Source organism: Flagellimonas olearia, assembly GCF_009184425.1.
Classification (GTDB): domain Bacteria; phylum Bacteroidota; class Bacteroidia; order Flavobacteriales; family Flavobacteriaceae; genus Flagellimonas; species Flagellimonas olearia.
Window position 1 is genome coordinate 345,038 of sequence record NZ_WELG01000002.1, and the last position, 115,343, is coordinate 460,380.

The window sequence follows — 115,343 nt, forward strand, 5'->3', positions numbered from 1 at the left end:
GATATGGGGCATAAATCCGTGGCCGCGGAAAACCCCGTTGACAAACGGATACAATTCCTCAATCTTGAGGATTACCAACTGCTTTCACAAAGTGAGGAGCATGGTGTGATCAAAGTAGCGGATTGGGACGCCCTAAACATAGGTGATGTCCTTTACGGCATCCCCTACCACATTTGTCCTACCGTTAACCTTCATGATGAAGTTTCCGTAATCGAAAACGGCAAAAAAATCGACACTTGGGAGATTACCGCTCGAAAAAGAAGACTTACCATTTGAATTTTATTCCAGGTCCAACGCTTTGTCCAAATCGTAAAAATAGAAGTCTTTTTGGTCGTTCATTGCAGCAAAAAGACCATTTGGAAAGGTATCGTTCAACGGCACGGTAACCACATCACAACCATCGGTTTCTGTGGTGGATAGGTTTACGGCCTTAATAAAGCTATTGTCCTTTCTGGAGAAGATATTGAACTGTCCACGTTGCTGGTCAGATACAATAATATACCCTTCCCCGTTGGGGTACCTTGCAATGGCAATTCCCTCGATATCTTCCAAAAAGTGTTCTCCACCAAAGCAGGCCAATTCTTCGTTGCCCATACTGGGTTCTGCGTAATACTTTTTAACGCATTCGCCCTCATCGGAATAATATACGTAGCCCATTTCATTGTCCACGGCAATGGCCTCAATTTCCTTTCCTCCCGTAAAGCTTCCGAACTTGCGCACCAATTGGGCTAAAACTCCCGTGCTATCCGATTCAAATTTATATTGGTACAAGTATGTGCCGCTTGGCCCAGTTTTTCTACCAACAATGGCATATACAGATGAATCTTTTGGTGATTTGTACAAACTGATGCCCATGGCCAAACGTTGTTCCACCTCAGTCTCATCTTCAAAAACGGGAAACCCACCACCATCCAGCGGCTTCATATCCGGTACAGAAAACAATCTTATTTGTTGTTTTTCCCTTTCTGTGAAAGCAATTATGTCCACGGCAACGGAATCATTCAATTGAAAACCATATTCCACATCCACATTGTTGGGTCTTTGGATATTTTTGATGGACTTTTCCTCAATGATCTTTCCATTGAGGTCAAAGGCATAAACGCCTCCATTGGTCTCCTTATCGGTTCCGAAAACAATACTTTTTGAGGCATCTTCTGGATTGATCCAAATGGCAGGATCATCCGTGTCATTTGGTGTCTTTTCAGTAATAATGTCCGGTGCTATGGCTGGAAGCTTACTCCCTTTTTTACAGGAGACCATGCCTAGCACCAATATAAAAGGGATATAGATTTTTTTCATAAAAATAGTTTTAAAAAGGGTTCGTCAGTTGGAGTACCTGCCCAAATAGGGCAGGCACTCGGCATGACATTGTTCAAAATACTAGCTGCTGAATTACTTTTTGAACAAATCGTACTTCAACCCGAAAGTGAAACGGATATCATAGAACTCCGCTTGCTGCGTACGGTCCTTTACACTTTGGAAATAACGCAGGGGTTGATTGGTGATGTTGTTTACATCGGTATAGATCCTCAGGTTTTTATTGACGGCATAGCTGGCATTGAAATCCAGAAAAAACTGGGTGTCATAATACCTGTCCTCAAAAGCATTTCCCCCAATTTCATCTACATACGAATCCGAGAAATTAGCAGAAAGCCTTGCGCTGAAACGTTTATCTGCATACCCCAATGAACCGTTGAACATGTTCGGAGCGGTGTTGGGCAAGTCCAAATCGGTACGTTCGTCCCCATCTTCGTTACGGATACCATCGGCACTTGAGGTCAAGTAGGTATAGTTTAAATAAATGCTGAAATTACGTGCAAACCCGGGCAAGAAATCCAATTGTCTCTGGAAAGATACCTCAGCTCCAAAAATGGATGCAGAATCCCCGTTCAAGGGCTGGAAAATATCGTACCCTGTGGTTCCAGCACCAAAGGTATCATCCTCAGATTCCGTGATGAAGGTGTAAATAAAGTCGTTTATCCTTTTATAGAAGAGTCCGCCCGAAACAATTCCAACGCTTTCAAAATAATGCTCGGCATTCAAATCAAAGTTCATGGACGTTGTGGGATCCAACTCTGGATTCCCAACAATGACTTCTGCATCTTCGTTTACTATCTCTGCCCTTGGGATCAAATCAACATAGTTGGGTCTAGCCAAGGTATTGGTCCATGCAAACCTTAGAATGGTATTATTGGTTACATCATATTTAAAGTGAACGCCCGGTAACACATTGGTATAGGTGTTTTCATCCGAAACCTTTTCCACTTCAATGCCCTCTTCAATACCGGCATCCTCATCTTCCTCAATGTAGATGACCCGGTTACCATCAGATTCCAATTTGGTGCTTTCTACCCTAACACCGGCCAACACGCTCAATTTATCGGAAAGTCTTTGGTTCATCATGGCATAGGCCCCAAACACATTCTCCTTCACTTTAAAATTACCTGGCAAAAATTCATCGGGAACGGCTTCCCCATTGGAACTGTTCAGGTTTAAAGAGCCTATCCATTCCGCACTGGCAAAGTTACCTGCCTGGTATTTTTCACCTGCCAAATACTCTGGATCGGTATAATCTTTAGTGGGGACATCCAACAAGGTTGGAAAGTCGTCCTCCAAATCGTATTCAAAGAAATCATTGTTTCTTTCCTTGGTCTTGAACCTACCCCTTGCACCAAACTTTATAAATCCATCCCCTTGGCCAAAAATATTGGCGGGCAATTCAAAATTGACAAAGAAGTTCATGTCTTCTTCTTCGGTATATTGATTTTCGTTGGTGATCTCACCAAACTCAAAGTTGCCCAAATCGTTAAAATCGGATGCGTTGGCAGCGGTCATTATGGGATATCTGGGGTTGCTGTTATCATTGTTCACGATATATTCGGATTCGTACTCCGCGTAACGCTCGTTCAAACGTTCCTCTGAAGCCTTGGCATAAGACCCCATCCAATCCATCTTCAAAGATCCCAACAAATGGTTACCTCCCAAAGTATAATTTTGCATCCGCTGATCCTCCAAACGTCTGTTCTTGTTACGCCCTCCGGCAACACCACCTTTGGTCTGTCTTTTGATCTCTGCAGGGAAACGTGTAAGCATACCATTGGAAATGGTAAAATCCCCAGCTTCAATGTCTTCTCCATCCAAAATCTCCTGCTCCAATCTAAAACGGCTTTCCCTATCATCTCGCCAGTTGTACATGGTTTTTAGATAGATATTATTTTCTGGGTTGATCTGAAAATCAAAATTGGCCGCAAAGCTCCTTCTTACCCGTTGTACCAAATAGGTACGTTGTTCGGTTACATTGGTGTAGGGATCCACATCCACTTCCTCCAAAATGGGCTCCCCTTCGTCATCCTCTTCACCAGTATTGTATTCAAACTCATCGGTCCATTCGGCTTCAATGTCATCTGAACCAAAATCATTGTCGTTGATGGTTGCAGAAAACATGTACCCGAATTTTCCGTCGTTGGTACGGTCTCCCACCAAGATAGATCCGTTCCAAATTCTTTTATCGGTAATAAAGTTGACTCCCGATCCGGCCGTAGCTGAAACCCGAAACCCTTGTGGAGCGGTTCTGGTAACCAAGTTTACCGAACCCCCCAAGGCATCGGCATCCATATCCGGGGTAACCGCCTTGTTCACCTCAATGGTTTGGATCATATCCGAAGGAATCAAGTCCATCTGAATATTTCGGTTATCCGCTTCCGCGGAAGGAATCCGGCTACCGTTCAGGGTCACGGAGTTTAGTTGGGGCGACAGACCACGAACAATAATGTTACGGGCTTCCCCTTGGTCCACCTGCATGGTGATTCCAGGAATCCGTTTTACGGCATCCCCAATATTGGCATCGGGAAATTTTCCAATTTGGTCCGTGGAGACCACATTGGTAATGTTCAAATTGGTTTTTTGGGTATTCAGGGCTTTTGCCTGCCCACTAAGACCATAGGCACTTACCTGAACTTCGTCCAATTCCACATTGGAAGGGTTGAGCACAACACTCACTGCGGTAGTTTGTCCGCTGGAAACAGTAACCTCTTGCTCCACATCAGCATAGCCCAAGTAAGAAATATTCAGGGTATAGGTCCCCGCAGCTATTCCCACCAAGGTAAATCTTCCGTCAAAGTCAGTGATAGCTCCCTTGGATAGGGATTCAATATATACATTCGCCCCGGGAACGTAAATTCCGTTTTCATCGGTAATGGTTCCTTGTATATTGCCTGTCTGTGCTTGGGCGTTCACGAGTCCGAGCATCAAAAAAAGCGTTACAAAAAGTAGTTTTTTCAAGTTCATTGATTTCATTTTGGTTTACGTTAGTATGCATTCCAAAACTATGTATATCAACTTATTAAGGTTTAAATTAAAGGGAAACAAAAAGGAAACAAATCTCTAAAACTGCGGAAACAAGAAGGCAACAATTACATTTTTTTTACATGGGGCTAACCTTTTCTAAAAAATGGCACAAAAAAGGGGGTCAAAGTTCTATCATAAAGTTTACCAGTTCTTCTTTTTGGTCTATGGGAAGTTTTTTCCGAAGTCTATGGCGAGCCACCCGAACACTATCCGGGGTAACCCGTAAGATGGATGCGATTTCCTTGGACGTCAGGTTCAATCTCAGCAACATCCCCAACCGTAGCTCCGCCGGGGAAAGGTTGTCTTGTGACATGGTTGAGAGTTTTTTGATAAACTCTGGGTGAATCTCCTTGAAAAAATTCATGAACTCATCCCACTCGTGCTCCTGCTGCAGGTTAAAATCGATTTCCTTAACCAAGGCTTTAATTTTCTCCGAAGTGTCCATATTCCTTCGCGAAGCAATGTTTCTCAACGTATTGGCCAAATCAAGTAAGATTTTGTTCTTCTGAGACAGGTGTAGGCTATAACGGGACAGGGATGCGGTCTTTAGCTGTACTTCGCGTTGCAAATTCCTTTCCTCTATGGCTTTTTTGTCCAGTTCGGCCTTGAGCATCCGCTGCTTGTATTCCTGTATCTTTATTTTGGCCTTTCGCTTTCTGCCCAGATAGTTGTATAGGATCGTAAGAATGGCGGCAATGGCAAACAAGGCCACCCATAATAGGTTCTGATTGGCCGCACTTACTTTGTTCTGCTCCTTCAACAACTGTATTTCGGCCTCTTTTTTATTGGTCTCGTAAATGGTTTGCAGCACATTGAGTTGATTGGTGTTTTGAGCCATGAGCATGGCACTGCTGTACCTTTCCGATTGTATCAGTTCCGCGTGGGCCTTTTCAAAATTCCCCATGAGTGCATAGGTCTTGGAAAGATCTTTATGGGCACTTTCCAACTGATGGAGGTCGTTGAGTTTTTGCGCAATCTTCAAGGCCTTTTGGGTATGTGTCAATGCCGAATCATAGTCCCCCGTTTTCCGAAAGGAATCCCCCAGATTATTGAGTACGTTTACCTCCTCCATCGTTTCGGAACCCTTCACGTAGCCGTATGATTTATCAAAATATTGATGGGCCACATCAAACTGTTCCAAATCCTCATAAATGCTGCCGATATTCTCATTGGTAATGGCCACGCCATACCTATCCCCTAGCTGTTCAAACAGCAAAAGGCTTTCTTTCTGGTAGGCCAAGGCCTTGTCATATTCTCCCTGCTTTTCATAGCAAGCACCCAAAAGGGCCATGGAATTGGCCTGGCCCATACTATAGGTAAGTTCCAAGGAGCGGTTCATGGTATCTGTAAAATGTTGCTCGGCCAGTTCAAAATTGTTTAGGGAGAGATACACTCTTCCAATGTTGTTGTTCAGTGTGATATAGAGCGTATCCGAAAGGGCGGTCCCCATTTGTTCCAAAGCACCATTGTATTGATCCATGGCCTCTGAATACAATCCCAAAGCATGGTAATACTCTCCCAATCCAATGTGGCTTTGTACAATTTCCCTAGGTTGATCGGGACGCTTTTTGGAAGCTTCCAACCTTTTTTGAAGTACCAGAAAAGTGGAGTCGGAGGTTTGTGTTGGGCTGAAATCGGTTTGGAATTCTTGCCCAAGACCCTGAGTTTGGATAAGAACTACCCCAAAAACCAATGTACAAAAGGCGCCAAAACTTGCTTTCATGGAACGTGACCCAAATTAAGAAGGGACAATAAAATCAATTACTGTTGGTCACATATCACCATTAGGTTATTAAACCATTAAAAAATAAATTGAAGGAAGGGTAAAAAAATAAGGCCCCGCTTTGCGGGGCCTTATTTTAATCGTTTTAAACGGTGGTTCTTATGCTTGAAAAGGCTCTATGGAAACAAAAGATTTTCCTCCAGTTTTCTTTTCAAACTTAACAATGCCGTCTACCTTGGCATGCAAAGTATGATCTTTTCCGGCATAAACATTGTCACCAGGGTTGTGCTTGGTACCACGTTGTCTTACAATGATGTTACCGGCTACAGCGGCCTGACCACCAAAAATCTTAACCCCTAAGCGTTTCGATTCTGATTCTCTACCGTTTTTTGAACTACCTACACCTTTCTTGTGAGCCATGATATCTAAATTTTAGTTCTATTCTTTTATTTGCTTAACGCTTCGACCAACTCGGCTTTCTTCATGGAAGAATATCCGGTAATGTCCTTGGCTTTTGCCAAATCCCTCAATTCAGCTACCGTTTTGGAGCTTAAATCCTCGGTTGCCTTTGGAGCTTCCTTTTTGGGAGCTGCTGCTTTTTTAGCCTCTACTTTCTTGGGCTCGGCAGCTGGTTTTTCATCAGCCTTTGCCTTGGCAGGAGCAGCTTTCTTGGCACCTTTGGCCACGATACCTTCAACAACGATCTCAGTTAAATATTGTCTGTGACCATTTTTCTTTTGGTATCCTTTACGTCTTTTCTTTTTAAAGACGATCACTTTATCACCTTTAAGGTGTTTTACAACTTTGGCCTCAACAGCCGCACCTTCTATGACTGGGGCGCCAATGGTAACGTTACCTCCATCTTCCAAAAGAAGAACTTTGTCAAAAACGACTTTGTTCCCTTCTTCTTCCTGCAAACGGTGAACGTACACTTTCTGGTCTTTTGCAACTTTAAATTGCTGCCCTGCCATCTCTACTATTGCGTACATAATGCGTTAATTAAAATTAATTTAGGTTCGCTTTATCAAATTAGCGGGTGCAAATATACTGCTAAATCCTTAATCCACAAGTATAATCCAAAGCTTTTCCCCTATAATTTTTTTGGATTGTTGGAAGATTTGAAGAGCTGCATGAAAGATAGCGTCAAAACCAAGGTGGTGGCAAAACCCATTACGGCCACCGTGAAGAAAACAATTCCTTGGAAATTTTTATAATCCTTGGCCCAGACCTTGGAGAGTTCATCCAAAAAATGACTGTTGAGTTCAGTCGCGTAGAACGCAAAGAAAATGGTAAACAATAGCGATGCAACAAACCCTGTGGTTATGCCCGCCGTGAAACCACTCCCGTAGCTAAAACCCTTGCCCTGCCTTATCCTAGTGTATTTAATCGTCTCATAAATGCCAAATCCGGTAATTACTCCATTGAAAAGACTATAAAAGACATTCGTATGCTTTCCCATAAGGGACAGAATCAAAAAATAAGCAATGAGGATGGCGCTGGTGACAATCCCATAACGGATAGGAAGTGTTAAATTTTTCATCTCATTTTAGTTTTGAAATGATGTTTAATTTACTGAATGTTTACGACATATGCCACAGTTATCCCCAAAGACTTCTGTCATATTTATCTGACTTTCAAATTTTATCCTATATTTAGCGTAACATCAATCAAAAAATCCATACCAACCTCATCGATTACATCAACATAAAATAAAACATTATGGAAAGATTTCTGCTGTCAGCACTTTTCATACTTGTCAATGGCCACTTCATTTCAGCACAGGAGGTAGCTTTTGAAGAGTATGATCTAAACAACGGATTGCATGTGATCCTACATCAGGACAACACTGCCCCGGTTGTGACCACTTCGGTCATGTACCATGTGGGATCTAAGGACGAAGACCCACAAAAAACAGGATTTGCCCATTTTTTTGAGCATCTTTTGTTTGAAGGCACCCAGAACATTCCCAAAGGCGAATGGGACAAAATTGTGACCAGCAATGGGGGTCGGGGAAATGCGAACACTTTTTTGGACCGCACTTATTATTATGAGACCTTCCCCTCCAACAGCTTGGAAGTCGGATTGTGGTTGGAATCCGAACGGATGATGCACCCCATCATAGGACAAGTGGGTGTGGATACCCAAAAGGAGGTGGTCCAGGAAGAACGGCGCCTCCGCGTGGACAATTCCCCTTATGGGGCGTTTTTTGAACAGATGCTCAAAAATCTATATGTGGAGCATCCGTATCGTTGGGGCGTCATTGGGTCCTTGGACCATTTGGCCAGTGCCACCTTGGACGATTTCAAAAATTTCAACAAGACCTTTTATGTGCCCAACAACGCCGTACTGGTCATTGCTGGTGATATCGACATCAACAAGACCAAAAAAATGGTCTCCGATTATTTTGGCCCTATCCCAAAAGGGGCGGAAATTCAACGAAAGCACATAGAGGACACTCCTATCACCACTACCAAACAGGCGACCTATCACGACCCGAACATTCAAATTCCGGCCATATTCTTGGCCTACAGAACTCCGGGACAGGCTAAAAGGGATGCCTATGTCATCAACATGATATCCACTTACCTCAGTGACGGGGAAAGTTCCAAACTTTACAAAAAATTGGTGGACGAAGAGAAAAAAGCCCTTCAGATTTTTTCCTTCCCCATTGATGCCGAAGATTATGGCGCCTACCTTGTAGGTGGATTGCCCGTTGGGGACAACACCATACAGGACATCAAGGATGGGATTGATGCTGAAATCTTGAAAATCCAAACGGATTTGATTTCCGAAAAAGACTATCAAAAACTCCAGAACAAGTTCGAGAACAATTTTGTGAGTGCCAACAGTAGTGTTGAAGGGATTGCCAATTCGCTGGCGGAAAATCACCTGTTGCGTGGCAACACCAACCTCATCAACACTGAAATTGACATTTACCGATCCATTACCCGGGAAGAAATCAGGGAAGCTGCCAAAAAATACCTGAAAGTGAACCAACGGGTGGAACTTGAATATTTACCAGAACAAAAAGACGCCAATTAAGATGAAAAAGTATATCGTATTAACGGTACTGTCCCTCTTTATGGCAGTATCCCATGCACAGATAGATCGTACCAAACAACCTCAAAGAGGACCTGCTCCTGAAATAAATTTGAAGGAACCAGCCCGGTTTGAGCTTATGAACGGACTTAAGGTAATGGTGGTGGAAAACCATAAATTACCACGAGTATCCATCCACCTGACCATAGACAATCCACCTATTTTGCAAGGGGACAAGGCTGGGGTCTCCGATTTGACTTCAAGCCTAATGGGAAAAGGGTCCAAAACCATTTCAAAGGATGATTTCTATGAAGAAGTGGATTTCTTGGGAGCCTCCATCAGTGTAGGCAGTCAAAGTGCCTCTGCGAGTTCACTTTCCAAATATTTCCCAAGAATACTGGAGCTTATGGCCGATGCATCTCTGAACCCCAACTTTACCCAAGAGGAATTCGACAAAGAGAAAGATCGTATCCTAACCGGACTCAAATCCCAGGAAAAGGATGTTTCCGCGATAGCCAATCAGGTTCAATTGGCCCTTGCCTATGGCAAAAACCATCCTTTTGGCGAAATCACCAGCGAAGAGACGGTCAATAATGTGTCCTTGGTCGATGTGGAACAGTTCTATCGCAATTATTTTGTACCCGCCAATGCGTATTTGGTGGTCATTGGTGATGTTGAGTTTGACAATGTAAAAGAGCTGGTCACCCAGTATTTTACCCCATGGTCCAAGGCGGTGCCACCGTCCTTTAGCTATACGGACCCAACGGATGTGCAATACACCCAAATTAATTTTGTGGACACTCCGAACGCTGTACAATCTGAAGTGGCCGCGGAAAACATCACCCACTTGAAAATGAAGGATGATGATTATTTGGCCTCGCTTTTGGCCAATAGGATTTTAGGCGGGGGGTCCCAGGCCAGACTGTACCAAAATCTGCGGGAAGACAAAGGATACACGTACGGATCGTATTCTGGCATCAGGGACAACAAATACAGCCCCATGCGTTTTGATGCTTATGCCCAAGTGCGTAATGCGGTGACGGACAGTTCGGTGGTACAGATCTTGGAAGAAATCGATAAAATGATTCAGGAGCCGGTCACCCAAGAGGAATTGACCAACACCAAGGCCCTCTATGCTGGAAACTTTGTAATGGCCCTGGAAAATCCGGCGACCATTGCCAACTATGCATTGAACATTGAAACCGAAAATCTCCCTTCAGATTTTTACAAAACCTACCTGGAACGCATTGATGCGGTTTCCATTGCCGATATACAAAATGCAGCCAAGAAACACTTTTCCACTTCCAATGCCCGGGTTGTGGTCACCGGAAAAGGAAGCGATGTCCTAGAGAACTTGGAAAAGGTCTCTTTTAAGGGCAAAAAGGTCCCTGTACTTTATTATGATAAGTATGCCAATAAAGTAGAGAAACCCATTTATAATGAAGCTGTTCCGGAAGGGGTAACTGCTGAAACCGTTTTGGAGAAATACATTGACGCCATAGGAGGTAAGACCAAATTGGACGGCGTTGAATCCTATGCCATGGTAGCCGAAGCGGTAATGCAGGGCATGACATTGGAACTGGAAATGAAAAAAACCTCCAAGGACCAATTCATGCAAGACGTAAAGGTAATGGGCAATTCCATGCAGAAACAGGTTTTGGATGGAGACAAAGGGTACATGGTGGTACAAGGGCAACGAAAAGACCTATCCCCTGATGAATTGGAAAAGATCAAGGAAGAATCCGCAGCATTTCCAGAACTGAACTATCTGGCCGCTGGCAACATTGACTTGGAAGGGATAGAGCGTGTAGGTGACCGAAAAGCATACCGATTAAAGATTACCGATAAGAAATCGGCCTTTTATGATACGGAAACCGGGCTTAAGCTCCAAGAAGTCTCCATAGAGGAGGTTCAGGGCCAAGAAATGCAAAATACCGTGGGATACGACAATTACCAAGATGTATCCGGAATCAAGTTTCCATTTAAACTGACCCAAGAAATGGGTCCCCAGAATTTTGAGTTCTTGGTCAAGGAAATCAAGGTGAATGAAGGGGTAACGCCCGAGGACTTTAAATAATCCTGACAAATCATTAAAAAAGGCGCCTTATAAGGCGCCTTTTTCACTTTACAACCTAAAAGCTGTATTGAACAAATGCAGATAGGTTTCTCCCTGGATCATTAATGGGAACCCTACCATAATCCGCTTGGTTCACAAAGGAAAAGTTCAAGTGGTTGTTATAGGTCTCATCAAAAATGTTGGAGGCGGCCACACCAATAGATAAGTGTTCAAATGGTTTCACTCCGAAACTTAAATCCACAACACCGTAACCATCCGTTGTACGCTCTCCGAAGGAGGAGGCAATATCCGTTTGTTTGGAGGTTAAGGTATAGGTAGCCCTGGCCCATATTTTTTCCCTTTCAAAACTAAGGTTCATACGCGTCACCAAAGGCGGTGTCAATGGAAGGGACTCGTCCAAATCTTGATTCTTGGTATACACATAGGACAATTCCATTTTAAATGCAAAGTCATTCAAAAAAGCCAATTCGCCGAAGATCTCAAATCCTGTTTTGTATGCCTTGTCCAAATTACTGAACCTTTTCACTTCGGTGGGTTCCTGCATGGGCATGTACTTCTTGTCCAATGTAGGATCTATCACGGCAACAATATAATTGTCGTAAATCGAATAATAGATCGAGGCGCCATAATCCAACCCATTGAAAGCAAAACCGTCAAAATTGGTCTTCGCCTTCATTCCCAATTCAAACTGATTGTTCACCTCGGCATCCAAATAGGGGTTGCCCACATACTCGTATGGATCTTGACCTACCGTAAAATGATTGATGAATCTTTCAATCATGTTCGCGGAACGCACCCCTCTGCCATAGGCCAATTCAAACAAAAGATTGGAGGTTGCCATATATTTCACGGAAGCCGTTGTGCTTACATTATGCTCCGTACGGCTTCCCAGATCAGGATATTCCGCAACAAAATCATCTGCTGGCGCGTCTATTTGGGAATGTATCCTATCATACCTTGCTCCAATATTCAGCAAAAACTTTTCGGACAGGGGGTATTTTCCCTCCACAAATGCCCCATAGTCATCTATTTGGGAATCTTGCCATACCTCATCCGTAAACGTCATGGGCATTGGCAGTAACTCCCCGGTCATCATATTCCGTTTGACCAAGCGGGTCCTGTTACCGGTTCTCCCTACGGAAAATGCATCTACCCCAGTATATAGCTTAAAATTTTCCATGGGTCTCCATTCCAATTCAATTCTACCACCCAAGGTGGTTGCATCTACCTCAGATACGGCTTCCATCATCATAAATGTTGGCCTTAGTTCATTGGTCATAACGTGATCCACCTTGGAACGGTACACTTTTGCGTTCAACGTCCTTAATCCCTTGGAGATATTATCCAGTTTATAATCCAAAGAAAGTACATTGCTATCGTCTATTTCGGTATCCATGGGTAATCCGGCATGCAGCACATCCCGTCCGAAAGATTGTCTAAATCCCAACTGTATCCGTTGGTTTTCAGTTGGGTTATACCCCACCTGAATGCCATAATCGGTGCTTTTAAAGGACGACGGCACCTCATTTCCATCCCCATCTTCATAATTTCCAAAATCCCGGAACCCGAAATTGAAATTGGCATCAAATTGTTCCCCAACATACTTGACATTGGCAAAGCTGGTGATGGCATTGCCATTGTTCTCCCCTCCAAAGTTCACTTTGCCGTGATATCCCTTTTCCTGCTTTTCCACTTCCTGGGTCACCAAGTTAACAATGCCACCAAAGGTGGGTCCATACCTAAATGTATAAGGTCCTTTGACCACTTCCACACGTTCTATCTCTTCAGGAATCACATGGGTGGTGATGGGGTCCATTCTATTGGGACAGGCATGCATCACCTTGGTGCCGCCATTGAACTGGACATTGAGTTGTTCATATTGTGAAGCCCTAAAGGATGGATCTATGGCATAATTTCCTCTTTTGATCAAGGCAAACCCATTGATGTCCTTAAAAAGGTCGGCCACATTCTTGGATTGGACGATCTTCTTCTCAGGTTCACTTTTAAAGGTTGAAAAAACGGGATCGGACTTACTTTTTCCTTCCACCAGAACCTCATTCAACTGTATGGGTTGCTTGGTCAGGGAATCTTGCACAGTTGACACCTGCGCAAAGGACACACAGGTCCCAAAAAGCAAAACACAGAGTTTTGCCATTGCACTTTTACTCATTTTGATTTTATGTTTAAGATTTATACAGGTACGGCAAAGGGTGTTTTGCCGTTTTTTGGAAAATCTTAAACCATAGGCGGTTTAATGGGCATCTCACTGAAGCAATAGGAGTAAGAATTGCTATAAAAAAATGCGCTACTTTTTTCCGTGTTGCCTAGTTGCACATCGTACACGGGCAAATCCATAAAAAAGACCAAAACCTGCTCCCAACCTATGATGGGCATGGGTTGCTCATCCTCATCGGTTTGTGCCTGGAGCATTTTGGCCAACATACATTTACCATCACAATTAAGCTCCGGTTTATCCTTATTCTCGCAAAGTCGTTCAATAAAGTCCTCCCGATCCAAGCTGTAATACACATACATGGACGAAAAACGGAGGTTGCTCATCAATATCAACAAGGCAAAAAGACAAACAAAAACTCCTTTTGGATTACATATGGCCCTTATTCGTAGCAACATAATTTATTTGAGAAACAAAGATAAAATCCGGTTCTCGCTATTTTTATGAGAATTATCATCTATTAATTTTTTCTTAGACAATAGTTATATGATGGTGTTTGACATATGTTTATTTTTGTGGGTAAACAAAAAATCATGAGAAAAGTAGTTTCCATTTTTATATGTGCCATCTTGTTCATGGGCATCTCTTGCAAACAAGAAAAAAAGACCCCTGAAGGTCCAACGCAAATGCAACAGGTCATGGCCGTCCATGACGAGGTAATGCCCAAAATGGGAACCCTGGGAAAGCTTGTGGGTGAACTCAAGGCAAAAGTGGACACCACGGAAGCAGGGCAGAAATATGAAAAAGCCATGAAAGACCTTCAAGAGGCCAACAAGGCCATGATGGACTGGATGAAAGGTTTTGGGGATCGATTTGATTCCGATGAAATCTTGAATGGAAAGGAGCTTACCGAACAGAAACAACTATGGCTCAATGAGGAAGAAGAAAAGGTAGAAGCCCTTAAAGAGCAGATCAATGGCAGTATAGAACGGGCAGAAGCACTTTTGGCCCAATAATGATCATTCTTTCCATCTGAGGCTCTCCATAATTCTTCGGATATCGTTTTGGAGATACATGGCCGCTGGCAAGATGGAATCGTAATTGGGTTTGGCATAAAAATACAATGAGCCCGTTACAAAGTGATTGGTGCTATCGGTCACATAAAACTGAGATTGGGAAGCGGCATTGCCACTTACTTCGTAGAACATCCCGTATACCTTTGCTTCCGAATCGACATATTCCTTAGGGGCAATATTGTCCGCTTTTACCACATGCTCATAAGTGAGTTTCTGCGCATCAATGAGCAATTCCCTGATATTTCCGTCCACCTTTTTATAGGTCAAAAAAATAGACCCCTTCATCATGGGGTAGTCCAGTTCCAAGGAACAATCCTTGTTTTCCTTTAAAGAAGAAAGAGCATTTTGATCAAAGGTATAGGCACAGTCAGTATTTGCATTGGTGTAGGCCGCCTTGGGGTATTCCAAACGCAGCATCGCTTTAGGCTTGGGTAGCACATCTTCCTTGCATCCCACAAAAACCATTGCAATCAGAAAACAAACCAAAGGACTATACTTCATGGGGCAGTGTGACTTTTATGCGTTTCAATCTTTTTTTATCCAGACTTTCCACGATGAATTGATACTTATTAAAGAGTACTTTCTCTCCTTGTTTGGGAAAGCTTCCTGAAATTTCCAAAACAAACCCGGCAATGGTCTCGGACTCCCCTTTTTTGGCCTCGAACTCTTCCTCATCATCTATTTTGGTCACCCGATAGAAATCCTTCAATGCCGTTTTGCCATCAAAGACATAGTTGAGGTCATCCAGTTTTGAAAAAATAAGGTCCTCGTCATCAAACTCATCACTGATATCCCCAACAATTTCCTCGATGATATCCTCCAAAGTAACAATCCCTGAGGTACCTCCATACTCATCTACCACTACGGCCAAATGGTTCTTTTTCTCCTGAAATTCCAACAAAAGATCATCCAGTTTTTTGTTCTCAGGAACAAAATAGGGTTCCCTGACCAAGGACATCCAACTAAAACTTTTTCGCTCAATGTACGGCAACAGGTCCTTTACATATAGAACCCCCAACACATTGTCCATATTTTCCGAAAACACGGGAACTCTGGAATAGCCGTTTTTTTTGATTTCCGCAAGAACCTCAGGAAATTTCATCTTCTCGTTCAGGGCAAAAATATCGATTCGGGGCCGCATCACCTGCTTGGTATCGGTATTGCCAAAAGTCACGATACCTTCCAATATTTTTTGTTCCTCTTTGGTGGTATCCCCTTCCGAAGCGAGTTCCAATGCCTGCGATAAATGGTTTATGCTGAGATTGGATTTTTGTTTTCCCAATTTATCCTCCAAGTATAGTGTACTGGAACGCATCGGCGCGCTCAAGGGTGTAAACAACGTGCTCAAAACCTTTAGGGGTATTGCCATAAAATAGGAAAACTGCACCCGGTTCCTATTGGCATAGATCTTGGGTAAGATCTCCCCGAACATCAAAATGAGAAAGGTGGCCACCACTACTTCCAACAAAAAACGGAGGGTACCATCTATCCCCGCAAAAATGGTCTCCCCAATGGAACTGAACAAGAGGACAATCCCTATATTGATGGCATTGTTGGCAATCAGTATCGTGGCCAAGAGCTTTTTAGGCTTGTCCAACAATTGTGCAACTATCTTGCCCTTGGAGCTATCTTTTTCTTGCATTTCGTTCAAATCGGTCTGAGACAGACCAAAAAGAGCCACTTCGGCAGCTGAAATCAAGGCCGATCCTCCCAACAAAAACAAAAGCACGATAACTTTTATGGTGAAAATACCATTAAGGGTAGTAAAGAAAAACGCCAAACAATGGGGCTCGGGATCCAAATTGTATTGCTTTAACTTATATTCTTAGAATGGCAGGTCATCATCCTCTTCGGTCTCATCTATAGGTGCCGCAGGCCCAGAGACCTTCTGCGTTTCTTGTCTGGGAGAATTGTCCGGCATCTGCTGGGCATTGGCCATACTCTCTTTCTTGGTGGTCAAGAAGGTAAAATCCTGGACATGTACTTCGGTGGAATACCTAGTGTTTCCATCCTCACCCTGCCACTGTCTATTTTTAAGCCTTCCCTCAACATATACCTTATCCCCTTTGCTTAAATATTTTTCACAGATTTCGGCAGCCTTGTTCCGTACCACAATATTATGCCAATCCGTATTGGTCACTTTTTCACCGGTCTGCCTATTGGTATAGGTTTCATTGGTGGCCAAGGGGAACCGACCAATGCAATTACCTCCTTCAAAATAGTGGATTTTCACTTCGTCTCCCAAATGCCCGATCAGCATTACTTTATTCAATGTTCCGCTCATATCTCTTTAATTAGTCAAAAGTACTAAATTTTAAATGTTTGGATGAAATCCGCGATCAAAACTGGAACGGGAAATTCCACTAGCTGTTCCCATGAAATTCCATCAGATAAAAGCTCCTTGGTTTCAATGATCCAGAATCTAGTATATAAATGCTGATGCGACAGTTTGTGTACAACGGGTGTTTCATTATAAACGGACAAAGAAACCCTGGATGGAAAACCATCCTCCAAATGTTGGGCCAGTTCCTTTTCATTGATCTCCTTTTCAGATTCCAATAAAGGAAACTGATATAAGTTCTGCCAAATGCCCTTCCCCGTCCGTTGTTCCAACAAGGTGTTTTTATTACTATCCAAAAAGACCATATAATTAAAGTATCGTGTTCTGGTCTTGGTCTTGTTCAGCTTTATGGGCAGGATATCCACTTTATTATCTTTCAGGGCCACACAACTCTCTTGCAAGGGACATAGCATGCAATATGGTTTTTTGGGTGCGCATTGCATGGCGCCAAACTCCATGATGCCTTGATTGTAATCCCTGGCATCATCAACATCCATTACCTTTCGTGCCAATTCCTTAAAATGTTTGATCCCTTCAGAACTATTGATGGGCATATCCACGCCATAATACCGTGCCAATACTCGGTATACATTACCATCCACAACAGGTTCGGGTATATTGAAACATATGGAAGCTATGGCACTGGCGGTATAATCCCCTATCCCTTTCAAGGATTTTAGGCCTTTGTAGGTTTGGGGGAATTCCCCGTTCCATTCATTGACCACGATTTGGGCAGTTGCATGCAAATTTCTAGCCCTGGAATAGTACCCCAACCCCTGCCATAGCTTCAATACTTTTTCCTCTGGCGCACTTGCCAGATCATGAACTGTTGGAAAAGCCTCCAAAAATTTGTGGTAATAAGGTGTTCCCTGTACCACCCTAGTCTGTTGAAGTATGATTTCGGACAGCCAGATTTTATAGGGATCCTTGGTGTTTCTCCAAGGTAATTCGCGTTTGTTTTGGTGGTACCATTTTAAAATTTCCTGGGAAAAAGACATGTAGAAAAATACGATTGTGGGAATGTGTTAGTTTATATACTTAAAATTAAAGGCTTTAAACGAAAGATTAATTTTAATGTTTATATTTGCAAGCCAAAAAAATAAGAAAAATAATCAAGAGAAATGACGAAAGCAGATATTGTAACTAGAATCTCAGAGAAGTTAGGTATTGAGAAAGGAGACGTTCAGGCAACAGTTGAATCATTTATGGAGGAGGTAAAATCGTCCTTGGAGAATGGAGACAATGTGTATTTAAGAGGTTTCGGAAGCTTTATCATCAAGACAAGAGCGGAAAAAACTGGTAGAAACATTTCAAAGAACACTACCATCAAAATTCCTGCACACAATATTCCTGCCTTCAAACCTGCAAAGGTTTTTGTAGAAGGCGTAAAAAGTAATGTACAAGTAAAATAATATAACTAACACTAAAGCAAGAGCCCTATGCCGAGTGGTAAAAAAAGAAAAAGACATAAGGTAGCTACACACAAGCGCAAGAAGCGTAGAAGAGCTAACCGACACAAGAAAAAGTAGTTGTTGCAACTACTTTTTCATTTTACAAAAACACGTTCTTTGACATAGAGATTCAAGAAACGAATTTCAATCGGTTTGAAATAAAACCGATACCATATATATTGTTTAATCATTTATCCCATAAACACTAACTATCGGGATAAATATAAAATCGATTCAGGTGAATAGAGAATTAATTGTTCGATCTAGTCCCGAAGCAGTCGATTTTGCCTTACTAAAGGATGGAAAACTTATAGAATTACACAAAGAGGAGGACAACAACAACTTTTCCGTAGGGGATATCTTTCTAGCCAAGATCAGAAAACCCGTTACCGGCCTCAATGCGGCATTTGTCAATGTAGGTTATGAAAAAGATGCATTCCTGCATTATCATGACCTTGGCCCGCAACTCTCTTCCATGTTGAAATTCATCAAAAAAGCAAGAACAGGGAAGGTAAAGGATTATACCCTGAAAGATTTTCCATTTGAAAAAGACATCGACAAGAATGGCAGCATCAATGATGTGATCAAAGCCAATCAGTCATTATTGGTACAAATTGTAAAAGAACCCATTTCCACCAAAGGACCCAGGATAAGCTCCGAGCTTTCCATAGCTGGTCGCTATTTGGTCATGGTTCCATTTTCCGATCGTGTCTCGGTATCCCAAAAGATAGCGAGCAAGGAAGAAAAGGACAGGCTCATACGTCTTGTAAAGAGTATTAAGCCCAAAGGATTTGGTGTTATTATCCGTACCGTTGCAGAAGGCAAAAAGGTTGCAGAACTGGACAAAGATCTTCAGAACTTGGTATCCAAATGGATAGCAATGTGCAAGAAATTGCCAAGAGCACCGCACCCCTCAAAGGTTTTGGTAGAGGTCAACAGGGCCTCATCCATATTGAGGGATGTTTTCAACGATTCCTTTACCGGAATCCATGTTGATGACGAAACTCTTTATAATCAGATCAAAGATTATGTACACGAGATCGCACCCGAAAAGGAATCCATTGTAAAGCAGTATTCCGGTTCCGCCCCCATTTTTGAAAAATTTGGAATTGAACGTCAGATCAAGACCTCTTTTGGAAAAACGGCCTCCATGAGCCGTGGGGCATATCTGGTCATAGAACATACCGAAGCTCTCCACGTCATAGACGTGAACAGTGGTAACCGTTCCAACAAGGCCAAGAACCAAGAAGATACCGCTTTGGAGGTAAACCTACTGGCCGCATCCGAAATTGCAAGACAATTACGCCTGCGTGACATGGGAGGAATTATCGTTGTAGACTTCATAGATATGACCCGAGGTGAACACAGAAGAAAGTTATTTGATCATCTACGGGAAGAAATGAAGGACGATAGGGCAAAACACAAAATTTTGCCCCCCAGTAAATTTGGTCTTATCCAGATTACCAGACAAAGGGTACGTCCCGAAATGAACATCAAGACCAGTGAGGAAAATCCCAATGGCAGTGGTGCCGAAGTGGAAGCTCCCATTGTCTTGATAGACAAAATCCAAGTAGATCTTGAGCGAATCCTAAAAAGCAAGCAAGCGAACAATGGCATTGTCTTGAACATACATCCGTTCATTGCCGCTTACCTGACCAAGGGATTCCCGTCCATACGTTCCAAATGGTTTATGGACAACAAAAAATGGATAAAGATCCAGCCAAGGGATGCTTACAAATACCTTGAATACCGTTTTAAGGATAAAGACGGCAAAACATTACATATATAAATAAGAAGCGGCTCCGCAATGGGGCCGCTTTTTTGTTTTATGTACATTTGGCAAATGCATCATACCAAAAGCTATACCCTCCCTGAGGCCACAAAAAAATTGGAACGTTATTGCGCCTATCAAGAGCGCTGTCATTACGAGGTTGTGGAGAAATTAAAAGGGATGCGCATGATTCCAGAGGCCATTGATCATATTGTTGCCCACCTTATCCAAGAAAACTACTTAAACGAGGAACGATTTGCCAAGAGTTTTGCCCGGGGGAAGTTCAATATCAAAAAATGGGGCAGAAAACGCATTGTAAGAGAATTGCAGCAACGTGAAATCTCCATATTCAACATTAAAAGTGCCCTCGCGGAAATCAATGAGGAAGACTACCTTACCACCTTGGATGAACTTGCCAAAAAACGTTTGGACCAAATCAAGGAAAGTAACCTTCAAAAAAGAAAAAAGAAGTTGGCCGACTACCTATTTTACCGTGGATGGGAAAGCCACTTAGTCTATGAAAAGCTCCATGAGCTGATCTAGGCCCTATTTCTGCGCCACCAATCGCTGTGTTCTTGTCACGGCCTTTTCATTTTTCCAATCAATCCATTTTTGCCCTTTCATTTTGCGCATAAAATTGTCAAAATGACGCATAAAGAAAATATTGTACACGGCCTTACCAAAGTTTTTTGGCTTTCGCGCAATGGCTCGTAGACTCATGGAAAATCCTGGGGTTATGTACTTCATATGGTGCCAATACCCTTCGGGTATGTAAAGCACATTACCATGCTCCAATTGGGCCACATGTCCTTTGGCTTGTTGCAAGGCAGGCCATTTTTCCAAATCGGGGTCCGCAAAATCAATATCCTCCCTTGTAATCAGGGAATGTGGGATTTTGTACAAAAACTTGGTTTCGGATTGCGCGTATAGGATACATTGCTTCTTCCCTTCAAAATGAAAATGGAAGATATTGGCCAAGTCTATATCGTAGTGCATAAACGTGTGCGAATCACTTCCCCCAAAAAACAACATGGGCAATCCTTTCATCAACCGAAGTCCAAAATCGGGATACGAAAAGTCTTTTTGCAACTGGGGCACTTCCTTTAAGACGTTCCAAAGAAAAATGCGGTACTTGGTCGGTTCCCTTTTTAAAAGATCCACGTACTCGGCCATCTTCATTTTTGCATGTGGTTCGTTGAAGCCCTCATCGTGCTTTACGGGGCGATCATCATAAAGTGGTACCTGTTTATCCCCAGCAATTTCCTTCATATAATCCAGATTCCATTTGGAATACGCAGGCCAATCCTCAATAAAGCGCTCAATGACTACAGGCTTCTGGGGCTTGAAATATTTTTTGAGAAACTCCCTTTTGGTCAGGGTCTTTTCCCGAGGTATCTGTTCAAGATTTAGCTTCAAGATTTCAAGGAGTTTGAAACCACTAAATTAATAAAAGGTTTTGAAATGCTTACCTAAACCTTATTCCTTGGACACCAAGTTACTTTTTGCTTAGCAGCTTCGTTTCCGTTCTATTTAAAACTATATCGCAAACCAAACAAAACATTACTTGGTGGCATAGGCACAAAACCAGACTCTATGTAATCTGCATCGAAAATATTACTTGCTGTAATGGTAAACTCCGCCTGTTTTACTCTAACCGCCAATGATGCATCCCAAACATTATAGGTTTGTCCGGTAGTACGTTCTGCATACTTGTAAATTATGTTTTGACGAACATTTTTGAACAATTGCGTGCTTAAGCGCGTGGTATATTGGTGTTTTAGCGTGTTTAAGGAGTAACGGGACAGTTCTTCGTTTTGATCAAAAATATTGTCATCTAAAAACGCATAGCCCATACTTAAGGTTTGCGCAAAGTCTTTGAACTTAAAATTATAAGCAGCATCCAACTCTAGGCCCTTAGTGTTTACTTCCGTAATGTTTGTAGCCACAAACACATCCTCAGAAACATCGTTTCTAATATAATCTATTAGATTGTCTGCGTCTCTATTAAAAACGGCAACGCTGGCATTAAATTTAGGAGAGGTGTACTTTAAGCCTACTTCTTGCGCAAAGGCTTCTTCGGGCTCCAAATCTTCGTTACCACTAGTAACTGGGTCATTGTAGAACAAATCTGTATACGTTGGTATACGGTAGGTATAACCAATATTACCATATACTTTAAACGTATTGGTAAGGTTATAACCTATATCCAAACCAGGGAATGCTTTAACCTTAAAGTCAGAAAAATACGTTAACGCCACACCTGGCGTAATATCCAACTTGCTATCTGCTATACTAAAACGGTGCTCTAAAAAAACATTGGACATGAAACGATTTCGGCTACCTAGGCTATTACTTCTTAAATAGATTTTAGAAAACTCTACCCCAAATCCTGTAATTCCCAATTTAGAGGCATAAGAGGCATTGGTTTCTACCCCAACCTTGTTAGAAATATGCATGTTCCTATAAAAACCAGGCTCATTTCGTCTCAAAAGAAACAAGTCTTGATTACGTTTCCAATAGATTCTTGGCTGTATTTTTAGCTTGTTTTTCTTAAAGGTGGTAGAAAACGCCAACAGACTGTTTTGGGTTTCTTCGTACTCATGAAATGTAGGATTGGTGGTATAAAAATTTTCAGCTCCAAAATTACGCTCCAAGAAAGTAGCCGTCATTTCTATAGGCTGCGCATTCTTGTTGAAAATACTTTTCAAGTAATAATTGCCGTTGTCGTAATCTGAGTTATTTCTATACCCCTCGGATGTCATCCGTCCCACATGTATGATATGAGTTGAGTTTTCCGTATCGATGCCAACAGTTGCACTGCCATTTAATTGCCCAAAAGAACCCGCTTCCACATTTAAGGAAACAGCATTGTCCAAATTCTTCTTGGTAATGATATTGATAGCCCCGGCAAATGCATTTTGCCCAAAAACCCGAGCTGCCGGACCCTTTACAATTTCTATTCTTTCAATAACCTCCAATGGCAAGGCAGCATTCATGGTATGGTGACCCGTTTGGGCATCGTCCATTTTAACACCATCTATCAATAATAGGGTTTGGTCAAAACCACCACCTCTTATATACAAATCTGCTTGGCTACCACCGGTACCGCGTCTTCTTATATCTACACCCGCAACTTGTTGTAACAAATCTGCCACATTTACGGCAGCACTATTTTTAATATCATTGGAAGAAATGATATTAATGGTTCTTGAATTTTCCTTGAAAGGAAGGTTAATTCGGTTTGCGGTCACCACAACTTCGCTTAACGAATCTACCTTTATAGCAGCATCGTCTTGTTGCGCTTTTAGCTGAAAAGCACCAACGAGTAAAATCGCAGAAAATAAAATTGATTTCTTCATTATGTAAGCTTGTACGATAAGTTTTTACGTCAATTAATTATATGCTGCAAAAGTCCTAACTTTCCGGACGATTAAACTAGTCCAGTTTTAAAACAATGAATAGTCCGGTTTTTGATGTATTGGTAAAACTAATAACTATAGACAAGTCTATGGTACAACCTGTATACGTACAGGTGGCACAACAGATTACCAACGCCATTCAACGTGGTTATCTGGAAAAAGGAAGTAAGTTGCCCGGAACACGGGCTTTAAGTGAGTTATTGAACGTTCATCGCAATACAGCAGTAGCCATCTATGATGAATTGTCCTCGCAAGGTTGGGTAGACATCATGCCCAACAAGGGAACTTTTGTGGTAGTACCAGAAGATTTCAAAGTAAAGATCAAAGCGACCATTCAGCATATCAATCAAGTTTATGAGTATCCAAAAACTCCAGGATTCCCATTCCAACAATCCTTTAATTTGGCATCTACCAAAGAGGAGAGTACTGCCAAATATTCCATAAACGATGGTAAGCCCGATTTAAGATTACATCCCGTGCACCAATTTTCTAAATGGTATAGCGCTGCAATGAAACGGAAGCCATTGATCAACAAATGGAATAATACTAGTGCATTGATTCCTTCTGTTTTTAGCACACAACTTTGCAACTACTTAAATGCCACCAGGGGCTTCCATATAAAACCAACCCACTTATTAAATACCCGTAGTACGGAAATGAGCCTGTACATTGTTTCACAGGTATTAATAAATCCAGGGGATTTGGTCCTGGTTGGACAACTTAGTAATTATGTGGCCAACATGATATTTCAACAAGCTGGGGCAAAGATAAAAACAGTGCCTGTAGATGATGAGGGATTGGATATTGGTTATATAAAGAAACATTTTATACAGGATCGCATTCGCTGTATCTATGTTTGCTCCAACAGAGACTATCCTACAACGACAACATTGAGCACCAAAAGAAGACTGCAATTGTTGGAATTGGCCAAAACGCATGGTTTTGCCATAATTGAGGACGATTTTGACCATGATTTTCAGTTTGAAGGGTCCTCCATGCTACCCATGGCAAGTGCAGATGCCAATGGGAATATTATTTATTTGGGTAAACTGGGACAATCTTTATTTCCAAGTTTTCATACGGGGTTTGTCGTTGCGCCGGAACAGGTAATTTCCGAAGCCAATAATTACTTGCAATTATTGGATACCCAAGGAGACCTCATACAAGAACAAATGCTTTCGGAACTTATATCCGAAGGTGAAATATACCGACTCAAGAAAAAAAATATAGTAACCTACAAACAACGTAGGGATGCTCTATGTGGTCTTTTAAAAGAATATTTTAACCACGCACTTGATTGGCAAATACCTTCTGGAGGGCTTGCCATATGGTTGCGATTTAAAAACCACATATCATTGTTAAAACTGGCCGAAGAAGCTGAAAAACTGGATGTATTCCTGCCAAAAACCATTCTCTATCAAGATAAAAATACGTGCTCCATACGTTTTGGGTATGGGCATTTAAACGAGGAGGAGCTTAAAATCGTAATTAAAAAGTTACAACAAGCATACTTACAGTTAGTAGCTACTTAAAATAAAAAGAGACCATTTAAAAATGGTCTCTTTAAACATTCAAATTTATCTATCTTGCAAAGATGACAATCAATAGCCAAAAAACTTAATCGGGACCGTGCTTAAAAAAATTACCAACCTTACCTCGCCCAATTATAAAACCCTGGATTGGAAAACGGTTCTTCTAATTTTGTTCCTTGTCGCCTTTTTTATACGGTTTCCCTTTTTCTTCCGAGATTATGTAGATCGGGATGAAAGTACGTTCATCATCATGGCGCAGTCATGGGTAAACGGACATCTGCCCTACACCCAACTTTGGGACCTGAAACCACCCATTACCTTTTTGTTCTTTGCAGTCATTATTAAAATATTCGGCAAGAGTTTTTTGGCCATTCGGTTGTTTGGGACCTTATTGGTAGCCCTCACCGCATTGTTCACTTACGGAATGGCCAATACGATTACATCCAAAAAAGTGGCTTTTTGGGTCGCTATGTTGTGTGTGTTCTTCCAAAGCCTGTTTGGCAGCCTACAAGGGGTAATGTCCGAACATATCTGTACCTTTTTCTTTGTGGCCGGGGTATATCTTTTATTGACCAAGGACTCTATAAAATGGTATTTTTTAATTGGAATCCTTTTTGGATTGTCCGTAATGTCCAAATTGAACATGGTATATCCTGTTTTGGGAGTTGGAATCTATTTTTTGTGGGAAGGATTTGCCATAAAGCAATTTGGGACTATCCTAAAAAAAATGGTTTTCATGGGAACAGGCTTTTTGTTTGTACTGGTCCTCACAGCATTGCCGTATTATCTTGAAGGTCATTTACAAGTGTGGTGGCAATCCATTTTTGAGGCGCCTTTGGCCTATTCCGATTCCAAATTCCATTCCCCATTGAAAGTATTGCCTTTTGTGGTTGCTATTCTTGGCCTGCTTGCAGCAGGGTTTGCCTCAAAAAAGATTGACATTAAGTCAAGGTCTTTACAAATATTGACGGTTATTGTCATTGCCATCCTTATCTCGTTCATGCAAACCGGTAAGGTGAACGGCCACTATATGATCCAGCTTTATCCTTTTGTGTTGATTCCTTTTGGAATTATGATCGGTAAGCTCCTCCCTGAAAAGAAAATTTTTAAGCCATTGGCCATAGTACTTCTGCTATTACTCCCCATGGAGGCCTATTTGGAGTATGTAAACATTGTTGGCAACAAGATGGAAAAAGGGTCTTTTTTCAATGGGGAGGGAATAGACGTTCCCAAGTATATTGAAGCCCATGATCTGGACACCAAAAACATCTTTTTTACCGAGTACCATATTGGGTATTGGGTATTGGGGGTCAATCCTCCCACCAAAGCCGTGACCCATCCAAGTAATATTGCCCGGGAGGAACTATATCCCTACATGCAAAACCCCAGAAAAACAGGCATGGAGGAATTACAATATATCATGGACGTCCTGAAACCCAAGACTATAGTAGCACGAAAAGGCAAAAAAATATTCGATAAAAAATTGGTGGAGTACAATGAATATATTGATGCCTATTTGACCCAACACTACTTCCTACTTGCCACTGTGGATCGTGGTCTTATTTATCAGCGATTAGAATGATTCCAAAGTTGACCTCGATTAATCCGCATGTTTTTATACGGTCTGTTTGTCAAACTTTTGTTGAAATTCCTGTTATAAATAACTTCATGATTGATCGGGTCTGGTAATAAAATTACACTGCATACATCGGTACTTTGCCGACTCAAAAAACGGAAAAAGTTTAAGGAAAATCCCTTTTCTGGAATAATATTTCTCAGACTTGGCGGCCTTGCAGTTTGGGCATACGATCAAACTTCCGTTCTCATCCCTTGCATAACTTTTGATCTCTTCATAAATCTTCAGGGCCTCGTCTTTTTGTGATTTGTACACCTGTAGACGAATCCGGGAATAACTGGTTGCCGTATGATAATTTAGGTTTTCCTCCCATATAAAGGCAGGAATCCCTTCAGATTCGAGCTTTGCCTTGGCAATTTGGGCATCAGACTCCAAAAAAAACGAGTCAATTGTGTAAAATTCCTTTTTCACCTAGAATATGTTGTACAATGTGCAAAATTCGTGAGCCTTCTTCTTCCATGTTATTGGTGTGCAAACAAAATCGCAATCGCTCAATTTCTTGTTAAAATAGTCGATATTTTAAAATAGCTGCCGAAAAATTTCTCCATAACACAAATGTAGTTCTTCCTGTTTTTAAGCCCTATCTTAGGGCGTCATAAACCCATTGAAAATGAAACTTGTTCTCTCCTTTTTTGCAATACTATCCGGTTTGTGGTCCATGGCACAGACCAATTCCTATACTATTTCGTTTGGGAATGCCGTACACCACGAGGCATCCATAAATGCAATTTTCCCTGATTTGGGGAGGGATACCATTTCCTTTCGGATGAGCCGTACTTCTCCAGGGCGATATGCCTTGCACGAATTTGCCAAGAATGTCTATGGCTTCAAGGCTTTTGACAGTAAGGGAAACGCATTATCGGTTCATCGGCCCAATCCTTATGAATGGCAAGTTACCGGTCATGATGGCTCTATTCAGGTTCAGTATACCTTATTTGCCAACCGTGGCGATGGGACCTATTCCCAAATTGATGAGACCCATGCCCATTTGAACATTCCCGCTACCTTTATGTATGCTCCTTCCCTCAGCGAACGCAACATTGAAGTAACCTTTGATGTTAGAGAGGATTTAAACTGGGAAGTGGCCACCCAATTACCCTTGGTTTCCGGCACTACCTATTCTGCGCCCAACCTTTACTATTTTATGGACAGTCCTACCGAGATCAGTGACTTTATGCTTCGGTCTTTTGAGGTTGATGGCAAGACCATTCAGCTAGCCCTTCATCACAATGGAACCGAAGCGGAGGCCAACACCTATTTTGAAAAAGTAAAAAAGGTGATCTTGGCGGAAAAGGATGTTTTTGGGGAGCTTCCCAATTTTGATCATGACACCTATACCTTTTTGGCCTGTTACATTCCCAATGCTTCCGGGGATGGTATGGAACACCGAAATTCCACCATTGTAACCAGCACCCGTAGTTTGGCCAATGGAGGAATGGAGCGCAACATCGGTACGGTGTCCCACGAGTTTTTCCATGCGTGGAACGTGGAACGTATCCGCCCAAAGTCATTGGAACCTTTTGATTTTGAAGCTGCCGATATGAGTGGTGCACTTTGGTTCGCCGAAGGCTTTACCAGTTATTATACCAATCTCATCTTGTGCAGGGCAGGCCTTATATCCCCAAAGGAGTATGTAGAGGGCATTACCGGTACCTTTAATTATGTATGGAATTCTCCGGCCCGGAAGTTTTTTAACCCTATTGAGATGAGTTATCAAGCGCCCTTTGTGGATGCAGCCACTTCGGTAGATCCCGTGAACAGGGACAATACCTTTATCTCTTACTATTCCTATGGCAGTGTCCTAGGTTTGGCCTTGGACCTCTCTTTGCGTGAAAATGGTCTTACCATGGATGATTTCATGAAATCCGTTTGGCAACAATATGGAAAACCTGAAGTACCCTACACCCTAGAAAACCTTCATGATGCCCTCAACGCATTTGCCGGGAAGAAGTTTGGGGATGATTTCTTCAACACCTATATCTATACAAGTGGGATGCCCGATTATGTTTCTTTGCTGAACTCTGTTGGGGTGAATCTGCAACAGCCTAAAATAGAACCTTATTTTGGGGCCTATACGTCCATGAATCCTGATAATTCAGGGTATAAAATATTGAGAAATCCTGTAATGGGCAGCCCTGCCTACCTCGCCGGATTGGATACTGGTGATGTAATTCTTGACATCAATGGCATCTCTTTTTCTGAGGACCAAGACTTTTCGGATTACCTGAAGCAGTTTAAGATGGGAGATTCCTTAAAAGTGAGCTTTACCCGCTATGGGGTGCCAAAAACAACTTCACTGGTCTTGCGTCCGAGTCCCGATTATTCCATCCATCTTATGGAAGACAAGGAACAAACCCCATCCAAATCAATGCTCCAACAACGAAAAAGTTGGTTAAAACAGGAATAGATGATCTACTATAAACAGGCAAGTTCCACACAAGAACTGGAACAGATCCTTTCCCTTCAGCAAAAAAACTTGGCCAAAAGCCTAACCACGGACGAGCTGGAAAACGAAGGCTTTCTCACCGTGGAACATTCCATGGATATACTACAGGCCATGAATGAGGAATGTGGGCATATCATTGCTTTGGAAGATGGTGAGGTTATTGGGTATGCCCTTTGCATGCATCCCAAGTTTGCCGACTCCATTGAAGTTTTACGACCCATGTTTGTTGAAATCAACAAGGCCGTGGCTGACAAAAGCAACTATATGGTCATGGGGCAAATCTGCGTTTCCAAGAGCCATAGAGGCCAAGGCATTTTTAGAAACCTATACCTTACCATGAAGAATAAACTTCCCGAAGGTTTTGACACCATTATTACCGAAGTGGACGGAAAGAACAAGCGGTCGTTGAGGGCCCACGCCGCGGTTGGTTTTCAAACCCTAAAAGTGTATCCGGCTGGGGAGAAAGAATGGCATTTGATCGAACTAAAATAAAAAAGCCGCCCAATTGGGCGGCTTTTTTATTTCGTGAACTTGTTTGTTAATCGGCCAAGACAATTATTTTGTTGTCTTTCATTTCTATTGTTCCACTGGTAATGGACAGTACAGTTTCGCCGTTTTTCCCTGCGAAAAATTTATCCTTAAAAGCTTCATCTATTTTGATGTCCCCTTTTACCCTGACGTTTCCAGCTTGCAACAAAGAAACAATCGGGGCGTGATTTTCCAACATTTGAAACTCTCCATTTACACCAGGCACGGTAACCGAGGTTACATCGCCTGAGAATAAAGTCGCTTCGGGTGATACTATTTCTAAATACATATTTTCTATTGTCATTCCTGCGAAAGCAGGAATCTTTTTCAATTTGACTCAATTAATAATGAGATTCCTGCTTTCGCAGGAATGACATTACGCTTCCGCCAACATTTTTTCTCCAGCCTCGATAGCTTCTTCGATGGTACCTTTAAGGTTGAAAGCAGATTCTGGCAAGTGATCCAATTCACCGTCCATGATCATGTTAAATCCTTTAATGGTGTCCTTAATGTCTACCAATACCCCAGGAATACCAGTAAACTGCTCCGCTACGTGGAAAGGTTGTGACAAGAAACGTTGTACACGTCTTGCTCTACCTACGGCCAATTTATCTTCTTCAGAAAGTTCTTCCATACCCAAGATGGCAATGATGTCCTGAAGTTCTTTATATCGTTGCAACAACTCTTTAACGCGTTGTGCACATCCGTAATGCTCTTTACCCAAAATGTCCGGGGTCAAAATCCTAGAAGTAGAATCCAAAGGATCCACAGCAGGGTAGATACCCAATTCCGCAATTTTACGGGAAAGTACGGTAGTTGCATCCAAGTGGGCAAATGTTGTTGCCGGAGCAGGATCCGTCAAGTCATCCGCAGGAACGTAAACCGCCTGTACAGAAGTAATGGAACCTCTCTTGGTTGATGTAATCCTTTCCTGCATGGCACCCATTTCAGTGGCCAATGTAGGTTGGTAACCTACCGCAGATGGCATACGACCCAAAAGTGCGGATACCTCAGAACCAGCTTGGGTGAAACGGAAAATGTTATCCACAAAGAACAATACATCCTTCCCTTGTCCGTCTCCGGCACCATCACGGAAATATTCGGCAATGGTCAATCCAGATAGGGCCACACGGGCACGGGCACCGGGAGGTTCGTTCATCTGACCGAACACAAAGGTTGCCTTGGATTCTTTCATGGCCTTTTTGTCCACTTTGGACAAGTCCCATCCGCCTTCTTCCATAGAATGCAAGAAAGCATCACCATACTTTATAATTCCCGACTCCAACATCTCACGAAGCAAGTCATTTCCTTCACGGGTACGTTCACCAACACCGGCAAACACGGAAAGTCCACCGTGACCTTTTGCAATGTTGTTGATCAACTCTTGGATCAATACGGTTTTTCCAACACCAGCACCACCGAACAATCCAATTTTACCTCCTTTGGCATAAGGCTCGATCAAATCGATTACCTTGATCCCTGTAAAAAGTACTTCCGTTGAAGTGGAAAGATCTTCAAACTTTGGAGCTTCCCTGTGAATGGGCAGTCCATTGTCTCCAGCTTTAGGAAGGTTTTCCATACCGTCGATGGCATCACCGATCACGTTGAATAGACGACCGTATACATCTTCTCCGATCGGCATTTGAATTGGAGCACCAGTGGCAACAACTTCAACACCTCTACTCAAACCATCGGTAGAGTCCATGGAAATGGTCCTTACGGTATTCTCACCAATGTGGGATTGTACCTCCAATACCAATTTGGAACCATCTGCTTTGGCGATTTCAAGGGAATCATAAATCTTGGGAATCTCAGTTCCCGACTCAAACTCAACATCAATGACCGGGCCAATAATCTGGGCAACCTTACCTGTAACTTTAGACATTACTGTGTTTATTTTTAATTGAATACGAGGAAAAAACCGTTTTTTTTCCGGCTGCAAAGATATACTTTTCCCTTTGTAATCAGAAACTAAAAATCTTCTTTTTTACCAATAAAAAAGGCACTGAAAAAATCAGTGCCCTTGAATATTTTTTTTGGTAATGCTTTATGGATTGATAGTCCATGAAACATAGTAGATGGAACCAATGTTTCCTGTACCCACAGCGGTAAAGTACTCATCTCCCAATATATTGGAGCCTCCAACCTTGAAAATAGATTTTATACTTGGAACGGCGTAGTTCAATTGCGCATCCAACACGGTAAAGGAAGGAATGTCGCCATCCGCGAAAGATGCTTCCCAGAAATAGCTGTCGCTCCACCTGTAGTTCACATTAAATCCAAAATTTGTGAAAAGCTCTGGATTTCCAAAAGACGCCTTCACTTTATGCTTTGGCGTATTGAAATTGGTCCGAAAACCTTCCAACCTACCTTCATCGATATCCAATTCGGCATACGTGTAATTGACCCCTAAATCAAAGTTACCGAGTTTGGTATCCACACCAACTGTTGCTCCATAAGAGTTGATGTTCTCATCTGAGTTGGTATAGGTCTGATACACTTGATAGTCTCCATTTTGAAGCGCCAACAAGGACAATCCTCCATCTCCGGCTTCACCATAGAACGGAACTGCCGTTGTAGTATTGGCCAAGAAATTTTTATAACTGTTGTAATAGCCACTCAAATCAATGGTGAACTTCCCAATTTGGGCCCTATACCCAGCTTCATAAGCGGTAATTTCCTCGGGCTGCACCAAAGGTGTATTTACCTTTTGTGGGTCATTGGCCAACAAGGAAGCAGTGGAATAGGCATTTTCATAGGCAGCACGACCCACAATTTCCACTGTGGCCGGCATTCCAAGATTATCCTGAGCGGCTTGACTCACATTGAATGTTCTCACATCCCTGTCCAGGTTAGCTGGAGCTGAACCTACCAAAATTGCACGACCTGCATTCAATCCAATGAACAAATCTTGTGTGGTCGGGTTTCTAAAACCTTGTTGTACCGACACCCTAAAATTGTGGTTCCTGCTTTCACCTGCCGTATAGGCCAATGAGATTCTTGGTGAAAGGAAACCGTCAAAAAATTCGTTTTTATCATAGCGTGCAGAACCTGTAAACTTTAAACGTTCATCCATAAACTTCTTCTGCAGCTGCAAGTAAGCCCCATATTCATTATAGGTAATGGGTCCGTCAATATCTGTAAAAATGGTCCCGTTGGAGTTCAATTCATATTCCCGGAACGAGCCCCCGATTTGAAGGTCGGCCCAATCATCTATCAAATGGGCCAAATTATAGTTTCCGTTCACGTGACGGAACTTGGTTTCGTCCACAAACTTGGCCCCAGTACTCAGATCTCCATCATTAATCACTTTATTGAATGCATTTTCAAAAGCAGGAGTTCCAGGAATCAACCTTCCTTGATCGGCCGCTTGACGGCCCGCAATATGTGCTTGGGCAGAAGACTGCTCAGGCGTAAGTCCGCCCTGTTGTATTCCTCCTAGATAGGTGGGGATGTATGCGGTGGCATAATCCGTGAACCATTGCGTATCTGATTTCCATGACCTATTGACGTTGATTGCGGCGAAACGGGTATCATAGGCATCCCCTGAATTTTCGGAAACGATATAACCTCTTAGAAAGAAGTTATCGTTCTTTATTTCCAAACGATGTTGTTGCATGGTAAATCCTGCAACAGCATAACGGTTAGCACCTTGGTAAATCGTGGTACCGCGACCAATCCTACTGTTCAAAATAACCTCCAGGTCATTACCGAAAGGTCTATAATGGAATGCAAAATCCGCCTTCACACTTTCCGCATTGTAATTGGCCAAATCCGCTTCATCATACCCTGTTCGGGAAATCACAGCAGAACCAACAGTCCCTGTAGGCAGGCCTGCGGCCGCATCAAAGTTCAAGGTGGTTGAGACTTCATCCCCATAAACATTTAAACCGTCATACGCTGGATTGGAACGATCTGCACCAGGATTGTTCAAGTCTATGGTTTGATTGGCGTGCCAGTCCTCCCCTGTCAAAACGGAAAGATTTGCCTTAACGGCCACTTTATCACTGAAGGCATGGGCCGCCCTAATACCAAAATCCTTATAAAAGTTACTGCCGGCAGCATCTTGTACGGTGACCCCTCCCTTGGCATAGGCACTGATTCCTTGAAAGTCAAATGGATTTTTGCTCCTCATGAACAGGATACCATTAAAAGCCCCTGCCCCGTACAAAGCTGAAGAGGCTCCTGGCAAGATTTCCACACTCTGTACATCCAACTCGGACATACCCACCAAGTTACCCAACACAAAGTTAAGTCCGGGTGCAGTGTTGTCCATTCCATCCACAAGCTGGAGGAACCTATTGTTGGCAAAAGTGGCAAAACCTCTAGTGTTTATGGACTGAAAGGTCAAACTATTGGTATTGATGTCCACTCCTTTCAAATTTTGTAATCCCCCATAGAAAGACTCTGCCGTTGTATTCTTTATTTCCTTCAAACCAAAACGCTCCACGGAAACCGGGGATTCAAAAATCCGCTCCGGGGTACGGGAAGCCGAGACCACTATCTCGTCCAAAAGGGTGGAGACCTCTCCCAATACAATTGAAAGGGTTTGGTTATTGGCCGTAACATTGGCTATAAATTCAGAAAAACCAATACTACTGACCCGCAGTCTGAACGGGGGTTCCTCTGATGTATTAAAAGTAAAGTTTCCATCAAAATCGGTAGTGGTTCCTTCCGCCTTTCCCATCAAGACCACATTGGCTCCTGGGATAGGCTCATTATTTTCATCAACCACCTTTCCTTGGACTGTTGTCTGCGCGTATGTGACAATTCCAAAGAGCATGAGGGAAATACTGAATAGTCTTCTCATTGGTTTTGAATTAGAGTTAGATAAGTTTTAAGTGCATATTAAATAATGTAATGTGGAAGATACATTTTTTTTTATTTGCATTCCACAAATATGAAAAAAATTATGCATGCATAATACTTATTTATCAAAAAACACCTCGAAAGACTACGTATTTCATAAAAAAGGCGCCAATTACGGCACCCTTTAATAGTAAATTATGAATTTGGAAAGTTACTCTACGGTAACCGATTTTGCCAAGTTTCTGGGTTGGTCCACATTACATCCCCGCATTACCGCAATATGATAGGAGAGCAATTGTAATGGTATGGTAGTCAACAACGGAGAAAGACTTTCAGACGTCTCTGGAATCTCAATAACGTGGTCCGCCAATTGCTTCACACTTTTGTCCCCCTCGGTAACAATGGCAATAATTCTTCCCTTTCTTGACTTGATTTCCTGAATGTTACTGACCACCTTTTCGTAATGGCCTTTTTTGGTGGCAATGACCACTACGGGCATTTGCTCATCAATGAGGGCAATAGGTCCGTGTTTCATTTCGGCCGCCGGGTATCCTTCTGCATGGATATAACTGATTTCCTTTAGCTTTAATGCGCCTTCCAAGGCCACTGGAAAATTATAGCCTCTTCCCAAGTACAAACAATTGGCCGAGTCTTTATAAATTTCCGAAATCTCCTTTACCAAAGCATTGGATTTCAGGGTTTTCTCTACCTTGGCAGGAATGGATTCCAACTCCGTAAGGTACTCATGGAACTTGGATTGCGAGAATGTTCCTTTTTCTTGGGCCAATCTCATGGCCAATAGGGTCAAAACCGTAATTTGGGTGGTAAATGCCTTTGTTGAGGCCACCCCGATTTCCGGTCCAGCATGGGTGTAGGCCCCTGCATGGGTTTCCCTTGCAATGGATGAACCTACAACATTACAGACTCCAAAGACAAAAGCTCCTTTTTCCTTGGCCAATTTAATCGCGGCCAACGTATCAGCCGTTTCCCCGGATTGGGAAATGGCGATCAATACGTCCTTGTCAGTGATTACAGGGTTTCTATACCTAAACTCCGAAGCGTATTCTACCTCAACAGGAATACGGGCCATATCCTCAAAAATATACTCGGCCACCAGACCGGCATGCCACGAAGTTCCACAGGCCACTATAATGATTCTATTGGCATTGAGGAATTTTTCCAGGTTTTGGTCAATTCCTGCCATCTTTATAATACCCTTATCCGCCAATAATCTACCTCTATAGGTATCCATAATGGCTCTAGGCTGTTCATAAATTTCCTTAAGCATGAAATGCTCGTACCCACCTTTTTCAATTTCTTCAAGATTCAATTGAAGTTCAAGGATATTGGGGTAGGCAATGGCATCGTCTTTGATCTTCCGCATCTTGATTTCCTTTCCGATACGGACAATTGCCATTTCTTCATCCTCCAAATACACTGCGTTATTGGTGAACTCTATAAATGGAGAGGCATCAGATGCAATGAAGTATTCATTTTCCCCAATTCCGATTGCCAAGGGGCTTCCCAGTTTGGCCACAACGATTTCATCGGGTTTGGTTCGATCAAATACGGCAATGGCATAAGCCCCAACCACTTGGTTCAAAGCTATCTGCACTGCTTTTCCAAGCTTTACCCCTTCTTTCTTCTTAACCTCCTCTATTAGGTTTACCAACACTTCGGTATCAGTATCCGACGAAAAAGTGTAACCCCTTTTGGTAAGTGCTGTCTTTATGGATTCGTAGTTTTCAATGATTCCGTTATGGATAATCACCAAATCACCGGAATTTGAACAATGGGGATGGGAGTTTACATCGTTTGGAACACCATGGGTGGCCCACCTTGTATGGCCCAATCCCAATTTTCCTTTTGTTGGAATGGTAGCTTCCGTTCTGTTCTTAAGGTCTTCAACCTTTCCCTTAGTTTTGGAAAGACTTAGGTTTTCACCGTCGAAAAGCACTACACCGGCACTATCGTACCCTCTATATTCAAGTCTTTGCAGACCTTTTATCAATACAGGATAGGCATCTCTATGGCCTATATATCCAACTATTCCACACATAAGATTCTTTTTGGGTTAATGATCATTTTGGGTTTAGGCCCATAAAATTATAATCTATTGCCCAAAAATAGACAAAACGACATCGGCAAACCGATGAACGACCTAAAATAGGCCACAAGAAGTTGTTTTTAATTGGCCTTGGTGTAGAAAATCTCCAATTTTAACCTTTTATCGCTTTCAGAACCTGACACATTGCTTCCATAAAGCACTGTTCCCAAGGGGCTTATACTCGCCCTGATAGGAACATCCAATGCCTGACCGCCTTCTCCTATTCCCTCTTGTAATCCAGTGAAGAATATATTTGAGGTTGTGGTCAAGGCCAAAACGGCATTGGTGGAATCCCTGACGATAATATCATTTAAATGTTCGGTTATCCTAACTGTATACTGCACTCCCTTGCTGTTCTCCTTTTTGAGGATTCCGTCGTAATTAAGGAACAATCCCAATGGAGCACTGTTGGCATCCACTACATTAATGGCGTTCCTCTCCGTATTGGGGTCCAATATGGGCTGTTTGGTCTCTGCATTATACAAGTACAATCTTGGTGGTTCCACTGCATCGTCTCCCAATGTTTCTCTATCTACATAAAAGACCAGATTGGCTTCGTTGATAATCCAATTATTTGCCTTGATTTCGTTAATGACACTCGCCCCACCATTTACAACATCATCAAAAAGTCGTATTTCGGTAAGGGTCTTTGCCCCTTTCACATAGATCCGTGAAGCATTTTCACCATTGTCAAGTGCCCCAGCGATTTCCGGCGTAAGTTCCTCATCCTGAAAAACATTGACCGCATTGCCCAATGTTATTCCATTGCTGCTCAGCAATAAACCCAGCACAAAATCCCTTTCCGCAGGAACCACTTCTTCCGCTTCACTGTCATAATCCTGATATTCGTAGGTTATGGTAATATTGGCTTCGGTAAGATCCAAGAGGAACATGAGTTCATCCATTCCCGTACCCGTAATATATATGCCCCTTAAAAAGTCATTGAAGTTGGATTGGCTCAAAAGTTCGGACTGTCCTTCTTTATCCAATATGTTCTCTTGGAAAAAGGTCGGATTGAGGGGCACACGTATGCCCGGAGGGCGTCGCGAGGCGACCACGGTTTCGGACTCATCCACATCCTCAGTATCCGGATCATCTTCGGCAAAAATGAGCACCTCCTTATTATCAATGGTTATGGTCTTGTTATCTGCCATGGTCAGTTCTTCCCCTATAAAACTGGAAAAATCCTGATTGGAAAAATACTCCTGGGCCTCTTGAAAACCGGTATTGGGATCCAAATCCCTTAAAAAATAATTGGATCGGTATACCGAAATCTCAAAACTTGCGTCCCTGTCCCCATAAATACTATCCAAATCAAAAGTCCTGCTGAAGACATTGGGTATAAAATCATCTGCCGTTCCATCTTCATCGGCATTAAATGGATCCGACCCAATATTAGTTTCTTCAATATCACTGACACCATCCCCATCCCAATCGGATGTTGGGTCATAAATATCTTCTTCGGTCCTTTCCAACGAATTGTCCACTCCATCCCCATCAGTATCCTTAGTAGTCGAAGGAGGTGTCTGGAACGGGATGTTCAGATATACCTCTTTTACGGTTTCTTCCTCGGGAACAGTGGAAGCACTGCTGTCAGAATCTGCAGTATCTTCCGTTGCTTGGGACGAATCCCCAAAAACTGGATCACCCACCCTGTTGGGCAAAGATAGCTGCGAAAGAATGCTGGCATTTCTTTTTCCATATACGGGATCATTAAAGGTTCCCAATTGGTACAGGGGCAACCTGTTGGTCTGCACCGCTGTGATACTTTTATTGAAAGCAAAAACCTCATAGGTCCTCCTGCCCGTTGTAAAGGGCTCCCCACCAACAACACCTTCACCTATGGTGTCCAGTTCGTCTTCACAAGAAGCAATCAGCAGAAACAAAGTTCCAACCCAAGCTGAAACTTTTACGATCTTGGAAAATCTCATGCAATTTATTTTAAAACTTCTGTTTTATAGAAATTTGTGTATGCTTCCTCCGCTTCCTGAAGCGAAACGTAGGGCAATACGGGTTTGGAAAGATTGGCAATGTGGTCTTTTATCTCCTCAGACACCTCTTCCGCGGCTAAAATAATGGCATCGGAATGATCTACGGCAACCTTTAACAAATTATTATAGTCGGGTTTGGCCAGGGCAGAAACGGTTTCTTTGTCTATCCCATCAAAGGCAACTTTGTTGATCATTTCGCTGTCCAACTCCCCTTCAAATCCTTTGTTATAAATGGAGGTTATTATTTTACTGTCCGCAAATAAAGGTTCATCTGCGTAATACTCCCTGAGGTACAATGGAACCATGGAAGCCATCCAACCGTGCACGTGGATAATATCCGGGCTCCAGTTTAATTTTTTAACGGTTTCCACAACGCCCTTGGCAAAAAAGATGGCCCGCTCATCGTTGTCCGGGAACAAATTTCCATCCGCGTCCGTGAAAGTCGCCTTTCTTTTAAAGTATTCTTCGTTGTCGATAAAATATACCTGTATCCGCTCCCTTGGAATGGATGCCACTTTAATAATCAAGGGCATATCCATATCATTGATCACCAGATTCATCCCAGATAAGCGTATCACCTCATGCAATTGATGCCTTCTCTCGTTGATGTTTCCATATCTCGGCATAAAAATGCGTATTTGCCCGCCATTGCTGTTGACCATGCGGGGCGCTTCGTACGACATTGAGGAAACTGGATTCTCTGGGAGGTAAGGAACTAATTCAGAAGATACGAACAATATCTTTTTGCCATTCATAAACACTTTCTTTTGTTTATCCGAAAAACGTAGCTGCAAAAGTACAAAAATTATGCTGATTACCAGTATTTATAGTATTTTTGCACGCTTTTGATCCTTGTGATGCACCTATTTGACCGCAAAAAAGAACTGATTTCCTTTCTACAGGAAGAACGCGACAAAAACCACACCATTGGTTTGGTGCCCACCATGGGCGCCCTACACCAAGGCCATATTTCCTTGGTAAAAAAGGCACTTTTGGAGAACGATTTGGTGGTAGTGAGCATCTTTGTAAATCCAACCCAATTTGACAAAAAAGACGATCTTGACAAGTATCCCAGAAATCTTGACCAGGATATAAACATCTTAAAGGATGTTTCGGAAAAGATCATTGTATTTGTTCCTTCGGTTGATGAAATCTATGGCTCCAATATAGCATCCAAGCACTATGAGTTTGATGGTTTGGACAAGGTCATGGAAGGTGAATTCAGGGAAGGTCATTTTAATGGTGTGGGCACCATTGTGGAAACCTTTTTAAGAACGGTTTCCCCGGACAAGGCTTATTTTGGGGAAAAGGATTTTCAGCAATTGCAGATCATTCGCAAAATGGTGGAATTGAGAAAATTGCCCTTTCAGATCATTGGCTGTCCCATAGAGCGTGAACCCCACGGTCTGGCCATGAGCTCCCGTAATGAACGCCTGTCAAAACCGACTAGAAAAGAAGCCAGTTTCATTTATGAAACCCTCCAAACTGCCAAATCCAAATTTGGCACGGAAAGTGCATCAAGTATTGCGGGCTGGGTAAAGGATGAGTTTGAAAAAAATCCCCTGTTTGAGCTGGAGTATTTTCAAATAGCGGACGAAGACACCCTGACACCCATCCTAAAAAAACAGGAAAACAAAAAATATAGGGCGTTCATTGCCGTTTATGCCGATGATGTTCGCCTAATAGATAATCTAAGATTGAATTGATACATTTGCACCATGCAAGTACAAGTTGTAAAGTCTAAAATTCACAGGGTAAAAGTAACCGGGGCCGATCTCAATTATATTGGCAGCATCACCATTGATGAAGATCTTATGGATGCCGCAAATATCATCCGAGGTGAAAAAGTCCAGATTGTGAACAACAATAATGGCGAGCGATTGGAAACCTATGCCATCCCCGGACCAAGAAACTCAGGGGAACTGACCCTAAACGGCGCCGCGGCCAGAAAAGTGGCGGTAGGTGACGTGTTGATTTTGATCACCTATGCATGGATGGATATTGAGGAAGCAAAATCCTTCAATCCAGCATTGGTCTTCCCCAATGAAGCCACCAATCTACTGAACTAGTTTTGGGCACCTCCCTGAAAAAATTCCTTAAGATTTTTATTCCCATTGCCTTTGGGCTTTTTTTGGTTTGGTATTCCTACAATTCCACTTCACCGGAGGAGCGCAAGCAAATCATTCATTATATCTCCAATGCCAACCCTTTTTGGGTTTTCGTTTCGGTTCTCATTGGAATTCTCAGTCATATCTCAAGGGCTATTCGATGGAAGTATTTACTGCAACCCATGGGGTACAACCCAAAGTTCATCAATAGTGTTTTGATCGTACTCATTTCTTACTTTGCCAACTTGGGAATTCCCAGATCAGGGGAGTTCTTAAGGGCCACTGCACTCACCACCTACGAGAAAGTCCCTTTTGAAAAAGGATTTGGTACCATTGTCACCGAAAGAGTTGTGGATTTGATAATGTTGCTGGCCATTATTATGATCACCTTGGTGCTTCAGACCGATTTTATCTTGGGCTTTTTGGAAGAAAAGGGGGTCAATATTATTGGCGCCGCAGGAATTTTATTGGTGGGAATCGTAGGGTTGTTTTTGGGAACCTACATCATCCGAAAATCCAACTCGCCTTTTGCCCTTAAATTGAAAGGTTTTCTGACCGGCCTGCAAGATGGGGTGCTCAGTGTTTTTAAAATGAAGAACAAGTGGCCGTTCATTTTTCACACCCTTTTTATTTGGGCAGCTTATTTTGGTATGTTTTGGGTCATAAAACACACCGTTGAAGAGACCATGTCCCTAAGCTTGGGACAATTGTTGGTGGCTTTTGTGGGTGGCGCCTTTGCCATGTCCACAACCAATGGCGGAATAGGGCTGTATCCTATTGCCGTAAGTGCAGCCTTGGGTATTTATGGAATCAGCTCCGTATCTGGCGATGCCTTTGGGTGGATCATGTGGATTGCACAGACCCTCATGGTGGTGGTTTTTGGTACAATATCCTTTATTGTATTACCGTTATTGAATAGGAATCGGTAAACCCCAGCCACCAAATTCGTTTTTCATGAAAAACCGTCTACTATTTGTGTTGATAGGCCTCGTTTGCCTGAACCTTGGCGCTCAGGTAAAACACGAGATTTTCGAATCCTTCAAACTACAGGAAAGAAGAAATGTCTCCTATTATTTTCCCGAAGATTATACCGAGGAAAAAAAGTATCCCTTGATAGTGGTATTGGATGCCGAATATCTGTTTGATTTGGTAGTGGCCAATATAAAGTTCCAAAGCCGATTGGGACGCATGCCACAGGCCATTGTGGTAGGCATCGGTCAAGGGGAAAATGATATCCGCTGGGAAGACTGTGACTATGATGAAGTCTCAGGTCTACCATCGGAAAAAGGAAAGATGTTTTACGAATTTTTGGGTACCGAAATCATTCCTTATTTGGCGACCACGTACAAAATTGCTCCCTTTAAAATGTTCATTGGCTACGATATCACTGCCAATTTTGGGAATTATTTTCTTTTCAAGGATCGTTCCCTTTTCAATTCCTACATAAGCATATCGCCCGTATTGGCCACCGAAATGGAAAACCGGGTCCCGGAACGGTTATCTGCCTTGGACCAAGTGATTTTTTATAATGTCATTGTGGAAAAAGAAGCTTCGGACGATCGGCAGCGTATTCTGCAAATGAACCACAGCATCAATTCCATAACCAAGGAGTCCCTGCACTATTTCTTTGATGAATATGACAATGCCGACCATGTTTCCATCATTCCGTATGGCATTGGGAAAGCATTTGACAATGTCTTCAAAATATTCCGCCCCATTAGTCCCAAGGAATACAAGACAGAAATACTTACTTCCACAGATCCTGTCTTTAAATATCTTGAGGACAGATATACCATGATCGAGCAATTGTTCGGTTTTGAAAAACCGGTGGAACTCAATGACATTATGGCCATCTATGCCGCCTGTAGAAAAAAAGAGGATATCGAATCCTTGAAACCCTTGGCCGAACTTTGCAAAAAGCAATATCCGGAAACCATGATGGGATTCTACTTTGAGGGTGAATATTACGAAGAGCTCGGTGAACCCAAAAAAGCCTTCAAAACCTTCGAAAAGGCGTTCCAAATGGAGGAAATCGACTTTTTGACCAAGGATATGGCCCTCGAAAAAATCGATGCCCTCAAGGCCGACTTCGGGTATTAGATTTGTAGATTGTTGGAATTATGGATTGATGGACGCCATCCATCCAAAAATCCAGTTGTCCAAAAATCCATAATTCCAACAATCCAATAAACCCATCCATCTAAATCCCTATCTTTAGGCCCCTCATTTAGTTGGAATGGCCAAGACCAAAACCGCTTTTTTTTGCCAAAACTGTGGCACCCAATATGCAAAATGGGTGGGACAGTGTTCTGCCTGTAAGGAATGGAACACCATTGTGGAAGAGGTGGTCCAAAAAGTGGACAAAAGAAGTTGGAAGGCCAGCAGTGTTTCGGACAAAAAAGCCAACAAACCGCTTCGTGTTTCTGAAATCACACATGAAAGTGAACTTCGCTTGGATACCAAAGACCAAGAGTTCAACCGGGTGTTGGGCGGAGGTCTTGTCCCTGGCTCCTTGACCTTGTTGGGGGGTGAGCCCGGTATTGGAAAAAGCACGCTTTTACTCCAGATTGCCTTGAAATTGCCCTTTAAAACCCTATATGTTTCCGGGGAGGAAAGTCAACGGCAGATCAAAATGCGGGCAGACCGTATCCAACCCAACAGCGAAAACTGCTACATACTGACCGAAACCAAGACCCAGAATATTTTTCAGCAAATTGCTTCGTTGGAACCGGATTTAGTGGTCATCGATTCCATTCAGACCCTACATACCGATTATATAGAATCTGCCGCCGGAAGTATCTCCCAAATTCGTGAATGTGCGGCGGAGTTGATCAAATTTGCCAAGGAAAGCCATACCCCTGTCATTTTGGTGGGACACATCACCAAAGATGGCACCATTGCAGGTCCTAAAATCTTGGAGCATATGGTGGACACGGTCCTACAGTTTGAAGGAGATCGAAATTACGTGTACCGCATCCTACGTTCCTTGAAAAACCGTTTTGGTTCCACCGCGGAGCTGGGCATTTATGAAATGCAGGGCAGTGGTTTGCGTGAAGTGAACAACCCATCGGAAGTGCTCATTTCCAAAAATGACGAAGACCTTAGCGGAACGGCCATTGCTGCCACCGTGGAGGGTATGCGACCCCTACTCATAGAAATCCAAGCCTTGGTAAGCACCGCGGTCTATGGAACACCTCAACGCTCCGCCACCGGATTCAACGCTAAACGTTTGAACATGCTCTTGGCCGTATTGGAAAAACGGGCCGGATTTAAACTGGCCGCCAAAGATGTCTTTCTGAACATCACCGGAGGGATTTCTGTGGATGATCCCGCCATTGACTTGGCCGTTTTGGCCGCAATTTTATCCAGTAATGCCGATATTCCCATTGAAAAAGGCATCTGTTTTGCAGCGGAGGTAGGCCTGGCCGGCGAAATTAGACCGGTACAGCGGGTGGACCAGCGAATTTTGGAGGCCGAAAAATTAGGTTTCTCAACCATTTTTGTCTCCAAGAGTAATAAGATTGGGCTAAAAAATACCTCGATCCAAATACATAAAGTATCCAAGATCGAGGATATTGTCTCTTCTTTGTTTGGGTAAGCTTATGGCGCCGGATTGGGGATGGAATTGTGAACTTCATCAATCCCTTTCAACACCTCATCTGAAAGATTTAATTCAATACTTTCAATATTTTCCTTGAGTTGTTCCATAGTGGTGGCTCCAATGATATTGCTCGTTACAAAAGGTCTTGAATTCACAAACGCCAAAGCCATTTGGGCCATATTCAAATTGTGTTCCTTGGCCAACTCGGCATATTTTTTGGTTGCCTCAACCGCAGCAGGACTACTATATCGGTCGTATTGGGGGAAAAGGGTCACCCTTGCCTTTCTGGGTGGCACATCTCCTAAATATTTGCCACTCAACACACCAAATGCCATGGGTGAGTAGGCCAAAAGCCCTATCTGTTCCCGCATGGATATCTCGGAAAGTCCAACCTCGAACAATCGGTTTAGCAAACTATACGGGTTCTGGATGGTGAGCATACGGGGTAGACTTTGGTGCACTTTGCTCTCTTCCAAATATCGCATGGTGCCCCAAGGGGTCTCGTTGGAGATACCAACGTGTCTTATCTTTCCTTCTGCCTTCAAATCCCGAAGGGTTTCCAATACCTGATGGATATTGTCCTCCCAACCATCAATGGCATGGGCATTAAAACCACGCTGACCGAAAAAATTGGTGTTCCGTTCCGGCCAATGCAATTGGTACAGATCAATATGATCCGTTTGCAATCGTTTTAAGCTTCCTTCCACGGCTCCTATGATGGAATCTCTGCTAAAACCGGTATCCCTGATTTCTTTCGCTGCATACCCCGGACCGGCAATCTTGGTGGCCAAGACCACCTTATCGCGGTTCCCGGTTTTCTTGAACCAATTTCCAATAAGCTCCTCGGTCACGGCATACAGTTCCTTTTTGGGTGGAACGGGATACATCTCGGCCGTATCAAAAAAATTGACCCCTTGGTCCAGGGCATAATCCATTTGTTCATGGGCTTCGTCCTCATTGTTCTGTCTCCCCCAGGTCATGGTGCCCAAACAAATCTTACTGATACGAATGTCAGTATGTGGAATTCTCGTGTATTTCATCAAACTAAATATTTAAAGGTCTAAGGTACATAATCCGTATTTGTGGCTCTTAAGGGAATTGTTATGTTTCCAACTCCAAAAGAATGGGGCAATGATCGCTGTGCTTGGCATCGGCCAAAATGACCGAACGCTTCAGCCGGTCTTCCAAAGATTCGTTCACCATACCATAATCCAAGCGCCAGCCTTTGTTATTGGCCCTTGCGTTGGCACGGTAGCTCCACCATGTATAATTGTCCGGTTCCTTATTGAAATGCCGGAAACTGTCTATAAAACCACTCTTGATAAAGTTCCCGATCCATTCGCGCTCCACGGGCAAAAACCCGGAAACGTTCTTGTTGCGAACCGGATCATGGATGTCGATGGCCTCATGACAGATATTATAATCCCCGCAAACAATCAGGTTGGGACGTTCCTTTCGAAGCTCGTCCGCATACTTTTGAAAATCGGCCATATACATCAACTTGTGGTCCAAGCGGTCCAAGTTGGTCCCGGAGGGCAGGTACATGCTCATGATGGAAACATCGCCATAATCCGCCCTAAGGTTACGGCCCTCATGATCCATATAATCGATTCCCGTTCCGTACTCCACATGGTCCGGCTCTTTCTTGCAAAGCAAGGCCACCCCACTATACCCTTTCTTTTGGGCACTGAACCAATAGTGGTGAGGGTATCCGGCTTCCTCCAAGAGCGATGTCTCCACCTGCTCTTCCATGGCCTTGGTCTCCTGCAGGCACACCACATCTGGGTTTACGGCCTTGAGCCAGTCCACAAAGCCCTTGTTCATGGCCGCCCTGATACCGTTTACGTTGTACGAAACTATCTTCATCTTTAAATTTTCCTTAAAAATAGCCATTGTGATTGGCTCCTTAAAATTGAATTTATCAATATCCCCATTGAAGAAAAGAATTGTACCATAATAGGCTTCTTATCCGTAATTTCACCCTAAAACTTTTGGGTATGACGGCCTTGCTCTTGATCGATATACAAACCGGACTTCAGGAAATTGAATTTTACGGCACCGAGCGCAACAATCCCGAGGCAGAAAGCAATGCCCAAAAAATTCTGGATGCCTTCCGAAGGAAAAATTGGCCCATTTTCCATGTACAGCATTGTTCCACAAACCCGGATTCTCCCTTGCACCCTTCCAAAAAGGGGCATGCCCTCCATCCCTTGGTGACGCCCATGGAAGGGGAGCCTGTCATCCAAAAAAATGTGAACAGCGCTTTTATCGGCACCAATCTGGAATCCAGCCTCAAGGCCCAGAACATTTTAGATTTGGTCATTGTAGGGCTTACCACGGAGCATTGCGTGTCCACTTCGGTACGGATGGCCGCCAATCTGGGCTTCAATGTCACTTTGATTTCCGATGCCACTGCTGCCTTTGACAAAATTGGGGCGGACGGAAAACGGTATTCCGCCGAAACCATTCACCAGACCAACTTGGCCGTCCTTAAGGACGAGTTTGCCGAAGTAGTAAGCACAGCCACTTTATTGAAAAACCTACCGGATTAGTTCTTATTTTTAAGGCTGAACCCTTTTTTTATTGCCTTATGTTACGTTCCGGATTTCTTTTGTTATTGTGTCTTGTTTTGAACGCTGTTCCCATCTTCGCCCAAGAAAAACCAGTGCGAATCGGGGTGGCCGGACTCTCCCATGCCCACGTGCATTGGATCTTGGGTCGTGAAGATCTGGGCGATATTGAACTGGTGGGCATCGCCGAACCCAACCGGGAACTGGCCCAACGTTATGCCAAGCAACATGGCTTTTCCATGGATTTGGTGTACAATTCGCTGGAGGAAATGATCGCGGCCACCCAACCTGAAGCCGTTACTGCCTTCGGGTCTATTTTTGAACATCTGAGCGTGGTAGAGACCTGTGCGCCCAAGGGCATCCATGTGATGGTGGAAAAACCCCTTGCCGTAAGCTTGGACCACGCCCAAAAAATGAAGGCATTGGCCGAAAAGCACAACATCCACCTGCTTACCAATTACGAGACCACGTGGTACCCTACCAATCATAAGGCCAAGGAATTGTTGGATGAAGGGAAAATCGGTGACCTCCGAAAAGTGATCGTGCGCGATGGCCACAAAGGGCCCGTAAAAATAGGGGTCAACAAAGAGTTTTTGGATTGGTTACAAGATCCTGTCCTTAACGGTGGGGGCGCCATTACGGATTTTGGTTGTTATGGGGCCAACCTCATGACCTGGCTCAAAAAAGGGGCAAGGCCCAATACCGTGACGGCCGTGACCCAACAGTTTCAGCCGGGGAACAACCCCAAGGTAGACGATGATGCCACCATTATCCTTACCTATGACGATTGCCAGGCCATTTTGGAACCTTCGTGGAACTGGCCCATTGGGCGAAAGGACATGGAGCTCTACGGCCTTACCGGGGCCATTTATGCCGATAACCGAAACGACCTTCGCATACGTATGGCCGAGGGGTACGATGGCTACCAAGAAGAAAAAATGAGCTTGGAGGAGCGCCCAGCGCCCAACAACGATCCTTTTTCCGTGCTAGCTGCCGTGGTAAGGGGCAAAATGAGCCTACAGCCCTCCGACCTTACGGCATTGGAGAACAATATGGTGGTCATGGAAATCTTGGATGCCGCCCGCCAAAGTGCCAAAAAGGGCAAGACGGTGGTGTTGAAAAAGTAGCTTGGTTGGGGTCACCGCATCATCCGCTCCATGCCCTTTAAGGCAGTGACCACGTTCTGTATCTCCATTTGTTCAAAGGAATCCTTTTCCAGATAAAACAACATTTCCACGGCCAGGTCCAGGTAGTGGGCCAAGATCGCTGGGCTGCCGTAGGTGTCGGTGATCCATGCGTTGAGTTGGGCCATTTGTATTGGGTTCATGCCGACAAGATATTTACCAATTTTTAAATATATTACTACGAATTAGTAGCTTTTGACATAACCCTTGATGATTTTTTAGTGAGGGTTTTGATTGAACACAAGAACCGTCACCCTGAACTTGTTTCAGGGTCTCATAAACATGGTCAAAAATAATGGGATGTAAAAAAAGGGGTATTCTGGCAGTGTCTACATTTCGACTGCGCTCAATGTGACATAGAAAACCCGTCAGTTCAAGTTTTTCCGAAGGAAAAGTATCGAGAACCAATTTTTTAACCTTCACTATTCCGTATCTTAGTCAAACTAGAATATTCTGTATGCCCAAGTTGGTCGTGATCCTATTGTCCTTGCTTGTCCTGTCCTGTGCCGAAAAGGCCCCGAAAGAGGTCAGTTCCGTGGACCCCATAAACTGGAGTGCCCGTACCGTGACCCTTTCTGCCAGTGATTCTTTGGTGAACGGGAGCAGTTATCTTTCGGTCTACTCTCAGGTCTATAGCGAAACCGAGCACCGCACACACAACCTCACGGCGACCATAAGCATGCGCAATACCAACCTCAAGGATTCCATTTACATCCGCAAGGCGGAATATTTTGATACCCACGGCAACGCCATACGCACCTATTTTGATGCCCCCATTTACATAAAACCCATGGAAACGGTGGAAATCGTCATAGACGAAAAGGACCCGGCCGGGGGAACAGGGGCCAATTTCCTGTTTGATTGGAGCATAAAACCCACCTCACACGAACCCTATTTTGAAGGGGTCATGATATCCACGTCAGGGCAGCAAGGGCTGTCATTTACCACCAAGGGTATCCGGGTGGAGTAATCCTACCCAAATAATTTTCCTTTAAAAGCCTTTATAGAGATTGTATCATGCCATTCCCATAAAGAGTGGATTTTTTTTTGTGTCGTGAACTCAAACAGTGTATTCATAAACTGAAACAGGGCATCCATCAATTGAAGCACTATAACATTGGAAGATGTTTGGATATTGAATTTTGTTATATCCAAACACGACCGTTATGAAAGCGATACTCAAAGTAACATTTTTCATGGTTCTTGCTCTAGGAACCGTACAATCCATTGAAGCACAATTGCTCAATAAACTAAAAAAAAGGCTGAAAAAAAGGTTGAAAAGGCCGTTGACAGTAAACCGGACACCCAAACAGACATTCCTAATAAAAGTACACGTACTATGCCACAAAAAAGTAAAAACCAAGACCCAACAACAAATAAAGATGGTTGTAAAGCCGTAGCTTCCTACGTAAAAAGCATTGATCAAAAAATACAGAAAGTAGAGGAGGCCCTTAATGATAAGGCCACCCTTAAACCTGACAGATTAAGATACACCCTTAAACTTGCCAAAGATGAAAGGGACAAAATCGCCGAATCTTATCCAGAATGTGACATGAGTGACATTAACACCCGTATAGTAAATGCTGAAAAATATATTAGCGAGTTCGTAGGTTCACTCAGTCCGTTCAAACCTGGAAGCTATCAAACTTCCTCATCTTATTTTACAGAAGTAACCTTAGATAATTTTGACTCCAATGGCCTAGCCAATACTATGGACATCAGTTTTAAGACACTTAAAGGAAAGATATATAAAGGTTTCATCAGCTATCCAAGCTCCACCTCCCCTACGCCAGAAAAAATAGAAGGAAAAATCAATGACGTAAATGGCCTGAAGTTAACTGCCTATAAGCAAGAGGACAACATTATTATTGAATTTTATTACAGTGGGGATTTTGCAGGTGTAATATTTATTGGCAACAAGGATAAAAATACGTTAAGGAAAGAAGTACTGGATTTTGAAATCCCAGGTTCTGAAAGCAATGGCATGTACTTGGGCGAGGTGCAGCAAAAAGAGGCGGGACGGATTGTACTTTCAAAAACCGACAACCTTGTTCATGATAACAAAGGACCGTTTGACTTAAACGAATTCACCATAGGCGACAAGTTATATTCCCGGACCTTTTACAAACAAATAAAACCTCCCGTAGAAATTTTACAAGTTGAGGGATATTGGGCCAAAAAAAACAATCATGATGTCAGGGTCGTAAACGAGTTCTATTTGGATGGCCAATTGGTGGCCACATATGAAGAGGGTCCTTTCTACGATGAACAGAAAAAGCAGGTAAATAGTTGGACCTCGGTGAGGAAACCTATTTTTCTCCTTACTGATGATAGCATGGAGGAAAAATTCATGGAGTATGTATTAAAAAACAACCTGCCTTCAAAAAAATATGAATTTGAGCTTAAAAAGTATGTACACTCGGCAGATTCCAATTACGATGAAGATGACAAAGTTTTTGTGGCTACTACAGGCCCGATCACATTCAACATCACGGACGATGGATTGAGCAAACTTTGCGCCACAGATTTTGGACCACCTAAAGGAGCCATAAACAATGACAGTGAAACAAAAACGCTGTTAACCGTTTTAAGAAAGTATGCCAAAGCACAAGGTTGGCCAGAAACCTTTACCAATACGGTGAGCCACAAAACTTCATGGACCAAAGTATACGATGTTTTCAACAGGTATACCCACTCCAAATGTTCAGCAATATTTAGAACGGAATATCCTCTGGAAGATGGCCGAAAATCCTATGGCGTCATTTCAGCCATGTTTTATAAATATCCAAACGGCTCCATAGAGGTTTTTGGAATGTCAGGTCAGCATTATATTCCAAGAACTTGCAGATAAATAATAAATTTGGGCAGCTATAAATAGCTACCTAAATTTTTTGCAACCAATACCTCATATCCACTTCCTTGGAGATGATGTCCTTGACCTCGGAAAGCTTTACACGTTTTTGCTCCATGGTGTCCCTATGACGAATGGTCACGGTATCGTCTTCCAGAGTTTGGTGATCCACAGTAACACAGAACGGTGTCCCCGCAGCATCCTGACGACGGTAACGGCGCCCTACAGCGTCTTTTTCATCATAATCCACATTGAAGTCCCATTTTAGCTCATCAACTAGGTTTTGGGCCACCTCGGGTAGACCATCCCTTTTGAGCAATGGCAAAACCGCCACTTTGTTGGGGGCCAATACTGCTGGAATCTTCAATACGGTCCGGGTAGATCCATTTTCAAGCTCTTCCTCTTGCAATGAGTTGGAGAAAACTGCCAAGAACATACGGTCCAGACCTATTGAGGTTTCCAACACATAGGGCACATAGCTCTTGTTTTCCTCCGGGTCGAAATATTGTAGTTTTTTGCCTGAATATTTTTCGTGGTTCGCCAAGTCAAAGTCGGTTCGGGAGTGGATTCCCTCCAACTCCTTGAACCCGAATGGGAACTTGAATTCGATATCGGCGGCCGCATCGGCGTAGTGGGCCAACTTTTCATGGTCGTGGAAACGGTAATTGTCAGCGCCCATTCCCAAGGAAAGGTGCCATTTCATACGTTTTTCCTTCCAAGCTTCGTACCATTCCTTTTGGGTACCTGGTTTGATGAAATACTGCATTTCCATCTGTTCAAATTCCCTCATACGGAAGATAAACTGACGGGCTACAATCTCATTACGGAAAGCCTTACCGGTTTGGGCAATCCCAAACGGAATCTTCATCCTTCCTGTTTTCTGAACATTCAAAAAGTTGACAAAAATACCCTGTGCGGTTTCAGGTCTCAAATAAAGGTCCATGGCACTCTCGGCGGAAGCTCCCAACTTGGTGCCGAACATCAAGTTGAACTGTTTTACATCGGTCCAATTTTTTGAACCCGAAAGCGGACAAACGATCTCCAACTCCTCAATAAGAGCCTTGACATCGGCCAGATCTTCGTTTTCAAGGGATTTCCCCATTCGTTTTAGGATTTCATCGGCCTTGGCCTGATAGTCCACTACACGTTGGTTGGTGGACAGGAACTGCTCCTTGTCAAAACTATCCCCAAAACGTTTGGCGGCCTTGGCGACCTCCTTCTCTATCTTGGCTTCTATTTTGGCCACATGATCTTCGATCAAAACATCGGCCCTATATCGTTTCTTGGAATCCTTGTTGTCGATCAACGGATCGTTGAAGGCATCCACGTGGCCAGAGGCCTTCCATGTGGTGGGGTGCATAAAGATGGCGGCATCTATGCCCACAATGTTCTCATTGAGCTGCACCATGGCCTTCCACCAATATTCACGAATATTCTTCTTTAGCTCAGCACCGTTCTGACCGTAATCGTAAACTGCGCTAAGTCCATCATAAATCTCACTGGATTGGAACACATACCCGTATTCCTTTGCATGGGAGATAACCTTCTTAAAAATGTCTTCCTGATTTGCCATTGGGCAAAAATAGAATTTTACCCAAAAAGAAGTATGCTATTTTAGCTGAAATTCGGTGGAGGCAAGCAATCTTTCGTCCTCAAAAACATTTAGGGTATAAATTCCCTCGGTCAAGGAACCTTCGGGGACGGTAATGGCATCACAAATACTGATTTCCTTTCCTGTATAAACAATCTCCACTTTTTTGCTGTAGATGTTTCCGCTGACGGATATGGTATTGGCATTGTCCTCGACAACGGCCATGTTGGGGTCCAAAAATTGTAGGTAGAGCACCTTAACATCACCACGTTCGCCTGCATTGCTCAGAATGGTAACACATCCTCTCAATTTTTCAATGGTGGAGGCCTTATTGGTCTTTATGGGCCTTCCAGCCCGTAATCGGAATCCACTTCCCTCGGCATCCTGCAATTTCAGGTAGCTTTTAATGCGCAATTCCCGGGTAAGTTCCCGATTGGTTTCCCTAAGCAAGGATTCGGTCTGCTCCATGGAATTGGCCTTTCCCCTTAAATCTTCGAGTTGCTTACGGGTCTCCTCGTACTTGCTGGCCAACAGGCTATTGTTGTACCGCAGAAAGTTGTTCTTCAATTTAAGACTGTCAAAACGCACCTCCAATTTGCGAAGTTCCTTTCGGGTTTCCTTGAGTTTGGTAATGCTGAAATTGAGCCTTCCCACAGAATCCAAGAGCTGTTGCACCCTAAACCTTGACGTCTGCAGTTCAATATCGTTCACTTCATTAAGCCCAGAAAGACGATCCACCTCGGCCTTCATGAGGGTAAGATCTTTTACCAAAAGTGATTTTTCCTGCTCCAAGAACGACATCTGGTTCCTAGATTGGGCATAACTATAGTAGAAAGCAATGAGAATCCCCACAATGACCGCAACCAGCGCGGCAAATATGATCTTGTAGTTGAAATGATTATCTTGGGGGCTCATGGGTTGACAGACTACTTACTCTAACGCGTATAAGATTTGATACCAAAAAGGTTGGCTAAGATAATAAACGAGATTAACAACATCCTATTGCCACAGGTATGTTTTGGATGTAATGCCCAATTATTCAGAGGAGAAAGCATTTTGTGTGCCGTTTGTCGACATGAGATGCCACTCACCGATCATAACTTCTTGGATGAAAACACCGTAGATCGTATATTTTATGGACGAATTGCCATAAAAAAAGCAGCTTCCTTTGTTTTTTTCACCAAAAATGGGATTGTAAAAAATTTGCTGCATTCGTTAAAATACAAAAATCAAGAACAAATTGGCGGCTTTTTTGGGGATTGGTATGGTGCCCATTTGAAAAAAGAAATGGGTCTTGGAAAAATTGATGTTGTTATCCCAGTACCGTTGCATCCAAAAAAATTGAAAAAGAGAGGGTATAACCAAGTAGCCCTTTTTGCACAAAAAATTGCCGAGGCCATTGGTGCGGAATACCGGGACGACCTACTCCTAAAGACCTTAAATACCAAAACCCAGACAAAAAAGGATAGACTGCTGCGCTGGGAAAATTCAAAAGAAGCTTTTGTGGTAAATCCTATGGCAAAAGTGCATTTTGGGCATGTGCTGCTGGTGGACGATGTCATCACCACCGGGGCTACCATAGAATCTTGCGCCAAAGCCCTTCTGCGGCTCAAGCCCAAGGATATCTCAGTCCTGAGCATGGCTGTGGTTCCCTAGGGTTAAATTTTATTAATGCGTACCTTCAATTTTTAAATTAGTTGTTTCTTTGCCCCACATGGATTTTGGCATGGCGTACGTAAAAAAATTGTTGGGTTTTCTTTTTTTCGCCCTGATGGGCCTTGCCTTGTGGCAATGCGCCAGAAGAGGTTCTCCTTCAGGTGGACCTGAGGATGTTACCCCACCAAAGCTTGTACGTACGGAACCGGATAACTTCAGCATCAATTTTGAGGCCCAAAAAATCCGACTCTATTTTGATGAGCTCATAAAACTCCAGGACGTTCAGAACCAACTGGTGGTTTCCCCTCCCTTGAAGTATCCCCCGGAAATAACGCCACAAGGCGGACCCAGAAAATATATCGAGATCCTTATCAAAGACACCTTGCGTGAAAATACCACCTACACCCTCAATTTCGGGCAGAGTATAGTTGATAACAATGAGGGCAACCCCAACAGCTTTCTTACCTATGTTTTCTCCACTGGGACGTATATAGACTCTTTGACTTTATCTGGTGCGGTAAAAGATGCTTTCAACAAAAAGGCCGATCAGTTCATCAGTGTAATGCTGTATGAAATTGATACTGCTTATACCGATTCCACCATTTATAAAAATCCCCCCAATTATATTGCCAGTACGGGAGACAGCCTTCCCCTATTTGAGCTTAAAAATTTGAGGGCCGGGAAATATGCTCTCTTTGCCCTAAAGGATGTGAACAAAAACAATATGTTCAACCAAAAGCAGGACAAAATTGGATTTCTTGAGGACACCATCACCATTCCAACGGATTCCACCTATTTACTGAACCTGTTTTTGGAAGAGCCGGATTATAGTGTTTCCGTTCCCAGCTATACGGCCAAGAACCGGATCATTTTCGGGTATCAAGGCGACCATGAGGACATGCAAATAGAAACCTTGACCCAATTGCCAGATTCGGTGCAAACCAAAATATTGAAAGACCGCGAAAAAGACACCTTGAACTATTGGATCACGCCTACGGATTTGGACTCCATCATTTTCACGGTTACCAATGAAAAATTGGAGCGTATTGACACGTTTACCGTAAAGACCAGAAAACTCCCCTTGGATTCCCTGACCCTGACCTCTGGCATTCAGGGAAAATTCAATTTTGAGGATACTTTTAGCATACTTGCCAATACCCCAATTGCCAATGTGGACACCACAAAAATTGGCTTGGTGGTGAGTGACTCTCTACTGGCTCCCTTTAGTCATGTTTTGGATACGTTGGAAAATAAGGTTGAGTTTGATTTTGAGATAGAGCCTAACCAGAAATACCGATTATCACTACTCCCGGGGGCCATTTCGGATTTCTTTGGTATGCAGAACGACACCCTGGACTACGCTATTTCAACGAGCGGTTATGCCGATTATGGTAACCTAAGAATGACCTTGGGCGGGGCCGTCCAATATCCACTTGTATTGCAATTGACCAATGAGCAGGGAGAGATTCAACGTGAAATCATTGCTCCCGAATCAAAGATTTTTGAGTTTAGCAACCTTGACCCCGGAAATTATGTGGTACGGGTCATTTTTGATGACAATGGCAACGGGAAATGGGACACAGGGAGTTATCTCAAAAAAAGGCAACCCGAACGGATCAGTTATTATCCCGACGTCATTGAAGTGCGGGCCAACTGGGAATTGGAGCAGAATTTCATTATTTCAGAGTAAAGTCGTCCCTATCCTCTAAAAATTTAAGTTTCTCCCTGTTGGATTCTATATGCGCTTTATCCAAGGTGGCATAAATAATCTCTTCTTTTTCTGAATACGCAATAGGATTTCCCAGTGCATCATAAACTGCAGAATGCCCCGAGTATTCATGTCCCAGGTTGTCCTGTCCAATCCTGTTCACCCCTATAGTGTAAGCCATATTTTCTATAGCTCTGGCTTTCAGTAGTGTATCCCAAGCCCCAATCCGGGGTTTGGGCCAATTGGCCACATAAATCAGGACATCATAATTTTCAACATTGCGGGCCCATACCGGAAATCGAAGGTCATAACAGATCAATGGACATATCCTGAATCCCCGAAAATCAATAAATTCTTTTTCATTTCCAGCAGTATAGACCTTATCTTCTCCCGCCAAGGTAAAGGTGTGTCTTTTATCATAGGTTGAAAGACCTCCATCTGGCTGAACAAACCACAACCGATTGAAAAACTTGTCGTCTTCTTGAAATACCATACTGCCCACAACGGCTGCATTCTTCTTTTTGGCCTGACTTTGCATCCACTCCACTGTTCTGATGCCCTCTAATGCATCCAAATTGCTGGGATTCATGGTAAATCCGGAAGTGAACATCTCAGGCAGCACAATGACATCCACATCATTGGAAATGGAATCAATTTTCTCCTCGAACATAGTTCGGTTCTGTTGTGGAGCTTCCCAATGCAGCTGGGATTGAATCAAAGCAATTGTAAGCTGTTGTGACATTGGTTTGTTTTTTAATCGAAATACACTTTGGATTCCATAGACTTTGCGTTTTTAAACAATGCTATTATCTGCTCTTCCAAAATCCGTTCCTCGGAAAGTTCGGGAAGTTGATCCAAAGGAAAAAAGCCAGCATCCAGCATATCAAACCCAGCTTTGAGTTCACCTCCCTTCATCTGGCAGAGAAAAATCAGTTTGTACACATATATGGGTGCCGGAGGATGTGGATGCGTTTGTTTATCATAAACGGCCAATAAGCGTATCGCCTCGACCTCAATCCCGGTTTCCTCCTTAACTTCTTTTACTGCGGTTTCCGAGGGTGTACTGCCAATATCTGCCCAACCTCCGGGAATGGTCCATTTGCCATCAATACTTTCCCGCGCCATCAAGATTTCATCCTTTTCGTTCAGCACAAAAGCACGTACATCCACTTTAGGGGTAGGGTAGTCGTCTTGGGGCAGAAAAAAATCCTTCAGGACTTCCATGGGCACATTGCCCAACTGTGCCATCAATTGCAGGCTTATGACTTTTAATTCTTCATACCGTTCACGATCATAGGGGTCCTGGGCATACACCAATCCCGTTTCTGAAATGGCCTTGATACGTTTAACGAGATTGAGCTGCGCTTTGGAATCCATATAACATCTATGTGTTTTCTTGCAATAGGGTCACCAATGGTTGATTTCCCTGCTCCTTGGCAAGATCTAATGCCGTATTTCCCTTGGCATCCTTCACAGAAATGTCTGCACCATATTCCATAAGCAACCCCGCAATCTCCGGCCTGTTAAAGGTAACGGCATAAATGAGGCAGGTGGCACCCATGGCATTTTTCTGATTGACATTGGCCCCAGCCTCAATCAACTGCTTGGCAATATCCACATATCCTTTAAAACATACCCCCATCAAAGCTGTATTTCCCGAACCGTCCTTGGCATCTACCTGAGCGCCCTTTTCCAAAAGAAATTGGGACAGCTCACCATGGCCATAATAGGTGGCGAGCAATAATGGGGTAGAGCCTCTTTGGTCCTTTACTTCCAACAATTTGGAGTTGGAGGCAAGAAGCTGCGCAACTACTTTGGTATCACCACTTCTGATGTGGTTGAAAAAAGATTCCACTTGATCCATACGTGAATGAAATTTATAAAAAAACTGCCACAACCGTGAGGGTCATGGCAGCTTTGGCAATTAATTTTCTTTTTCTTCTAATTTTGTTACGCCAGATCAAAACGATCTAGGTTCATAACCTTGGTCCATGCTGCCACAAAATCCTTTACAAATTTTGCTTCTGACCCAGCCTCAGCATATACTTCCGAGAGGGCGCGCAAGATGGAGTTGGAACCAAATACCAGGTCAACCCGTGTACCAGACCATTTAAAATCGCCTGTTTTGCGATCAACTCCTTCATAAAGTGATTTCTCCTCATTGGCAGCCTTCCATTCAGTAGACATATCGAGTAAGTTCACAAAGAAGTCGTTGCTCAACACCCCGATCTTATCGGTGAACACCCCATGCCTTGAACCATCAAAGTTGGCACCTAGTACCCGTAAACCACCAACAAGAGCAGTCATCTCGGGAGTAGTAAGCGTTAATAGTTGTGCTTTATCCACCAACAAATGCTCTGCGGGAACTTTTACGCCTTTCACCACATAATTCCTGAATCCATCATAAGGCGTGTTCAAATAATCGACAGAATCAACCTCCGTTTGCTCTTGGGTCGCATCATTACGTCCAGGGGCAAATGGAACTTCAGTTGGAACCCCTGCATCACTGGCTGCTTTTTCAACAGCGGCACTACCCGCCAAAACAATCATATCGGCCAAGGAGATTTTCTTACCTCCACCGGCATTGCTATTGAACTCATCTTTAATCCCTTCAAGAACAGTTATGGTTTTATCGGTTCCTTTGTTCACTTCCCAACTTTTCATGGGCTCCAGATTGATTCGGGCGCCGTTGGCACCACCACGCTTATCCCCACCTCGGAAAGTAGCGGCAGATGACCAAGCGGTATACACCAAATCTGAAACGGAAACACCGGAATCCAATACTTTTGCTTTTAAGGCTTTTACGTCCGAAGCATCCACCAACGTATAATCCACTGCCGGAATGGGATCTTGCCAGATCAATTCTTCTTTTGGCACTTCTGGCCCAAGATATCTGGAAACAGGTCCCATATCACGGTGAGTCAACTTAAACCAAGCACGAGCATAGGCATCAGCAAAAGCTGCTGGGTCCTCATAGAATTTACGTGAAATTTTTTCGTAGGCAGGATCAAAACGCAATGAAAGATCTGTCGTCAACATCGTTGGTTTTCGGTTAGGCCCACCAAAAGGATCTGGGATAATGGCCTCAGCGTTTGAAGCCACCCATTGGTGTGCTCCCGCTGGAGACTTGGTCAATTCCCACTCATATTCAAACAAGAACTTAAAGAAATCGTTGCTCCATTGTACCGGGGTTGATGTCCAAATCACTTCCAATCCAGAAGTAAAGGCATCTGAACCTTTTCCCGTACCATTTTTATTTTCCCATCCAAAGCCCTGCAATGCCAAATCTGCTGCTTCCGGATCAGCATCCATCATTACTTTTTCGCCAACTCCATTACCGTGGGTTTTTCCGATGGTGTGTCCTCCCGCAATCAATGCTACGGTTTCTTCATCGTCCATGGCCATACGCTCAAAAGTTTCGCGAATGTCATGTGCCGCCGCCACAGGATCGGGATTACCGTCCGGGCCTTCAGGGTTTACGTAAATCAATCCCATTTGCACGGCTGCCAATGGATTTTCGATTTCACGCTCTTCCTTATTATGTTGGTAGCGGCTGTTTGGTGTGTCACTCGTGGCCAACCATTCAGTTTCGTTACCCCAATATACATCTTGATCCGGTTCCCATACATCTTCACGACCTCCAGCAAAGCCAAAGGTTTTGAACCCTGCCGACTCCAAGGCAACGTTTCCGGCCAAAATCATAAGGTCTGCCCAAGATATTTTCTGACCGTATTTTTGTTTGATGGGCCATAACAAGCGACGGGCTTTGTCCAAACTTACGTTGTCAGGCCAAGAATTTAAAGGTGCAAAACGTTGCTGACCACGTCCACCGCCTCCACGGCCATCTTTAACACGATACGTTCCTGCACTGTGCCATGCCATACGGATGAACAGTCCGGCATAACTACCAAAATCCGCAGGCCACCAATCCTGTGAATCCGTCATTACATCCAAAAGATCCTTCTTCAGTGCTGAATAATCCAGTTTTTTAAATTCTTCGGCGTAGTTGAAATCTTCTCCTAGCGGATTTGATTTTTCCGAATGTTGGCTCAAAAGTTCCAACTTAAGTCGGTTGGGCCACCAATCTTCATTTTGTGTACCCCCACCGGCCACTTCACTCAAAAAAGGGCACTGACTTGCATCTGCCCCGTTTGCCATTTCTTTACTCATGATAGTATGTTGTTTACGTTATTTTTATCCTTTATAAATTTACGAAAATGCCCTTCAATAGTATAGATAATTAATATTAAAATACTATTAAAACATAAACATTATCTATTTATAGCCATTCTGATCTTGCCCTCTGTTTTTACGGAAATAACCCCTTGATTTGGCATATCCACCCCCTTAAAGGGGCGTTACCATCCCTTATCTTTATAGTATGGCTTCTTACGGGCTTCATAGCCTCATGCCTTAAGAACATTATAACTATAATTTAAACCCTATAGATTATGAAAAAGTTGATTCTACCTTTTGCGGCATTGATCCTTTTCAGTTTTGCTGCGGATTCCGAAAAACTTACCGAACAAGATCGTGAGTTCATGCTTAAGCATCTCACCGAAACCCGTGACCACATGACCAAAGTTTTGGATGGACTCACCAAGAAACAGCTCAACTTTAAACCCAGCGAAAATAGTTGGTCCATCGCCGAATGTGTGGAGCATCTGGCCGTGGTGGAAAGTGTTTTTGGAGGGATGGCCCATAAAATGGTAGCGGCAGATTCCAATCCCGCCTTAAAGGATTCCTTGGTCTTCAAGGATGAGCAGATCATGACCGTTGTAACGGACCGAAGCAACAAGGTAAAGACATCCCAGCCGTTTGAACCCAGTGGCCAATTTGACTCCCTTGAGAATGCGCTACAAGCCTTTTTGGACAAACGAAGTGAGTTGATCGAATATGTGAAGACCACGGACGACGACCTAAGAAACTCCTTTAATAAAGATCTGCCATTTGGTGTTGTTGATGGCGTACAGTTTTTGGTCTTTGCCGCCGGACACACCGAACGCCATGTGCTACAAATGGAAGAGGTCATGCAGCATGCTGACTTTCCAGAATAGTATCCTATTATAGGTTTTCCTTAACATTAATTGGCAAACCCTTTCCAAAATGGAGGGGGTTTGTTTTTTAACTTTGGGGAAACACTATAAAATGTACCTATGAAAACTTTAAAATCAATTGCACTGGTTGCCTTTCTGATTGTTGGCACCAGTGTGTTCGCGCAAAATAAAAAGGATGAAAAAATCATGGCCGATGCCCAAAAGGCCAAACAAACCCTCGTTGACACAGATTCCGGTCTTAATGGTTTCTTCAACCATTCTGCTGGATACGTGATCTTTCCCAATGTGGGAAAAGGCGGCTTTATTATTGGTGGGGCATCCGGTAACGGGGTGGTCTATGAAAATGGCGATGCCGTGGGCATGGCCGATCTTAAAAAATTGAACATTGGCCTACAGGCAGGTGGACAAGCCATCATCGAAGTCATCTTTTTTGAGACCGAAACGGATTTGGCCCGTTTTAAGGAAGGAAAGTTCCAGTTTGCCGCCGAAACCTCAGCGGTTGCCTTGAAATCGGGAATCGCCTTTAATGCCAAATATAAAGATGGTGTGGCCGTATTTGCCCTCCCCAAGGCCGGTTTAATGGCCGATGCCTCGGTAGGAGGACAGAAGTTTGGTTATAAGCCCTTTTAAAAAGCAACGCCCCTTTAAAGGGGCGTTTTTATTTTACGTCTTAAAACTGATACCGAACCCCCAGTCCCAGATCAAAATCGAAGCCATCCCCATAGGCATCTTCTTCGCCAAAACCAATTTCCGGTCTTACGTCCAACGATAGAATTAGAGGAATCTTAAAATCATATTCCAGGCCCAGGTTCCCTGCCAACAGGCCAAACGAGGCAGAACCTCCACCATCATAGTCCACATTGCCCAAGCCTCCTCCTGCACCAACGTACCAGTGAAAGGATTCATCCAAAGGCATTACCCATTGAAAAAGACCGACCACCTTGAACGCGTCGTACACATCTTTTTCTCCTCGGATTCCAAGGTCCAACTCAAGCCTATTGTTTTCAAAAAGGGCCCGTTGATAACTGATTTCCGCCCCAAAGGAATCAAAGCCATCATCATCGCCAATCCGCACCCCAAGGGCATTTTTGGCGATGCGCTGTGCCTCACAGTGCACTCCAAGGGCAAATACTAATAACAAGGTCAGTACCAGTGTTCTCATAGTTATAGTTTTTAAGGTTGTTGTTCAATTTACAATTTTTTGGGACAATCTTAAAAACCAATTACCTGACAACCATTTGTTTAATTGGGCTCAAAAGGCATTAACTCTGGTTGGTTTGGGTATTGTGCCTTCAGGTTTTTGATCATTTTATTCCTTATGTTCTTTCGTTTAAAAGAGGAAAGAAACAAGGGCAGGGAAACACTCACATCAAAGGTTCCCAAAGCTATTAAGCTTCCTCCAACAATAACTTGCCCTGTGTTTTCACATACATGGCTATCATCACAAGGATAGTCTTTGGCGACTACCAAAGCACCGCAGGTAATGAGCAATGCTCCCAACCCCGCAAAAGAACCTCCCATGACCAGATTGTTCTTTCGTTTACGGTCCATATCCAAGATTTTCCACAACTGCCGTTCATTGGCCTCACTTTGTGCCATAAGGTAGGCGTAGTTTAAGCCCAAATGATCCAACCGTTGTTGTTGCTTGGGAGAAAAGTCTTGGGCATTAAGGCATAGGGAACACCATAGGGCCATGGAGCAATAGAGTATATTTTTCATGGTATTGTTATTACGGATTAATTACCAATATCTTCGTTGGTTATGGTATAGGTATACTCTGTATGGTGCTTGGTTTCCTTTATGGACCAATATTTATCTATATTGTAAATATTCCTTCCTGGAGTTTCCTGTTTATAGACTTTTAGAATATTATTAGAAGCATCCCGGACATAAATAGAATCATAAACTCGTAAGTATAACAAAGGTGCTCCTCCCATATCACAACCCGTCTCCCCAAACTGCACTCCTTTACCTTCGTTAATCATTAGCTTTTGTAAAGATTCCCCAACAAAAGTTAACTCTATGTTCATCTCAAGTTTATTTTCAATAAAATAACTTGAACATTGTTCTGTATCACAAGCATATAATACAAGTGCAGATATAATGATAATTGTTTTCCTCATTCTTTTTCTTTTTAATTCCAGTAATACGCTGTAAACAAATCGACTAAGTCTTTTGAATCCATATTATTGTTCTCCTTCAAAAGTCGATTCCTAAATTTTTGTGGCGAATCTATATCAGAATCCAATGCCTCGAAAACATCCTTCAACCCATAACCAGAAACTTTATCAAAGCAACCTTCACGAATTTCATCCTTATTAGAATCAATGATATCCAATATCAGTCCTCCTGGAATCCAACCTGTCCAACCTATATTATGCCTATTACCATAACTATCACTATATCTTGATTTACCAACCCTATTTGGTTTTAATCTGGGGTCAAAATTTTCAAATGCTGAAGTGGTAAGAACCCTATTATTGGCTCCAAATTCCTTTATTATTAAATAATAGCCCATATGATACCCCCAAGCTTCTCCAAGGGCAACCATTTCGCTGTTTTTTCCATGCCCATCACCATAAACTCCATAGGTGATGATATAATTGATATATTTAATCCAATATCTACTGCCTACCGTATTGAAATGGGATGCATGCGCCAGTTCATGAAACGTTGTTTCATAAACTTTATCGGTCCCTTGATTCGCATTGGAATTGATAACAATATCTGGAAGGACAAACTTGAAAAGCATCCATTTTTTATTGGCAGCCACCGATATCCCATTTGTTTTTGCCAAAAAGTTTGTCACTTTAGAATGGGTGGTAAATCCGGCCCATCCCCATGTTCTTTTTAGCATTGGGGCACCTCCACCATTTGATTTTTTGTTAGCCACAATTCGTAAATCTGTTGGAGGTTGGCCAATTCCCAATGATGAACAATAATTAAAATACTTTATAACCGCATTGTTCACGGTGGCCCATCTCCAAGCCGTTGAATTGGTATAAAAATTGAAATCATAACCAAATCGGCTATGCTTACCTTCTCTATATCTTGCAGAGGTCATGCTTAAAACGGAATTCCAAACCTTAAAACCCTTGATATTCTTAAAGACCACGGTATAACGAACGTCCCTTCGGTAGCCCCGATTTACTTTGTAATAACCGTTGGAGTTGGTTCATCCCTTGGCCCATGTAAACCAACGCCTTGTCTTTACTTTTACCCCAACTACGGGATCCATCTTTTTGGTTACGGTATTGTAGACTTTCACATAGCCTTGCGGTGTCTTCTTGCTCTTTTCTTGGTAGGAGTTCGCAGATTCTTCATAATTACCGGTCAACCGAAGTGCTTCGTCCTCCAAATCGAACAGGAATTCCTTGGAGATTCCTGTCTTACCTGCAATCGTTGTGGTTTTGGAATCATCTTGTCCGTCTTCATCTGCATCGATATTTGAAGGTTCAACAAGAAACAAGTCCTCCACTTTTTCATAGGAAATCCCATTTGGGACTTTATAATCCTTTAGTACGGAAGCATACAACCACTGTGCTTCTAGAATTTCTGTGTTCTCGTCCACATAATAATCACCTTCCTCCTTTATCTCCACATCCAGCGGGATTTCTGAAAGATTAAGGGAATCTGCCAATAGCAACTGCTTTTGTTCATCATTTTCCACCCAAAATTTCACATAATAGTCCGTAGTAGTAATTTCAGAGGAATCCTTCAAAGTTTGGGAGCCATAGTTCTTTTGACTTTCCCCCTGCTTTTTAAGCAGATTCGCATAAGCCTTCCTCATATTCTTTACGGAATAGGGGTTTTCCAGTTTTTTGCCCAGCTTGATCATCCTAAGCGTGTCAGGTTGCTCCTTGGCAATGGGTTGGGAATCATTGGTCTGTACAACTTCCTTTTCACAGGAAGCCAATACAAGCAACAAAATGGCCATTTTAACAATAGCCCAATACATTTTTCTTTGGTCCATAATAAGAAGATTTAAATGGTATTGGGGCATGCGGCTCTATCTTGGATAAGGTACTATAATGAGACATGCACGTAGACGCCCAATTGATGGGTGACCCATTTGGATTGGTGGATACCCCTTCTCAATTGATGTGTGGAAAATTCTGTGTGGAATTGTAGGTCAATCCCTTATTCCAGGCGTAAAGTCCTCTGGGGCGTTTTGGGGCATTTGGGTGGTACCTGACTCTCCGGTATCATTAAAAATGGTCCACTCACCAAAGGTGTAACTGGGGTTCCCTTCCAAAACATCTGGGTTACGCACTGCCCGGCCGTCCTCAAACTCGTGGTTGGTACCCGAGCCATCTTCCCCAATCACACCAAAAACATCTATGACCATTCCAAAAGGATCCACCAGCTCCAGATTATCGTCCCCATTGGAATCTGCCGGACTATTGGTGGAAACCGCTAGGTCGGGAGCAAAACCATAGACCAATTCAAACTCCGCGGCATTTGGCGAAATGACCAAGGTACTTTCCGCATCAATGACCAGCCCTGACAAGTCGATACTGGAACTGATTTCCGTATTCTCATTGGTGTATCGGCGTAAGGTCCACAGATTTAAATCCAAGGGTTCCGATGCAGAATTATAGAGTTCCACAAAGCGTGCTCCGGAATTGTTGTCCGGATCTGCCAGTTCTGAAATGAAAATTTGGGTCGAGGTAAATTCCGTAATAATCTCCGGACAGCGTTCTTGGGTAAAATCAATATCCTCCAAATCCCGGATAATCAACTGCAACTGTTTTCCATCTTTTACAAGAATCCCCGTAATGGAGCCATTGTCTTCAGGGAGGATTTCTGCCTGAAAATCGGCATACCCGCTATTGAGCAATGCCATTTCATTTTCGGCACAATCGGTCAGCGTGCGTATGGTTTCTTCTTCGGCAAGCGCAAAGGACAGTCCCAGTTCTTCTTCCACAAACTCTACATCCTTGAATTCCACCAAAGTGTTCAGGGGAGTATTTTCAATCTCAGGAAGGGCAACTTGTAGGGGTTGTACAGTACCTCCATCACAGGACAGAAAAATATGTTCCCTGACCTGCAAACTTGGCAATCTCCCCACCGAAACATTTCCGAAGGAAGTGAAAGTGCCTCCCAATTTAAGGGTCTCACCACTTTTACCGAGATACAGGCCTTTCAACTTTACCAAAATTTTGCTTCCCGCACTATAAAACAGATGGGATTCCCTAAAATCCATCTCTATTTGAAGTCCTTGGGTCGGGTTTTCCATCTTGTCCTGTATGTAGAGTACTCCAAAAAAGTTCCCGGCCCTATCCGAAGAAATGACATAGCCCTCCAAGACCAGATCTTGGTGGATTTGTGTAGCCCCATCGCCCAATAATTCCTCCAAATCAGCAAAGCTGATGTTCGCTTTCAGTTCTGTAGTGCAAGCGGTTTGCGGTTCACTAAAATTGACATTCTTGACACAGGCCACCATCAATATCAATAGGAACAACCCATTTATTTTGTTCGAATTTTTCATGTTTTTTGATTTAGAAGCTTATGGCGAGATTCAAGAAATAGGTCCTGCCGTAGCTGTACCAATATTTGGGTCCAAAGGATGGGGTGCCACTGAGGTTGTCTTGCTGCATCTGTCCGAAATTGCCATTTCGGCTTTGTTCGTATCCCCCTGTTCTAAAAACACCATCAAAAAGATTACTGACACTGGCGAACAGACTGATGTATTTTTTGTTGACCAACCAAGATTTTCCTCCTATGAGATTTAGGAAGTAGATATCTTCCAGTTTTTGTTGATCTAAAAGTTTGGCCACATTTTCATCGGTAGCATCGGGAAAACGTTCCCCAGTTTCCGGGTCCAGCAAAAAACTGGAGGTACGGGCAATGGTCGAAATATTGATATAGTTATCGGTAAGGCAATTGGCCGTGGCACCAAACCACCAATATTTTGGATTGCGGTACTCCACACCCAAGGCAAAGGCTCTTTGCGGTCCTTGGGCCAGTTTTAAGTCCTTTACCTTAGTAATCCCCAGGTCTATGTTCCCTTCTGGGGCAATAAGATCCTCTTCGGTCCCTGCCGTGTCAAAATTAATCTGTACGGAAGGGTCACTGGCATAAACATAATGTCCCCAATTCCCAACCGCAGATACTTTTACGCTGGACGATGCCTCATACTCCAATCCAAATTCCAAGCCTTTGTGCAACCTGTCCAGCCCCGTAACGACCTCTTGGACAAAATCCGAACCGAGGCCAGAATCGACAAAAAAGAAATTGATGTCCGTAGTATTCATAACCCGGGTGTAAAAGGCACTTAAGCGACCAATCAGGGAGGGTAACCGCATGAAATAGTTTACATCTATCGTGGCAATGGTCTCTTTTTGGATTTCAGGGACCACCTCATTGTTTTCCCGTGGGTTTATGAAAATATTCTGAAGTACAGGGGACCGGTCCAGTTTTGCAGCGTTTGCCGTGAACCAATGCCGCCCTGTAAGAAAATAGGTGAGCCCCCCTTTATATCCCACGTTGGAAAAACCCACTTTTTCGCTCTTTCCAAACGAGTTTTCCATAAAGCGTTCATTGGTGAACAATCCGTTCCTCTGCGCACTAAAGTTGGACAATGATATCGAAGCAAAACCGCTCCATTTCCCAAAGGTGGTGGAAAGCTGTCCAAAGGCTTCAAATTGGGAGGCATTCAATAGGTAATGGTAATTGAACTTTTCTCCTGTGGTTTTTTGCAGTTTTCCATGGGCATCATTCAAGGTATTGGAAAAGGAATCCTCGTCCTCGTGAAAATCGGCTCCCAATACGTCGAAGATTTTGGCAAAGTTCTCCGAAGACAGCGTCTTAAAATTACCCCCAAAACCTAACCTTACATTTTCATGGAGACGATACTCCAAACTGCTTGCCACTGTTGTGTAGTTATCCTCAGCAACATCATTGTAAAGCATATAAGCGGCCTTCCCCCCTTCATTGGGATTCAAATTGGCGGCGTAAAGTTGTTCCCATGAAAGTTGCGGGTTCTTCAAAAAGGCTTCACGGGCCAAATCGGCATTTATAAAATCGGCACCAATGGAACTGTTGATAAAATAACTGGGCAGATACCGATAGTAGGTAGGGTCCGGGTTTGGTGCATTATAATACCCCAAACGACTTCTGGTGTTGGTCCCAAATTGATGGGCTACGCCCACACTCCAGTTGAATTTGTCCAGTTGTAGCCCATAATTCAACATAACAATGGGCTCAAAGATTTCCCGCTCCCTGGAATTTCTCATTTCTCCATCTTGGATTCCCCAATAAGGATTGTACTGGTTTCCCATGAGGTCAAATACCTCTTCGGTCAAGGCTGCCGATCGTCCTCTCCGGTTACGGGCCAAAATAGCAGTAAGTGCAAAACTATTTTTGGTGTTGGGTTGATACTCCAAAGCACCAAAAAAAGAATAGGCATCGTACAAGGTGCCTTCCACATATCCTTCATGGGCCCATCTGCGGGAAGATGAAACGGTATAGGCCCATCCTTTTTTGGACAGTCCCGAACTGTAGGTCCCCATAACCCTTCCTCGGTAGGTTCGGTTGGACACTGAACTGGACAAACGAATACCGGGCCGCATACCCGAAGGACGCACATTGATTTGGGTATTCCCCAAAATTCCCCCAAAGGTGTAGGGATTCATCTCCAGTCCGTTGGTATACTCCTGATTGCGCTGCACATCATTGAGTCCACCCCAGTTAATTATATGAATTACGTAACTTTGTAAAATGTTAGCTATTTACGTCAGAAAATCTAGAGACAGGAAAAAAGAGAAAAGTTTAAAGGAACAGAAGCTACTAGGTCAAGAATTTGCAATAGAGAATAACTTGGAATTCAAGATTTTTGATGAGGGAATTGTTAGTGGACAAAAAGGACAAGAAGAAAGGCCGAAGTTTGCACAACTAATAGACGCCATAAAACACAATAAAATAAGTGGTGTCTATATATGGGATAGTTCCAGACTTGCAAGAAATGAAATTTCATGGCATATTTTTGCCAATCTATTAAGAGATACTGGAACAATCTTGTATGACAATGGGGTTGCTGCTGACTTTAGCAATGAGAACACCTATTTATTTTATACTATTAAAGCGGGTATGGATGCTCACTTTGCCCGTGTGACTGCGAAAAAAATTAAGACTGTATTAAGGAGAAACGCAATTGATAAAATTCCCCATGGTCTTCTGCCCTACGGTTATACTACTGACATAAATGGTAAATGGAAAATTAATGACGAAGAGGCTAAGACTGTCAAATTAATATTTGATTTGTATGAAAAAGGATACGGCTACATAAGAATTGCGCATTACCTAAACGAAATGGGTATTGATACCCGTTATACCATAGAATGGACTCCTGCCACTATTAGATATATGATTTATAATAAAACTTATTCTGGAAGTGCTAAGTTCTCTGACATAACTATCGATGTACCACCAATCATTGAGGCGCATCGACATCAAAAACTCATTGATGGAATCAGTAACAGATATAAAAAACCAGGAGCAAAAGCAAAGAAGTATATCCTTAACGAAGTTATGTATTGTGGTAAATGTGGGACTAGGTACACAATATCTCAACGAAAACGAAACGCATATTACAGATGCTTAAGTGAAGTTAATCGTGGTGTGGAAAAGTGCTACAGTAAAGCACTAAGGGCATGGGCTATAGATAAACTTGTTTTTGAAAATATTTTGTTTGGCAAAGAATTATACGAACACGCCAAAAAGGCATATTTAGAAGGGGGCAATGAAACTGAGAAGAATAAACTGAAAAAAAGATTGTCTTATCACCATGAAAAACTTGAAAAATTAAAGTCTCAGCTTGCTAGAAATTATAAAGCTTATGTCAGGACAGGAGGTGATTTTGATTTGTATTTATTAGAAAAGAAACGAATTGACAAGGAAATCCTAGAAACTGATGACACCATTAATGTAATAATGAAGAGTCTGGAACAGATAAAAAATTCGGATAGAATCCTTGAAGAATTAAATATTGATTTGAATCAGTTACCAAAGCAAAAAAATAAACAGATAATAAAAGAAGTGCTTAAAAAGAGGCAGTTTGAAAAGAATATTATGAAGATAAATCAAACAATCTCTTATGACGAAAAAGTAGCTTTAGTGGAAAAATACATCAAGAGATTGAATGTTAATTATCAAAATAAACCAATACATATATCCATTGAGTTTAACATTCCTGTTCCAACAATAGAAATATTAGTTGAATCGAGATATTACGCTGCTAAAAATTTGACAAACAATAACTATTATTTTTTAAGAGATTTTGGTAAGCGACCAGACATTATACATGCAAGAATGCAAGATGAATTCGCCAATTACCCCCCTAATTAGTCCTAAGTATCTTATTGATTATTTCACTCTTCTTATAATAAACTCGATTACCCAAACCATAACCTTTTATAATTCTTCTTTTTGTCCAGTGATGGAGTGTTGTTAGTGATATTCTCAAAAAGTTAGCTGCTTCTTTTCTGGTCATTAACTCAACTGGCTCTTTTGGTTGAAGGTTTTTCTTTAAAGAGGATATTTCTTTTTGTAATAAATCTATTTTTTCAATAATTTCTTCTGTTGCACTGGGAAGGTCTTCAAACTTTAATCTTTTCATTGTTAGAAATATGGATTTTTTTACATCCTAAAAAATAAAAAAGAATCAGATTTTAATGTAAGATTTTTCATATTTTCACAAACCTCCCCCTAGTTACATATTGAACCAACACCTAACCAAACATTTTTGTATGAAATTAGAACACATAGTGCTACATCAAATTGTCAAGGAGCAAAAAGGAAAACCATCACTTAAAACTTCAAATTCACTATTACCCGTTAACAATGACACGGAAGAATTTGTTGAGAAAATAATAAAGAGTTATTCTGCAAAGAACCCCACTTATGGGGTGTTTGAGGAGGATAAAATTTTATACCCTTTTCAAACTTATGTTGAAGAGTATATAGAAAACAAAGATTTCTTGGATTTCTCACTCCGTTCTATGGAAATATTGAAAAAAGAAATTGATTTACCGACCACAACAGGAGGTTATGTAGTATTTATACACTATACCGAAAACAGCAAAGATTTTTTGATTACAATAATGCTCGATAATTCAACTAGTTTTTCTGTAAATGATGTAAACCTTACAATAAGAAAACTACGAAGCCTAGATATTGACCGCCTTGCCCGTGCAAATAGAATAAATTTTGAAAAATGGAAAAACAAGGCTCCTCAGTACTTATCATTTATCAAAGGAACTAGGGGAATTTCAATATACTTTCAAAAATTTATTGGCAGTACAGATATGACTTCTTCTAGGGAGAATTCAGATAAATTAAAGGTAGCTATGGCTAGTTATATGAGTTTGAATAGTTATACTACATCAAAAAAAAGAGATGTATTTCATAAAGTTGGCAATTACTCTTTGAAGAAGTTTGAAGCAGATGAAGATATTGAATTGAAAGCTATATCTGCTTTAATGGATGAGCAAAATCCAGAAGATTTCCTTGAATGGGTCACAAATAACAATGAAATTGAAGTTAGTGGGTCGTTTAGAGTTACTCAAAAAAGCCATTTGAAATTTCTAAACAAAGAGATAATAAAAGAAAAGGGGTATTTGCTAGAATTTGATAGAGGATTGATTGGCTCGAAGATTAGAAAGAATGGAAGCACTATTGTAATTAGAGATGTACCTGCCGAATTACTTCGAAATCTTTGATAATGAGTTTAAAGCATTTTGTAAAAATTCGACAAGACCTAATTGAAGATAATTTCGATGGTCTTAACATTAAAGGCAACATCAAGAATTTAACCACAGAACAAGCTGATAGCTTAAAATTAGTCGAAGATTGTGTGCTTGAAATCAAAGACAGTAACGGGAATGTTTTTTCTATTGAAAACCTTAATGAAATTATAGGCAACAATATAACCCTAGAATTGGCTAGTGACCAAATACCCAATTACTTCGAAAGCTTTGAAAATTTGATTAATAAACACCCTTATAGTTTTGACTTAGAAGAGTTTTACGTTCATGAAGAAAAAATAAATCAGGATTCAGGGCTTTCTGGTATAATGAAAGCTTACAGAAACTGTTTGAGTTTTATTTTATTCTTATCAGAGATTGCAGATAATAAGAATTCCTCTGGTGCCGATTTGGAGCTATATTTCCACAAAATAGGCAAGAGCTTAATTTTACCAATTACTTATACTGTAGAAGATTTAAAAAAATCAAAACTAGGAGACATAGAAGGGTTTTTAGAAAAATTCAATGAAAAATTGCATGCGGAAGATAAAAAGAGGCTTTTTATAAATGATTTAGTTGATTTTTTTTCAGAAAGAGAAAAGGCATTTTCTATACTGATAGTCAAGTTTAGAGTGGTTAAAGAAAATTATTTGCATAGTTTTGATGCCTACTTAGAAGGGTTCTCATTTGAGAAAATCAAAACGTCATCATTAATTTACTTCCAAGAGATTTCAGATAAAATTCATGAAACAATTAGAAAAGTTTCCAGCTATTTATTTGCCATTCCAATAGCATTCCTTTTCCTAGCCAGTAGATTAGATTTTGAAAATCCATCACTTACTAAAAATTTAAGTCTTCTAATCTTAGGTTACTTATTTTTCATTCTAATTTGGAAAATTTTCTTCAAAAATATCAAGGAGTCCCTTGACTCGGTGTACAAAGAAATTATTCGATTTCAGAAAAAAATTGAAAATGTTAGTGATTTAAGTGAAATAAAAGATGAAATTGAGAATGAGATTAAAGGGGATTTACTTCAAAGTCAGTATAAGAAACTATGCTTGTTGAAAGGAATAACGGTTTCAATTGTTGTCGTTTTGACGATGGTTGTCGTTTTAGTCCATTGGGAATTATTTGCTAGGATTTTAACACACTTTATTCAGACAACTTTTCATGTAGCATTTTCGGCTCTTGGATATTTTAAACAGCTAGTCTCATAGAATTCCAAATAAATTTTGGGTCGACAAATTTAGGCCATGACCTAAACATCATACGCTTTCCCACAATTCAACTAAATATCTTCATGGTGATTTTAACATGCTAATAATACCCCCCTAAATTCATCAGCTATTCTATCCTTTTAATCTTCAATTTAAAAATGTTCATTAATATAATAAATGAACATTATCAATATATATAAACCATAAAAGAGTACAATTTATCCAATATGTTCATTTATATATTGTTTTTAATTTAAATGAACATTATATTTGCAGTATTAAATTCAAAAATGAAAACATGACATTTGAATATTACAGTTGCAAAAATAAAAGAACCTATTACCCTAATATAAAAGATGGCACAATAAACACGCTTATAGAGATGCTAAAAGATAGGGGATTTAAGTTTTTTAAAACTGATTGTTGTAGCAATACAATCGCCATAGCAAATCGAAACTATAAAATAATCGGAGAATTTAGGAATTACAATGACTGGAAGCACTTATATAGAATTTGACAAGGCCACATCAACAGCAAAGAAACTTATCAGGTTGGGTGAAAGTCCAAACTTTGGTCTATTGGTAATCTGCGGCATCAATCTTGGGCTTAGGATTGATGATTTATTGAACCTAACCTTTGACCAACTCAAAAAGGATGAGTTCACCATTGTTGAGGGGAAAACCAAAAAACAGCGCACCCTTCAAGTAAACGACAACATCAAAGAGGCTTTGCAGTATTTTGTGGACAATCTGACCTACGACAAGGGAGGCCATCCATTTACCTCGCAGAAAGGCTCTGTGTATTCCGTACAGCATGTAAATAGGTTAATGAAGCAGCACTTTCCCACACCCAAGAACGTGTCCAGTCATTCCTTAAGGAAATCGTTTGGTAGAAGGGTCTGGGAGAACAATGGAAAATCGGATGAAGCTTTGCTTTATCTATCTGAAATATTCAGCCATTCAAGCCCTGCCATAACAAGAAAGTACCTTGGTATAAGGGCTGAGGAGATAAGGGATATATACTTGAACCTTTAAAATTAATATACCCATAGTTGGCTGTTGCTATTGAAACTCAACGCTCCCCACTTGATATTTCCCTTCTTATATTCACTGTATTCAGCATCAAATATATCAGCTAATGCCCTTGCTTCTTCAAATGTGTTGAACTCAACGTACTTACTTCCACGGTATTTGAGATAATGACCTTTTAAACCCCCTGCTTTATCCTTTTCTTCATCATAGCCTTTAGACCAATCTACCCATTGCCCCCGAAGATTACATCTTTCATCTTTCTTCAAAATCAATGTGTAGTTAAAGTAATCTGGGCTAAAATCAGACCAATCGTTTAGGCCGACATGTTTAGGTGGAATTACAATAAACTTGTTCATAATGGAGGTGAACTTGGTACTTTATCTCATTCTCAATTCGATTATCCTGTCAGGCTCCCTATAATTACCCATTTTAATAAACTTTGAACAAGAGCCAGTAGCTCCCCTAGTATCTGCCAACGTTACCGTATAGTTCAACTTTTCGACAAGCTTTCCTTCATAGAAGAACAGGGCTAGGAATTCATCTGAATTGAATCCAGTTCTACAATAGTGCCATTCCTCAACATTCTGTTTGAAGTCGCTCTTGGCAGGTGCGCCCATAATGTTTTCCACCTCTGCCTTGGTCATCCCTGAAGATAGTTTATAGGATACCTTCAGGTTCTGCTGCACTCCACAACAGACAAAACATAGACAGGCCAATAGGGTAATAGTTTGTTTCATAATTGGATTTTAGCTTTACCAAAGGGGTAATTCTTTTTATCGGGGGAGGTCATAAATATATGATAATTGGTCATAAATAACTACAGTAACCAACCACTGCATAGAACTTTTCCCACAATCTGTAAAATGGATTATCTTTCTGAAAAATAAAAAGTTAATAATAATATGGAAGGATTGGAGAGAGCCAAATTGAAGGATAGCATTTTACTATTCTTGCTCGAAAAAGGAGGTGGTTGGGGTGAGGACGGTATATATTTAGGTTTGGGAAAACCGACCAAAACAGAAAACCATATCAGTGAAATACTCAATGAGATGAACCTTGAAGCCTCAAAGTACTTCTACTATAATGACGATGATGGTTATGTTTTGGTTTCAGCAAACGATTTTACGCAAGAGTTCCTAGACAAAGGAGGTTTTGTCAGTGAATACAATAAACAGGTCGTAGCAGCCCGAAAGCTGAACGAAAATATCAAACGTGAAAACAATGTCAAAGAACTCAAAGAGATTGATTTGAAGCTGAATATTAGAAACAGCAAATTTGCTTTGCCACTTTCAATCATAAGCATCCTTATTGCCCTAGGGTCAATTTTCTTGCCGAAGCTAGAAAAGGAAAACGATGGGCAGCTTAAGGCAATTCAAGAGCGTATGGATTATTTGGAAGGTATTCTGGTAAAGGAGAATGATTCAATGAGATTGGTAATCGACAAGATTAAGGACACCATAAAATGAACAGGTACATCAAAGCAATGGAAATTGGGCTTGCCCACGAAAGGGAAGGAATAAGCTACAATGATTTAAAAGCTAAAATTGAAAAGTTTCAGGGAGAGAGCTTTAACGAAAACTCCGAATCCACATTTGTATATTGGTTCATGGAGAATTTCACTTATAGAAATGGCAAATTTGACCCTAACGATTTTAGAAAAACTTGGCTTGGTCACCTTGAATTTTTAAATGGCGATAAGGCAAAAATAAAACATAGTCTTGCAATCAAGGGCTATCTAGTGAACAAATACTTTTTAGATGGTCATGCAGCAAAACAATACCTCGATTATGTTGAATATAAATCTGCAAGGGAGAGTTCCCAAAAAGCCCAGGTTGCTGCAATCATATCAATTCTTATAGCTGCTGCTTCGTTCTATTTTACTTACCAAGCCACCAAAGAAACACCCAAACCACCATACGATGTCAAGGTCATTGAGGACAACACCAAAAATCAAGAACTGGAACAGATTAAGCAGAAGCTACACAAAGCCGAAATGAAGCTAAAGGCTTATGAATCGGATTCTACCAAGAGTTGATTTATTAACAACCATGAATGGCATAACCTTATACTTTATAAGGCAAAAACGAGGACTCAATGTTGATAATTTTGTTTCTTCCGTTAAACAGTTTCTTTTACTTTTGACCTGTATTGATTACTAGCCAAAGCCTTTGTTTTTGGGTGTTCTACGACCAAATGTTGATAAAAGTGTTGAGAACCCAGAGCCATTTGGTTTAGGACGGAGAATATAGATAGTATCTTTACCAATGTAGAACGCCCAACTCATGATTGGGCGTGTAAGGAAGGGAGAACCACAGCCTAAGACTATCGAAGTGGGAAGATGTAAATACCCCACTTTTGGAGAGGTCGATGGAACTTGAGTTCTCTCTTTTTTATTTGACCCACCAAACATTTGATTGTTTGATTGGTTTTATGTATCAAATATATGGTGAAACAGATATAAACCAATATAAAACCATATAAACTTTTACACATCTGTATGTTAATATAGTTCTTGCCAACCCACCTTGTCCAATCCTTTATTACGTAGGTAATAATTTACAATCAAACAATTCCATCCAACCATTGATTCTCTTATAGTAACCCATCAATTAGACATATTGGCTGGTTCTGGCGTATCAATATTACATTTTGACACTGGTACAACCTCCAAGGAAAGAACTGCTGGTAAATGGCATTAAAAACATTATTCGGCAAAGCACAACAGGAAAACGACAACTGTTATTTTTGAAATTTATTGTTAATTAAACCAAAATTATATTTCATTTTTGATATTTTATTCACATTTTTGCTGTGTAAAAATTCTAAAAAAGATATATTATGGAGACAGTTGAAGCAGAAATCAAGAGAATCAAAGTAAATGCGAACGATTTGATAGTGAATTGGCATGATGAAAAATCAGGGTACATCGAGGACACTGACGACATTGTATTTGAGTTCGATACACTTGAAGTTGGTACAGTATGGCATTACACTGAATTCGATGCAATCGTAGCAGGCGAAAGCCCTGCATTTGAAGTGGTTGTATATCCAAGTGATACCATTATAGAAATCGAGGGAGGTTCCATCGAAGAAATCATAGAAGATGCTATAGGTAAAGAGGCTGAAATCTATTATGACTGTGATTTGATTCAATAAGGTATGATACTGGATACAATAAACAGACTGAGAAAGGAAAAGAAGATTACCATTGCCGAGCTTGCAGAGAAGATAGGAATGTCACCTGTTACACTGCAAAGAAACCTAAGTACGGGGTCAAAGCTCAAAATTGATGACTTGGAAGCCATCATTAAGGTTCTTGGTGAGGAACACTTCTATTTCATTATGTTGGCTCAGTTCAAAACCTATGAATTTGTCAAGATGGATATTCAGGATGGTGAGATATGGGGAATCTTCCTCATCAATGGAGAACCCAAGGTAGTGGGCTTAGTCGATGACTATAACTTGGCACTGTACTTTAAGGAAGGTGAGCGTTACTCCTATGATATTCCTAGGTTGGAATTTGCCGTTGGCCCTGATGTAGGGATATGGGACATCAAAGAGGATAACAACATTGTCAACATGTGGATATATCAGTATGAACGCAAGAGTGGCCCAACTAGATAAAATGAACCAGTAACTCAGTCTTTGAAATCCAAATAAGGAGTAGACTACAATGTCCCCTCCACCCCCAACACCCCCAAGCCCGACTTAGGGCTATTTTTGAGGTTCAGGAGTGTTTTAGGGGAGGTATTTTCAAAAGCTTTTAATTGGAAATCAAAAAATCTAGGTGTTAAGTGGGTACATACTTGACAGTATGTCCCTTACCTACGCTTTACCGTCACCCATTCGACCTCACTGCGTTCGTTCTCATGGTTCGGAAAGCTTAAGGTAGGCCTTCGGCAGATGGGAATAGCTTTTTTGACCACTCTCACTTCGTTCGGTGGTTCATAGGCACGGTAGGGTTACTGGGAACAGGTCTTTTAATTCAGGCAGTATATACATGGATACTGAGTTTAAGGAAAGGCTTATCGCTGTAATGTTTTTGTTATCAACAACATAAGTTATTTTTTTAACATTTCAATTTTTTCGTTAACATTTGGTTTAACATTTTCAAACCCCAATTCTTACAATTATGAAGAAATACAAAAAGTACTTTTCAGAAAATCCCATCACTCTATTTGAACAACAGTTCGATTCATTCTTATCTAAAGAAAAGAATGTAAGTGGAGAAGCACATCCAAATGGTTTTAATGAAAAGTTGGGTATTTTCACGAATAACCTACATCAATTGCAACATAGATACCGAAGGGAAATCGGTGAGCAAACAGCTATTAAGAAAGAAGTCCCCTTTGTCGATGCAGCCCCTTTTCTATTCCCTAAACAAAAAGTTAATTATAGGTACTGGAAAGCCCATCTTAAGAAGGTCGGCAAACTTATCCACCATTGCAATCTACATATAACTGAGTTGGAAACTAAAAATGTACTTCTAAAGTTGTTCAATCGAAACGTTGATGTTCCAAAAGACAAAGGTTTAGGTTATTGGTGTCTTGAAGGAAAAGATGATGTCAATTATTGGAGGATTGGAGTTGAGCTTGATGAAGTGATAGAAGAAGCTTTTAAGAATGGCATACCCGAATGGCAAATCAGACTTAAAAACAAAATTCTGTTCAATCCAAAATTGAAACTCACAGGAAAAGAAAGAAAATCAATATCAGCAAAACTGGCAAGAGCATGAGAAACGGAAAGAGAAAAATGATAAGAATAGCCGATTTAAGACAACAAAAAAGGGAAACCATAAAACTGGACCTTTTACGACATAAAAAAAACACAAAAGGGATTACTCCTTCCGAAATGGCGGATTTATTCGATTTATCAATGAGGTACCCTGACCATAGAAGAAAAGCAATTCTTGCAAAAAAACAGAGTGAATGGCACCAAAAAAAAGAAAGGGCAAATCAACAAGAAAAAGAGATGGACAAGAATACTTATATGAAGATTGCCAGTTGACAAGACACTTAAAAAAGAAGAATTAAATTTAATACAGTCTTCTTGCATGACAGGAAAGACTAAAAAGTTCAACTAGATATGATTGCTGAATCGTTCAATGAATTATCTAAAATTGGCAGGGGGGAGGGAGATTTTGAGATTTATTTGGTGGGGGTTAACCCTAGGGCGTGTCCTCTGTCGGTGAGAATCATAAAAATTGTGATTATGCAATGTGCGTGTAGTACGGATTCTGGAAAATATTTCGTATTGAAATGGGCATTTTTTGAGGATATTTCAGACAGTCATAAAAAGTTGAAGAAGAATAGTATAAACTATTTTTTTATAATAAACTCTTAGTTTATTCAGAAGAATCATCTTCCAGTGAAGCATTAAAAAAGTCACCAACATTTTGAAAACCGAGTGCCTTGGCAATATTTTTTAAATCGACAATGCTAACACTTATTTCAGCTCTTTCAATTCGTCCAATTTGATTTTTGGAAACATTGCTGTCGGTTGCGAGATTATGCTGAGAAATGTCCATCCTGTTTCGGAGAACCCTTAATCGTTCTCCCAAGCTTTTTAGAAATAATTCATCTTCATCTGTGAACCTCGTTCGCATGTCAGCAAGTTGCGACATACGAGAAAAAATATATGACCCGAATTCGGGTCATTTTTATAATAATACAATAGATTTGAAGTTTATGATAATATACACATGAAAAATAATCTACTATGGAATCAAAGCTCTATTTTAAAATATCCATCATCTCAATTTGTTTCCTAATCTTCTCCTGTTCCAAATCTGATGATACGCCCAACTCTTCATTTTCAATCAATCCTCCTGAGTGGATTCAAGGGACTTGGTTATCGGGTTCAGCTGGGTTCAGGTTTGAGGCAAACGACTTTATCACAATTACAAGTGGAACGGAAATCAGTTACAAGGAACAGCTTGAATTTTATAAGGGAACGGGAGAGGAAACATCAGCCGAAGAAACTAAAACGGGTGAATCGTACAGATTAAAATTGACCTTCCCTCCTGGCCAATCCACTATATACGAGTTCTCTAAAAAATCGGAGACAGTCATAATTTGGGAAAACCAAACATCTAAACCTGAGTTCACAAAGCAATGAACTAGCCTAAGAAGGAATTTAAATTATGGAAAAGAAGAAGACTATCAAAATAGACAGAAGAATTCCTAAAGCAATTTTTATAGGCTTTCTATTGGGTTGGATAACTGTTTTTATAGTCGAGCATTATGGGGAAATCTCCTATATAGCTGACACATCTGAATTGATTGCAAAAGAGAAAAGAAGAAAGCAGCAAAGCCAACAGCAATACAACGAATTACTTCAAAAGAAACTTTCTGGGGAGCAACTTTCAATTCTTGAAGAGTCAACTTTTAAAGTAATGCGAAGTAAACAAGCCGAAGAAAACAACTTTTCCTTCAATGTAGAGATTCCTAATGACACCCCTGTATCTTCAATTTTTTTGGATACCCCTTTTGGCTCAAACATTGGGATAAGTGGAAAAAGCTATTTTGTCAGGGATGTATCATCTTCTTATGGGAAATTCCATGAGTATTCCAATAAGTTTGGGCATTATTTAAATGCAACTTTGGAAGATTTTAAATACGTTTTGGGTTTTGGGCTAGTATATACAATAGTCCTGTTCATTTTCTTATACTTTAGAATTAGACTCGCCTAATGCTTAAAATATGAGTTTGATAAATTTTAGGTAAATTCTTACTTTGTTTCTTTTTACAAAAGAATGAAACAAGTTAATATATTATCTCTTACACAAGCATACAGAAGCTTGGAAGAGGAAACTTTGCAAAAATACCTCCATTTTTTCAAAACAAATCCTAAACCTACCGAACTCAAGGATTTATCATCTTTCGTTGACGATTTATTACTTCTGGAGGATAACATTGAAATTTACGATTGCTTTTATTATGGGTATCAAATTCCTCAAATAAGTAAAGAATTTGATTTATTACGCATTGGAGAAGATTTCGTAGTCAACGTAGAAATTAAAAGTACCAACACAGGGGAGAAGTTAGGGTATCAACTTGAAAGAAATAAATATTACCTAAGTTTTCTTGGATTAGAGGTATTCAGTTATACATACGTTTCGGATGAAAAGAGTCTATATTCAATAGACAACCATAATAAGGTATTTCAAAGTGAGTTAGCAGACTTAATTGACTTGTTAAACACCCAAGAAATAGATAGAACAATCACTAATTTAGATACACTATTCAATCCATCCAACTATCTAGTCTCCCCATTTAATTCAACAAGAAGTTTTATTCGTGGTAGATACTTCCTTACAAACCAACAAGAAGAATGTAAAAATAAAATCATAAAGTTGTTGGAACGACCAAAGACTTCTTTTGTATCAATTTGTGGAAAAGCTGGAACTGGCAAGACACTTCTTACTTATGATATCGCAAAACATTGTATGAATCTAGATTGGGATGTAGTGATTGTTCATTGTGGAAAATTAAATGATGGTCATAATATGCTTAAAACTGCTTTTAAATGGAATGTTGTTCCCGCTAAATTGGCGTCAAGTATAGATTTTTCAGATTATAAATTAGTTGTTGTTGACGAAGTTCAAAGGATGTTTCCGTCACAGTTGGACTTAATCATAAATGAAGTTAAAAAGCAAGAAGCCAATTGTATTTTTTCTTACGATGCCGAACAGTGTCTTAGGACTTGGGAAATCAACAATAACATACCCCAACGGATTGATGAAAAAGCAAATTCAGATGTATTTCAACTAACTGAAAAAATAAGAACAAATAAAGAAATTGCAACTTTCATAAATTTATTGTTTGACAAGGGTAAAGCTTACAAAAAAGTTAAAATGTCTAATATTCAAATAAACTACTTCAAAAGCTATGATGATGCAAAAGAGTATGTTAGATATTTAAACAAAATGGATTGGAAGGTTATCAACTATACTCCATCAAACAGATATGATTTGCCGTATGAAAAATTTGCTTTACCAAATCAAGATAATGCTCACGATGTTGTCGGACAGGAGTATGATAAGGTAGTTGTGGTACTTGATTCTTATTTCTATTATGATGGAAATAAATTATCTACTAGAGCATATCCGAAACATGCGTATTACCATCCCACCAAAATGTTATTTCAAATGATGACTAGAACAAGAAAACAACTTAGTATTGTCGTGATAAGCAACCATATCATTATGGATAGATGTTTAACCATCCTTGATTCCAGTCATTAAATCGAAATTTGCATATAATATTACATAATTCATATTAACAGCCCCAATTGTTCCATTGAGGTCTACCGTCAAAGAATTTGTTCATGGGAATGCCATTGATCATCACCATGCCGTTTCGGGAATCGTATCCCCTTACCTTAAAAAAGGCCTGGCCAAAATCAAAGGCAGCGCGGTTTAAAAAAACGTCCTTGGTGGATTGCAGCAGGCCCAGAGCCCCGGATACGGCTTCCCCATCATCCAAAAGGTCCCCATCGGTAAGTGTGATAAGATTGTCCGATTTTTCCTGGGAAATGTCCTTCTCCAAAAAGATAGTCCCCAAATCTATGGGTTCCCCATCACAAATGATGGCAAAGCGTTTCGGTAAAAATTCCGGGGAAGAAATCGCCAAAACGTATTCTCCATTTTCAAAAATATGGGTTTTAAAGTGTCCGTTTGAATCCGTAAAAAAGGTTTGTGAAAGGGTTTCAATGGCAATGGAAGCATTTTTAACAGGGGTATTAAGGCCCATTGCTTGAACACTTCCCGAAATGATTGTTATTTGTTGGCCGTATTGGAGATTGACGCAACAAATCACAGCCAAGAGCAAAGTTGTCCTCATAGCTATCGGTAGGTTAATTAAACAAAATTGGGGCTATACTTCGCTCAGGGTTGTAAGACAATTACACAATTTTATCCAATTCCTATGTAAAAACAAAGAGCCTGTATAAATTATTCATAAAAAAAGCCATGTATATGAAACACATGGCTTTACATAAGAAGGTTTACTCTCCAATCATTCAAGTGCCCCTCCCCACACATCCCGTTGCTTTCCCGTTCCATCGTATCTAAGTGGACCATATTTATCATTTCCCTTATACGCTTGGTACGTTTTAAAGAACTGGCTTGTCCACCTCCCATCGGGCCACTCCCCAACCAAGGCAAAAATGATTGTCCTGCCCGTTTTAAACCCAGCAAAACTTCGTATTACGTTATAATCGCCGGTAATAATCGCTTTATGGTATTTTTCTTTCCAGCCTTGGTTTCGGGCATAGTTTCGCATAAGCTTTAGAGCTTCTTTTTCCAATTTTTCGTTCTTCATAAAAGGTTCTGGAATACCATATTTTGGGATATGCTTGTTGACCAATTCCAAACCTTCATCAATATTGGTCAATAAAAACTGGCCCGAAGCCAACTCATAAGCCTTTTTTTCTTCCTTCCTTCCAGGAGAACCACCATCAACCAAATAGAATTTTAAACCCACTAACACTTCGTTGTCTCCTTTCCCATCTATATACTTCTGATGTTTTAACAAACTTTCTATCACCTTTTCCTGGTCTAAACTCATCTCAGCTCCCAAATCGTCCCCTTTTGGGATAACCTCGGGTTGAAAAATGGGATGTCTTTTGGACTCCCATGTTATTTGTTCATCTGTTGGTTTATCGTCATAATAGGATTCCGCAAGGATACTATCTATGTAATAATCTTCTCGTAAATGCAACTTTTTTTTGGATTTGGGGTATTTTGCAAAACTTTCATAGATTTTGTCCGGCCCTGCATTCTGGTTTACGAACAAACGGCAAAAGAGACCTTCCTCATCCAACTTGGACATATCATATGAAGTAACAAATTCATCCACATCTTCCCAACTTCTCTCAATAGTCTCATTGGCAAAGACATATTTTCCCAGATTGTTTTCATGGATTTCACTAAAAAATTCCTTGTTCAGCAGGTTGTTCTTGTCCACCTCTTTAGGTACCCAGTAAAAAGAGGATTTTGAAATATCCTTTCTCGAATTGTTCGAACATCCATAGGAAAGGAATAAAACGATAATACATGCATAAGAAAATGACTTCATGGTTAAGTATTTAAATTAAATATAGATTTAGCTGTTGTATGTCCCAATTGGGCCTGTTATTCCATACAAGTGAGGTTGGGATTACTATTTAGACCTTTTCCTTTCTGGCAAAAGGGAGGTTTGTTTCTATGGCCTAAAAACACAAATAGCCCATGCGATTTCGCAGAGGCTATTTGTACAATACTTTACAATAATAGTGAAATTTTAATTCTTGGACAATGGGAAAATTGACCTAAGCCTCTATAAAAGAATAGGTTTTGGTCCATTTACGCCTGTTTCAAACCAATATTTAGAAAAGGTTCATTACATTTAGCCATGGTGAAATTGCCTTTGTTTTTTACCTAGACCCCAAGTCAACAAAAATCATACCCATGCGATCATTAATATGCCTACTTGTATTGATATCGACCTCACTCCATGGACAAAAGTCCAACACCTTTACCCTAAGAACCATTGCGTTCTACAATGTTGAGAATCTTTTTGATACCAAAAATGATTCGCTCATCTTTGATGACGACCGTACTCCCGAAGGCAGTTACCATTGGACCCAGGAACGTTACAAAATAAAGATTGACCATATTTCCAATGTGCTTTCCAAAATAGGAAAAGAAACCTCCAAGACTTCTCCGGATGTCATTGGCCTCTGCGAGGTGGAGAACAGACAGGTGGTGGAGGACCTTGCCCATCACCCCAATCTTGTAGATAAAGATTACGGAATCATTCATTTTGATTCTCCTGATGCCCGGGGCATTGATGTGGCCCTCCTCTTTAAAAAAGAATCTTACCTACCAACGTCTTTTAAAAGCCATAGACTCCTATTGTTTGATGAATTGGGGGAGCGAGTCTATACCCGAGACCAATTGGTGGTAGGGGGGCTTTTGAACCAAGAAGAAGTATATTTCATTGTGAACCACTGGCCCTCCAGAAGGGGTGGGGAGGCTATAAGCGGTCCCAAGCGGGTACGGGCCGCCTTACTCAACAAGCGCATTATCGATTCCATACAAAAGCTGAACAGGGAAGCGAAGATCATTTCCATGGGCGACCTCAATGATGACCCCACGGACAACAGCTTGAAAAAAATCCTAAGGACCAAAGGAAAACCCAAACAATTGGATAGTATTGACCTGTACAACCCCATGGAAAAATTGTATCGAAAAGGAATTGGTTCCCTAGCCTATCGGGACAAATGGAACCTCTTTGACCAATTCTTTATGACCTCAAACCTCATCGATACGAACAAAACAAAATTGTCCTTTTGGAAAGCGGGCATTTATGCCCCGGCCTTTATCCGTACCCAAAAGGGGAAATATAAAGGCTATCCCCTACGGACCTATTCCGGTGGGAGCTATACCGGTGGGTACAGCGACCATTTTCCGTCCTATATTTTTTTGATAAAACAGTCGAGTCATTAGTAAATGATGATACCATGAACGTAGATGAATCCAAACACAGGGAAAAACACATTTCAGGCACCGCTGATATTGCCCAAATCATGCTAAACATATTGTGGCGACAAAACAGGCTTCATCGAAAAAAAGAATATTTCTGGACCATAGGTCTGAACATCGGTAACGATATTGAATATATTGAACTGGTGACCATTGGTACGAGTAACCGAAATATTTTAAAACCCGTGGAGGTGTTGAGCATGCCCGTCTCCAAAAACTGCAAGAAAATCATCCTTTGCCACAACCACCCTTCCGGAAAATTGGAACCCAGCGAAGCAGACCTTGAATTCACCGAAAAGATGAAACTTGCCGCAGCCCTCATGGAGATTGAAGTGTTGGACCACATTATCATCACAGAGATGAACTATGAGACCATTTGAGAAAAAGTATCTTATTTAAGGAGAAAGAATGAGATTCCCGCCTACGCAGGAATGACACCTTATAGTATTATCCAAACCACTGCCCCCAAGGAATACGGCTTAAGATGAGCAAAAGACCAATGCCGTAGAAAATGGCAATGCTCTTGAACTTCTTTTCGCTTTCCATGAATTTTTTGTGACGGGACCAACCAATGGTAATCAATACTATGGCTATAATGTTGGTAAAGGGGTGCTCCACGGCCAAAAGGCGCGCTGCGGAGTTCAATCCTCCCATACCCAAGGTCTGGATGGCCTTAAGGCCACTGCCCGATATAAAATACAGAAGAAGCCCTACCAACAACTGAATATGGCTCAAGATCAAGGCAAAGAGACTTATACGAAGGTCTTTGTGCATGGTAAAATCCTTTTTGCCCATCCAACCCATTAGGGCGTTGGCCACTGCAAAAATGAGCATCGCCAGTACAAAATAGGCGAGGTAAGAGTGTAATGCTTGAATCCATTGATAGGCGAGTCCTGAGTTGTCCATAGTTTTTGTTTTGGTGCCTAAAAATACGGATTTTGGAAATAAAAAACCCTGCCAATCGGCAGGGTCTTCCATCTATTTTTCAGCTTTGATTAAAAATCATAGCGAAGGGTAACGTTCCATGTTCTTCCCAATCCAAAATATCCTTGGTTGGAAATGGCAATACCTTCATAGGTTACATCACCGGCCTCCACAAAGTTAGCGGTGGTAAGCCTAGAAATGTACTCCTTGTCCAAAACATTGTTCACGTTGGCCCTGATCTTTAGGTTTTTTGTCTTGTCAATCCCCAAAGGGAAGTTAAAAGTAACCCCGGCATCCAATAGGTGAAAAGATGGCAATTCCAAGTTTTCCTTGATGGCACCAACATCAGCATACAGATTATCGTAATATCTGAAATCGGAATCTACAGAAATTACGTCCGAAATCCTATAGGCCACTCCAAGTCCCCCAGAAAGCTGGGCCGCACCACCTACTTTTCCTCCATCTACATCCTCATTCTCCGTACCGATTACATTACGGTCCTCATCAGTGACTTGGGTAACTACCTCACCTTTGTACTGCCAATCCCCTATGGACGCAAATCCATTGAAGGTAAGCCCTCTGGTTGGTCTTACTTTAGCATCCAACTCTACCCCAGTGTGCAACTGCTCTGTACCGAAGTTAGAGGTATAGGTAACCACATCATCAACAACATCGGAAGTGGTTTCCACACGATCCTTCCAAGAAGTTCTGTACAAGTTGACACTACCAGAGAATATAGAACTAGAGTAGCTATATCCTGCCTCAAGACCAAAAATCTTTTCATTTTCAGTCAACGGATTTACCTGGTTGGTAAAGTTCAGATAAATGTTATCGTGGTACGGTTGACGGTTGTAGTAGCCTGTGTTAAAGTAGAAGCTATGCTCTACAGTTGGGTTATAGCTGAAACCTGCTTTGGCATTGTAACCAAAGTTGTTCACCTTCTCGGAATCCACCCCATCGGTTATCCCCGCTGGTATTGGCTCATCCGTTCCTTGGGAAGAAGTCCCGTTGATCAATGCCTGATCTGCATATTGGTAGGGGTCAAACCTTTGGTGGTATTGGTTGGATACCGATCCTTGGAAGAATGCGGAAAACTGATCTGTGGAATACTCCAATTGGGTGAACAATCCTCCGTAGGAGATTCGCTCATCATTGCTATAGGCAATTCTTTGGTCATTTGGGTAACTATCAAAAGCTGCTGCCCATCCGGAAGGTCTGAAAGACTCGGTTGCAATCACTCTTTTATAGGTCCCATAAGAACCATATATTTCATGATTGTTGTTTTGATCCCTTAGCCTGATATCTTCTTGCCAAGACTTAAGTCCATGGAAATCTGAAACTACCCTAAAGTGTTTTCCGTAGTAGGTTCTTAAATCGAAACCAACATTCCAGCTAAGATTGTCGGAAAGTTGCTTTTCAAAGTTGGAAATCAATCCATACCAGTTGTGCAAGTTCATGGATGCCCGGGTAACATAACCGCCACCGGCAGCAAAATACCCTCCTGCACCATTGGGAACACTGTTGTTAAAGGCATAAATGGCATCGTAATCTATACGGCCTTCAGCCGTTCTGATACGGCTACCGCGATCACCTGTACCACCACCATTACCCCAAGAGGCATACAAAACGGTGGATAAACTTGAAGTGTCGTCAATGGTCCAGTCCCAGTTTAGGTTGGCCACTGGCTTGTGATAAAAGTTCCTTCTTTCGGTGATGTACTGGCCACCGTAGGTTCCCCAGTTGTTGTTGTAACGCATACCGTATTGCAAGTAATCCTCGATGGGCTTGGTAAAGTTCTGATCGTGGAACTGGGGAGCACCAGTAATCAAAAAGTTGAAGTTATGGCTGGTGTTGGGTCGATACCCCAAAGAGATAAAGTAGGTCTGGCCTTCACCAAACATTCCTTCATTGTAACCATCACCTTGCCAATGGGAAAGCATAACACTCAATCCCCACCCCTTATCGGAGACACCTGTATTGTATCCCGCAGAAGTTTTTATGTAGTTGTTGTTGGCCACAGTGGCGTACCCAAATCCGCCTGCGTCCATTTCGGTAGCTTTGGTCACAAAGTTCACAGTACCCCCAACTGAGGAAATAGCCAATTTGGATGAACCTAGACCCCTTTGAATCTGAACCCCGGAAGCAATATCGTTAAGACCGGACCAGTTGGACCAGTACATCAATCCATCTTCCATTCCGTTGATAGGCTGACCATTCAAAAGGAAGGCCGTGTTGTCTTGATCAAAACCACGCACCCTCATATTGGTATCTCCAAAACCTCCAGCTTGACCGGACACATATACAGAAGGAGTGTTCACCAAAGTCATGGTTACATCTTGGGTTCCTATCTTTTCCTGAATAATTTTTACTGGAATGGAAGAAACCGCGATGGGAGTCTTTCTGTCGGCAGCAAGGTCAATAATCCCTGTACCAACAACAACAACCCCTTCCAATTCCTCTGCATCTGGCAATAGGGAAATTGAACCTACACTTCCGGTAGCGCTGAACGCAACATTTTTAGTAACAAATCCAATGTAGGAAACCACCAATGTTCCAGAGGCTTGGTTGACTTCCAAAGTAAAGTTTCCATCAAAATCCGTTGAAGTCCCAATAGAGGTTCCCTTTACCATAACGCTGGCTCCTGGAAGCGGGCCTCCAAGCTCACCATCCACTACAGTACCAGTAATAGTTCCTTGTGAAAAAGCCATTGCGGACATAAAAAGCGCCACAAAAGCGAAGTAGATTTTTCTCATTTTTTCAGTGTTTTAGTGTTTAATTTGCCCTGCAAAAGTGATGTATTTTTAAAACATCACGATTAATTCAAGGTTAAATGAAGCTAATATAGTTAACACAAAATTAACAAGCAAAATCTATTGAAAAGCAAATGGTTAGAGGAATTTTTAATAAATGTTAACTCTCTAATTTATCCCTTAAAAAACTGTAGAAGATTTAGTGTTGAGCTGTCATGTTTGCCAATTTCCAAATTTTCGATATCACTCAAGATAGTTTTGGCCAATTGTTTCCCCAATTCAACACCCCATTGATCGTAACTGTATATGTTCCAGACGATTCCCTGAACAAAGATCTTATGTTCGTAAAGAGCAATTAGGGCCCCCAAGCTTTTAGGGGTAAGCTTCTGTATTAAAATGGTATTGGTAGGTTTATTGCCCTCAAAGATCTTGAATGGGAGTAAAAGCCCTAGTTCTTGATTGGACAATCCTTGGGCCTGCAGTTCATTTTTCACCTCATCGGCCGTTTTACCGTTCATCAATGCCTCGGTTTGGGCAAAGAAATTGGCCATAAGCTTGTTATGGTGATCTACATCGCCATGCAACGATTTCTTAAACCCAATAAAATCCGTTGGGATAAGTTTTGTGCCCTGGTGCATCAATTGAAAAAAGGCGTGCTGTGAGTTGGTCCCGGGTTCTCCCCAGATAATGGTCCCGGTTTCGTGATCTACCCTTTTTCCGGTCCTATCCATGCTCTTCCCGTTGCTTTCCATGATCCCCTGTTGCAGATAGGCCGAAAAACGACTTAGGTATTGGGTGTAGGGGATGATTGCCTCGGTCTCGGCACCAAAGAAATTATTGTACCAGACACTTAACAGGGCCAGGACCACAGGTATATTTTCTGAAAAGGGGGTTTCCTTAAAATGCATGTCCATTTCATGGGCCCCGGACAAAAGATCATCAAAGTTTTGGTATCCTACCGAAAGGGCAATGGACAGTCCTACGGCACTCCAAAGGGAAAATCTTCCCCCTACCCAGTCCCACATAGGGAATACATTATCGTCTGCAATGCCAAATTCCTTGATTTTTTCAAGGTTGGTGGATACGGCCACAAAATGTTGCACAATATCCTTTTCCGAAGCTTTTTTTAAAAACCATTTTTTGATAGTGAGGGCATTGCTCAAGGTTTCCTGTGTGGTGAACGTTTTGGAAACAATGACAAAAAGTGTGGTCTCTGGATCCAGTTCCTTTAGCACTTCATACACATGGTCCCCATCCACATTGCTTACAAAATGCGTTTTTAGATGGTTCTTGTAGAATTTTAGGGCCTCGGTGACCATTACCGGTCCCAAATCCGAGCCACCGATACCAATATTGACCACATCGGTGAATGCCTTGCCCGTATATCCTTTTCTGTCCCCAGAAATCACGGATTCGGAAAACGATTTGATCTTTTCCTTTACCTCTTGGACTTCCTCAACAATGTTTTCGCCATCCACAAGGACCTCATCTCCTTTCTTGGCCCTGAGGGCGGTGTGGAGTACAGCCCTTCCTTCCGTCTGGTTGATCAGTTCTCCACCAAAATAAGCATCCATGGCCTCCTTGAGTTTAACTTCCTCGGCCAATTCCTGCAAAAGCGAGAAGGTTTCCTCAGTCACCCTATTTTTGGAATAGTCCACCAAAAAATCTTTCCACAACAAGGAAAACTTCTTCCCTCGATCAACATCTTGGGCAAAAAGTTCTCTAAGATGTGTGTCCTTGTTTTCTTGGTAGTGGGCTAAAAGTTTTTTCCAGGATTGGGTCGTTGTCGGGTCGATTTTGGGCAGTGCCATTACGGGTTGTATGAGATTAGGGTTTCTTCAGGTTCTGGGTTGGGGTTCACAAATTCTATACAGTCCAACTGTTCTTTCAGTGGGTCTATATGAGCCATATAATCGGTACGCAAGGAGTCTGCAATGGGTTCCGCGGTGGGTAATTTTTCACGCAAGGGGTCTACCTGTCTTCCGTTTTTCCAAAAGCGATAGCATACGTGGGGGCCACCAGTGTTTCCGGTCATTCCGACCCATCCAATTACATCACCTTGGCGAACAAAATCCCCTTTCCTTACTTTTTGGTTCTTCATGTGGAGGTACTGGGTGCTGTAAACACTATTGTGTTTGACCTTCACGTACTTTCCATTCCCCCCCCTTCGAGTAGATTCGGTCACGGTACCATCTGCAGTGGCAATGATAGGGGTTCCAATAGGAGCTGCATAATCGGTACCCTTGTGCGGCCTCACTTTATATCCGTAATACGCAATCCTTCGCTTTAGGTTATAACGGGACGAAAGGCGGTACCCAAATTTGATGGGAGCCCTCAAGAAGGTACTTCTGAGGTTATTCGCTTCTTGGTCATAGTAATCCAAAATATTCTTCAAGGAATCGGTCACGTATGGAAACGCATAAATGGTCCTTCCCTTATGCTCAAACAAAGCTGCTTTTATGGGGCCACGGCCGGCATAAATACTGTCATTGATGTACCGTTCGTCATAAATGACCTTGAATTTGTCCCCTTTCTCCAATCGAAAGAAATCTATGGTCCATGCATAGATTTCGGAAAGGTCTATGGTGACGTTATAGTCCACTCCAAGGTTGTCCAAGGTCTCGGAAAGGTTATTGGTGATCACACCTCCTACCTCGCGTTCCATCAATTTTACCTTCTTTTGACTTTTATAGGCGGTTACACTGTCGCGGAGGTCCACCACGGTATAATTGATCTTGTCATTCTGATAGATGAAAATCTCCGCTACTTCCGAAGTGTCTTTTGATTTAAGGATAGTGTAGGGTTTACCCACTTTGATTTTACGAACATCAAAAGTGTCCCTGAAATTTTCTGAAATTGCGGCAATCTTCGGGTAGTCCACCTTGTTCCGAAGCATGAGTTCCCCAAAACTGTCCCCACGCTTCACCGTATCATGAACCACATTGAATTCCTCAAGATTGAATCCAAAATGTGTTACCGGTGGTTTTTCAATGGTTTCAACCTTTACCAACTCATCCACCAAAACTTTATCCTGTTTGCATGACACCAAGACTATCATCAGTGTCAAGATTGCCCCAAAAAACTTTTGCATTTTATATTTCCTTGTATTCTTTGTTTGCAGGGTTAAAAATATGATCCACCCATTGTTTTCCCCATGCATCCAACTCATTTTCTGAATACAAAGTTGGGAAAAATATTATTTTTTGAAAACTGGGTGGTAAAAACTGCTTCCAATTGGTGCCTCCCGTGGCATCCACTTCTTGGTTTTCCTTCCCCAAATACCGGTATGCAGAGCCCATGTGCATCAAAGGCCAGTTTACATTGGCATTGACGTCCAAGTCTTTCAACGCCTTGATCAACGCTTCATTGTTCCTTGATGCTTCCGGCAGTTGAAGGTATTTTTGGTATATAGTGCTATCTTTTACTTGGTTGGCGATCCTAAGCAGTCTTGGGGTATACCGTATCTCAAATTGTTTCAAGGTCAAGGTTTTTTCTCCCGTGGCCTTGTCGGTGGCCCCTTTTTTCCAATAGATATGCTCAAAGAGTTCCTCTATGCCATCTTCGACCGAAAAGGAATCCCTCTCGGTATGGTGTACCAAATATTCCAATGGGGTGGCATAAATCTCTATCATCCTGTATTGTGCCGATTGGAATCCACTGGCAGGAAGCAATGCCATACGATACCGAAGGAACTGTTCCCGCTCCATCCCCTTGATCATTATACTGAAAGATGAAATCAAGGCCTTAAAATAATTGTTCATCCGGTTGACCTTTTCAATAAAGAACTTAAGGTCTTGGGACTTGTCTTCCGTAATCTGCTTTTGTTCGTGGAGGATGAGCTTAAAATAGAGCTCGGTAATTTGGTGGTACATGATGAAGATCTCTTCATCGGGGAAATGGGTCCGTGGCACCTGGATGCTCAATAAGGTATCCAAGTGAATGTAATCCCAATACGTAAGATATCGTTGATAGAGAAGTCCGTCCAAATAAGAGCTCAGGTCCTGCCCCGAGTTTTTATACTTTTCCTCAAGCTTGTTGATCTGGGACTGAATTAGCTCATCATTCTTCATCAATGCTAGTCCATTATAATTTTAAACTGGTTTCGTAGTCCATTGTACCCATCCAAATCTGCTTTTAAGGAGCCTACGGCCAAATCGGCCTTGATCCGTATGGGAATTTTGTTCAGGTCGTTGGATACCCAAAGGGTAAGACTCTCTTTTTCCTTAAAGACACGACCTGACTGAACCAATGGTCTAAATTTAAGACATTCCACCTTCCCAAACTTGGTTCGGATGATTTCTTTCCCCAAATATTTCAGTTTAAACTGAAAAACCCCGTCATCATCGAACAAAAGGTCCAAATCAATGGATTCTCCCTCCTTAAAATGATCAAGATCATAGGCACTTCTTAAAAAGTAGGATGCCGATATAAGGTCCTGTATATCGTTATGGACGGGAATATCTTTTTGTGTACCATTCTTGTTGTCCTTTAGAATGGCCTTCTTTTTCTCGTAATCAAAGTCTATTTCAATATCCTTGGTATAGCCTCCTTCGTCTATTTTCCGGACAAATCTGCGGGGTTTTCCATCCTTACGACCAAAATAGCTTTCATAGGTATCGTCTACCTTAAAAAATATACTGGCAAACCCTGTGGTCTTTCCTTCTCCCACCACATGGTACACAGGAACATTGTTCAGGGTTTCTGAAGTCAAATGCAAAGTGGCATAACTGGCATTGAGAAAACCGTAGTGTATGCGAAACTTCAACCATTCCCCAGGCTTGTATGCCGGCACCGGCTCTTGGGAAATTCCAGGGAGCGCATATAGTGCAAAAAGTATAATAAGTATCTTTTTCATAAGCAGTTGGTTCAATGTAAAATTACTAAAAACGTCATCGAGGCTAATATCTTTACAATTACTTAAACAAAACTTGTTCCAAAATAGTATGTAAAAAAAAGCCCAGTCTTAAAACTGGGCTTTTCCTAAATAACCAACCAAACTTTAAATTATGAAAAACCAATACTTAAAGTTATAAGGGAACCACCCCTTATTGGGTGTAAAGATACATCAAGCCTTTGTAGGAAAATCGGTTTTTAACGGACTTTAACTATACCTGCATCAGAATGGTGCCCAAACGCGTGTTTTTTTGCAAATTCTTAAGAAAAATGCTGGTTTTCATACATCTTCCTTCATCAGAACCAATAGCCCACACTAAAGAAAATACTGTCATTATTTATCTCTGGACTCCATGAATAATAAATCTGGATGGGACCAATAAAAGATTCAAAACCGTACCCTACCCCATATCCGGAAAATGAAGGTTCGGTAAACCAGTTTCCCGTTCTAAAAAGATCATCCTCCACATTGGCAAAATTTGCAGAGAGGAGCAAGTGGTTCTTAGGGGCAAACCTGTAATCCAACCTTCCATGCGCCTTCACAAAACTGTTTCCAATGAGACTTAGAAAATCATATCCCAAAAAGGGGATAAAATTATTCACAAAGTCATTTCCAAAGCCCCCCAACACAAAATCAAAGGAGGTCACCGCCGAGGTTCCCAGTTTGAGACCTCCTTCGGCCTCAACATTAAAACTCAGATTGTGGGTCAAGGGGATTACAGTCCCCAATCGTGCCTTGCCCACGGAAAATTCCCTGAAATTGTTGTTGAAATCGGAAGAAAAAAGATACAGGTGAAAGTCACTATCGAACAAAAGCCCTTTGGTCGGGAAGTACTTGTCATCATAGGTATCCAGCGTTAACTTTCCAAATGCACTGAAATAATGGGAATCCTCAAAATAGGTCCTTTCCGGAGAAGCCAACAAATCTTCCGAATTATCCGCTTCCACTTGGTTGATGGTACGGGTACTGAGCCGTAAAAAACGATGTTCCACTCCCAATGTCCCGGCAAATTCTTCCTGTAAAACGGTTTGCAGATATATCTGGTTGGTCAAATCCGAGACATCCAAACTGATTTCCCGGATGTTCGAGGCATCCGGCACATCAAAATTGGAGCGGATCAACGCAAAGTTGATTTCCTCATCAAAATCGGTAAACTTGGAATTGATGCCAAAGCTCCAATAATAGCCCTTGTCCAGATAGTACTGCATATTATAGCGGATATGGTCCCCAAGTATAAAATCGAAAGAAGCCACATCGTCCCGCATCAAAAAATTCTTCTTGGTAAGGTTGATCAATGCCGCGCTTTTGTACAGATCGTCATAGTGGGCGGACATCTTTATGAACATTTTGGTGGGATCCTCCTTTAGCTTCAAGACCAAATCCGTTCCCAATCCATTGGAAATCAACTCATAACGAATAGCCTTAAAGTTTCCAGTGGCAGAAAGGTTATTGATTCCCTGTTTGAGTTTGTCAAATGCAATCTTTTCGGCCAGATTGAATCTGAGCTTCCCTTTTATATACCCCCTTGTGTACTTATCATTTCCCCGTATGATCAGTCTATTCACCGTAAGACTGTCCATGGCATGAATCCGCTCTTTCTTTGGCGCAGGCCCATGGTTTTGTTCCGAGGCCAAGGCCTGTAAGGCGTCCATTTTTATCCTTGCTGCAGCTTCACCACTGGCCACGATTTCCTTGCTCCGGCCAAAATCAATTACAGAGAACTCGTCAATATCCGGTCTTATATAAATGTCTGTCTCTTCAGATTTCTTCTTCATATCATTGACCGTTCGGTAGTTGTTGATCTGAAGTAAAATCTCCGTGGCCGAGGACAGGGATTCCCTAGTGGAAAGGTTGTGCTGTACATCCACCCCAATGATCACATCGGCTCCCAAGGCCTTGACCTTGTCAATGGGGTAATTGTTGACCACCCCGCCATCAATTAAAATATCCCCATCAATCTCCGAGGGCTCAAACAAGGAGGGAAAGGTTCCACTGGCCATAATGGCCTCTGGAAGATACCCGTGATCCAAAAGAATCTCTTCACCTGTTTCCACATTGGTCCCAATACACAGAAAAGGAATGGGCAACTTTTGAAAGTCATGCACATCTTTGACATGGAAAAGCAACCGCACGAGTTCATTGTAAATATTCTGTCCGCCAGAAATGGCCTGCGGAAAGGTCACACTAAAGTTGGTGAAGGGCAAGGTCAGTGCGTACCGCTCTGAATCTTCTTTTTCGTAAAATGTTTTGGCACCTCTGGGAACATTGTCTTGAATGAGTTTCGTAAAATCGGTGACCCTAAAGATTGAATCCAGTTCTTTGGCCGAATACCCGGAAGCATATAACGCCCCAACTATGGCCCCCATACTGGTACCGCCTATATAGTCTACTTTGACCCCTGCTTCCTCCAATACCTTCAATGCGCCAATATGTGCCAATCCCTTGGCACCTCCGCCACTGAGTACAAGGCCAACCTTGGGAGGCACTTTCCTGTCATCGGTCTGGGACCAACCCAAAACTCCGATCAAAATAAATACCAGGGTAACCGTTATGCTCTTTCTTACTGCGCTCACTAGTGAAAGGATTTATAGATTTTCTGTGCTTTGGCCATTCCAACGGATTCCGCAAGACTCTCAACAGAGGCTTCCTTGATCCGTTTTACCGACTTAAAGCTCTTCAATAGTTGTTCTGCCGTTTTTTTTCCAATTCCTTCTATGCTTTCCAATTCGGTCCCTATGGCGCCTTTGCTCCTTTTGTTCCTATGATGGGTAATACCAAATCGGTGGGCCTCGTTCCTCAATTGCTGTATGATCTTGAGGCTCTCGGACCTTTTATCCAAATACAAAGGTACCGGGTCATCGGGAAAATAGATTTCCTCCAAGCGCTTGGCTATGCCAACAATGGCAATCTTACCCCGAAGTCCCAACAATTCCAAACTCTTCAGGGCCGATGACAACTGTCCTTTACCCCCATCGATCACAATAAGTTGCGGTAAGGGCTCTTCTTCATTGAGCAGTCTTTTATATCTTCTGAACACCACTTCTTCCATACTGGCAAAGTCATCAGGGCCTTCCACGGTCTTAATATTGAAATGCCTATAATCCTTTTTGGAGGGCTTCCCATGCTTAAAGACAACACAAGCAGCCACAGGGTTGCTTCCCTGGATGTTGGAATTGTCAAAACACTCTATATGGACAGGTTCTTCGGAAAGACGCAAATCGGCCTTCATCTGGGCCATAATCCGTTTGGTGTGGCGATCGGGGTCCGTAATCTTTATCTGCTTTAGCTTGTCTTGCCTAAAAAAACGTGCATTGCGTTCGGACAACTCCAAAATCCTACGTTTGTCCCCCAGTTTTGGCAGGACCACCTTTAGGTTTTCTTCCACCATTACTGGAAAAGGAAGGTAAATCTCTTTGGATGTTGAGTTGAACCGCTGCCGTATCTCCGTTATGGCCAATTGCAGCAATTCCTCGTCCGTTTCGTCCAATTTCTTTTTTATCTCCAGGGTATGCGAGCGCACAATGGCCCCATGGGAAAGCTGCAAAAAGTTTACGTAGGCATAGGTCTCGTCCGAAATTATGGAGAATACATCCACATTGTTAATCTTGGGGTTGACCACCGTGGATTTGGCCTGATAGTTTTCCAGGATGTCTATTTTGTCCTTGAACCGCTGTGCCTTTTCAAACTCCATATTTTCCGCAAAGTCCTTCATTTGCTGCTTAAAGGTCTGGATCGAATCCTTGAAGTTTCCTTTTATAATCTCTCTGATGTCCGCAATTTGCCCATGATACTCCGTTTCACTCTGTAAGCCTTCACAGGGTCCCAGACAATTTCCCAAATGGTATTCCAGACACACCTTGTATTTTCCTGATTCGACCTTTTCTCTTGACAAATCGTAATTACAGGTTCGTAAAGGGTAAAGCCCCTTGATCAAATCCAATAATGTCCTAACGGTTTTCATGCTGGTGTACGGACCATAATATTCCGAGCCGTCCTTTATCAACTTCCTAGTGGGAAAAACCCTTGGGAAGCGTTCATTCTTGATACAAATCCAAGGGTACGATTTATCATCCTTGAGCAGTACATTGTACCTGGGGAGCAGTTTTTTGATCAGGTTGTTCTCCAACAGCAGGGCATCAGACTCCGTAGCAACAACAATATGTTTTATGGAGTGGATTTTTTTTACCAAGACGCGTGTCTTGCCATACTCTTGCTTTTTATTGAAATAGGAGGAAACCCGTTTTTTAAGGTTCTTGGCCTTGCCCACATATAAAATCTTACCATCTGAATCATAAAACTGGTACACTCCCGGATTATTGGGCAGCACACTTATTTGTACACTTATGGATGGGTTGGACATAGAGTTCTGGAAAATTGGCCCTTAACTGATCTTACCAACAAAGTTATATTTTAATTATAGTGTTTGTTGTTAAACTTGATCATTTCCTGTTCTGTATTGACCGTTGCATACTTTCATCCCATGGAAATAAAAATACAACGGATTTGGTTCATTTTATTTCCCAAGTGCCCAACTATGGTTTTCCTATAAAATGACTATGGGAAATCTACAATACTTTGGTTAAGGAATTCTCAAAAATGTTAAACTGTTACAAAAAAGAATGCATTTCATCGATAAAAAGTGCATTTCGTGGTGAACTTATCAATTCTTTTACCTACATTTAACGGTATAAATACAATCCTATGGAAAACTATGTAATCGTTTTGGGAATGTACTTGATTTTGATGCTTTTCTTCAAAATCTTCTTCTCGGTTTCGACCAGAGGAGAGTAGGAATGTATTGCCCCAGAACACTACCCCAAATTTTCAGCATCTAGATGTTGAAACATGAACTAAGAAAAAAATACAAACAAATGAGGGCCGAACTATCTGATGTATCGGCCTCTGATTTTAGTATACTTTTAGCAAATCATGTACTACAAATCCCTATTTGGGATTTTTTTTATTTCCATACGTTTTTGGGTATAGAGGAAAACAAAGAAGTAGATACCCTGCCCTTGATCACCCTCTTACAGGGAAAAGATAAAAACGTAGTGATTCCCAAGGTAAGTGGAGAAAATTCCATGGAAAACTACCTATTGACCGATAATACGGCATTTCGAAAAAATAAATGGCACATTCCAGAGCCCGTAGATGGAATTATCGTTCCCGAGGACAAAATCGATGTGGTTTTTTTACCCCTGTTGGCTTTTGATGAACATGGCCATCGTGTAGGCTATGGAAAAGGGTACTACGATACTTTTTTACATAAATGTCGAAAAGAAACCATCAAGATCGGACTTTCTTTCTTTAAGGCCGAGGAAACCTTGATTACTGATGTGCATGAAAATGACGTAACGCTCGACTATTGTGTTACCCCAGAAAAGGTCTATACATTTAACCGGTAACTTATTCGCCTGTCTCTTCCTGTTTTGGAAATGCTTTTTTGTTGAAGACAATCAAAATACCGACTCCCGTGCTGATTGCGGTATCGGCAATATTAAAAACAGGCTCAAAAAACCGGAACCTATTTCCCCCTATGGAGGGCACCCAATTGGGCCATGTAGTATCTATCATGGGAAAGTAAAGCATATCCACCACCTTTCCGTGCAATAAACTTCCATAGGGTTGGTCAGAAAACAATGTGGCCACCTGTCCGCTGCTATGATCAAAAATCACCCCGTAAAAAACAGAATCGATGATATTGCCCAAGGCCCCTGCAAAAATCAGGGATACGGCCAAAATCAAAGTCCTTGGGGATTGTTTTTGGGTGATGTCCCAAAGCCAATAGCCAATTCCAAAAACAGCGAAAATCCTGAAAACCGTCAGAACCAATTTTCCAGCAGATTCAGAAATGGGCAACAAATCACTCAACTTGGTTCCCCAAGCCGCTCCTTCGTTTTCAATAAAAAGTATTTTGAACCATCCCAGCACGTCCACCGATTCCCCCAAAACAAAACTGGTCTTGATGTAGATTTTGCTTATTTGATCCACGAGCAGGATCAAAACAATGATGAACAAGGATTTTTTTAAACTCATATCTTTTAACGAAGTTGCAAAAATATGGATATTATTTTGTTTTCCTAAGATGGATGTTCCCTTCCACCGTCTTTAACATATATTGGTTGTTCCCTTTGGGAATCTGGTTTTGTTCCACTTCACCATAAGCGCTTTCCGCCATCACATTCCCGCTAAGGGCCGTCAACCAAATATCACCATTTTGTGTGTTGACCTCCACAACCTCCGAGACATTTGTAAGCATGCACCGCCCATCGGACAACTTTATGTTCAAATCGCTGTACTTACCCTCCACCTGTACCTCGCAATGGGTTCCAAAAACCGACACATTTTTATATTGGGGGATAGTGATTTCCAAAGCAATGGAAATGACCTTATGCGCACTCAATTTATCATTTGGACTTATGAAGTTGGGGTGAAAGCCTGCACTGATCCGTACCGTGGCCCCTTCTTCCTCAATGGAAACCAAGAGATCCTTGGCATACTCTCCTTCAATACTGGCACTTACTTCGACCTCTTTGGTTGGCGCCGTGTTCAGGGTAATGGTATAGCAATTGGCAGCATCTATCTGGATGTACTCCGTTCGAGGTCCGATAAAGGCTTTCTTTACCAATTTCTGTCCTTGAAGCTGCGCAAGGATAAAGAAGCCCAACAAAAATACCGTTGTCCTCATAAACAAAAAACGCCCTAAGGCGTTTTATTATTTCTGCATGTTCTTTGCCTCAATGCTCAATGTGGCATGCGGAACCAGTTTCAAGCGCTCCTTGTTGATGAGCTTTCCTGTGACCCTGCAAATGCCATAGGTCTTGTTCTCTATTCTTAAAAGGGCATTCTTAAGATCCCGGATAAATTTCTCCTGACGGATGGCCAATTGGGTATTGGCCTCTTTGCTCATGGTCTCTGAGCCCTCCTCAAACGCTTTGAAGGTAGGAGAGGTATCATCAGTGCCATTGTTTCCATCATTCATATAGGAACTCTTCAAAAGCTCCAAATGACTCTTGGCCTTTTCTATTTTTTCCTCGATCAAAGTTCTAAACTCCTCAAGGTCTTTATCCGAATAACGTACTTTAAGTTCTTCTGCCATTTTCTAATGCTTTTGGATAAACAATTTTGTATTCACTTCGTCAAAGGCTATAGCAACACCTTCGTCTAGTTGTTCCTCTAAATTGAGTTCTGCGGTCAAGGTCTCCGTTTTGATGTAATCCTCATTACTGGAAACCGCATTTTCCACAAAACCGTCTTTCAGTATTTTAATGCTGATCTTGTCGGTCACCTCAAATCCAGACTCCTTGCGTATGTTCTGGATCCTATTCACCAATTCCCTTGCAATCCCCTCTTTTTTAAGGGCCTCATCTATGGTAATGTCCAAGGCCACCGTCAATGGACCCGAACTTGCCACCAACCAACCTTCAATATCTTGAGAGGTTATTTCTACATCTGTCAACTGTAAAGTAACGCTTTTATTATCCAACTCCAGCATTAATTCTCCCTCTCTTTCTATTTTTTGGATATCCTCTTGGCCCAACTGCCCAACTGCTGCGGCAATAGCTTTCATGTCCTTGCCAAATCTAGGGCCCAAAACCTTAAAATTGGGTTTTATTTGCTTTACCAAGATGTCCGAAGCATCATCCAACAGTTCAATTTCCTTGACATTCACCTCGGATTTGATCAAGGTCGATACCGCCTCAATATCCTCCTTTTGGGTATGGTCCAAAACGGGAATCATTATTTTTTGCAGGGGCTGTCGCACCTTTATCTTTTCTTTTTGTCGGATGGACAACACCAAGGATGAAACCTTTTGGGCCAACTGCATCTTACGCTCCAGTTTTTTGTTCACCATGGCAGGGTCATGCACTGGAAATTCTGCCAAATGCACACTTTCAAACCCTTCTTTTTGCGTGGTTGCATTCAAATCCTTGTACAACTGTTCCATAAAAAATGGCGCCACAGGGGCCGATAGCTTGGCCACCGTATTTAAACAGGTATACAGGGTCTGATAGGCAGAGATCTTATCTTGTTGGTAATCTCCTTTCCAGAACCGCCTTCTGCTCAAACGCACATACCAATTGCTCAGGTTTTCCTGTACAAAGTCTGAAATCATCCGTGTGGCCTTCGTGGCCTCATAATCAGCATAGGCCTCATCCACATTTTGGATCAAGGTATGCAGTTCGGACAAGATCCACTGATCGATCTCCGGCCTGTCCTTCAGCGGAACATCAGCTTCAGCATAAGTGAACCCATCAATATTGGCGTACAATGCCATAAAGGAATAGGTGTTGTAAAGCGTTCCAAAGAACTTTCGCTTCACCTCAACAATTCCATCAATATCAAATTTTAGGTTGTCCCATGGGTTGGCATTGGAAATCATGTACCAGCGTGTGGCATCAGGGCCATGTTCCGGTAGCACTTCAAAGGGATCTACGGCGTTGCCCAAACGTTTGGACATTTTCTTGCCCTCCTTGTCCAGCACCAGTCCGTTGGAAACCACATTCTTGTAGGAAACCGTATCAAAAACCATTGTGGCAATAGCGTGCAGGGTATAGAACCACCCTCGGGTCTGATCCACTCCCTCAGCGATGAAATTCGCCGGGAACGCCACACCATCATCTATCAATTCCTTGTTTTCAAAGGGGTAGTGCCATTGGGCATAAGGCATGGAGCCACTGTCAAACCACACGTCGATAAGGTCCAATTCCCGTTTCATGGGTTGCCCTGACGGAGACACCAAGGTTATCCCATCCACAATATTTTTATGCAGGTCGATTTTATCATAGTTGGCCTCGCTCATATCGCCAACTGTAAAATCGGCAAATACATCCTTGTCCAACACTCCGGCTTCCACAGCTTTGGCCATCTCGGCTTTGAGTTCTTCCACAGAACCTATGATGAGTTCTTCCTTACCATCCTCCGTTCTCCAGATGGGCAATGGAATACCCCAATATCTGGAGCGGGACAAGTTCCAGTCGTTGGCATTGGCCAACCAGTTGCCAAAACGCCCTTCCCCGGTTGCCTTGGGCTTCCAGTTGATGGTCTGGTTCAACTCGAACATGCGATCTTTGACATCGGTGACCTTGATGAACCAGGAATTGAGCGGGTAATATAAAATAGGTTTGTCCGTACGCCAGCAGTTGGGGTAGCTGTGGACGTATTTTTCCACCTTGAAGGCTTTGTTCTCTTCCTTTAGTTTGATGGCGATCTCCACATCAACAGACTTGTCGGGAGCCTCACCATCCTCATAATATTCATTCTTGACATACTTGCCTCCAAACTCCTTCATCTCCGGCCTGAACCTTCCCTGTAGATCCACCAAGGGAACGGGATTGTTATTTTCATCCAAAACAAGCATGGGGGGTACTTCCGGTTGGGCCTGTTTGGCCACCAAGGCATCGTCCGCACCAAAGGTGGGCGCGGTGTGCACTATCCCGGTACCATCTTCCGTGGTCACAAAATCCCCGGAAATTACACGGAATGCATTTTCAGGATTTTGGTAGGGTAGCGCATAAGGCAATAGTTGTTCGTATTGAATGCCGACCAAATCCTTGCCCACAAAACTTTCCCCGACCCAATATGGAATCTTTTTATCGCCTTGTTTAAAATTGGCCAATTCCGATTCGGTTTCCACTGGGGTGAACTTCCCAGCAAATTGTTTTCCCACCAGACCTTTGGCCAATACCACGGTCATGGGTTCAAACGTATATTGGTTGAACGTCTTTACGGTAACATATTCTATTTTCGGGCCTACGGTCAATGCGGTGTTGGAAGGCAACGTCCAAGGCGTGGTAGTCCAAGCCAAGAAATACAAATTGCCCTCAATTCCTTTCAGAAAATCGGGAAGGGTTTCTTTCTTCACTTTAAACTGGGCCGTAACCGTGGTATCAGTCACATCTTGATAGGTCCCAGGTTGGTTGAGCTCATGGGAACTCAATCCGGTACCCGCCTTTGGTGAATAGGGCTGAATGGTGTAGCCTTTGTACAACAGTCCCTTGTCATAGATTTGCTTTAACAACCACCAAACGGACTCCATATATTTGGGCTTGTAGGTGATGTACGGGTCGTCCATATCCACCCAATACCCAATTTTCTCGGTCATCTCGTTCCAGACATCCGTGTAACGCATTACCGCTTTTTTACAAGCAGCGTTATATTCTTCAACGGAGATTTTCTTGCCGATATCCTCCTTGGTGATCCCGAGTTCCTTTTCCACTCCGATCTCTATGGGGAGACCATGGGTATCCCATCCAGCTTTACGTTTTACCTGAAAGCCTTTCATGGTCTTGTACCTTGGGAAAATATCTTTGATGGTACGGGCCATTACGTGGTGAATGCCCGGCATACCGTTTGCGGAAGGAGGTCCTTCATAAAACACATAGCTTTCCTTGCCCTCCCTTGTGGAAACACTCTTTTCAAAAATCTGTTCGTCTTTCCAAAAGTCCAGAACTTTTTCCGATACTTTAGGTAAATCCAATCCCTTATATTCCGCAAACTTCATATCTACTGCTACTCTTCTAGAATTCCAAGTTTGCAAAATTATGAATTTAGATGGAATTACACCCTTCCCGAAGGGCATTAGTATTTCCTTAATATCCTTAATGTAAATATGATATGGTTTAAATACCCATTTATGCCAAATTCCATATCTTAACCGGATTAACACTAAACCATTTAAATATGAAAAAAGTCTTTATTACCGTTATGGCCCTGTCCTTATCGATGTCCGTTTTGACTTCCTGTAAAGATGCCTCTGAAAAGGCAAAAGATGCCTCCGAAGAAGCCACCGAAGCTTTGGAAGATGCAGGCGAAAGTCTTGAGGATGCCGCCAAAGATGCAGGCGACGCCATCAAGGACGCTGGAGAAGAGGTCCAAGAGCTGGGTGAAAAAGCCCTGGACAGCATCAAGAAAGCTGGAGAGGATGCCATGGACAAGACCAAGGAAGCGGCTAAAAAAGCCATTGACAGTGTAAAAATCTAGTCAACAGCAATACTTCTGAAAAAGGCACGGAAATTCCGTGCCTTTTTTATTTTAGAATACATACCCCAACCCCAAGATAAGATTGGTCCCTGGGGCCACAATGCCTGAGGAATACATTCGGTACCGCTGGTTGGTCATGTTTTCCAGACCCAATGTTGCCTTGAACGCATTGGATATTTGATATTGGGATTTAAAGTTCAGCGTGTACCATGAAGGCGCATACGGATTCCCATTGGCATCACTGGCATAGATATAGGTTTTACCCTGTTCGGAAAGGGCCAGATCATCATTGCTCACCTCGCCATTATAATTTAAGAAGACATCCGCTTTTAGTTTTTGGTTCTGCCAAACCACATGCACGTCCCCAAAAGTAGGAGCGGCATGCCTCGCCGGACTATCGGTGCCATCATCATCTTCCTCGATTCCCTCGGTAAGGGTAAGATTGGATATCAATGACCAATGGTCATCCAAATAGGCTTCCACGCCAAATTCAAAACCGTACACATAAGCCTTGGCAGCATTTTGGATAGCCTGTACATTGCTGGGCTCCCCGTTATAGTCAATTTCAGTTTGCCCATTGAAGGTAAAATCCCTTCGGACCAAAGCATCCACCAAATAAGTATAGTAGGCAGCGCCCTTCAATACCAATTTATCCTGAAAATTCTTTCGGATGCCTATCTCCCCATTATAGGCATATTCGGGTTCCAAATCGGGGTTGGGCACCACTACGGAGCCTGGTTCGGAGTCAAATATTTTTCCAATATCATCTATGTTCGGGGCCCTAAAGCCAGTGGAGCCATTGAGGGTCACCTGCAAATCGGCTTTGGGAAACCAACTGATTCCCAAACTTCCGGTAAGGGCTCCTGTGATCAAATCGGCCTTATCAAACGGAAAAGGGTAGAAGGTTTTTTCGAACTGTGCATCTACCCAAACCTGGCTATACCTGATTCCCGACAATACCGTGACATTGGGTTTTAGTTGATACTCCCCATTGATATACCCGGCAGCGGTCTGCCATGTGGCCCCGTCCGGATATCGGGATGCCGTACGTTCCACCTCATCCGTCTCGATATTCCTCTGGCTTCCCTTGGAATTTACCTTGTTGAGCACATATTCGCCACCATAATATAGGTGTAGTTTCCCCATCTTTTTGTTCTCAAAATCCAAGTTCATCGAAAGGGCATCCACCTTTTCCTTGGTTGAAAACAGCTCCACATCTCCAAAACCTCTATCGTGCCTGCTCTCCTCAAAAAATTGGTAGGCCGCAGTGAGCTTTACCCCATCATAGAATTTGTTGTTCCCCTTTTTGGTGACCTGAAAATTCCCCATGAACCATTTCTGTGGACCGTAGTACCATTCCGCGGAGCGTAGACCCAGTCCATCCCCAGTGGGACGGATCAACCTATCGTAACGCGAATAATCTGAAGTTTCCGAATAATATAGTCCCAAATCGTAGTTCCAACTATTGCTAGGTTTATAGGTGAATTTTTGCAATATGTTGATTTGATCATATCCTGAAACAATCTGTTTCTTGGGGTCTTCATTGACCATCAAAACATCGGTTCCGTTACGGCGCACCACATAGTTGTTGCGTACATAGGAGTCCGGGCCATGTTCTCCCATCTTAAGGTCGCCGAAACTATTATAACTGATACTGGTATAGGATGCCCATTCCCGTTGTCCCAGATTAAAATCCACATGGGCCGTATTTTCATTGTTTGCCGATGCGAACCGATATTGGGCCCCTCCCGAAAAGGCCAGACTGTCCGTGTATGAAAAGTGTGGATTCTGGGTATAAAAGTTCATTACGCCCCCTATGGCATCACTACCATAAATTACCGAACCTGGGCCAAATACCACTTCGGTCCTTTTTATGGTGAATGGGTCAATGGATATTACATTTTGAAGATTGCCCCCTCTAAATATGGCGTTGTTCATTCGTACACCGTCCACGGACAATAGCAGCCGATTGGTGGCAAACCCCCTGATCATAGGGCTTCCCCCTCCAAGCTGGCTTTTCTGCACAAAGACCTTTCCACTGTTCTGTAATAGATCCGCAGAGGTTTGCGGCGTGGTAAACGCAATGCTTCGGGCATCCAAAGTCTCGATTTTTTGGGGGACGTTCTTCTTCTGCTGTTCCCACTTGGAAACGGACAAGATCACTTCCTGTAATTCTTCGGACTTGAGATATAAATACACCCGATTCCCTTTTTTGGCAATCTGGGACTTTGTGGTTACATACCGCTCATAGCTGATATGCTGAAAGGTGATTTTTTCGGTTTTGGAGAAAATCCCCAAATCGCACTTGCCATTGGAATCTGAAACTGTTGCCTTTAATCGGTCTTTGTTGAAGATGGCGATATTGTCCACCGGCACTCCGGTATCCGCATCCAAAACGATGACTTCTTGGGCATAAAATGTAATGGAAAACAATAAAAAAAATAGAATCAAGGTTGGTTTTCCCATATTATTGAAAGACTGCATTTAATACGGCAAGAGACTTGGGTTCCCTAAATCCATGCACGTGCAACTGGAAATAGAGGATGACCGTTTTTAAGAGTTCCCGCCTGTTGGACTTAGTTAGTTGTATTCCGTGTAATGCATCAAAATTCGTGCCTAAAAATTTCTTAAAATCCACTATTTTATCACTGTGAATCAAAGGATTAAGCGAAGGCTCCAAACAAAAACTCCCTTCCAAAAGATCAAAATACGGTTCAGTGCCATACGCAGTGTCTGGGTAAAAGCCCAAATATTTGGTAAGGTTGATTAAAAAAAGGATATGGAAATTGGGGGAAAGCGGATGTTCGTCCAACCAATGCAGTGCATACTCCAGATAATTGAAAAGCCCTTGGTCCTGTTCCTGCTCCTGAATACTGTTACCCAGCATTTCAGCCAGAAAAAGCACCACACTATTCTTCAAAATATCCGTATGCAAGGTCTTGTAGGGCATGGCCACCTTTACCTCCCTGATGCTTTCCAACGTTCCCTTGTTCTTATGGTAGGCCACCATTTCCAAAGGCATCAATGGCTGAAAGTAGGCCGGTTTCAACTTTCCTCTTTTAGAGGACAGTACTCCTTTCAGCAAATAGGATTTAAGACCATCGGATTCGGTAAATGCCCGAACTATAAGACTGGTGTCCCCATATTTTAGGGATGAAAGAACTATGGCCTTGGTGGTCACTTGCATGGGCTATAAAAAAGAGGCAGTTACCGAAAGTATAAAAATAAGTACTCCCTCCGGTAACTGCCAACCAAAAACTATAGTCGATTGTACGGACTATATCACCCCTTGGGCCAACATGGCATCCGCAACCTTTACAAAACCGGCAATATTGGCACCTTTTACATAGTTGCAATACCCGTTTTCCTCTTTTCCATATTCAATGCAAGCATTGTGGATGTCGGCCATGATTCCTTTAAGTCTTTCATCAACTTCCTCTCGGGTCCAGCTAATACGCAAAGAGTTCTGTGACATCTCCAATCCTGAAGTGGCCACCCCTCCTGCGTTGGAAGCCTTCCCTGGCGCAAACAAAATCTGCGCATCGTGAAATGCATGGATGGCTTCTGGGGTTGAGGGCATATTGGCTCCCTCGGCCACGGCAATACATCCATTTTTGATAAGCGCCACCGCATCATCCCCATCCAATTCGTTTTGGGTGGCACATGGAAGGGCTACATCACATTTTACGTTCCATGGGGTCTCTCCTTTATGGAACTCCGCGGATGGGTACTTGTCCACATATTCGGAAATTCGACCTCTCTTGTTGTTTTTCAAATCCATGACAAAGGCCAGCTTTTCATTGTCAATGCCATCCTTGTCATAAATATACCCCCCTGAATCGGAAAGGGTAAGTACCTTGCCGCCCAATTGCAATACTTTTTCGGCCGCATATTGGGCCACATTTCCTGAGCCTGAGATTACCACATCCTTACCCTCAAAAGTTTCATTTCGGGTCTTAAGCATGCTATCGGCAAAGTACACGGTACCATATCCGGTAGCTTCTGGGCGAATAAGGGAACCTCCCCAGGAACGTCCTTTTCCAGTAAGTACACCTGTGAACTCGTTGCGTATTTTTTTATACATTCCAAAAAGGAACCCAATTTCACGGGAACCTACCCCAATGTCCCCTGCTGGAACATCCGTATTTGGACCGATATGCCTACACAACTCGGTCATAAAAGCATGGCAAAAACGCATGACCTCATCATCGGACTTTCCTTTGGGGTCAAAATCCGACCCTCCTTTTCCACCTCCCATGGGCAAGGTGGTCAAACTGTTTTTGAACACCTGCTCAAAGGCCAAGAATTTTAATACACTGGCATTCACGGTAGGGTGAAAACGAAGTCCCCCTTTGTACGGTCCAATGGCAGAATTCATCTGGATGCGGTATCCACGGTTCACATGGATCTCCCCCTCGTCATCTACCCAAGCTACGCGAAAAGAAATCAATCGCTCTGGCTCCACCATACGCAAAAGGATGTTCTTTCCATGATAAATATCGTGTTGAACAATGTAGGGAATTACGGTTTCGGCAACTTCTTGGACCGCTTGGATGAACTCCGGCTCATGACCATTTCTGGCAATGACCTCATCCATAAATGCTTTGATTTTTGCTTCCATATAACGGATTAAAATTTGTTGTCCCTTAGAATTGTCTCAGGGTTGTTTTTTAGTGAATTTGTAATTTGAAGGCAAAATTATTGTTTTTCAATAATTTGAAATACGTTTTTTTAAAAATTTTTCAATTATTGGTCAATCAATGGCCTGCTCCAAGTCGGCTATAAGGTCGTTCACATCCTCTATGCCCACACTCAAACGGACCAAGGCATCCACCACCCCGCTTTTTTCCCGTTCCTCTTTTGGAATACTGGCATGGGTCATACTGGCGGGATGGCCAGCCAAGCTCTCCACGCCTCCCAACGATTCGGCCAAGGTGAAGACTTCAAGTTTTTCCACAATTTGAATCGCATCGGCATAACTTGCCCCTTTGGGAACAAATGATATCATTCCGCCAAAATCATCCATTTGGGCCTTGGCTACATCATGGTTGGGGTGGGACTCAAACCCGGGCCAATAGACCTTCTCAATCTTTGGGTGGGTGGCCAAATATTCCGCGATGGCTTTGCCGTTCTCACAATGCCTTTGCATGCGTACATGTAATGTTTTTATCCCACGAAGCGTCAAGAAACTATCCATGGGACCACAAACCGCCCCGCTCGCATTTTGTATGAAGTATAGTTTATCCGCCAATTCTTTGTCCTTGACCACCAAGGCCCCGACCACCACATCGCTATGGCCTCCCAGATATTTGGTGGCGGAATGCATCACAATATCCGCACCCAAATCCAACGGGCGTTGTAGATAAGGGGTGGCAAAGGTATTGTCCACGGCCAATAACAGTCCATGTTTTTTGGCCAATGCGGATACTGCCTTTATATCAATAATGTTCATCATAGGGTTGGTAGGGGTCTCCACCCAGACCAACTTGGTCTTGTCATTGATGTGCTCCTCAATGGTATCTGCCTCTTGCATCCCCACAAAACGAAAAGTGATTCCATACTTTTCAAAAATCTGTTTGAAGAGCCTGTAACTTCCTCCGTAAAGATCATTGGTGGAAACCACTTCATCTCCAGGGGAAAGCAGCTTAATGACCGCATCTATGGCCGAAAGACCACTGGCAAAGGCCAAACCATAATTGCCATTTTCGATACTCGCCAACGCATTTTCCAAAGCGGTCCGGGTAGGATTGGCACTTCGGGAATACTCAAAACCCTTATGCCCCCCAGGAGTGGTCTGGGCATAGGTAGAAGTTTGATAAATAGGTGGCATTACGGCACCATAGGCCTCATCGGGAAACTGCCCCCCGTGAATGGTCTTGCTATTGAATCGTAAATCTTTCTTGCTCATTTTGTTAATATTGACACACAAATGTATCGTTATCTTTTGGAGTAGTCAATGAAGTCTTATTTTTGGCAAAGCATAACACCCCTTTTTATGAAAAAGACCCCATACCTGATATTCCTACTTCTTATAGCCCTTGGTTGCGAAAATGAAAGCAACCTTACTTTTGAGCCTCTGGAACTCCAAGGCGAAAACTGCAAGGATTGCCCCACTATTGAAATCAATGTACCCAAGGCCTTGGATGATACCGCTGTGGCCAAAACCATCAATCGGTCCTTGGAAGAGGAAATGATATCCCTACTTTCTTTTGGTGATGGGGAGGAGGAGATTACCGGAATCCAATCGGCCATGACGTCCTTTACCGATAGCTTCAAGGAATTGAACGAAAGGTTTCCCGACGAAACCCCAGGCTGGGAAGCCAAGATCCAAGGAACCATTGTGTACGAAGACCCTCAAATGATCACCATTGAGGTTGAATCGTATACCTATACCGGGGGAGCCCATGGTTACGGTTCAACCTCCTACCTGAATTTTGACAAGCAGAGTGGCACTGAACTGGAAAACTGGGAGCTTTTTGACGATCAGGAAGGATTTCAAAAGTTTGCGGAGACCAAGTTCAGGATACAAGAGGATATTCCCCAAGACGAAAACATCAATGCCACGGGGTTTATGTTCGATGCGGACGTCTTCCATTTACCCAACAATATGGGATACACCGAGGATGGCCTTCAACTGATCTACAACCAGTATGAGGTGGCCTCTTATGCTGATGGTCCCATTGTATTGGTGCTGCCGTACAACGAGATCAATCTCTATCTCAAACGAAAAGTGAAGTCCTAGGAATCCCTTTCCAATACCTTTTTCAACGCCGTGATGGTACCCAAATGGATGCCTTCATGAAGCAGATCATAGGCAACGGCATCTTCCACCGAGCTTAGCTCAATGTTAAGTGATGTGGTGTAGGGATTGTATGAATCAAAAACACCCGCTTTGTAATCTTCCGCAGTCTTTTTGGGCAGTGAGAACATTAATTCGGAAACCAGTTCTATTTCAGCATCACTTGGAACCCCATTGGGTTTGGTACCTTTCCTATATTTTTCCACCAAGTCTTCAGGCGCTACCAACGGTTGGCCGCTAAGTCCATAGACCAATAATTGTTCGGAGACCACAATATGGGCAATGTTCCACCAAATGTTATTGTTGAAACCTTCAGGGATCTCAAAAAGCTTTTCTTTTGGGGTGTTCTGCAAATGGTTGTGAAGTATACTTCTGTTCTTTAAAATAAGGTCGAATAGTTTTTCCATTCCACGGATTTAGTTAAAATTAAATAACATATCTATTTTTTTAGATATGTAGATATTTTGTTTATTTTTGTATTATGAATGTGATTGAAATCAGCAAAGTTTTATCCAATAAAACTAGGGTTAATATTTTGAAATGGCTGAAAAATCCCGAGGTAAATTTTCCGCCCCATCAAGATATTGACCATTTTGATGACGGGGTATGTGTAGGGTACATTCAAGACAAAACAGGATTGTCGCAATCCACCGTTTCAACCTATTTGAACAGCATGCAAAATGCAGATTTGGTCATCCCTACCCGCCATGGGAAATGGACCTACTACAGAAGGAACGAAGCTGTGATCCAAGCCTATGTCGATGCCTTGAAAAATGAATTGTAATTTTTTTGGAACACATATTTAGATTTAGCGAATTGTAAATATCATGGAAAACTGCATCAACTATAACTGCTGTGCCGAAACCCAACTTTCTGTGGGCGTATCGCGAACCATCGTCAAAAGAATACAGAAATGGCTTACCTCTATTCGAGTGGAAGGGGCCGAGAATATGTCAAAAATCAAATAACAGACACATGAAAACTATTGGAATGATCGGGGGAATGAGCTGGGAATCCTCAAAAATGTACTATCAATTCGCCAATGAAATCGTTCGTGAAAAACTGGGGGGTTCACATTCCGCCAAAACGATACTCTCTTCGGTGGATTTTGATGAAATTGAACGGTATTCCTTTTCGGACGATTGGGATAAAATTGGTGATATCATGGCCCTTCATGCCAAAAAATTGGAAACTGCCGGGTCCGACATCGTGCTACTTTGTACTAATACCATCCATTTGGTGAGCCATGCCATTACCCAAGCCATTGACGTTCCCTTTTTACACATTGCCGATGCCACCGGAGAGGCCATCCGCGGAAAAGGAATGAAAAAAGTGGCACTATTGGGTACAAAATTCACCATGGAAAAGGATTTTTACACCAAAAAGTTACGGGAAGATTACGGTCTTGAGGTTTTGATTCCCAATGAAACGGACAGGGAGCTTCTTCAATCCATGATCTACAATGAGCTGGTCAAAGGAATTTTTACCGATGCCGCCAAGGCCATTTGTTTGGACATTATCAAAAAAATGGAGGCGAAGGGTGCCGAAGGGGCTATTTTGGGCTGTACCGAGTTGCCGATCCTTGTACCAGAGCATGAAGCCTCGATACCTACATTTGATACCGCCAAGATCCATGTCCAAAAAGCCATTGAATTTGCATTGGCTTAATACCGGTTTGATCAAAAATCGGTTCCTTTGCACTCATAGAGACCTATAGCATGAAAAAAATTTACCATTTGGGCAGCTGCTCAACCTGTAAACGTATTTTAAAAGAATTGGAGCCTCTACAAGGCGTAGCACTCCAAGAAATAAAGTCGGAGCCCATGACCTCTGAGCAGGTGGAGGAAATGGCCGCCTTATCCGGAAGCTATGAGTCTCTTTTTAGCAAAAGGGCCATGCTCTATCGTGAAAAGGGGTTGCATGAAAAGCAACTTTCTGAAAACGATTACAAAAATCTCATCCTTGAACATTATACCTTTTTAAAAAGACCTGTTGTCCTAGTTGATGGACAAATCTTTGTTGGCAACTCCAAGAAAGTGGTCCAGGCCGCAAAAGAGGCCCTGCATCCATGAGTAAAAGAACCCTAGCCATTTTGGGCGCCCTGGCGGCGACCACCATTTACGGAATCAACCATACCCTGGCCAAAGGGGTGATGCCCATGCACGTTAAACCCTTTGGGTTTATTATGCTTCGTGTTGGTGGAGCGGCCATCTTATTTTGGGCCATCTCCTTTTTTGGTCCCAAGGAAAAAATCCAGAAACGGGACTGGGGCAGGATTTTGGTGTGTACCATCTTGGGCATGGCCGTGAACATGTTGTCCTTTTTTAAGGGTTTACAGCTTTCCACGCCTATCAATAGTGCGGTATTGGTGACTATAACCCCAATTATCGTGGTCATTTTATCCGCCCTCTTTTTAAACGAGAAAATCACCTTGAATAAAGGATTGGGTATCTTTTTAGGGTTCATTGGTGCCGTAGGGCTTATTCTTTTTGGGACTGAAATACGACAGGATGCCCCCAATATTCCTTTGGGGAATTTCCTATTTATTGTAAACGCCACTTTCTATGGTGCCTATCTGATTGTGGTAAAGACCCTTATTGAAAAATACCATCCCTTTACCTTGATGAAGTGGCTCTTTTCCTTGGCCGTGATCATCAACCTACCCATTACCTTACCAGAATTCCTTGAGATTGAATGGTCTACCATGCCTCTATGGGCCTATGGGTCCATTGCTTTTGTGGTAGTGGGAACCACATTCCTTACCTATCTGTTCAATGTATTTGCATTGACGCAGCTCAAGGCATCTACCGTTGGGGCCTTCATTTACGTACAACCCTTGATTGGAATTGTATTTGCACTTTTTTCTGGTAAAGACCATTTGTCGTGGATCAAACTTCTTGCCACGGGATTGGTATTGGTGGGAGTGTATTTGGCCAGTATGCGCCCTAAGCCAAGTCCATAGGTTTTTGTACAAACTTTCGGGTGTCCTCTTTGGTCAAGGTCTTGAACCCTTCGGATTTTTCCATTTGGTTGAATGCATCCAAGAAATGTTGGGGCAGTCCTATCAATCTTCGTTCCTTAAGGTCGATCCACGCACCCATCATCTGGCATCTGGCAAAGTTTCTTCCCTTGCTGTCATAAAAATCGTGGTTGAATTCAAAGAACATCCCATCTTCACTCATCCCTTCAAATCCTAATGAGACCTTTACGGGTTTTCCAGCAAACACTTCCTTGAAATAGTACATATGCTCGTAAAAGACCACGGGACCTATATTGTGCTCGGCCATCCCTTTTTGGTCAAATCCCAATTGGCCCAAGTAGGCCATCCGGGTATGGCTCATAAAATTGATGTACGCCGAATTGGCCAAATGGCGGTTGGCATCCAAATCGCTCCATCTAATATCAAATTCTTTAAAAAACATAGTGGGTTATTTTGTTATGCATGCATAATAATTGTAAAATTACCATAGTTTTCAGAACTGAGTCCCATAAAGTGCGATTATAAATCCTATTTTTAAACATAGTTTAACACAAACCTCATGAGTGAAAAAGCAGAATTCATCAAAGATCTTTCCTTGCCCGTTATAGCTGCCCCCATGTTTCTGATTTCCGGTCCAAAATTGGTAGTGGAGTGTTGCAAAAATGGCATCGTGGGAACATTCCCGGCCTTGAACCAACGCA

The 115,343-nt window shown here is 42.2% G+C and carries 108 protein-coding genes (2 of these 108 running past the window's edge); 47 read left to right on the forward strand and 61 right to left on the reverse strand.

Going from position 1 to position 115,343, the window contains the following annotated elements:
* A protein-coding gene (locus tag F8C76_RS10920; RefSeq protein WP_152131753.1) for a D-TA family PLP-dependent enzyme crosses the window boundary here: on the forward strand, positions 1–276 show its final stretch. 837 nt of this gene lie to the left of the window's left edge; the window shows 276 of its 1,113 coding nt (coding positions 838–1,113); its start codon lies beyond the left edge, outside the window; its stop codon occupies positions 274–276.
* A 3-nt stretch (positions 277–279) separates the two neighbouring features.
* Here F8C76_RS10920 and F8C76_RS10925 read toward each other — a convergent pair whose 3' ends face one another.
* From F8C76_RS10925 to F8C76_RS10950, 6 genes are all read right to left on the reverse strand, one after another.
* Positions 280–1,299, reverse strand: coding sequence for a phytase (locus F8C76_RS10925; RefSeq protein ID WP_152131754.1), 1,020 nt, complete (start codon positions 1,297–1,299; stop codon positions 280–282).
* A gap of 93 nt (positions 1,300–1,392) precedes the next feature.
* Entirely contained in the window at positions 1,393–4,296 is a 2,904-nt protein-coding gene (locus F8C76_RS10930) for a TonB-dependent receptor (RefSeq protein WP_211372150.1), read from the reverse strand.
* A 172-nt stretch (positions 4,297–4,468) separates the two neighbouring features.
* On the reverse strand, positions 4,469–6,070 hold the full coding sequence (locus F8C76_RS10935) for a tetratricopeptide repeat protein (protein WP_152131755.1): 1,602 nt from the start codon (positions 6,068–6,070) through the stop codon (positions 4,469–4,471).
* Positions 6,071–6,229: 159 nt separating this feature from the next.
* Positions 6,230–6,490, reverse strand: a complete 261-nt coding sequence (gene rpmA / locus F8C76_RS10940) for a 50S ribosomal protein L27 (protein ID WP_090291918.1) — start codon at positions 6,488–6,490, stop codon at positions 6,230–6,232.
* A gap of 26 nt (positions 6,491–6,516) precedes the next feature.
* Entirely contained in the window at positions 6,517–7,059 is a 543-nt protein-coding gene (gene rplU / locus F8C76_RS10945; RefSeq protein ID WP_152131756.1) for a 50S ribosomal protein L21, read from the reverse strand.
* A 101-nt stretch (positions 7,060–7,160) separates the two neighbouring features.
* Positions 7,161–7,610: a DUF4199 domain-containing protein gene (locus F8C76_RS10950; protein WP_152131757.1), complete on the reverse strand. Its 450-nt coding sequence runs from the start codon at positions 7,608–7,610 to the stop codon at positions 7,161–7,163.
* A gap of 179 nt (positions 7,611–7,789) precedes the next feature.
* On the opposite strand from F8C76_RS10950, the gene F8C76_RS10955 reads away from it, so the two are divergent.
* Positions 7,790–9,112 carry a M16 family metallopeptidase gene (locus F8C76_RS10955; protein ID WP_152131758.1) on the forward strand — a complete coding sequence of 441 codons (1,323 nt, stop codon included), beginning with the start codon at positions 7,790–7,792 and terminating at the stop codon, positions 9,110–9,112.
* Position 9,113: 1 nt separating this feature from the next.
* Positions 9,114–11,186: a M16 family metallopeptidase gene (locus F8C76_RS10960; protein ID WP_152131759.1), complete on the forward strand. Its 2,073-nt coding sequence runs from the start codon at positions 9,114–9,116 to the stop codon at positions 11,184–11,186.
* A gap of 55 nt (positions 11,187–11,241) precedes the next feature.
* Here F8C76_RS10960 and F8C76_RS10965 read toward each other — a convergent pair whose 3' ends face one another.
* The gene (locus F8C76_RS10965) at positions 11,242–13,356 is read right to left on the reverse strand and encodes a TonB-dependent receptor domain-containing protein (RefSeq protein ID WP_249042403.1); all 2,115 of its coding nucleotides are present in this window, start codon (positions 13,354–13,356) and stop codon (positions 11,242–11,244) included.
* 65 nt (positions 13,357–13,421) lie between these two features.
* Positions 13,422–13,817: a hypothetical protein gene (locus tag F8C76_RS10970; protein ID WP_152131760.1), complete on the reverse strand. Its 396-nt coding sequence runs from the start codon at positions 13,815–13,817 to the stop codon at positions 13,422–13,424.
* A 135-nt stretch (positions 13,818–13,952) separates the two neighbouring features.
* Between F8C76_RS10970 and F8C76_RS10975 the strand changes: the two genes are divergently transcribed.
* On the forward strand, positions 13,953–14,375 hold the full coding sequence (locus F8C76_RS10975; protein WP_152131761.1) for a hypothetical protein: 423 nt from the start codon (positions 13,953–13,955) through the stop codon (positions 14,373–14,375).
* Positions 14,376–14,378: 3 nt separating this feature from the next.
* Here the strand turns inward: F8C76_RS10975 and gldD are convergent, their stop codons facing one another.
* The 4 genes from gldD to mutY are packed head-to-tail and all read right to left on the reverse strand — an operon-like array spanning position 14,379 to position 17,774.
* Complete coding sequence (gene gldD / locus F8C76_RS10980; protein WP_152131762.1) at positions 14,379–14,936, reverse strand: gliding motility lipoprotein GldD; 558 nt, start codon at positions 14,934–14,936, stop codon at positions 14,379–14,381.
* The gene (locus tag F8C76_RS10985) at positions 14,926–16,236 is read right to left on the reverse strand and encodes a gliding motility-associated protein GldE (protein WP_129653643.1); all 1,311 of its coding nucleotides are present in this window, start codon (positions 16,234–16,236) and stop codon (positions 14,926–14,928) included. The genes gldD and F8C76_RS10985 overlap by 11 nt, the downstream gene beginning before the upstream one ends.
* Before the next feature lie 24 nt (positions 16,237–16,260).
* The gene (locus F8C76_RS10990) at positions 16,261–16,719 is read right to left on the reverse strand and encodes a single-stranded DNA-binding protein (RefSeq protein WP_152131763.1); all 459 of its coding nucleotides are present in this window, start codon (positions 16,717–16,719) and stop codon (positions 16,261–16,263) included.
* 23 nt (positions 16,720–16,742) lie between these two features.
* Positions 16,743–17,774 carry an A/G-specific adenine glycosylase gene (gene mutY / locus F8C76_RS10995; RefSeq protein ID WP_152131764.1) on the reverse strand — a complete coding sequence of 344 codons (1,032 nt, stop codon included), beginning with the start codon at positions 17,772–17,774 and terminating at the stop codon, positions 16,743–16,745.
* Positions 17,775–17,897: 123 nt separating this feature from the next.
* Between mutY and F8C76_RS11000 the strand changes: the two genes are divergently transcribed.
* From F8C76_RS11000 to F8C76_RS11010, 3 genes are all read left to right on the forward strand, one after another.
* The gene (locus tag F8C76_RS11000) at positions 17,898–18,188 is read left to right on the forward strand and encodes an HU family DNA-binding protein (RefSeq protein ID WP_036380395.1); all 291 of its coding nucleotides are present in this window, start codon (positions 17,898–17,900) and stop codon (positions 18,186–18,188) included.
* A gap of 277 nt (positions 18,189–18,465) precedes the next feature.
* Positions 18,466–20,016 carry an Rne/Rng family ribonuclease gene (locus F8C76_RS11005; protein WP_129653646.1) on the forward strand — a complete coding sequence of 517 codons (1,551 nt, stop codon included), beginning with the start codon at positions 18,466–18,468 and terminating at the stop codon, positions 20,014–20,016.
* Positions 20,017–20,070: 54 nt separating this feature from the next.
* On the forward strand, positions 20,071–20,541 hold the full coding sequence (locus F8C76_RS11010; protein WP_129653647.1) for a regulatory protein RecX: 471 nt from the start codon (positions 20,071–20,073) through the stop codon (positions 20,539–20,541).
* Between the two features lie 3 nt (positions 20,542–20,544).
* Here the strand turns inward: F8C76_RS11010 and F8C76_RS11015 are convergent, their stop codons facing one another.
* Both F8C76_RS11015 and F8C76_RS11020 read right to left on the reverse strand, forming a co-directional pair.
* Positions 20,545–21,414, reverse strand: a complete 870-nt coding sequence (locus F8C76_RS11015) for a cupin-like domain-containing protein (protein WP_152131765.1) — start codon at positions 21,412–21,414, stop codon at positions 20,545–20,547.
* Between the two features lie 110 nt (positions 21,415–21,524).
* Positions 21,525–23,357 (reverse strand): TonB-dependent receptor plug domain-containing protein, encoded by a 1,833-nt coding sequence (locus F8C76_RS11020; RefSeq protein ID WP_211372151.1) that lies wholly within the window; start codon positions 23,355–23,357, stop codon positions 21,525–21,527.
* A 95-nt stretch (positions 23,358–23,452) separates the two neighbouring features.
* Between F8C76_RS11020 and F8C76_RS11025 the strand changes: the two genes are divergently transcribed.
* On the forward strand, positions 23,453–24,949 hold the full coding sequence (locus F8C76_RS11025) for an aminotransferase-like domain-containing protein (RefSeq protein WP_152131767.1): 1,497 nt from the start codon (positions 23,453–23,455) through the stop codon (positions 24,947–24,949).
* 97 nt (positions 24,950–25,046) lie between these two features.
* The gene (locus F8C76_RS11030) at positions 25,047–26,531 is read left to right on the forward strand and encodes an ArnT family glycosyltransferase (RefSeq protein ID WP_249042404.1); all 1,485 of its coding nucleotides are present in this window, start codon (positions 25,047–25,049) and stop codon (positions 26,529–26,531) included.
* Positions 26,532–26,615: 84 nt separating this feature from the next.
* Here F8C76_RS11030 and F8C76_RS11035 read toward each other — a convergent pair whose 3' ends face one another.
* Positions 26,616–26,996 (reverse strand): putative signal transducing protein, encoded by a 381-nt coding sequence (locus F8C76_RS11035; protein ID WP_152131769.1) that lies wholly within the window; start codon positions 26,994–26,996, stop codon positions 26,616–26,618.
* Positions 26,997–27,195: 199 nt separating this feature from the next.
* Between F8C76_RS11035 and F8C76_RS11040 the strand changes: the two genes are divergently transcribed.
* Positions 27,196–28,992 carry a M61 family metallopeptidase gene (locus tag F8C76_RS11040; protein WP_152131770.1) on the forward strand — a complete coding sequence of 599 codons (1,797 nt, stop codon included), beginning with the start codon at positions 27,196–27,198 and terminating at the stop codon, positions 28,990–28,992.
* Positions 28,993–29,523, forward strand: a complete 531-nt coding sequence (locus F8C76_RS11045) for a GNAT family N-acetyltransferase (RefSeq protein WP_152131771.1) — start codon at positions 28,993–28,995, stop codon at positions 29,521–29,523. It begins immediately after the preceding gene.
* Between the two features lie 46 nt (positions 29,524–29,569).
* Here F8C76_RS11045 and F8C76_RS11050 read toward each other — a convergent pair whose 3' ends face one another.
* The 6 genes from F8C76_RS11050 to F8C76_RS11075 form a co-directional block, all read right to left on the reverse strand.
* Positions 29,570–29,848, reverse strand: a complete 279-nt coding sequence (locus F8C76_RS11050; protein ID WP_152132871.1) for a F0F1 ATP synthase subunit delta/epsilon — start codon at positions 29,846–29,848, stop codon at positions 29,570–29,572.
* Between the two features lie 87 nt (positions 29,849–29,935).
* A complete protein-coding gene (gene atpD, locus F8C76_RS11055) occupies positions 29,936–31,444 on the reverse strand; it encodes a F0F1 ATP synthase subunit beta (RefSeq protein ID WP_129653656.1) in 1,509 nt (502 codons plus the stop codon).
* A 162-nt stretch (positions 31,445–31,606) separates the two neighbouring features.
* Positions 31,607–34,369 (reverse strand): TonB-dependent receptor, encoded by a 2,763-nt coding sequence (locus tag F8C76_RS11060; protein WP_152131772.1) that lies wholly within the window; start codon positions 34,367–34,369, stop codon positions 31,607–31,609.
* 210 nt (positions 34,370–34,579) lie between these two features.
* The gene (glmS, locus tag F8C76_RS11065; protein ID WP_152131773.1) at positions 34,580–36,427 is read right to left on the reverse strand and encodes a glutamine--fructose-6-phosphate transaminase (isomerizing); all 1,848 of its coding nucleotides are present in this window, start codon (positions 36,425–36,427) and stop codon (positions 34,580–34,582) included.
* Between the two features lie 128 nt (positions 36,428–36,555).
* Positions 36,556–38,406: a DUF4270 domain-containing protein gene (locus tag F8C76_RS11070; RefSeq protein WP_152131774.1), complete on the reverse strand. Its 1,851-nt coding sequence runs from the start codon at positions 38,404–38,406 to the stop codon at positions 36,556–36,558.
* Positions 38,407–38,411: 5 nt separating this feature from the next.
* Positions 38,412–39,221, reverse strand: a complete 810-nt coding sequence (locus tag F8C76_RS11075) for a glycogen/starch synthase (RefSeq protein ID WP_129653660.1) — start codon at positions 39,219–39,221, stop codon at positions 38,412–38,414.
* Positions 39,222–39,323: 102 nt separating this feature from the next.
* On the opposite strand from F8C76_RS11075, the gene panC reads away from it, so the two are divergent.
* The 5 genes from panC to radA all read left to right on the forward strand — a co-directional run bounded on the left by panC (position 39,324) and on the right by radA (position 44,172).
* On the forward strand, positions 39,324–40,172 hold the full coding sequence (gene panC, locus F8C76_RS11080; protein ID WP_152131775.1) for a pantoate--beta-alanine ligase: 849 nt from the start codon (positions 39,324–39,326) through the stop codon (positions 40,170–40,172).
* A gap of 12 nt (positions 40,173–40,184) precedes the next feature.
* A complete protein-coding gene (gene panD / locus F8C76_RS11085; RefSeq protein ID WP_129653662.1) occupies positions 40,185–40,535 on the forward strand; it encodes an aspartate 1-decarboxylase in 351 nt (116 codons plus the stop codon).
* Between the two features lie 2 nt (positions 40,536–40,537).
* The gene (locus F8C76_RS11090; protein WP_152131776.1) at positions 40,538–41,503 is read left to right on the forward strand and encodes a lysylphosphatidylglycerol synthase transmembrane domain-containing protein; all 966 of its coding nucleotides are present in this window, start codon (positions 40,538–40,540) and stop codon (positions 41,501–41,503) included.
* 25 nt (positions 41,504–41,528) lie between these two features.
* Positions 41,529–42,674 carry an alpha/beta hydrolase gene (locus F8C76_RS11095; protein WP_152131777.1) on the forward strand — a complete coding sequence of 382 codons (1,146 nt, stop codon included), beginning with the start codon at positions 41,529–41,531 and terminating at the stop codon, positions 42,672–42,674.
* A gap of 136 nt (positions 42,675–42,810) precedes the next feature.
* Positions 42,811–44,172 carry a DNA repair protein RadA gene (radA, locus tag F8C76_RS11100; RefSeq protein WP_152131778.1) on the forward strand — a complete coding sequence of 454 codons (1,362 nt, stop codon included), beginning with the start codon at positions 42,811–42,813 and terminating at the stop codon, positions 44,170–44,172.
* Positions 44,173–44,174: 2 nt separating this feature from the next.
* Here radA and F8C76_RS11105 read toward each other — a convergent pair whose 3' ends face one another.
* Positions 44,175–45,215 (reverse strand): NADP(H)-dependent aldo-keto reductase, encoded by a 1,041-nt coding sequence (locus tag F8C76_RS11105; protein WP_152131779.1) that lies wholly within the window; start codon positions 45,213–45,215, stop codon positions 44,175–44,177.
* Positions 45,216–45,276: 61 nt separating this feature from the next.
* Positions 45,277–46,041: an exodeoxyribonuclease III gene (locus F8C76_RS11110; protein ID WP_152131780.1), complete on the reverse strand. Its 765-nt coding sequence runs from the start codon at positions 46,039–46,041 to the stop codon at positions 45,277–45,279.
* Positions 46,042–46,172: 131 nt separating this feature from the next.
* On the opposite strand from F8C76_RS11110, the gene F8C76_RS11115 reads away from it, so the two are divergent.
* Complete coding sequence (locus tag F8C76_RS11115) at positions 46,173–46,727, forward strand: cysteine hydrolase family protein (protein WP_152131781.1); 555 nt, start codon at positions 46,173–46,175, stop codon at positions 46,725–46,727.
* Between the two features lie 38 nt (positions 46,728–46,765).
* A complete protein-coding gene (locus tag F8C76_RS11120) occupies positions 46,766–47,872 on the forward strand; it encodes a Gfo/Idh/MocA family protein (protein WP_152131782.1) in 1,107 nt (368 codons plus the stop codon).
* An 11-nt stretch (positions 47,873–47,883) separates the two neighbouring features.
* On the opposite strand, the gene F8C76_RS11125 is transcribed toward F8C76_RS11120, so the two are convergent.
* Positions 47,884–48,072, reverse strand: coding sequence for a hypothetical protein (locus F8C76_RS11125; RefSeq protein ID WP_152131783.1), 189 nt, complete (start codon positions 48,070–48,072; stop codon positions 47,884–47,886).
* A gap of 314 nt (positions 48,073–48,386) precedes the next feature.
* On the opposite strand from F8C76_RS11125, the gene F8C76_RS11130 reads away from it, so the two are divergent.
* Positions 48,387–48,899, forward strand: coding sequence for a DUF3124 domain-containing protein (locus tag F8C76_RS11130; protein WP_152131784.1), 513 nt, complete (start codon positions 48,387–48,389; stop codon positions 48,897–48,899).
* A gap of 369 nt (positions 48,900–49,268) precedes the next feature.
* The gene (locus tag F8C76_RS11135; RefSeq protein WP_152131785.1) at positions 49,269–50,780 is read left to right on the forward strand and encodes a hypothetical protein; all 1,512 of its coding nucleotides are present in this window, start codon (positions 49,269–49,271) and stop codon (positions 50,778–50,780) included.
* A gap of 31 nt (positions 50,781–50,811) precedes the next feature.
* Here F8C76_RS11135 and F8C76_RS11140 read toward each other — a convergent pair whose 3' ends face one another.
* Both F8C76_RS11140 and F8C76_RS11145 read right to left on the reverse strand, forming a co-directional pair.
* Positions 50,812–52,353 (reverse strand): glycine--tRNA ligase, encoded by a 1,542-nt coding sequence (locus F8C76_RS11140; RefSeq protein WP_152131786.1) that lies wholly within the window; start codon positions 52,351–52,353, stop codon positions 50,812–50,814.
* A 36-nt stretch (positions 52,354–52,389) separates the two neighbouring features.
* A complete protein-coding gene (locus F8C76_RS11145) occupies positions 52,390–53,286 on the reverse strand; it encodes a DUF8428 domain-containing protein (protein ID WP_129653676.1) in 897 nt (298 codons plus the stop codon).
* 165 nt (positions 53,287–53,451) lie between these two features.
* Here F8C76_RS11145 and F8C76_RS11150 point away from each other — a divergent pair, with 165 nt between their 5' ends.
* A complete protein-coding gene (locus F8C76_RS11150) occupies positions 53,452–54,027 on the forward strand; it encodes a ComF family protein (RefSeq protein ID WP_249042405.1) in 576 nt (191 codons plus the stop codon).
* A gap of 70 nt (positions 54,028–54,097) precedes the next feature.
* On the forward strand, positions 54,098–55,717 hold the full coding sequence (locus F8C76_RS11155; protein WP_152131788.1) for an Ig-like domain-containing protein: 1,620 nt from the start codon (positions 54,098–54,100) through the stop codon (positions 55,715–55,717).
* Here F8C76_RS11155 and F8C76_RS11160 read toward each other — a convergent pair.
* The 4 genes from F8C76_RS11160 to katG form a co-directional block, all read right to left on the reverse strand.
* Positions 55,704–56,477: an amidohydrolase gene (locus F8C76_RS11160; protein WP_152131789.1), complete on the reverse strand. Its 774-nt coding sequence runs from the start codon at positions 56,475–56,477 to the stop codon at positions 55,704–55,706. The genes F8C76_RS11155 and F8C76_RS11160 overlap by 14 nt on opposite strands.
* Positions 56,478–56,488: 11 nt before the next feature.
* On the reverse strand, positions 56,489–57,112 hold the full coding sequence (locus F8C76_RS11165) for an NUDIX hydrolase (RefSeq protein ID WP_152131790.1): 624 nt from the start codon (positions 57,110–57,112) through the stop codon (positions 56,489–56,491).
* Between the two features lie 7 nt (positions 57,113–57,119).
* The gene (locus F8C76_RS11170) at positions 57,120–57,599 is read right to left on the reverse strand and encodes an ankyrin repeat domain-containing protein (protein WP_152131791.1); all 480 of its coding nucleotides are present in this window, start codon (positions 57,597–57,599) and stop codon (positions 57,120–57,122) included.
* A gap of 86 nt (positions 57,600–57,685) precedes the next feature.
* On the reverse strand, positions 57,686–59,905 hold the full coding sequence (katG, locus tag F8C76_RS11175; RefSeq protein ID WP_439108298.1) for a catalase/peroxidase HPI: 2,220 nt from the start codon (positions 59,903–59,905) through the stop codon (positions 57,686–57,688).
* A gap of 281 nt (positions 59,906–60,186) precedes the next feature.
* Here katG and F8C76_RS11180 point away from each other — a divergent pair, with 281 nt between their 5' ends.
* A complete protein-coding gene (locus tag F8C76_RS11180; RefSeq protein ID WP_152131792.1) occupies positions 60,187–60,792 on the forward strand; it encodes a DinB family protein in 606 nt (201 codons plus the stop codon).
* Positions 60,793–60,891: 99 nt separating this feature from the next.
* Positions 60,892–61,422: a lipid-binding SYLF domain-containing protein gene (locus tag F8C76_RS11185; protein ID WP_129653683.1), complete on the forward strand. Its 531-nt coding sequence runs from the start codon at positions 60,892–60,894 to the stop codon at positions 61,420–61,422.
* Positions 61,423–61,462: 40 nt separating this feature from the next.
* Here F8C76_RS11185 and F8C76_RS11190 read toward each other — a convergent pair whose 3' ends face one another.
* From F8C76_RS11190 to F8C76_RS11220, 7 genes are all read right to left on the reverse strand, one after another.
* Positions 61,463–61,954, reverse strand: a complete 492-nt coding sequence (locus tag F8C76_RS11190) for a hypothetical protein (protein WP_152131793.1) — start codon at positions 61,952–61,954, stop codon at positions 61,463–61,465.
* An 80-nt stretch (positions 61,955–62,034) separates the two neighbouring features.
* On the reverse strand, positions 62,035–62,511 hold the full coding sequence (locus tag F8C76_RS11195; protein ID WP_152131794.1) for a hypothetical protein: 477 nt from the start codon (positions 62,509–62,511) through the stop codon (positions 62,035–62,037).
* A 17-nt stretch (positions 62,512–62,528) separates the two neighbouring features.
* Positions 62,529–62,915: a hypothetical protein gene (locus F8C76_RS11200; RefSeq protein ID WP_152131795.1), complete on the reverse strand. Its 387-nt coding sequence runs from the start codon at positions 62,913–62,915 to the stop codon at positions 62,529–62,531.
* Between the two features lie 11 nt (positions 62,916–62,926).
* Positions 62,927–63,763 carry a hypothetical protein gene (locus F8C76_RS11205; RefSeq protein WP_152131796.1) on the reverse strand — a complete coding sequence of 279 codons (837 nt, stop codon included), beginning with the start codon at positions 63,761–63,763 and terminating at the stop codon, positions 62,927–62,929.
* A 204-nt stretch (positions 63,764–63,967) separates the two neighbouring features.
* A complete protein-coding gene (locus F8C76_RS11210) occupies positions 63,968–64,765 on the reverse strand; it encodes a hypothetical protein (protein WP_152131797.1) in 798 nt (265 codons plus the stop codon).
* Between the two features lie 159 nt (positions 64,766–64,924).
* On the reverse strand, positions 64,925–66,283 hold the full coding sequence (locus tag F8C76_RS11215; protein WP_152131798.1) for a DUF5689 domain-containing protein: 1,359 nt from the start codon (positions 66,281–66,283) through the stop codon (positions 64,925–64,927).
* Between the two features lie 10 nt (positions 66,284–66,293).
* Entirely contained in the window at positions 66,294–68,465 is a 2,172-nt protein-coding gene (locus F8C76_RS11220) for a TonB-dependent receptor (RefSeq protein ID WP_211372152.1), read from the reverse strand.
* A 49-nt stretch (positions 68,466–68,514) separates the two neighbouring features.
* Between F8C76_RS11220 and F8C76_RS11225 the strand changes: the two genes are divergently transcribed.
* The gene (locus tag F8C76_RS11225) at positions 68,515–70,140 is read left to right on the forward strand and encodes a recombinase family protein (RefSeq protein ID WP_152131799.1); all 1,626 of its coding nucleotides are present in this window, start codon (positions 68,515–68,517) and stop codon (positions 70,138–70,140) included.
* On the opposite strand, the gene F8C76_RS11230 is transcribed toward F8C76_RS11225, so the two are convergent.
* Positions 70,133–70,411, reverse strand: coding sequence for a helix-turn-helix domain-containing protein (locus F8C76_RS11230; protein WP_152131800.1), 279 nt, complete (start codon positions 70,409–70,411; stop codon positions 70,133–70,135). The genes F8C76_RS11225 and F8C76_RS11230 overlap by 8 nt on opposite strands.
* Before the next feature lie 130 nt (positions 70,412–70,541).
* Here F8C76_RS11230 and F8C76_RS11235 point away from each other — a divergent pair, with 130 nt between their 5' ends.
* From F8C76_RS11235 to F8C76_RS11245, 3 genes are all read left to right on the forward strand, one after another.
* Positions 70,542–71,513, forward strand: a complete 972-nt coding sequence (locus F8C76_RS11235; RefSeq protein ID WP_152131801.1) for a nucleoid-associated protein — start codon at positions 70,542–70,544, stop codon at positions 71,511–71,513.
* A gap of 2 nt (positions 71,514–71,515) precedes the next feature.
* The gene (locus F8C76_RS11240; RefSeq protein WP_152131802.1) at positions 71,516–72,754 is read left to right on the forward strand and encodes a hypothetical protein; all 1,239 of its coding nucleotides are present in this window, start codon (positions 71,516–71,518) and stop codon (positions 72,752–72,754) included.
* Positions 72,755–73,242: 488 nt separating this feature from the next.
* Positions 73,243–73,788 (forward strand): tyrosine-type recombinase/integrase, encoded by a 546-nt coding sequence (locus F8C76_RS11245; protein WP_152131803.1) that lies wholly within the window; start codon positions 73,243–73,245, stop codon positions 73,786–73,788.
* Between the two features lie 2 nt (positions 73,789–73,790).
* Here F8C76_RS11245 and F8C76_RS11250 read toward each other — a convergent pair whose 3' ends face one another.
* Together F8C76_RS11250 and F8C76_RS11255 are read right to left on the reverse strand one after the other, a co-directional pair.
* Complete coding sequence (locus F8C76_RS11250; RefSeq protein WP_152131804.1) at positions 73,791–74,141, reverse strand: hypothetical protein; 351 nt, start codon at positions 74,139–74,141, stop codon at positions 73,791–73,793.
* 21 nt (positions 74,142–74,162) lie between these two features.
* Entirely contained in the window at positions 74,163–74,522 is a 360-nt protein-coding gene (locus F8C76_RS11255; RefSeq protein ID WP_119641607.1) for a hypothetical protein, read from the reverse strand.
* A 165-nt stretch (positions 74,523–74,687) separates the two neighbouring features.
* On the opposite strand from F8C76_RS11255, the gene F8C76_RS11260 reads away from it, so the two are divergent.
* The 6 genes from F8C76_RS11260 to F8C76_RS11285 all read left to right on the forward strand — a co-directional run bounded on the left by F8C76_RS11260 (position 74,688) and on the right by F8C76_RS11285 (position 78,792).
* Positions 74,688–75,251: a hypothetical protein gene (locus F8C76_RS11260; RefSeq protein WP_152131805.1), complete on the forward strand. Its 564-nt coding sequence runs from the start codon at positions 74,688–74,690 to the stop codon at positions 75,249–75,251.
* The gene (locus F8C76_RS11265; RefSeq protein WP_152131806.1) at positions 75,248–75,820 is read left to right on the forward strand and encodes a hypothetical protein; all 573 of its coding nucleotides are present in this window, start codon (positions 75,248–75,250) and stop codon (positions 75,818–75,820) included. Before F8C76_RS11260 ends, F8C76_RS11265 begins: the two co-directional genes overlap by 4 nt.
* Before the next feature lie 803 nt (positions 75,821–76,623).
* Positions 76,624–76,941 (forward strand): hypothetical protein, encoded by a 318-nt coding sequence (locus tag F8C76_RS11270; RefSeq protein WP_152131807.1) that lies wholly within the window; start codon positions 76,624–76,626, stop codon positions 76,939–76,941.
* A gap of 3 nt (positions 76,942–76,944) precedes the next feature.
* Positions 76,945–77,409 (forward strand): helix-turn-helix domain-containing protein, encoded by a 465-nt coding sequence (locus F8C76_RS11275; RefSeq protein WP_152131808.1) that lies wholly within the window; start codon positions 76,945–76,947, stop codon positions 77,407–77,409.
* 508 nt (positions 77,410–77,917) lie between these two features.
* On the forward strand, positions 77,918–78,520 hold the full coding sequence (locus F8C76_RS11280; RefSeq protein WP_152131809.1) for a hypothetical protein: 603 nt from the start codon (positions 77,918–77,920) through the stop codon (positions 78,518–78,520).
* Entirely contained in the window at positions 78,517–78,792 is a 276-nt protein-coding gene (locus F8C76_RS11285; RefSeq protein ID WP_152131810.1) for a hypothetical protein, read from the forward strand. The genes F8C76_RS11280 and F8C76_RS11285 overlap by 4 nt, the downstream gene beginning before the upstream one ends.
* A 337-nt stretch (positions 78,793–79,129) precedes the next feature.
* Here F8C76_RS11285 and F8C76_RS11290 read toward each other — a convergent pair whose 3' ends face one another.
* The gene (locus F8C76_RS11290) at positions 79,130–79,408 is read right to left on the reverse strand and encodes a helix-turn-helix domain-containing protein (RefSeq protein ID WP_152131811.1); all 279 of its coding nucleotides are present in this window, start codon (positions 79,406–79,408) and stop codon (positions 79,130–79,132) included.
* Positions 79,409–79,927: 519 nt separating this feature from the next.
* Here F8C76_RS11290 and F8C76_RS11295 point away from each other — a divergent pair.
* Entirely contained in the window at positions 79,928–80,476 is a 549-nt protein-coding gene (locus F8C76_RS11295; RefSeq protein ID WP_152131812.1) for a hypothetical protein, read from the forward strand.
* Between the two features lie 63 nt (positions 80,477–80,539).
* Entirely contained in the window at positions 80,540–82,030 is a 1,491-nt protein-coding gene (locus F8C76_RS11300) for an ATP-binding protein (protein ID WP_152131813.1), read from the forward strand.
* 34 nt (positions 82,031–82,064) lie between these two features.
* On the opposite strand, the gene F8C76_RS11305 is transcribed toward F8C76_RS11300, so the two are convergent.
* Positions 82,065–82,628: a peptidase associated/transthyretin-like domain-containing protein gene (locus F8C76_RS11305; RefSeq protein ID WP_152131814.1), complete on the reverse strand. Its 564-nt coding sequence runs from the start codon at positions 82,626–82,628 to the stop codon at positions 82,065–82,067.
* A gap of 174 nt (positions 82,629–82,802) precedes the next feature.
* Positions 82,803–83,864, reverse strand: coding sequence for a hypothetical protein (locus tag F8C76_RS11310; protein ID WP_152131815.1), 1,062 nt, complete (start codon positions 83,862–83,864; stop codon positions 82,803–82,805).
* Between the two features lie 371 nt (positions 83,865–84,235).
* Between F8C76_RS11310 and F8C76_RS11315 the strand changes: the two genes are divergently transcribed.
* Both F8C76_RS11315 and F8C76_RS11320 read left to right on the forward strand, forming a co-directional pair.
* Positions 84,236–85,276: an endonuclease/exonuclease/phosphatase family protein gene (locus F8C76_RS11315; RefSeq protein ID WP_152131816.1), complete on the forward strand. Its 1,041-nt coding sequence runs from the start codon at positions 84,236–84,238 to the stop codon at positions 85,274–85,276.
* A gap of 14 nt (positions 85,277–85,290) precedes the next feature.
* On the forward strand, positions 85,291–85,692 hold the full coding sequence (locus F8C76_RS11320) for a JAB domain-containing protein (protein ID WP_152131817.1): 402 nt from the start codon (positions 85,291–85,293) through the stop codon (positions 85,690–85,692).
* 67 nt (positions 85,693–85,759) lie between these two features.
* Here F8C76_RS11320 and F8C76_RS11325 read toward each other — a convergent pair whose 3' ends face one another.
* The 8 genes from F8C76_RS11325 to uvrC all read right to left on the reverse strand — a co-directional run bounded on the left by F8C76_RS11325 (position 85,760) and on the right by uvrC (position 98,240).
* A complete protein-coding gene (locus F8C76_RS11325) occupies positions 85,760–86,218 on the reverse strand; it encodes a hypothetical protein (RefSeq protein WP_152131818.1) in 459 nt (152 codons plus the stop codon).
* 89 nt (positions 86,219–86,307) lie between these two features.
* Entirely contained in the window at positions 86,308–88,989 is a 2,682-nt protein-coding gene (locus F8C76_RS11330) for a TonB-dependent receptor (RefSeq protein WP_152131819.1), read from the reverse strand.
* A 170-nt stretch (positions 88,990–89,159) separates the two neighbouring features.
* Positions 89,160–90,797: a glucose-6-phosphate isomerase gene (gene pgi, locus F8C76_RS11335; protein ID WP_152131820.1), complete on the reverse strand. Its 1,638-nt coding sequence runs from the start codon at positions 90,795–90,797 to the stop codon at positions 89,160–89,162.
* Positions 90,797–92,077, reverse strand: a complete 1,281-nt coding sequence (locus F8C76_RS11340; RefSeq protein ID WP_152131821.1) for a peptidoglycan DD-metalloendopeptidase family protein — start codon at positions 92,075–92,077, stop codon at positions 90,797–90,799. Before F8C76_RS11340 ends, pgi begins: the two co-directional genes overlap by 1 nt.
* 1 nt (position 92,078) lies before the next feature.
* Positions 92,079–93,056, reverse strand: coding sequence for a tryptophan 2,3-dioxygenase family protein (locus tag F8C76_RS11345; RefSeq protein WP_152131822.1), 978 nt, complete (start codon positions 93,054–93,056; stop codon positions 92,079–92,081).
* Between the two features lie 5 nt (positions 93,057–93,061).
* Entirely contained in the window at positions 93,062–93,841 is a 780-nt protein-coding gene (locus F8C76_RS11350; protein WP_152131823.1) for a DUF3108 domain-containing protein, read from the reverse strand.
* 335 nt (positions 93,842–94,176) lie between these two features.
* Positions 94,177–96,453 carry a patatin-like phospholipase family protein gene (locus F8C76_RS11355; protein ID WP_129653700.1) on the reverse strand — a complete coding sequence of 759 codons (2,277 nt, stop codon included), beginning with the start codon at positions 96,451–96,453 and terminating at the stop codon, positions 94,177–94,179.
* Positions 96,453–98,240 carry an excinuclease ABC subunit UvrC gene (gene uvrC, locus F8C76_RS11360; protein ID WP_152131824.1) on the reverse strand — a complete coding sequence of 596 codons (1,788 nt, stop codon included), beginning with the start codon at positions 98,238–98,240 and terminating at the stop codon, positions 96,453–96,455. Before uvrC ends, F8C76_RS11355 begins: the two co-directional genes overlap by 1 nt.
* Positions 98,241–98,715: 475 nt before the next feature.
* Between uvrC and F8C76_RS11365 the strand changes: the two genes are divergently transcribed.
* A complete protein-coding gene (locus tag F8C76_RS11365; RefSeq protein ID WP_152131825.1) occupies positions 98,716–99,285 on the forward strand; it encodes a 5-formyltetrahydrofolate cyclo-ligase in 570 nt (189 codons plus the stop codon).
* Position 99,286: 1 nt separating this feature from the next.
* Here the strand turns inward: F8C76_RS11365 and F8C76_RS11370 are convergent, their stop codons facing one another.
* The 4 genes from F8C76_RS11370 to ileS are packed head-to-tail and all read right to left on the reverse strand — an operon-like array spanning position 99,287 to position 104,384.
* Positions 99,287–99,916 carry a lipoprotein signal peptidase gene (locus F8C76_RS11370; protein ID WP_129653703.1) on the reverse strand — a complete coding sequence of 210 codons (630 nt, stop codon included), beginning with the start codon at positions 99,914–99,916 and terminating at the stop codon, positions 99,287–99,289.
* A gap of 31 nt (positions 99,917–99,947) precedes the next feature.
* Positions 99,948–100,568 (reverse strand): DUF4097 family beta strand repeat-containing protein, encoded by a 621-nt coding sequence (locus tag F8C76_RS11375; RefSeq protein WP_152131826.1) that lies wholly within the window; start codon positions 100,566–100,568, stop codon positions 99,948–99,950.
* Positions 100,569–100,595: 27 nt separating this feature from the next.
* The gene (locus tag F8C76_RS11380; protein WP_116216456.1) at positions 100,596–100,979 is read right to left on the reverse strand and encodes a TraR/DksA family transcriptional regulator; all 384 of its coding nucleotides are present in this window, start codon (positions 100,977–100,979) and stop codon (positions 100,596–100,598) included.
* Positions 100,980–100,982: 3 nt separating this feature from the next.
* The gene (gene ileS, locus F8C76_RS11385; protein WP_152131827.1) at positions 100,983–104,384 is read right to left on the reverse strand and encodes an isoleucine--tRNA ligase; all 3,402 of its coding nucleotides are present in this window, start codon (positions 104,382–104,384) and stop codon (positions 100,983–100,985) included.
* Positions 104,385–104,563: 179 nt separating this feature from the next.
* Here ileS and F8C76_RS11390 point away from each other — a divergent pair, with 179 nt between their 5' ends.
* Entirely contained in the window at positions 104,564–104,863 is a 300-nt protein-coding gene (locus F8C76_RS11390; RefSeq protein ID WP_152131828.1) for a YtxH domain-containing protein, read from the forward strand.
* Positions 104,864–104,914: 51 nt separating this feature from the next.
* On the opposite strand, the gene F8C76_RS11395 is transcribed toward F8C76_RS11390, so the two are convergent.
* The 4 genes from F8C76_RS11395 to F8C76_RS11410 form a co-directional block, all read right to left on the reverse strand.
* Positions 104,915–107,329 carry a TonB-dependent receptor plug domain-containing protein gene (locus tag F8C76_RS11395; RefSeq protein WP_249042406.1) on the reverse strand — a complete coding sequence of 805 codons (2,415 nt, stop codon included), beginning with the start codon at positions 107,327–107,329 and terminating at the stop codon, positions 104,915–104,917.
* A 1-nt stretch (position 107,330) separates the two neighbouring features.
* Complete coding sequence (recO, locus tag F8C76_RS11400; RefSeq protein WP_152131830.1) at positions 107,331–108,050, reverse strand: DNA repair protein RecO; 720 nt, start codon at positions 108,048–108,050, stop codon at positions 107,331–107,333.
* A 90-nt stretch (positions 108,051–108,140) separates the two neighbouring features.
* The gene (gdhA, locus tag F8C76_RS11405) at positions 108,141–109,484 is read right to left on the reverse strand and encodes an NADP-specific glutamate dehydrogenase (RefSeq protein WP_152131831.1); all 1,344 of its coding nucleotides are present in this window, start codon (positions 109,482–109,484) and stop codon (positions 108,141–108,143) included.
* 132 nt (positions 109,485–109,616) lie between these two features.
* Positions 109,617–110,771, reverse strand: a complete 1,155-nt coding sequence (locus F8C76_RS11410) for a cystathionine gamma-synthase (protein ID WP_152131832.1) — start codon at positions 110,769–110,771, stop codon at positions 109,617–109,619.
* 87 nt (positions 110,772–110,858) lie between these two features.
* Between F8C76_RS11410 and F8C76_RS11415 the strand changes: the two genes are divergently transcribed.
* Positions 110,859–111,605 (forward strand): DUF3298 and DUF4163 domain-containing protein, encoded by a 747-nt coding sequence (locus tag F8C76_RS11415; RefSeq protein WP_152131833.1) that lies wholly within the window; start codon positions 110,859–110,861, stop codon positions 111,603–111,605.
* Here the strand turns inward: F8C76_RS11415 and F8C76_RS11420 are convergent.
* Positions 111,602–112,069: a DinB family protein gene (locus F8C76_RS11420; RefSeq protein ID WP_152131834.1), complete on the reverse strand. Its 468-nt coding sequence runs from the start codon at positions 112,067–112,069 to the stop codon at positions 111,602–111,604. The genes F8C76_RS11415 and F8C76_RS11420 overlap by 4 nt on opposite strands.
* Positions 112,070–112,197: 128 nt before the next feature.
* Here F8C76_RS11420 and F8C76_RS11425 point away from each other — a divergent pair, with 128 nt between their 5' ends.
* The 5 genes from F8C76_RS11425 to F8C76_RS11440 are packed head-to-tail and all read left to right on the forward strand — an operon-like array spanning position 112,198 to position 114,624.
* Positions 112,198–112,446, forward strand: coding sequence for an ArsR/SmtB family transcription factor (locus tag F8C76_RS11425; RefSeq protein ID WP_335341878.1), 249 nt, complete (start codon positions 112,198–112,200; stop codon positions 112,444–112,446).
* A gap of 43 nt (positions 112,447–112,489) precedes the next feature.
* Positions 112,490–112,630 carry a hypothetical protein gene (locus F8C76_RS18730; protein ID WP_170284020.1) on the forward strand — a complete coding sequence of 47 codons (141 nt, stop codon included), beginning with the start codon at positions 112,490–112,492 and terminating at the stop codon, positions 112,628–112,630.
* Positions 112,631–112,637: 7 nt separating this feature from the next.
* On the forward strand, positions 112,638–113,330 hold the full coding sequence (locus F8C76_RS11430) for an aspartate/glutamate racemase family protein (RefSeq protein ID WP_152131836.1): 693 nt from the start codon (positions 112,638–112,640) through the stop codon (positions 113,328–113,330).
* 50 nt (positions 113,331–113,380) lie between these two features.
* Complete coding sequence (locus F8C76_RS11435; RefSeq protein ID WP_152131837.1) at positions 113,381–113,734, forward strand: arsenate reductase family protein; 354 nt, start codon at positions 113,381–113,383, stop codon at positions 113,732–113,734.
* Positions 113,731–114,624, forward strand: a complete 894-nt coding sequence (locus tag F8C76_RS11440; protein ID WP_152131838.1) for a DMT family transporter — start codon at positions 113,731–113,733, stop codon at positions 114,622–114,624. The genes F8C76_RS11435 and F8C76_RS11440 overlap by 4 nt, the downstream gene beginning before the upstream one ends.
* Here the strand turns inward: F8C76_RS11440 and F8C76_RS11445 are convergent.
* A complete protein-coding gene (locus F8C76_RS11445) occupies positions 114,608–115,084 on the reverse strand; it encodes an acyl-CoA thioesterase (RefSeq protein ID WP_152131839.1) in 477 nt (158 codons plus the stop codon). The genes F8C76_RS11440 and F8C76_RS11445 overlap by 17 nt on opposite strands.
* Before the next feature lie 117 nt (positions 115,085–115,201).
* Between F8C76_RS11445 and F8C76_RS11450 the strand changes: the two genes are divergently transcribed.
* Positions 115,202–115,343: the start of an NAD(P)H-dependent flavin oxidoreductase gene (locus F8C76_RS11450; RefSeq protein WP_152131840.1), read on the forward strand. It continues 836 nt past the right edge of the window; the window shows 142 of its 978 coding nt (coding positions 1–142); it begins with the start codon at positions 115,202–115,204; the stop codon falls past the right edge of the window.

What these genes read in the sequence shown, in the direction of transcription:
- F8C76_RS11145 (WP_129653676.1), bottom strand. Translation starts at nt 53,286, where the DNA reads ATGAGCCCCCAAGATAATCATTTCAACTACAAGATCATATTTGCCGCG.
- F8C76_RS11280 (WP_152131809.1), top strand. Translation starts at nt 77,918, where the DNA reads ATGAAGAAATACAAAAAGTACTTTTCAGAAAATCCCATCACTCTATTT.
- F8C76_RS11225 (WP_152131799.1), top strand. Translation starts at nt 68,515, where the DNA reads ATGTTAGCTATTTACGTCAGAAAATCTAGAGACAGGAAAAAAGAGAAA.
- F8C76_RS10990 (WP_152131763.1), bottom strand. Translation starts at nt 16,719, where the DNA reads ATGAGCGGAACATTGAATAAAGTAATGCTGATCGGGCATTTGGGAGAC.
- ileS (WP_152131827.1), bottom strand. Translation starts at nt 104,384, where the DNA reads ATGAAGTTTGCGGAATATAAGGGATTGGATTTACCTAAAGTATCGGAA.
- F8C76_RS11300 (WP_152131813.1), top strand. Translation starts at nt 80,540, where the DNA reads ATGAAACAAGTTAATATATTATCTCTTACACAAGCATACAGAAGCTTG.
- F8C76_RS11240 (WP_152131802.1), top strand. Translation starts at nt 71,516, where the DNA reads ATGAGTTTAAAGCATTTTGTAAAAATTCGACAAGACCTAATTGAAGAT.
- F8C76_RS11265 (WP_152131806.1), top strand. Translation starts at nt 75,248, where the DNA reads ATGAACAGGTACATCAAAGCAATGGAAATTGGGCTTGCCCACGAAAGG.
- F8C76_RS11020 (WP_211372151.1), bottom strand. Translation starts at nt 23,357, where the DNA reads ATGAAGAAATCAATTTTATTTTCTGCGATTTTACTCGTTGGTGCTTTT.
- F8C76_RS11370 (WP_129653703.1), bottom strand. Translation starts at nt 99,916, where the DNA reads ATGAGTTTAAAAAAATCCTTGTTCATCATTGTTTTGATCCTGCTCGTG.
- F8C76_RS11430 (WP_152131836.1), top strand. Translation starts at nt 112,638, where the DNA reads ATGAAAACTATTGGAATGATCGGGGGAATGAGCTGGGAATCCTCAAAA.
- F8C76_RS11095 (WP_152131777.1), top strand. Translation starts at nt 41,529, where the DNA reads ATGAAAAACCGTCTACTATTTGTGTTGATAGGCCTCGTTTGCCTGAAC.
- F8C76_RS10925 (WP_152131754.1), bottom strand. Translation starts at nt 1,299, where the DNA reads ATGAAAAAAATCTATATCCCTTTTATATTGGTGCTAGGCATGGTCTCC.
- F8C76_RS11310 (WP_152131815.1), bottom strand. Translation starts at nt 83,864, where the DNA reads ATGAAGTCATTTTCTTATGCATGTATTATCGTTTTATTCCTTTCCTAT.
- F8C76_RS11410 (WP_152131832.1), bottom strand. Translation starts at nt 110,771, where the DNA reads ATGAGCAAGAAAGATTTACGATTCAATAGCAAGACCATTCACGGGGGG.
- rpmA (WP_090291918.1), bottom strand. Translation starts at nt 6,490, where the DNA reads ATGGCTCACAAGAAAGGTGTAGGTAGTTCAAAAAACGGTAGAGAATCA.
- gdhA (WP_152131831.1), bottom strand. Translation starts at nt 109,484, where the DNA reads ATGGAAGCAAAAATCAAAGCATTTATGGATGAGGTCATTGCCAGAAAT.
- F8C76_RS10970 (WP_152131760.1), bottom strand. Translation starts at nt 13,817, where the DNA reads ATGTTGCTACGAATAAGGGCCATATGTAATCCAAAAGGAGTTTTTGTT.
- F8C76_RS11395 (WP_249042406.1), bottom strand. Translation starts at nt 107,329, where the DNA reads ATGGGAAAACCAACCTTGATTCTATTTTTTTTATTGTTTTCCATTACA.
- katG (WP_439108298.1), bottom strand. Translation starts at nt 59,905, where the DNA reads ATGAGTAAAGAAATGGCAAACGGGGCAGATGCAAGTCAGTGCCCTTTT.
- F8C76_RS10975 (WP_152131761.1), top strand. Translation starts at nt 13,953, where the DNA reads ATGAGAAAAGTAGTTTCCATTTTTATATGTGCCATCTTGTTCATGGGC.
- F8C76_RS11380 (WP_116216456.1), bottom strand. Translation starts at nt 100,979, where the DNA reads ATGGCAGAAGAACTTAAAGTACGTTATTCGGATAAAGACCTTGAGGAG.
- F8C76_RS11235 (WP_152131801.1), top strand. Translation starts at nt 70,542, where the DNA reads ATGAAATTAGAACACATAGTGCTACATCAAATTGTCAAGGAGCAAAAA.
- F8C76_RS11120 (WP_152131782.1), top strand. Translation starts at nt 46,766, where the DNA reads ATGTTACGTTCCGGATTTCTTTTGTTATTGTGTCTTGTTTTGAACGCT.
- F8C76_RS11325 (WP_152131818.1), bottom strand. Translation starts at nt 86,218, where the DNA reads ATGGACAACTCAGGACTCGCCTATCAATGGATTCAAGCATTACACTCT.
- F8C76_RS10965 (WP_249042403.1), bottom strand. Translation starts at nt 13,356, where the DNA reads ATGAGTAAAAGTGCAATGGCAAAACTCTGTGTTTTGCTTTTTGGGACC.
- recO (WP_152131830.1), bottom strand. Translation starts at nt 108,050, where the DNA reads ATGCAAGTGACCACCAAGGCCATAGTTCTTTCATCCCTAAAATATGGG.
- F8C76_RS11330 (WP_152131819.1), bottom strand. Translation starts at nt 88,989, where the DNA reads ATGAGAAAAATCTACTTCGCTTTTGTGGCGCTTTTTATGTCCGCAATG.
- F8C76_RS11320 (WP_152131817.1), top strand. Translation starts at nt 85,291, where the DNA reads ATGAACGTAGATGAATCCAAACACAGGGAAAAACACATTTCAGGCACC.
- F8C76_RS10960 (WP_152131759.1), top strand. Translation starts at nt 9,114, where the DNA reads ATGAAAAAGTATATCGTATTAACGGTACTGTCCCTCTTTATGGCAGTA.
- F8C76_RS11025 (WP_152131767.1), top strand. Translation starts at nt 23,453, where the DNA reads ATGAATAGTCCGGTTTTTGATGTATTGGTAAAACTAATAACTATAGAC.
- F8C76_RS11440 (WP_152131838.1), top strand. Translation starts at nt 113,731, where the DNA reads ATGAGTAAAAGAACCCTAGCCATTTTGGGCGCCCTGGCGGCGACCACC.
- F8C76_RS11150 (WP_249042405.1), top strand. Translation starts at nt 53,452, where the DNA reads ATGCCACTCACCGATCATAACTTCTTGGATGAAAACACCGTAGATCGT.
- F8C76_RS11115 (WP_152131781.1), top strand. Translation starts at nt 46,173, where the DNA reads ATGACGGCCTTGCTCTTGATCGATATACAAACCGGACTTCAGGAAATT.
- F8C76_RS11295 (WP_152131812.1), top strand. Translation starts at nt 79,928, where the DNA reads ATGGAAAAGAAGAAGACTATCAAAATAGACAGAAGAATTCCTAAAGCA.
- F8C76_RS11415 (WP_152131833.1), top strand. Translation starts at nt 110,859, where the DNA reads ATGAAAAAGACCCCATACCTGATATTCCTACTTCTTATAGCCCTTGGT.
- F8C76_RS11230 (WP_152131800.1), bottom strand. Translation starts at nt 70,411, where the DNA reads ATGAAAAGATTAAAGTTTGAAGACCTTCCCAGTGCAACAGAAGAAATT.
- panD (WP_129653662.1), top strand. Translation starts at nt 40,185, where the DNA reads ATGCAAGTACAAGTTGTAAAGTCTAAAATTCACAGGGTAAAAGTAACC.
- glmS (WP_152131773.1), bottom strand. Translation starts at nt 36,427, where the DNA reads ATGTGTGGAATAGTTGGATATATAGGCCATAGAGATGCCTATCCTGTA.
- F8C76_RS11305 (WP_152131814.1), bottom strand. Translation starts at nt 82,628, where the DNA reads ATGAGGACAACTTTGCTCTTGGCTGTGATTTGTTGCGTCAATCTCCAA.
- F8C76_RS11390 (WP_152131828.1), top strand. Translation starts at nt 104,564, where the DNA reads ATGAAAAAAGTCTTTATTACCGTTATGGCCCTGTCCTTATCGATGTCC.
- F8C76_RS11260 (WP_152131805.1), top strand. Translation starts at nt 74,688, where the DNA reads ATGGAAGGATTGGAGAGAGCCAAATTGAAGGATAGCATTTTACTATTC.
- F8C76_RS11255 (WP_119641607.1), bottom strand. Translation starts at nt 74,522, where the DNA reads ATGAAACAAACTATTACCCTATTGGCCTGTCTATGTTTTGTCTGTTGT.
- F8C76_RS11290 (WP_152131811.1), bottom strand. Translation starts at nt 79,408, where the DNA reads ATGTCGCAACTTGCTGACATGCGAACGAGGTTCACAGATGAAGATGAA.
- F8C76_RS10950 (WP_152131757.1), bottom strand. Translation starts at nt 7,610, where the DNA reads ATGAAAAATTTAACACTTCCTATCCGTTATGGGATTGTCACCAGCGCC.
- F8C76_RS11215 (WP_152131798.1), bottom strand. Translation starts at nt 66,283, where the DNA reads ATGAAAAATTCGAACAAAATAAATGGGTTGTTCCTATTGATATTGATG.
- F8C76_RS11185 (WP_129653683.1), top strand. Translation starts at nt 60,892, where the DNA reads ATGAAAACTTTAAAATCAATTGCACTGGTTGCCTTTCTGATTGTTGGC.
- mutY (WP_152131764.1), bottom strand. Translation starts at nt 17,774, where the DNA reads ATGTCTTTTTCCCAGGAAATTTTAAAATGGTACCACCAAAACAAACGC.
- F8C76_RS11350 (WP_152131823.1), bottom strand. Translation starts at nt 93,841, where the DNA reads ATGAAAAAGATACTTATTATACTTTTTGCACTATATGCGCTCCCTGGA.
- F8C76_RS11200 (WP_152131795.1), bottom strand. Translation starts at nt 62,915, where the DNA reads ATGAGGAAAACAATTATCATTATATCTGCACTTGTATTATATGCTTGT.
- F8C76_RS18730 (WP_170284020.1), top strand. Translation starts at nt 112,490, where the DNA reads ATGGAAAACTGCATCAACTATAACTGCTGTGCCGAAACCCAACTTTCT.
- F8C76_RS11275 (WP_152131808.1), top strand. Translation starts at nt 76,945, where the DNA reads ATGATACTGGATACAATAAACAGACTGAGAAAGGAAAAGAAGATTACC.
- F8C76_RS10930 (WP_211372150.1), bottom strand. Translation starts at nt 4,296, where the DNA reads ATGAAATCAATGAACTTGAAAAAACTACTTTTTGTAACGCTTTTTTTG.
- uvrC (WP_152131824.1), bottom strand. Translation starts at nt 98,240, where the DNA reads ATGTCCAACCCATCCATAAGTGTACAAATAAGTGTGCTGCCCAATAAT.
- F8C76_RS10955 (WP_152131758.1), top strand. Translation starts at nt 7,790, where the DNA reads ATGGAAAGATTTCTGCTGTCAGCACTTTTCATACTTGTCAATGGCCAC.
- F8C76_RS11365 (WP_152131825.1), top strand. Translation starts at nt 98,716, where the DNA reads ATGTTGAAACATGAACTAAGAAAAAAATACAAACAAATGAGGGCCGAA.
- F8C76_RS11285 (WP_152131810.1), top strand. Translation starts at nt 78,517, where the DNA reads ATGAGAAACGGAAAGAGAAAAATGATAAGAATAGCCGATTTAAGACAA.
- F8C76_RS11130 (WP_152131784.1), top strand. Translation starts at nt 48,387, where the DNA reads ATGCCCAAGTTGGTCGTGATCCTATTGTCCTTGCTTGTCCTGTCCTGT.
- F8C76_RS11160 (WP_152131789.1), bottom strand. Translation starts at nt 56,477, where the DNA reads ATGTCACAACAGCTTACAATTGCTTTGATTCAATCCCAGCTGCATTGG.
- panC (WP_152131775.1), top strand. Translation starts at nt 39,324, where the DNA reads ATGCACCTATTTGACCGCAAAAAAGAACTGATTTCCTTTCTACAGGAA.
- F8C76_RS11315 (WP_152131816.1), top strand. Translation starts at nt 84,236, where the DNA reads ATGCGATCATTAATATGCCTACTTGTATTGATATCGACCTCACTCCAT.
- F8C76_RS11110 (WP_152131780.1), bottom strand. Translation starts at nt 46,041, where the DNA reads ATGAAGATAGTTTCGTACAACGTAAACGGTATCAGGGCGGCCATGAAC.
- F8C76_RS11105 (WP_152131779.1), bottom strand. Translation starts at nt 45,215, where the DNA reads ATGAAATACACGAGAATTCCACATACTGACATTCGTATCAGTAAGATT.
- F8C76_RS11045 (WP_152131771.1), top strand. Translation starts at nt 28,993, where the DNA reads ATGATCTACTATAAACAGGCAAGTTCCACACAAGAACTGGAACAGATC.
- F8C76_RS11125 (WP_152131783.1), bottom strand. Translation starts at nt 48,072, where the DNA reads ATGAACCCAATACAAATGGCCCAACTCAACGCATGGATCACCGACACC.
- F8C76_RS11345 (WP_152131822.1), bottom strand. Translation starts at nt 93,056, where the DNA reads ATGAAGAATGATGAGCTAATTCAGTCCCAGATCAACAAGCTTGAGGAA.
- F8C76_RS11050 (WP_152132871.1), bottom strand. Translation starts at nt 29,848, where the DNA reads ATGTATTTAGAAATAGTATCACCCGAAGCGACTTTATTCTCAGGCGAT.
- F8C76_RS11000 (WP_036380395.1), top strand. Translation starts at nt 17,898, where the DNA reads ATGACGAAAGCAGATATTGTAACTAGAATCTCAGAGAAGTTAGGTATT.
- radA (WP_152131778.1), top strand. Translation starts at nt 42,811, where the DNA reads ATGGCCAAGACCAAAACCGCTTTTTTTTGCCAAAACTGTGGCACCCAA.
- F8C76_RS11270 (WP_152131807.1), top strand. Translation starts at nt 76,624, where the DNA reads ATGGAGACAGTTGAAGCAGAAATCAAGAGAATCAAAGTAAATGCGAAC.
- F8C76_RS11180 (WP_152131792.1), top strand. Translation starts at nt 60,187, where the DNA reads ATGAAAAAGTTGATTCTACCTTTTGCGGCATTGATCCTTTTCAGTTTT.
- F8C76_RS11070 (WP_152131774.1), bottom strand. Translation starts at nt 38,406, where the DNA reads ATGAGATTTTCCAAGATCGTAAAAGTTTCAGCTTGGGTTGGAACTTTG.
- F8C76_RS11170 (WP_152131791.1), bottom strand. Translation starts at nt 57,599, where the DNA reads ATGGATCAAGTGGAATCTTTTTTCAACCACATCAGAAGTGGTGATACC.
- F8C76_RS11060 (WP_152131772.1), bottom strand. Translation starts at nt 34,369, where the DNA reads ATGAGAAGACTATTCAGTATTTCCCTCATGCTCTTTGGAATTGTCACA.
- F8C76_RS11140 (WP_152131786.1), bottom strand. Translation starts at nt 52,353, where the DNA reads ATGGCAAATCAGGAAGACATTTTTAAGAAGGTTATCTCCCATGCAAAG.
- pgi (WP_152131820.1), bottom strand. Translation starts at nt 90,797, where the DNA reads ATGGCACTGCCCAAAATCGACCCGACAACGACCCAATCCTGGAAAAAA.
- F8C76_RS11155 (WP_152131788.1), top strand. Translation starts at nt 54,098, where the DNA reads ATGGCGTACGTAAAAAAATTGTTGGGTTTTCTTTTTTTCGCCCTGATG.
- gldD (WP_152131762.1), bottom strand. Translation starts at nt 14,936, where the DNA reads ATGAAGTATAGTCCTTTGGTTTGTTTTCTGATTGCAATGGTTTTTGTG.
- F8C76_RS11075 (WP_129653660.1), bottom strand. Translation starts at nt 39,221, where the DNA reads ATGAATGGCAAAAAGATATTGTTCGTATCTTCTGAATTAGTTCCTTAC.
- F8C76_RS11190 (WP_152131793.1), bottom strand. Translation starts at nt 61,954, where the DNA reads ATGAGAACACTGGTACTGACCTTGTTATTAGTATTTGCCCTTGGAGTG.
- F8C76_RS11445 (WP_152131839.1), bottom strand. Translation starts at nt 115,084, where the DNA reads ATGTTTTTTAAAGAATTTGATATTAGATGGAGCGATTTGGATGCCAAC.
- F8C76_RS11135 (WP_152131785.1), top strand. Translation starts at nt 49,269, where the DNA reads ATGCCACAAAAAAGTAAAAACCAAGACCCAACAACAAATAAAGATGGT.
- F8C76_RS11210 (WP_152131797.1), bottom strand. Translation starts at nt 64,765, where the DNA reads ATGGACCAAAGAAAAATGTATTGGGCTATTGTTAAAATGGCCATTTTG.
- F8C76_RS10935 (WP_152131755.1), bottom strand. Translation starts at nt 6,070, where the DNA reads ATGAAAGCAAGTTTTGGCGCCTTTTGTACATTGGTTTTTGGGGTAGTT.
- rplU (WP_152131756.1), bottom strand. Translation starts at nt 7,059, where the DNA reads ATGTACGCAATAGTAGAGATGGCAGGGCAGCAATTTAAAGTTGCAAAA.
- F8C76_RS11375 (WP_152131826.1), bottom strand. Translation starts at nt 100,568, where the DNA reads ATGAGGACAACGGTATTTTTGTTGGGCTTCTTTATCCTTGCGCAGCTT.
- atpD (WP_129653656.1), bottom strand. Translation starts at nt 31,444, where the DNA reads ATGTCTAAAGTTACAGGTAAGGTTGCCCAGATTATTGGCCCGGTCATT.
- F8C76_RS11195 (WP_152131794.1), bottom strand. Translation starts at nt 62,511, where the DNA reads ATGAAAAATATACTCTATTGCTCCATGGCCCTATGGTGTTCCCTATGC.
- F8C76_RS11040 (WP_152131770.1), top strand. Translation starts at nt 27,196, where the DNA reads ATGAAACTTGTTCTCTCCTTTTTTGCAATACTATCCGGTTTGTGGTCC.
- F8C76_RS11165 (WP_152131790.1), bottom strand. Translation starts at nt 57,112, where the DNA reads ATGGATTCCAAAGCGCAGCTCAATCTCGTTAAACGTATCAAGGCCATT.
- F8C76_RS11010 (WP_129653647.1), top strand. Translation starts at nt 20,071, where the DNA reads ATGCATCATACCAAAAGCTATACCCTCCCTGAGGCCACAAAAAAATTG.
- F8C76_RS11250 (WP_152131804.1), bottom strand. Translation starts at nt 74,141, where the DNA reads ATGAACAAGTTTATTGTAATTCCACCTAAACATGTCGGCCTAAACGAT.
- F8C76_RS11245 (WP_152131803.1), top strand. Translation starts at nt 73,243, where the DNA reads ATGACTGGAAGCACTTATATAGAATTTGACAAGGCCACATCAACAGCA.
- F8C76_RS11420 (WP_152131834.1), bottom strand. Translation starts at nt 112,069, where the DNA reads ATGGAAAAACTATTCGACCTTATTTTAAAGAACAGAAGTATACTTCAC.
- F8C76_RS11340 (WP_152131821.1), bottom strand. Translation starts at nt 92,077, where the DNA reads ATGCAAAAGTTTTTTGGGGCAATCTTGACACTGATGATAGTCTTGGTG.
- F8C76_RS11435 (WP_152131837.1), top strand. Translation starts at nt 113,381, where the DNA reads ATGAAAAAAATTTACCATTTGGGCAGCTGCTCAACCTGTAAACGTATT.